This is a genomic window from Devosia yakushimensis (assembly GCF_030159855.1).
GTDB lineage: Bacteria > Pseudomonadota > Alphaproteobacteria > Rhizobiales > Devosiaceae > Devosia > Devosia yakushimensis.
Genome location: NZ_BSNG01000001.1, coordinates 113558 through 225695, shown reverse-complemented (window position 1 = coordinate 225695; position 112138 = coordinate 113558). Strand labels below are relative to the sequence as shown.

Below are 112138 nucleotides of genomic sequence, written 5' to 3'. Positions count from 1 at the left end.
AGCCCCATTTGTCGCTAGCGCGCGGAAGGCGGCGCGGCGTTCGGCCTGCCGCACGGGATCGGCAACAGGGGCGGCCAGCAGCAGCCGCCTGGTATAATCGTGCCGCGGATTGGCAGTGACCTGGTCGCATTCGCCGAATTCGACGATCTCCCCGCCGCGCATAACGGCAACCCGGTGCGAGATATGGCGAACTACCGACAGGTCGTGGCTGACAAAGAGATAGGCGACGCCGGTGCGCTCCTGAATCTCGACGAAGAGATCGAGCACGCGCGCCTGGGTGGACAGATCGAGGGCCGAAACGGGTTCGTCGCAGACGATGAGATGGGGCGAAAGCGCCAGCGCCCGGGCAATGGCGACGCGTTGGCGCTGGCCGCCGGAAAATTCGCGCGGATAGCGGCTGGCCGCATCGCTGGGCAGGGCGACCTGATCGAGCAGGGTCCGCACTCTGGTTACCGCCTCGGCGCGCGAGGCCTGGCCGCGCGCGACGATCGGCTCGGTCAGAATATCCTCGATCGTCATCGAAGGATTGAGCGAGGTATAGGGGTCCTGAAACACCGCCTGGATAGACGCCGCCTTGCCCTTGCGGTCGCGCGGCGCAACACCGGCAATATCCTGCCCTTCAAAGAGGATGCGGCCCGAACTGACCGGGCCGATGCCCAGGATGGCGCGGCCCAGCGTGGTCTTGCCCGATCCGCTTTCGCCTACCAGGCCCACGGTTTCGCCGGGGCGGACGGTGAGATTGATATTTTTGAGCACGTGATGCGCCCCAAAATGGGTATTCACGTCCATGCATTGGACAATGACTTGCTCGCTCATGCCGAAACTTCCTTGACGCTGAGGGGCCGGTAGACGCGGGGCGTCACGTCGTCGAGCACGGCGCCAAGCAACATCTTGGTGTAATCGTGCTGGGGATCGGCAAAGAGGCTCCGGACATCGCTGGTTTCCACCACCTTGCCATCCTTCATCACCGAAACGCGGTGGCAGATATCGGCAACCACGCCGAAATTGTGGGTGACCAGCACGACCGACATGTTCATCTCGGCCTGCAGGTCGCGCAGCAATTCGAGCACTTCGGCCTGCACCGTCACGTCCAGCGCGGTGGTGGGCTCATCGGCGATCAGGAGGTCGGGATTGCAGGAAATGGCCCGGGCGATCAGGACGCGCTGCGCCATGCCGCCCGAAATCTGGTGCGGATAGGCATTAAAGGTGCGCAGCGGATTGGGCATGCCCACCCGAGCCAGGAGCTTGAGCGCCCGCGCCTTGGCTTCGCCCCGCGAAATGCCCAGCACGGTGACCATGGGCTCGGTGAGCTGGTAGCCGATGCGGAAAGCCGGATCGAGATTGCTCATCGGTTCCTGCGGCACATAGGCAATGCGCTTGCCGCGGAGCTTGCGCATCTCTTCTTCGGGGAGATTGGCAATGTCGCGGCCATCGAACCAGATCGAACCGGAGAGGATGCGCCCGCCGGTGGAAAGCAGGCCCAGCACGGCAAAGGCCGTCTGCGTCTTGCCCGAACCGCTTTCCCCCACGAGGCCCAGCACTTCGCCGCGGCGCAGTTGCAGGGACACGCCCTTGACCACTTCGGTCCAGCCATCCGCCGAGGGATAGCCGACGACGAGATCGCGGACCTCGAGCAGCGCGTCTTTATCGCCCGGGGCTGCGCCGACGGCGGAAGCGGCGACCGGAGCAGGCAGGGCCGCGACCTTGGCGACGCGATTGCCCTGCTGCAGCCGGTCACGAATGGCATTGGCGAGCAGCACGAAGGAAGCCACGGTGACCGAAATGGCCAGGCCCGGCCAGAGGATCGCGGTGGGCACCACGAACATATTGGCAAAGGCATCCTGCAGCATGCCGCCCCAGGTCGGCACGGCCGGATCGCCCAGGCCCAGGAATTCCAGGCCCGCCTGAATGACGATGGAAACACCCGCCACGATGGACACCTGGATGATGACAGGCGCGCGGATGACCAGCAGGATGTGTCGCACGATGATGCGGAGGTCCGAGAGGCCGGACACGCGGGCCGCATCGACATAAAGCTCGTGCTTGACCCCGTTCACCAGATTGCGCGTCAGCCGGTAGAAGCCGGGCGCCAGCATGACGCCGAAAATCACCATGGACACCTGGATGGACGAGCCCAGCGACTGGTAGAAAGCCAGCAGCACGATGAGCGAGGGCAGCGCCATGAGCCCGTCGGAAATCCAGCTCATGACCACTTCGCGGCGGCCGCCGAAATAGCCGGCAAACAGCCCCGAAGTGACCCCGATCGAAGCGGCGACCGAAATGGCGATCAGCGCGCCGGTCAGCGTATTGCGGGCGCCATAGACCAGGCGGCTGAAAATATCGCGGCCCGAGCCGTCGCCACCCAGGAAATACCCGTCGCCCGGCGGCGCATTGATCTTGAAGATCTGCAGCTCATCGGCCGGAAAGGGCGCGATCTGCGGCGCAAAGACCGCCGCCAGAATGACCATAGTGAGCAGCGCGGCGGCCAATAGGCCGAGCGGATTGGTGAGCACGGAGCGGACAATGCCGTCGCGGGTGGCGGCCGGCGTTCCGGTTTGCGGAGTGCTTGCAGCGGACATCAGAGCCTCACCTTCGGATTGACCCAGGCATTGAGCAGATCGATGGCGATATTCACGAGCACGACGAGAATGATCATGGTGACGACCACACCCATAAGCACGGGAATGTCGCCCGAGAGCGCCGCCTGGACGGTGATCGAGCCCAGGCCCGGAATGGCAAAGACGCGCTCGATAATGGCCGCGCCGCCCAATAGGGCGATGAACTGCACCGAGAGCACGGTGAGCGCTGCCGGCATGGCATTGCGCAGGGCATGGCGGAACAGCACCGAGGATGGCTTGATGCCGCCGGCGCGCAGGGTGCGCACATAATCCTGCCGCAGGGCATCGATCATGGCGCCGCGCACCTGTTGGGAGGCCGAGGCGATGCCCGACAGCACCAGGGCCGAAACCGGCAGCGCCAGCGAGGCCGCCCAGCCGGTTGGAGAGGCGAGGAAATCGACATAGCCGGTGGCCGGCAGCCAGCGCAGATTGAGCGCGAAGACCACGACCAGGATCAGCCCGAGCCAGAAATTGGGCAGCGAAAAGCCGACAACGCTGATCACCTGGATGACCCTGTCGGCCCAGCCGCCGCGCACCGCCGCGATAATGCCCAGCAGCGCCGAGACCAGTCCGATGGCAAAGATGGCCAGCGTAACCATGGAGAGCGTCACCGGCAGGCGCCCGGAGAGGATCTTGCCGACGCTTTCGCCCATGGTCCAGGAGGTGCCGAGATCGCCGGTGACGGCCTTGCCGACCCAGGAGACATATTGCTCATGAAGCGGCCGGTCGATGCCCAGCTTGACCTCGAGCGCGGCAATCTGCTCGTTGGTCGCATTCTCGCCCAGAATGTTCTGGGCCACATTGTCGGCACCGCCAAAGACCAGCGCGAAGGTGACCGTGGTCACCAGCACCAGCAGCACCAGGCTCGAGACCACGCGCTTGGACAGATATCTAAGCACGGTATCGCCCCTCCCCGCAGGGGGCCGCGCGGCGGCGCGGGCCCGCAGCGGCGCCTTGGCTGAGAACCATCATGCTGTTCCTCCTCAATACCCACTTGCGGGGCCTTATCTTGAGGCGGTGATAGCAGTTGAACCGATGCACAGATAATGCAAAAAATGCCGGAAGCGATAACTTCGGTGCATAGCCATATGCTTGACCAGATCACCCACCTCTTCCGGCTTCGGACCATTCTCGAAGAGGGCAGTTTGCGCCGCGCCTCCGAGAAGCTGAATGTCACCCAGCCGGCCCTGTCGCGCTCCCTGGCGCAGCTCGAAAGCTATTTCGGCCAGCAATTGGTGGACCGCCATGCGCGGGGTGTCAAAGCCACCCCCTTCGGGGAAAAGGTGCTGTCGGTCTCCAACCGGATCGAGCGTTATTGGGAGATTGCCGAGCACGAATTGCGCAGCGAGGTCAGCGACGAAAAAGCGGTGATGCGCATCGGCGGCGGGCCGGTCTGGCGCTCGGGGATCTTGTCGGGCGTGCTGGCCGAATTGCAGAGCCGGTTTCCGCGCCTCGTCATCGAATTCACCACGCTGACCTATGGCAAGACTATAGACGACCTGCGCGAGGGCCGGCTCGACGTGGCCTTTGGCGGCGTGTTCAACGATGGCGGCACCAGCGCCCGGATGGCGCGGGTCAAACTGACCGAGGTCACCAATTACGTCATGGCGCGGGAGAACCATCCCCTGCTCAAGGGACAGAGCGGCCCGGGCGGCAAGGTTCTGCCATCAAGCCTGCTGGCCTATCCATGGATCGTTTATTCCGAACTGCCAGCCTATCGCGAAATCACCGAGCATACCATTGCCGAACATGTCGGCGCGCGGCCCGATGTGCGCTTCATCTGCCAGAACCTGCTCTCGGTGCTGACCATATTGCAGCAGAGCGACTGCCTCTGCGTGCTGCCGGGGCTGTCGGTGCAGGCGGTCAATTCCCCGCGCATCGTTCCCATCCCCCTGCCCCTGCGGCACAGCACGGCCGAGATCGGCATGATCTTCCGCACCGAAATGCGCGACTGGTCGCCCATGCAGACCCTGGTGGAGCTCTGCCAGGACAAGTTCGGCATCGCCCATGAGCAGGGGTTCGATACCAGCCGCGGCGGGGTGAAACCCACAAGGGTCACAAGCGAAATCGGACAGCCCTGACGGCTGCCCGCTTCCTCGCTTGGCGAAGGACGCCGGGAGAACTACTCCGCCTTCACGAAATCGCGAATATGGGGCACGGTAGGCGGCCACTGCTGGCCGCCTTTCTGCTCGAGCAGATTTGGCGATTATTGCGCCTTTGAGTAATTGCGGATGGGCGACACCACATTGGTCGACTGCAGATCCACAAGCGTTTCCTTATTGGTCAGATAAATGATGTCGCGACGATACATCGGCGCATAATAGGCGTTCTCGACAAAGTACCTGCCGACATCCTTGTAGAGCGCATTTTGCGCGTCGCCGGAGGCATACTGAACCTTGTCGATAAGCTCCAGCAAGGCAGGATCGGCAACTTTGGAAGTGTTCCAGGGGCTATCCGGGAAGCCGAATTTGCGGATTTCCGACCACTCGCCCTGATAGCCGAACTGGAAGACATAGGCCGGGAACTTGCCCGAGCGCAGCTCGGTAATGGTGGCGTTGGGCGCGATCTTTTCCCACTTTACGCTGACGCCGATATCCTTGAGGAATTTCTCCACAATTGGATTGAAGGCAGCATAATTGGTCGTTTCCGGCAGGGTGAGCGAGAAGCCATCGGGATAACCCGCCTCGGCCAGCAGGGCCTTGGCCGCAGCCGGATCGAACGGATAGACCTCGTCGAGTTCAGGGACATAGGCCTGGCTGGTCGATGGGAAAATCTGATCCGTCAGCCGGCCATAGCCCAGATCGACGAATTTCAGAATGGACGCGCCATCGAAGGCCATGTTGAGCGCCTTGCGCACGCGCAGATCGGCTAGCGCCGGCGCAATTTTGCCCTCGCGGTCGGCAATGATCAGGCCGAACCAGTCCACATCGACGCGGTTGAGCACCAGGCCATTGGCCTCGGCATCGGCGACGGCCCGGGCCTCGCTGATACCGGCATCGATCTGGCCGGACTTGAGGGCATTGAGCCGCGCCACATTGTCATTGATCGGGGTGATGGTGACCCGCTCGAACGGGAAATCGGCGGCATTCCAATAGTTGGGATTTCTGACATAGACATATTGGCGGCCGAGTACCGAGGCCGCGGTGTCGTAGACATAGGGGCCCGAGCCGATCGGGCTATTGGCAGACCCTTCAACGCCCAGTGTGGCGGGAGACGCCATGGCGCCGCCGACGACAGCCAGGTTCTGCAGCAGGCCCGGATCGGGCTCGCTGAGATGCAGCTTCACCTCATTGGGCGAAACCACCTCGATTTCGGAAATCGAAGCGGCCATGAAGCTGTTCTGCCCGGCGCCGCTCTTGAGATATTCCAGGTTTGCCTTGACCGCCTCGCCATCGAAGGGCGCGCCATCGCTGAAAGTGATGCCGTCGCGCAGCTTGAGCGTGAGCACGCTGCTATCGCCATTATAGGTGTATTCGGTCGCCATGTTCGGGCCGATATCGCCATTGGCCTCGCGCACCAGAAGCGTATCGAAAACCGGCGACCAGTACTGAAGCTGGTGGCCGATCATCAACTGGGCGCGGTCGAAGCTGGTATTGTCGATCGTCGCGCCGAGCGCGAGCGTATCCGCATCGTTGGCAACCTGCGCCATGGCCGCGGGCGCGACCCCAGCCAGCAAGGCGGCAGCAAGCAAGGCCGGCAGAAGCCGCTTCGTCATCTCAATCCTCCCATTGCCGCCCGCCTTTGCGGATTCCGGCGTCCCCTCCGACCTAGCAGCAGGCGCGATAAGCGAGAAATGCAATTTCGCCCAGCAGCGATAAGCCGCTTTCATAGGGTCAGTAGCGGGCATCCTCGAGCCCGCAAAAGGCGTCGACCGGCGATTGGCCGGCAAAGGGACGCAGCCCCATCATGCAGTCCAGCACCGCCTCCTGCATCTCGTCGGACGTGCAATAGGCGTTGACATAGGCGGGCATGCGCGGGGCGTCATAGAGGTAATAGGGGTAGCCGAACGAGACCATGGCGGTGGGCATTTCGTGCCAGGTGCGCCGCATGGACAGCCGGAAATTGCCCATCAGCCCTAGCCAGTCGAGGAAAATCCGGCCGCGGGTCAGCAGGGTCTCCTCGCCCAGCCCATAGAGTACCAGATCATATTGCCCCGTCGGTATGGCATCGCCCGCCACATGCACATCCACCGCAAAGCCGCGCTGGCGCATGAGATCGGGCAAGGCGAAAGCCATGGACGCGCCATGGATCGGGGAGACGATGCCGCCGGTGACGAACAGCACCCGCTTGTGCCGGTCGGGCGAGATCGGAAAAAGGTTCTGCACATCCTTGACCAGGGTCGGCGCCCGCTGGAAACCCGCGCGGGCAAGCGCCTCGGCTTCCGGCTTGCCCAATTGCGTCAGGCGCGCGGCGGCCGGCACGCGCCCGGCCTTGTGCAGGCCCAGCGCCGCCTTGAGCCCGAGCACGCGCAGCAGCGCTTCATCGACCCGGCTCCGGGACAGGCTGCCATCGGCCAGCGCCGCCTTGATGGCGCCGAGGTCGCGCGGCACATCCTGGGAAAAGAGGATCATGTCGCAGCCGGCACGCAGCATTTCGACCTTGGCCTGGGCGACATCCATGAAGGACGTCACCCCCGCCATTTCCGAGGCATCGGAAACGATCAACCCGTTAAAGCCCAGCCGCCCGCGCAGCAGATCGGTGGTCAGCGCCGTGGAGAGCGAAGCGGGTCGGAAGGCCTCGAGCCCGGCTTCGCTCTCCCCCTCCCGGACAAACGAGGGCAGCGCGATATGGGCGGACATGACCGAGAGCACACCCTCGGCAATGGCAGCGCGATAAAGCCGCCCAAAATGAGCCTCCCATTCGTCCATGGACAGCGGATTGACCGTGGTCAGCAAATGCTGGTCCCGATCGTCGAACCCCTCGCCCGGCCAATGCTTGACGCAGGCGGCGACGCCTGCCTGCTGAAACGCCTTGGCCTGGGTCAGCGCGTGAGCCTCGATGCGGTCGATCTCGGCGCCATAGCCGCGCGTAGCCACGATAGGCGAGCGGAAGGCGGCATTGATATCGAGCACCGGCGTATAGGACCAATTGACCCCAACCGCTCGCGCCTCTTCGGCCATGATGCGGGAAATCCCCTCGGTCAGCGCCACATCGTTCACTGCCGCGAGCGCCAGCGGATTGGGGACGGTGGTGCCGAAAGCCAGGCTCATGCGCGAGCCTTCGAGATCGGCTGAGACCAGCAGCGGCACCTCGGCTTCGTCCTGCAGGCGATCGAGCAGCCCGGCCTCGGCCGCGCCATCGGCCGAAAAGAAGCGCATGACCCCACCGGGCCGCAATTGCGCGATCTCGTCGGTCCAGGCCCCCACCGGACCATGCATGCCGATGACGAAAAGCTGCATCAGCCTGCTGTCGCCCTCAAGACGCGTGGCGGTGTCGGCCACCCACGCCACGGCTTCCTCATCGAGATGGAACGGCGCCTGACGCAGCAGGTCGAGAGTCTGGTCGGTCATGGTCATTCCTCGAAATCGGGCTGCCGCGCGGGGGCGGCCAGGGCAAAGGCGTCGAGCCCGTTGCAGCGGGCGGTGATGGCAGTGAGGCGGGGCAGATGGCCGGTATCGAGTCCGAACCGGCCGGCCGAAGCCATTTGCGGTACGAGGCAGATTTCGGCAAGGCCCGGCTGGTCGCCGAAACAGAACGGGCTATCGGGCGATACCATGGCCTCGCAGGCCTCGAGTCCCGCAGCGATCCAATGGCGGCACCAGGCGTCCTTGCCCGCCTGGTCCTGGCCGAAATGCTGGCCGAGATAGCCGAGCACGCGCAGATTGTGCAGGGGGTGGATATCGCAGGCTATGGCCTGGGCAAAGCCCCGCACCCTGGCGCGCTGGAACGCGTCCTCCGGCACGAGCCTGGGTCCCGGCTGGGTTTCATCCAGCCATTCGATAATGGCGAGCGACTGGGTCAGCACACCCGCTTCGGTCTCTAGCGCAGGCACCAGGCCCTGCGGATTGATGGCGCGATAGGCCGGCTGGTTCTGTTCGCCACCACCGCGCCGCAAATGGACGAAACGGGTCTGCTCGGGAGAAATCTCCTTGAGATTGAAAGCGATGCGGCAGCGCCAGGCAGCCGAGGAGCGGAAATAGCCGTGAAAGATCATGCCGCCGGCCCGATGGTCAGCCGCACTTCGGGGAGGCCCTCGATACTGCCCACGATGCGGTCTCCGGCCAGCACCGCGCCCACCCCGGCCGGCGTGCCGGTATAGATGAGATCGCCCGGCATGAGATGGTAATAACCCGACAAATGCTCGACCAGATCGGCGGGCGACCAGACGAGATCGGAGAGATGGGCATCCTGCCGCGTCTCGCCATTGACATTGAGCGTGATGCGTTGCGGCCCCACCTCGCCGAAGGCGGCAGCCTCGACAATGGGCGCGATGACGGCGGACCGCTCGAAATTCTTGCCCAGGTCCCAGGGCCGCTGCTTGGCCCGGGCCTCGAGCTGCAGATCGCGCCGCGTCATGTCGAGGCCCGACGCATAGCCGAATATGGCCGCCGCTGCACCCGCACGGTCGGCCCGGAAAGCATCGGCGCCGATGGCGATCACCAGCTCCATTTCGTAGTGATAATTGGCCGTACCCGGCGGATAGGCCACGACGTCCCCACTCGGCACCAGCGCCTGGGCGTCCTTGAGGAAATAGAACGGCGCTTCGCGATCCACTTCCACGCCCATTTCCTTGGCATGGTCGGCATAATTGCGGCCCACACAGAAGATGCGGTGCACGGGATAAAGCTGGCTTCGCCCTTCCACCGGAACGGTGGGCCAGGCGGGCGAGGGAAACAGGCGGTCCGTCATGACGGCACTCCGAAAATCTGCGATTGCGAGGGGAAAGCCAGAGCGGGCTGGCCGTGATCGGCATAGAATTGGAAAGCCGTGGCGCCCGCCTGGAGCAGCGCGCTCATGCGACCCAGCGCCTCGGCGGGGGTGGCGGCAACGAGGCCGGGAAGGGTCAGCCGGGCGCTCCAGCCCGACCCATCCATGTCGCGGCAGGCCACATCGAGATGTTGCAGGGCATGCAGGTAAAGCGAGCGTAGCGCCCGCCCCGGCAGGGTTTGCGCCAGGACGATTTCCGCGACGAGGCTGTCGCCACGTTCGGCTTCGTCGCCCTCTATGCCATCATGCCCGGACAGAGCCTCGAAAGCTTCGGCAATGAGCCGGGCCGTGCAGCCCAGCTCGGCAACAAGCCTGGCCAATCCGATCAGTTCCAGATCGTCATCGCCAATGTGCGACAATTGGCGGAGGCAAGCCGCCCGCGCCAGCCGCATGGTCAATAGCTCCGTGGCTGGCGCCGCGGCAGAGTCGAACCGCGCGCCCGAACCCAGCCTTTGCCGCAGCCGGGTCCGCGCTTGCTCAAGCGTTTCACCCATTCTAGGCGTCCGGCCCGACCGCGCTGCGGGCGAAATTGAGCCGTTCCATGATGGGTGCATCGGAAAAGCGGAAGAGATCGAGCTGGCTTTCCGCCGCGATCGTCCAGGGCACCCAGGAGGGCACGACGAAAAGATCGCCCATCTCGAGGCTATGGCTCTGTTCACCCAGCTCGACCCGGCCACCCCCTTCGAACACCTGGAAGACGCTGGAGCCGACCTCACGCCGCCTTTGCGTCACGACACCAGGCCGCAGACGATGAAATTCCGCCCTTATGGTGGGCATCACATCGCCCCCGGTGGTGGGATTGATATAGCGGATGGCGGCATGCCCCTCGGCAATCGTGGCGGGATGCCCCTCTTCTTCCAGCAGCAATTGGCCGTTGAGGGCCCTGTCGGTATGCTCCCAGCGATAGGCGCCAATGGGCGAGGACACGGTATCGGACAAACCCGAAAGTGGCCGCAGGCCCGGATGGCACCAGAGCCGCTCGCTGCGCGAAATATCGGGCGTGGCATAATCGGTCACCCGGTCGGCACCGAATTCGAAAAAGCCCACATCGTTCTGGTAGGAAAAGGGAATATCGAGGCCATCGATCCAGGCCATGGGCTTGTCGGTGGCATTGTGGTGGCCGTGGAAATTCCAGCCGGGCGTCAACAGGAAATCGCCCCGGCCCATCCGCACCGGATCGCCATTGACCACGGTCCACACTCCCTCCCCCTCGACCACGAAGCGGAAGGCATTTTGCGAATGGCGGTGTTCGGGCGCCGTTTCATGCGGCCCCAGATATTGGATGGCCGCCCAGAGCGTGGGGGAAATATAGGCATTGCCGCTAAGCCCCGGATTGCCCAGGCCCAACGCGCGCCTTTCCCCGCCCCTGCCTACCGGAACCAGCTCACCCGCCTTTTGCGCCAGCGGATAGAGATCGGCCCAGCGCCAAAGATGGGGCACCGCCTTGGGGCGCGGATGACGCGGCATGAGGTCCCCGATCTGGGTCCAGAGCGGCATGATGGAATGGCGGGCAAACCCGGCATAAAGCTCGGCCAGCTCGGGCGTCTCCTCCGGCTGCATGCCATGCGGCTTGGCGCTTTCAGCCATGGCGAAATCCTCCTCCTTGCGGGGCAACCATTATGTGGCTGTCCTCTCCGCAAATGGTAAGTATACTCACTAAATTTGGCAAGTCTGGTTCTGCCGCTTTTTGCGGGTTAGAAACGGCAGGCAGACAAAGGATGAAAATGACCAGCAGACAGCCCCCGGGCTTTTTGATCCGCCGCCTCCAGCAATCGGCCGTCGCCATATTCCTGCGCGAGCTCTCCGCCGCCGGGCATGACCTGACGCCGGTGCAATATGCCGTGCTGGACAAGGTCGCGGCCAAGCCGGGAATGGATCAGGCGACGCTGGCCCGGCTGGTTGCGCTGGACAAGGTGACGTTGGGCGGCGTGGTGGATCGCCTGCTGACCAAGGGCCTGGTGGCACGCAGCGTCAACCCCAATGACCGGCGGGCGCGCCTGCTTGCCCTGACCGAAGCCGGCCGCGACGAGCTGGAACGCTGCCAGCCGGCCGTCGACCGGGCACAGCAGAAGATTCTCGCCGGTCTCTCGGAAGATGAGCAGCCCCAATTCCTGCGCCTGCTGACCAAGCTGGTCGACGCCAAGAATGAAGATAGCCGTGCGCCTCTGATCTAGGTGCTTAGAGAGAGCTGCCGCTCCTGTTGGCGCGCACGATGAGATAGATAAGATAGGGCGCGCCCAGCACCCCCGTCACCACCCCCACCGGATAGCGCGCCGGCAGCAGGAACTGGCCGGCATAATCCCCCGCCAACACCAGGAGCGCACCCACCAGCGCCGCGGGGATCAAGAGCGAACCGCGTGAACCCACGATGCGGGCGGCAATCGGCCCGGACAGAAACGCGATAAAGGCGATCGGCCCGGTAACCGCCGTCGCCGTGGCGATAAGCCCGACCGCGGCGACGATGATCGCAATCCGCGTCCGGCCGACACGAACGCCCAGGGCAGCCGCGGTGTCGTCGCCCAGCCGCAGCAGGTCGAGGCTCCGCGCCTGGCTCAGCAGCAGGCTGCCGAATACGGCCAGGGCGGCGAGCAGGGGAATGGCCTGACCGAGCTGGGCGCCGTTGAGACTGCCGGTCAGCCAGCGCAATGCTTCCTGCAGGTTCCAATCCGCCGCCTGGGAGAGGATATAGGCCACAACGCTTTCCAGCATGGCCGAAACCCCGATGCCGACCAGTATGAGCCGCGTTCCCGCCGCGCCATTGCGGAACGAGAGGGCATAGACCAGCAACGCCACCACCAGACCACCGCTGACCGCGAAAACCGATACTGCGGCGCCCTTGAGCGACAGCACGACAATCGCAAAGACCGCCGCCGCGCTGGCGCCCGAGCTGATGCCGATAATATCGGGGCTGGCCAGCGGATTGCGCGGCATGATCTGGAAGGCGACGCCCGCCAGACCAAAGCTCAGCCCCGCCAATATGGCGAGCACGGCGCGCGGCAAGCGCAACTGCCCCACTGCAAAACTAGCGCCCTGCACCTCTTCGCCAAACAGAACGCGAAGCACCTCGCCGGGCGGCGTGAAGCTCTGCCCCAGCGACAGCGTCAGCACGAAAATTGCGACGACCAGCAGCAGGAGCATGCCCGTCAGGAATGCGTAATTCCGCCCGTGCTGGCGGCGGCTGGCAGTAATGGCGCCGATTGCCGTCACAGCTCGCGAATCCGCTGACGCATGACCACCCAGATGAAAAACGGCGCGCCGACAAAGGCGGTGACAATGCCGACATCGAGTTCAGCGGGCCGGGCAATGATGCGTCCGGCAATATCGGCGAGCAGCAACAGGCTCGCGCCGCCAAGTGCCGAAAAGGGCAGCAGCCAGCGATAATCGGCACCCACCAGCAGGCGGCAGAGATGGGGCACGATCAGCCCCAGGAAACCGATGGGGCCGCAAATGGCCGTGGTGGCGCCGCAGAGCAGAATCGCCCCGAGCGCGGAAACGCCCCGGGCCAGCGCCACCCGTTCGCCCAGCCCCGCCGCCATTTCATCGCCCAGCGCCAGCGAATTGAGCCGCCGTGCCGAGAGCAGGGCGATGACCATGCCGACGGCGAGAAAAGGCAGCACGGGCAGAATGCGCTCGAAGGTGGCGCCACCCACCCCGCCGATCTGCCAGGAGCGGATGCCCCCCGCAATATCGTTGCGCGGCAGCACCACCGCCATGACCAGGGACGCAAAGGCAATCGAGGTGGCAACGCCCGCCAGCGCCAGCTTGAGCGGCGTTGCCCCACCCCGTCCCAATGAGCCGATCGTATAGACAAAGCCGGCCGTGCAGCCCGCGCCGATAATGGCCGCCCAGATATAGGCCTGGGCCGAGGCGATGTTGAACCAGGCGACCCCGATGACCACGGCGAGCGAAGCGCCCATATTGACGCCCAGAATACCCGGATCGGCCAGCGGATTGCGCGTCACCCCCTGCATCACGGCCCCGGCCAGCCCCAGCGCCGACCCGGCCAACACGGCCAGGAGCGTGCGCGGAATGCGCAGCGACACCGCCGCCTGGCCGATATTATCCTGCCCGCCTGTCAAAGCCGCGGCGATATCGGCCCAGCCGACATCGCGCGACCCGGTGGTGACCGAAAGCGCGCAGAGCGCGGCGAGCAGCCCGGCAAGACCCAGCAGCCACAGGCTCCGCACGCGGTTCGACCGCCCGGCGATAGGCTGCCGGACAGGCGATGGAAGGCCCAATGCCGTCATTGCGATTTCGCGGCCGCCTCGGCGAGCAGGGCGACATAGTCCTTGAGCACCCAGGCAATCGAAAGCGGGGTGGGATTGGCTGCCGTGCCAACCGGATTGCCGCCCAGAATGACCAATGCCCCCTGTGCCACTGCCGGCATCCGGGCCATCAGCGGATTGGCCATCAGCGCGCTATGAAGCTGTTCGTCGCCATAGGTGACGACGATATCGACATCCTCGAAGCGATCGATCTGTTCGGCGCTGACCGAGCCCGAGAACTTGCCCGGCGCCGTCGCCTCGACCACGCCCTGGGGCGAGGTCAGGCCGAGATCGGCGAAGAATTTCACCCGCGTATCGTTGGTCGTATAGAAATTGATGGTGCTGAGATCGGACGCGTTGAGATGGGTGGCGAACATGGCCGACTTGCCCTTGAGCGCGGGATAGGCGGCAAGGGTATCGGTAATCTCCGCCTCGATCTCGGCGATCAGCGCCTCGCCCTCTGCCGCCAGGCCCAGCCCCGCGCTATTGAGGCGGATCATGCCGCGCCAATCGGTGGACCAGGGCGCGTCGGGAAAAGCGATAACAGGCGCAATCTGGCTCAGCGTGTCGTAATCGGCCTGGCTGAGGCCCGAATAGGCAGCCAGGATCACATCGGGATCGGTGGCCGCCACCGCCTCGAAATCGATGCCATCGCCCTCGTCGAACAGTACCGGTGTTTCGGCGCCCAGTTCGGTGAGTTTTTCGGCCACCCAGGGCAAAAGACCATCGCCATCGTCATCACCGAAATTGGCCCTAGCGAAGCCGACCGGCACGATCCCCAGCGCCAACGGCACTTCATGATTGGCCCAGGCCACGGTTGCGACCCGCACCGGCTTTTCGGTGATGATTGTGGTGCCCAGGGCATGCTTGATGGTGATGGGGAAATCCTGCCCCAGGGCGGAGCCCGCCCCCAGGATCGATAGACATGCCACAATCAATGGTGCGGAAAAACGAAACAGCCGCAGCATGGCGAGGCCTCCTGAACTAAAAGTAGACATTCACTTTCAGGTTTGGAGATACCGCGTCAACCGCAATGCGCATGACCACGGGGATAAAGGCGAAATTCCCATGGAATCGTACAAAACCGGCGCTTTTTACAATACCAGACAAACATCCTCAAGTTATGAGCAGAAACCGGCAGGAACCGGCCCAAGGGGGGCGCGGCCGCCAAGCCGCACACCAACATCTGGAATTGCATATGAATATCAGGGATGCCAGCGGGGCCCGCTACCGGGCTGCCATGCTTTTGGGATGCACCGCTCTGGCGGGCATGGCGCCCAATATCGTCTTCGCTCAGGAGGCCGCCGACCCGACCGTGACGATTCTCCCCACCCTCACCGTCAATGTCCAGGGCACCGGCACCGACGACGACCGCAATACGATTGTGGCACGGACCACGACAAGCGGCAGCAAGATCGCCACGCCGATCCTGGATACCCCCGCCTCGGTTTCGGTGATCACCGCCAAGGAAATCCAGCAGCGCGGCGCGCAGAGCACCGAGGAAGTGATCCAATATACTGCCGGCGTCACCACCGATTTCTACGGTTCGGACGACCGCTTCGACTTCTTCAAGATCCGCGGCTTTGATGCCTATACCTATCGCGACGGCCTGGTGATCGGCGCACCCTTTGGCGGCATCCGCGAAGAACCCTATGCCTTCGAGCGGATCGAAGTGCTCAAGGGCGCCAATTCCACCACCTTCGGCGTTTCCGACCCCGGCGGCGCGGTCAATTACGTGACCAAGACGCCCAAGAACGAAAAGTTCGGCGAGGCCTATATTTCGGGCGGTGCGCTGGGCACGGCCGAGATCGGCGCCGATTTCGGCGACAATATCACCGAAGACGACACGCTCTCCTATCGCCTCACCGGCAAGCTCCGCGTGGGCAATGACGAATATGATTATTCGCGCAATGACGAGCAATTCGTCATGGCCGGCCTCACCTGGCGGCCGACCGACGCAACCACCCTCACCATCGTCTATGACCATCTGAGCAAGCAAGGCGTGCCCGGCAGCGGCGGCCACCCGGTGGGTACCGATTTCGACAGGAATGTCTTCTTCGGCGAGCCGGGCTACAATTTCCGCGGGGTAGATCGCGACACACTGAGCGTCATGCTCAGCCACGATGTCGGCTATGGCCTGACCTTCAGCTCCAATGCGCGCTACAGCAATACCGCCAGCGATTTCGGCTATGCCTATATTTCGGCAACGCCCACCGATGGCTCGACCCTGGCCAGCCGCGCCTTTTTCGGCAACGAGACCACCCGCGAAAACTTCGTCATCGACGGGCGCGTGCAATATGACGCCACCTTCGGCCCCGTCGAGAGCCGTACGCTGGTGGGCGTCGAGCACAATTCCAACTACGCCACCAACAAGACCTATTGGGGCCCCGCCCCCAGCATCGATTGGCTGAACCCGGTCTATTCGGGCGCTCCTGCATCGGTGCCACTGATCGGCAGCACCACCAATGACCAGAAGACCAATGCGCTTTACCTGCAGCAGGACCTGACCTTCGACCGGCTGACCGCCTCGATCGGGCTGCGCAATGACTGGATGGATATCGAGCAGACCAACAATCTGACGGGCGGACTGACCGCTGCCGAATTCAGCGAATTCACCAAGCGCGCGGCCCTGACCTATAAGTGGACCGACGAGATCGCCACCTATGTCAGCTATGCCGAATCCGCCGTTCCGGCCTCGCTCAGCGTCGAGCCCGAGCGTGGCGAACAATGGGAAGCGGGCATCAAATACCAGCCCGAGGCTTTCCCGGCCCTGTTCAGCGCCGCCATCTACGACCTCACCAAGAACAATATGACCCGCACCAACCCCGCTACCCTGCTGCAGGAGACCATTGGCGAAGTGCGGGTGCGCGGTATCGACCTTGAGGCCAAGGCCGAGGTCATGGAAAATCTGAGCCTCACCCTGGCCTATTCCTACATGCTCTCCGACATCGTCGAAAACGGCACGGCGGGCAATGAAGGCAATGAACTTTCCTTCGTGCCCAACCACATCGCCTCGCTCTGGCTGGATTATACCCTGCCCAGCAATGGCATTGTCGGCGACATGACCTTTGGTGTGGGCGCCCGCTATTCCGGCCCCTATTTCTTCAACGACACCAATACCCAATCGGGTGACGCCAGCATCGTCTTCGACGCCGCCTTCAATTACAAGGTGCAGGAAAACACCACGTTCCAGCTCAATGTCAGCAATATCTTTGACGAGAAGCACGTGGCCTATGGCGGCTTCGGTGCCGACTTCTACAATCCCGGCCGCTCGATCACGGCCAGCCTGCGCCAGACGTGGTAGCCGTCTTTCATTTGAACTCGGCTGAAGGCGGGAACCTCTCGGCTCCTGCCCTCATCCACCTCCCTCCCCCGTGTGGGGAGGGAACCGGATCGGGCACTCCACCAATCAGAAGGCCCAATCCTGAAATCAGCGGCCTAGCGAACCTGCTGTATCCGCCGCCACGCCGCCGGCGTTTCCCCCGCCACGTGCCGGAAAACCTTGGTCAAATGCGCCTGATCAGAAAATTCGAGCTGGGCGGCGATATTGGCAACGCTGAGATCGGTCTCTGCCAGCAGCCTCTTGGCGCTCTCCACCCGCCGCTCCAATTGCCATTGCAATGGCGTCTTTCCCGTCGTCTGCTTGAAGACCGTACTGAACCAGCTTTCCGACAGCCCCACCGCATCGGCCATTTCCGCCACGGAAAGCCGGCCATTGCCGGGCGTATTGGCGCGCAACGTCAGCTTGTTCATCTGCCCCTGGGTCAACCGGCCCTCGACCTGGTCACCCGGCCGCTCCGGAATGTCCAGAAGGCCGGCGACAATGCTGCCGACAAGGCTTTCCGCATAGACCGCATGGCGGGAAGGCGCTGAAATTTCCCCCACCAGTAGCTTGGCCAGGGCCTCGATGGCGCCGACATCCTGGATTTCGACCGGTCGGCGCAGGGCCGCCAGCGCCGCGGACCGCCCCACCGAAGGCGCCAGAAACCGCAGCAGCCGGTCTTTGTGGATATGCAGGTTGAGATGGGTGACGTGGTGGGTGGATTCGACATTGGTCCACAACGGAACGCCCGCGGGGATATAAATGGCCCGCGTCATCGGCCGGTGCTGGCGGACAAAATCGCCATCGTGATTGGAAATACGGACCTTGCCGGACACGTCGTTGAAGAAAAACATGATGCGCGGATCATCGGCCAGGTAATAGCCGCTGGCGCCCGTGAGGCATTCGGCCTCCCAGAATGCTCCCATCAATCCATCCAGACACCGCCACTTGACCGGATCGGTCACGCGGATGCCCTCGGTGCGCCAGGTCATGGCAGGCCAGTAGTGCAAGATCGGAATATGCCCCAATGTATAAACTGAGTAGTTTTATCATATTTTTGCGGCATATGCAAAGCGCAGCCAGGCGGGATTGACTGGCGGGTCAGGGAGTCTGGCTTGCTTCGGCGGCCGGGGCCTGGGTCGCTGCCGGCGGCGCATTGCCGGTCCGCGCTGTCCCCATGGCCGCGACGGATACGAACAGCAGCGCGCCACCGATCCACAATATCGCTGCCAGCAGAAAGAACGGCTCGAGAAATCCGCCGTCGCCATAGTCCCTGTCGGCCATGATGTCCTCCTTCAATCCACGATGTTTTGAAGTAACCCTCAAACGCCGGTGCCGGTTGCAGCCGGCCGGCGGGCTGTATCGCTGCGGGCGATGGCGCAGGCCATATTGCCTTTCGCCCCTGCCCCTCGCACAATCGGGGAACGAGGCAAAAAATGACCGAGCCAGAGACCAGAACCGCGCAATGTTCCTGCGGCCAATTGCATGTCGAATGCAGCGGTGCGCCCGAGAAGATATCGGTCTGTCATTGCCTTGAATGCCAGCGCCGGACCGGCAGCGCCTTTGGCATAGCGGTCTTTTTCCGCAAGGAAGCCGTGGTGATTACGGGCTCATCGCACATCTACCAGCGCATCGGCGATAGCGGGCTCCCGCTGCGGCATCATTTCTGCCCGAACTGCGGCAGCACGATATTCTGGTATCCCGAACGCAAACCCGCCCACATCGCCCTGGCCCTCGGCGCCTTCGCCGACCCCCACTTCCCCGCCCCCCAGCAGGCCGTTTACGAACGCAGTCAACATAGCTGGGTCACGCTCAACCTGCCGCCGGACGGACAATAAGTCCCTCAGCAAGCGGACGGGAGGCGCCGCGACCTGGGCCGCGAGCGCCTCTCCAATGTCAATCACGCTGCCTTTGCCCGCCGCCCCTTGCCGATATCGGGCAGGAAAATGGTCAGCAGACCCAATAGCGGCAGATAGGAACAGACCTGGAAGACGAACTCGACGCTGGTCTGGTCTGCCACAATTCCCAGCACGGCCGCGCCAATGCCCCCGATGCCGAAGGCGAAGCCAAAGAACAGCCCGGCAATCATTCCGACCCGGCCCGGCACCAATTCCTGCGCAAAAACCACAATGGCCGAGAAGGCTGACGCCAGGATCACGCCGATGATGAAGGTCAGAATGACCGTCCAGGTGTAGTCGGCATAGGGCAGTGTCAGCGTGAAGGGCAGCGCCCCCAGGATCGACAGCCAGATCACGAATTTGGTGCCGAACCAATCCACCACCGGCCCGCCGGCCACTGTGCCGATCGCCACCGCGCCCAGGAAGACGAACAGCAAAATCTGCGCGTCCTGCACCGAAACGGCAAAGCGATCCATCATGTAGAAGGTATAAAAGCTCGAAAGACTGCTCATATAGAGGTATTTGGAGAACACCAGCAGCGCCAGCACGGCAATGGCCGTGATGACCGTCTTGCGCGGCAGGCTCACAGCCGGCGTTGCGCTCGTGCGCGTCCGGTTGGCAGCGCGATGGCGACTATACCAATTGCCCACCTGAAACAGAATGCCCATGCCCAGCAGCGCCGCCAGCGAAAACCAGGCAACGCTGCCCTGCCCGCGCGGCAGGACGATGAAGGCGGCCAGCAAGGGGCCCACGGCCGAGCCGAAATTGCCGCCCACCTGAAACAGTGATTGCGCCAGCCCATGCCGCCCGCCCGAAGCCAGCCGCGCCACGCGCGAGGCTTCGGGGTGAAACACCGCCGAGCCCAGCCCCATCACTGCCCCGCCCACCAGCAGCATCCAATAGGAATGCGCAAAAGCAAGAGTGGCGAGACCGATCAGGGTAAAGCCCATTCCCACGCTCAGCGAATAGGGCAGCGGGCGCTTGTCGGTATAGATCCCGATCAGGGGCTGCAGCAGCGAGGCCGTCACCTGAAACACCAGGCCGAGAAAGCCGATCTGGGTGAAATCGAGCGCGTAGTCCTCCTTGATCATCGGATAGAGCGCCGGAATAAGCGACTGCATCGTGTCGTTGAGCAGATGGCAGAAACTCACCGCCATGATCACGGCAAAGGCCGTCTGTTCTCCCGCGTCCCTGTCTGCGGCCACTGCACTATTCGTCACGATATCGCTCCATATTGAAGCCTTTTCGATAGACCAATTGCCCCTGTCCCGCATTCGTGTTCTGGTCCACTTGTTTCGCGAGTGGGCCAAGACCATGATCAACCATACAATCCTGCATGCCCAGCGGCTGGAACAGATCGAAGCCGCCTCCGGCCCGGTCTATGCCCTGCCTTCGCACTACCCTGCGGGCCATTCCATCGCCCCGCATCACCATAGCCGGGCGCAATTGCTCTATCCGCGCAAGGGCGTTGTCATGGTGACGTCGAGCCAGGGCCGCTGGATGGTTCCGCCCGAACATGCCTTGTGGATTCCACCGGAGATCGCGCATGCCGTCGATATGCTGGGCCATGTCCACATGCTTTCGATCTATGTCGCGCCTAGCGCCCTGCCCGACATGTCCGGCAATGTGCGCGTCGTAGGGCTGACCGATCTGGCCCGCGCCCTCATTGTCGAAGCGGTCGCCCTGCCAGCAGACCGTGCGACACGCTCCAGCCTGGTCATGGCGCTGCTGCTCGAGGAAATCGCCAAGCTGCCCGAAGTCCCGCTCGGCCTGCCCTTTCCGTCCGAACCGCGCCTTTTTGCGCTCTGCCGCAGCTTTGTCGAAAACCCATCCCCCCATCTGGTGATCGATGATTGGGCACAGACCCTCGCCATGAGCCGCCGCGCCTTCACCCGCGCCTTTCGCCGCGAGACCGGCCTGAGCCTGTCGCTCTGGCGGCAGCAGGCATGTCTGCTCACCGCCCTTCCCCGCCTCGCCAATGGCGAGCCGGTCACCAGCGTCGCCCTCGACCTGGGCTATGACAGCGTCGCCGCCTTCACCACCATGTTCAAACGCATGCTCGGCGCCCCGCCAAGGCAATATTTTCAGGGCAACCGCAGCCCGCCATAGTGAACGGGACGATGAGCAGATCCCCATTGAAAGCGGATCCCGCGACGAAGAGCTATCAGCTCCAGAACAGCGGCAAATTTCTCCATGTCTTCGGCATTCAGATTTGGCACACGCAAATGGCGCATCCTGCCATCATGAAAATCGAGTTCCAGCTGAAAATTATTGGGAGCGACAGCCCAAGGCTCAGCACGCAGTGTTATCAGTCCAATCTCGGACCAATTATAGGTGACGGCCCGTTCCGCCAGTATGTTGCTCCATATGGGCGGCCAATCCACGTGTCCCATCACACTCGTGATATTGCCCACTACATAATTGCCCGCACCCAATTGACCTGTTCGAAGTTGAAAGAGCAGAGGCACAAAAAAGAGCGATGCGATCACCGTGCCACCGATGACACCGGCGCTCACCCACAAATCGAGGCCTTTCTGCCAGGCGCCCAAAGCAATCAGTGGTATCAATGCAATCGAGATCAAAACGACTTGCAATGGCTGGGGATAGAACTTGCGGGTAACAAGCACGAACTCGCACTCATCGAGTGAGAAATAGTGTTGGTCGAACGGCAATTTCATTGCGCTTTGCCCCATCAACGCGTCCGCCTGAAGCGCCGTTTGCGGGGCGCTGCCTACAAGAAGACAGAACGTATAGACAAAGGCACTCCGCCAAACCAGCGCGAGTGACCAGACCGACTAATGGGGATTGAGATTAATTCCCAGTGAAATCAACCTATATTCTAACAGACTGATTTCACTGGGAGAATTTGGTAGCGAAGCCCAGATTTGAACTGGGGACACACGGATTATGATTCCGCTGCTCTAACCAACTGAGCTACTCCGCCACAAGGGCCGGCCGGTCAAACGTCCGGACGGCTATGCTTGTAAGCTTGTGGACGTATTAGATTTGCCTTTTGGCCCTGTCAAGCGCCCTCCTGCGCCACCCCCATGACAAATGCCCGATCATGCCAATGCAACGACAACGATCGCCAATCGTTCGGATATCGGCAACAGCCTGTTGGAATTAGCCCGCTGCACAAGCCGAACGCGCTGTCCTACATCTTGGGCAATGTTAGCGCGGTTCGCCGCCGGAAGGAGACACAAGCCATGACTTTGCAGCTCGGAGGCATCCACCACCTCACCGCCGTTACTGCCCAGGCCAGCAAGAACCTGGCCTTCTATACCCAGACTTTGGGTATGCGGCTGATCAAGAAGACCGTCAACCAGGACCAGACCACCGCCTATCACCTGTTCTATGGCGATGGCGTTGCCTCGCCAGGCGCGGACCTGACCTTTTTCGACTTCGAAACCGGCCCCGAAAAGCGCGGCAACCACACGGTCAGCCGCACCGGGCTGCGCGTCGACAGCGAAGACACACTCAACTGGTGGAAGGACCATTTGCAGAACCACAATGTGGGGACCTCCGCCATCAAGGAGCGCAATGGCCATGTCTCGCTCGATTTCGAGGATTTCGAAGGCCAGCGCTTCCGCATGGTGATCGATGCAGCCAACAAGGTCGTGCCCTGGCACAAGAGCCCGGTTCCCGCTGAAAAGCAGATCATCGGGCTGGGCCCAATTTCGCTGGCGGTACCGCGGCTCGACCGCACCGAGGCCGTGCTGACCCAGGTGATGAACATGCGCAAGGTCCGCACCTATCCCGCCACCAGCACGACCGGGGAAACCCATGTGTTTGAAATGGGCGAGGGGGGCCCGTCGGCCGAGCTGCATGTCGTTGTCGATCCGACCCTGGCTCCGGCCCGGCCCGGCGCCGGCGGTGTGCACCACGTGGCGTTCCGCACGCCCGATCAGGATAGCCTGCGCCAGTGGATTGCCCGGGTGACCCAGGCCGGCATTCGCTCCAGCGGCGAGGTCGAGCGCTATTACTTCACCTCGCTCTATTTCCGCGAGCCCAACGGCATCCTGTTCGAGATCGCCACCGATGTCCCCGGCTTTGCCGCCGACGAGCCGATGGAAAGCCTGGGCGAAACGCTCGCCCTGCCGCCCTTCCTCGAACCCCGTCGCGCCAGCATCGAGGCCAACCTCAAGCCGCTGGTCTAGCCAAACCGCCCCGTGCCCAAAAAGGCGCGGGGCTTTCCCTTTATCCGCGCGGGCCGGGCGGATCGGGATCATTGCTGCCACCCAGGCCGAGCCCCATGCCCATGCCGGCGCCTCCGCCGCCACCACCACCGCCTTGACCACCGCCGCCGCCACCCTGGCCGCCGCGTTCTCCGCCTCCTTCGCCCCTGCCTTTGCCACCCGCTCCAGAGGGCCGGGTCGGCCCCTGCATCGGAATGGCGAGGTCGGGCGGAACCGGGTCGAGATCGAGTGCCGCGCGGATGAAATTGCGCAGCGACACGACCAGTTCGTGGGTATGGATGGGATGGCCGGCGATCAATTCGCGCGCCGCCCGCTCGGCCAGCCGCACCTGTTCCTCGGTCCCCAGCAGCAGAATATCGGACAGCGCCGCCTCGACGGCATCGCGAATGCGCCGGGTCCGGTCCGAGCCGGGATGGCCCGCCACCACCTCGACCGCCTCCTCGCCCTCCGATTGGGGCGCCGCATGCAGTTCGCGCAAATGCCGGGGATCGACGGTCAGCGTGCCGGTGAACGAGCCGCCCAATACTTTGTAAGCGGCCATCAGGGTGCGCAGGCGCTCATTGATCTGCCGGTTGAGCCGCTGCTGGCGCTGCTGGATCGTGGCCATGATCAAAAGGCGGATGCCAATGCCGATCAGGGTGAAGAGCGCCAGCCCGATCAGCGTGGTGAGAATGCTCTCCCAGGAGCTGAAATCGAAATTGCGCAATTTTGCCTCCGACACGTACCGGAGACATCAGATAGTCGGGCGGGCTGGTTGTCCAGCCCGCCCCAGCGCCTGGAAGCCCTCAACAGGCGCTGTCTGCTTCGCCCGCTGCAACGCAGGCATCTTCTTCCGCATCCGCCGCGGGCGCCGTATCCGGCTTGAGCAGCGCTGCGGTCTTGAGCAATTGGATGAATTCGGCGCGATAGCCGCTTTCATCGGCGCCCTTGCCCGATTGGGCCAGCGCGCGGATCGCGTCCCAGCTCATGCCCCGGACATAGTCGGAGCCCTTGAGCTTCTGCCCGAAGGCGGCCACGGCCGCGGCGAACCGCGCATCATCGCTCACCGCGCTGATATCGTCATAGACCACGCTGGGCGTGACGGCCTGCTCGATGAGCTGGCTGACATCGCTGTCGGGCATTTTGAAGCGCATCTTGAGGAAGGCGATTTCCTCGTTCCCGCCAGCCGCCGCGGCAGCATCCCCGCCATAGCGCAACGGATCGACCAGCTCGCCGCCCGAACCGACCGGGGTGATTTCATACAGCGCGGTCACCGTATGGCCGGCGCCGATATCGCCGGCATCGACCGCGTCATTGTTGAAATCCTCGCGGTTGAGCGCCCGCGTCTCATAGCCGATCAGCCGGTATTCGCTGACCACGGCGGGATTGAACTCCACCTGGATTTTCACATCCTTGGCGATCATGTGCAGGGTCGATCCCACCTCTTCCACCAGCACCTTCTGGGCCTCGCGGAAGTTCGAGATGTAGCTGGCATTGCCATTGCCGTTCTGGGCCAGCGCCTGCATGGTGGCGTCGTCCAGATTGCCCATGCCGAAGCCGAGCACCGAGAGCGTCACGCCGCTATCGCGCTTGGCCTTGATGAAGTCCTCGAGCTTTTCGGGGTCGTCGATCCCCACATTGAAATCGCCATCAGTGGCCAGGATCACCCGGTTGGTGCCGCCCTCGACCTTGGCCTGCTCGGCCAGCTTGTAGGCGAGCTCGATGCCTTCGGCCCCCGCCGTGCTGCCGCCGGCATAAAGCTGGTCGAGCGCGGCCAGGATCTTGGCCTTGTCCGTTGCCTTGGTCGGCTCCAGCACCACCCCGGCCGAACCGGCATAGGCGACGATCGAGACCGTGTCATTGCCCGATAGCTGATCCACCAGCAGCCCGAACGCCCGCTGCAGCAGCGGCAGTTTGTCCGGCTCGTCCATCGACCCGGAGGTATCGATCAGGAACACCAGATTGCTCGGCTTGTCCTCGCCGGCCGGGGGCACATAGCCCTTGATGCCGATTTCGAGCAATTGCGTCTTGGGGTTCCAGGGCGTGGGGAACACGGCCATGGTCGGCTGGAACGGCTGGTCCGCGCTTGTCGCCGGGGCATAGTCATAAGGGAAGTAGTTGAGCAATTCCTCGACGCGCACGGCGTCGGGCTCAGGCACATAGCCGTCTTCCAGCGATCGCCGCACATAGGAATAGCTGGCCGTATCCACATCGATGGAGAAGGTCGAAACCGGCTCTTCCGCCGCCACCTTGAGGCGCTGTTCCTCAAAGCTGGTGAATTGGTCCCCGCTGGCTTCGGCCGGGGCCGCCAGCATGTAATTGTCGCTATTGCGCGCCACAGCCCCGGGCAGCACCGTGATCGGCGCGGCAGACGGCGCCATGATCGTGCTGTTGCCGAATTGCGGAGCCGCGTCCTGGCGCATGCGCAATTCATCGCCCGGCACTGCCGGCTCCGCCTGCTGCACGGCAGGAATCTCGGCGTCCTGGCTTGCGGCACCCAACGGGTCCGGACTAACCGGCATGGTGGTTTCAGGCGTGGCCGCGGGCGGCGGCGCGACCGCTTCGGCGGGCTGATTATTGGCCGCCGTCTGCGCCGGTGCGCTCACGCCGGGCGTCATCGAAGTGCTGGTGTAAAGCTGGTAACCCAGTGGCAGCACGAGCAATGCAATGGCAGCCGTGCCGATGGGAAGACGCATATCCATGATCCAGTTCCCTTTCAGGATTGAGATGATGGACGTGAGACGCTGCCCTTTTCGGTTTCCTTTGGTCGCTTCTGCAGATTTCTGTGCCGCCTGCGCCTGGGCCGCTTCAAACGCGGCCATACCGGCGCTGAGGGCGCGCTTTTTCGCGTCGGCCCGCGCATCGGGCGCCTTGGCCTGGCTCAGCACTGTCAATGGATCGTGCATGTTCTCGCTCATAGCAGCCCCCTCAGGGTCTTGCGCGCCTCATGGACATGAAAGGAGACCGTGGCCTCCTTGATGCCCATGATTTCGGCCGCCGCCGCATGGCTCAATTCCTCCGCATAAACCAGCAGCACCGCGTCGCGCTGCTTTTCGGGCAATTGCCGTACGGCCGCCCAGAGCTGGCGCGATGTCGCCGCATCTTCCTGGTCGGCCGGCTGGTCTTCCGGGCTCACCTCGGCATAGGCATCGGCATATTTGCCGCGCCGGCTGGTCGCCCGCTGCATGTCGCGCACCGCATTGAGCGTGATCCGGTAAACCCAGCTGGAAAAGGCGCTGCGGCCATCAAAGCCGGCAATCGCCCCGCCCAGCTTGACGCAGACATCCTGCGCCACATCTTCGGCATCGGTGCGGTTGCCGCACCATTTCCAGGCCGTGCGGTAGATCAGGTCGTAGTGATCCTCGATCAGCTCACCAAATGCCGCCGCATCGCCATTCTGCGCGCGGGTCACCAGCGCCCGCGTCAACGCACCGGCATGATCGATCTGTGGTGCGGCAGACAGTCCCATCACGGGGGCAAACACTCGCGCAAGCCTTAACCTTCAGCCTCTTATAGTGCTAAGACGCCGCTTCTCACCCCTTCCTTTGGTGGTTCTGAGCAGTTTTTTTGAAAGGTCTTCCGATGGACGAACCCAAACTGAGCCCTTTCGCTCTGACGCGCGCGCGCATCATGCTGCTGGCGCTTGGCGCCCTGCTGGTCGTGATCGCCATTTCGACCTCGCTGGGCGGCATCAACGCCTATCAGCAATTGCGCGAAGCCAATGCGGCCGCAACGCAAGCGGCCCCCGCCGAGGCGGGAGCCGCGCAGTCATCGACGGAAAATACGGCTCCCTAGCCGCCCACGGTCACGTTGACGGCGGTGCCGGTATAGCTGGCCTCGGCCGGCTGGCCATTGACGAGAACCTGCGTGAAGCGGCCTGTAACGGACTGTCCGGAGACAATCTGCAGCACGGCCCCTGCGGTCGCAGGCCCCTGAACGTCGAGCGTGCCACCCTCGATCACGATATTGCCTTCAACCACCAGCGCAGCGCTATCGGTCGTCGCGGCAATCACCAGGAGCGTTGCCCCTTCGAGCTGGGTATAATTGCCCTTGAGCACAACGCCATCCTGTCCGGTCGCCAGCGTGCCACCGGCCACATAGACATCGCCGCTGCCCAGCGCAGCGGAATTGTCCGCTGTGAGGCGCCCTGCTTCGATGACCGTGCCACCCGCATAGCTGTTATTGCCGGCAAGCGTCAGGCTGCCGCTGCCCTGCTTGGTGAGCATACCCTTGCCGGCGATATCGTTGCGCCAGCTATCGCTGGCATTGAACCCGCCCAGGGCCCCATCCATGGTGACGACCACATCGCCGTCGAAAGCGCCATAGCCGTCGGCGGCCTTGATATAGTCGAGGCGGCCAAAGCCCTCGGCATCGTTCATCACCGGGTAGCCGGCCGGCCAGGCCGTGGTCTTGAGCACGACGCGGCGCTGTTCGGCGCTGAGATAAGGCAGCCGGGTTTCGAGCAGCACTTCGGCGCCCTTGGGCACCACGACCGGCGCCGCGCTGTCCGACACTGGTGCAAAGCCATAGCTGGTGCGGCTTGCGACATAGGCGAGGTTAGCGGCCGGATCGGCAAAGCGGTCCTCGGCTACCGGCGCGGCATGGGCAGCGGCAAAGAGCGCGGCCGGCGTTGCCGCACCGGTCTGGCGCATCAGCCAGCCCTGCGCCTGGGCATAGGCATCCTGCTTGAGCTGGGCATTTTCCGGCCGGTTGAAATTGTAGACCACAACGGCCGTGCCCAGCATGCGGCCGCCAATGACATCGAGCGGGGAATGCATGCCGGCCAGAATGCGGCTATCGCCCATTTCCACCGAGCGCGTCAGGATTTCCTGGTAACGTTCGGGAACGAGATAGGCCAGCGCCAAGCCATCGCGCCAGGCTTCGGCCGTATGCCCGCTCGGAAAGCCGCCATCGGTGCCGGGCGAACCGCTCTTGGCCGGCTCCAGCGTTGGCAGGACTGATACGTCCATGGCCCAGCGCCAGGGCCGGGCATATTTGAAATAGCGCTTGGCCGGTTCGGTCGAGCCATCGGCGCTGGCCGCCACGATCAGATCGACCGCAAGACCGAGATCGCCATTGGCCTCTTCGCCATCCACCAGGCTGCCGACACCGCGATTATTGCCGTTATCGTCATATTTTACGGCATCGGCATCAGCCGGCACATAGCTGATGGTGCTCGATTGCCATGCGCCCGCGCGCCAGGCATCCGATAGCGGGCCAAGGCCATCCATCATGCTCACATTCTTGCCGCGGCGGTCATCGAGATAGGCCTGCACCGCCTCGCTTTGGGTCCGCAACCGGGTGATCTCGATCACGTAGTCGATATTGGCCTTATGGGTCGTGGCATCCACGACCGCACCATCGGTATCGCTGCCGGGAACGCCATCCCAGTCCGCTTTGGCCACCGCCGCGCAATCGCCTTCGGCCGCAGCTTCCACATCGGCATCGACAAAGGGCGTGCTGGGTGTCCACACATCGAGGAACCCGGCGAGCAGGCGCACACCGGCATTACCATCGACGTCGGACATGCAGGCCTGACCGCGCTGATTGGTGGCGCCGAAATCGACATAGGCGGGCACATCGGCGGCAATGGGCGCCTCGTCCGCAAAACCCAGGCCAGTGGGTCGCGCAGGCAAGTCATAGGCAAAGGCGCCGCTCGTCAGCAGCAAACCAAGCGCTGTCGACAGACCCAGGTTTCGCAAAAGCATGAGAGTCTCCGGTATGAGATGAACCGGAGCGGGTGCTAGCTGGCTTACATGTCAATCATGTATCGGATCGGCAGGTTTCACCGCTATTTGCGGGTCGGGCCCCCTCGCCGGAGCGGCGCCAATTTCAGAAATTGGCGACGTCCCCACACCGCTGCCGCGCCCATTCGAGCATCGGACGATCACCCGCCAGCGCGCTTTGATAGATCAAATCCAACCCGATGCGGAGTTGATAGCACCGCAGCACATCGCTACGGGCGAGCCAGGCCGGGCGATTGACCTCGAAGAAAACGGACTGTTGTTCCATGCAATCAAGCCAGGTCCGCCAGAACAGGATATTGGCCACGTCATAAAGCCCATCCCCCACCATGGCTTCGGACCAATCGATCAGGCCGCTGATCCTTCCATCCGCGAACAGCACATTGTTTGAGCCGAAATCGCCATGCATCAGATGGCGCGCCTCAGGGCAGGCCTTGGACAAGGCCGCCACCTGTTCCAGCCACGGCGCAACACCCTCAACTCCGACACGGGACCAATCATAATGGGCGGGGTCGCCGATAGCAGCCACAAAGGCGGGCCATCGGGCAAAGGGCGCCTTGCCCTGCGCGTCGAATGGCCCAAAGCCCTCGATTGCTCCCACATCGACTGCCGCCATGCTCTCCAGCAGCGCGGCAACTGGCTGCAATGCCGGCGCCAGACCATCGGCCGGCAGCGCCTGCAGCGTCACACCCCGGGCAAGCCGCGAGATACAAAAACCCAGCCCATCCTCCAGCTGCCCCACCAGCATGATTTCGGGGATCGGCAGCTCCGTGCCGAACAGCCGCTGCACCAAGCCATCCTTGGCAAAGCCGCCAAGGTCCCGATTGATGCGCAGCACGAAATCCTGCCCGCCGCGTTCAAAACGAAACGCCCGGGATTCCTCGCCTTCCACCAATGGCGAGAATGCTGAGATGCCCGGCCACCGCGCCGCAAGCGCCAGCCGGGCGTGCTCCGTCGAAATGAGCGGCTTGCCCATTTCTGTTACGCCGCGAACACCGCCGGAACGGCCTCGGCGATAAAGCCTCCGCCCCAGACTTCGGACGTCGCCGTATCGTCGGCATAAAACACGCAGGCCTGGCCTGGGGAGATGCCATATTCCCCGCTGACCAGCGTGACATAGACATCGGAGCCGCGCATCTGCACCACGGCCGGCTGCGGCCCACGGGTCGAACGCACCTTGACCTCGACCGGCGCACCATTGCCGGCGCTCAGCTCGGCCAGCGGCCGGCCACCCAGCCAATTGACGTCGCGCAGCCGCACGGTATGCGTCTTGAGCGCCTCGCGCGGCCCCACGATCACCCGCCCGGTCTTGTGCTCGAGCTTGATGACATAGAGCGGCTCGGCCGCCGCCACGCCCAGGCCCTTGCGCTGCCCGACCGTGTAATTGACGATACCTTCATGCGTGCCCAACACCCGGCCGTCGAGATGGACGATCTCGCCCTGTGCCACCGCCTCGGGATGCATCTTGCGGATGATGTCGGCATATTTGCCCTGCGGCACGAAGCAGATGTCCTGGCTGTCATGCTTGTCGGCAATTTCCAGCCCCATCTCCCGCGCCAGTTCGCGCACCTCGGCCTTGCCCATGCCGCCCAGCGGAAAGCGCAGGTAATCGAGCTGTTCCTGGGTGGTGGCGAACAGGAAATAGGTCTGGTCGCGCTCTGCGTCGACCGGGCGGAACAACTGCCGCCGCCCATCCGCACCAAGCTTGCTCTGCACATAATGCCCGGTCGCCAACGCATCGGCGCCCAGATCCTGCGCCACCGTCATCAGGTCGACGAACTTGACCGACTGGTTGCAGGCAATGCAGGGCACTGGCGTTTCGCCCTGCTGATAGGCATTGGCGAAAGGCGCGATAACGCTCTTTTTGAAGCGCTCTTCATAATCGAGCACATAATGGGGAATGCCCAGCGTGGCGGCTACGCGCCGCGCATCGTGGATATCCTGCCCGGCGCAGCACGCCCCCTTGCGGTGGGTGGCTTCGCCATGATCGTAAAGCTGGAGTGTGACGCCGACGACGTCATAGCCCTGCCGGGCCAACAGGCCCGCCACGACCGAAGAATCCACGCCCCCCGACATCGCAACGACAACGCGCGTGTCTTCAGGACGCTTGGCAATATCAAGCGAGTTCAACATCATTCCTCTATCCGGTTGGGTTCAAGGGCCAGCGGACGAATTTAAGGCCCGCTCCATACTCCCTTCCGCCCGCCCGTGCAATCGGCCGGCGGAGAGAACCCGGCAACAATTGCCGCCGCCCCTCCCTTTCTGCCGGATCGGGCCACCACCAGTCATCCGCCGGAAAATTCAAACCATTGAATTAAAACAACAATTCAAACTGGCACCCCGCTTGCATTGCTCTTGCCGGATTAGTCTCATCTTCACGGGTCCGCGTAGCGTGGCATCAAACCTGACCGTCATCACCTCCACTGCCGCCGGCACGATCAGCAAGGGCCTCAACAACCAGGCCCCGGCCCCGCGCGACGATTTCGCCGCCCTGCTTGGCGACACCAAGCCGGCCCCCGCCAAACCAAAGCCCCCCGCACCACCTGCGAACGAGCCTGCCAAACCCGATGCCGACCAGGACAGGCCCACCGATGACACCGAGGCGGTCGCCGCTCCGGTCGAGGCAACGACGCCCATCCAGCCAGCGCCCGCATCCGAATTGAGCGACCTGCTCGATCGTCTCGCCAAGCTCAGCGCAGCACTTGAAGCCGGCAAGGCCCCCACCCAGGAAGAGTTGACCGGCCTCGCCGCCGCGCTCGACGCGCTGGCCCAGGCCCTGGGCATTTCGCTCGACGCACTGCCCAGCACGGCAGAGCTGACGGCAATGGCCAATGGCGCTCTTGCCGACCCGGCCAGCTTTGAGGATCAACTGGCCAAGGCCCTCGCTCCGCTGGCGCTGACGCTGCAGGACGACACCACCGCGCAAACCGCGGCCGATGCCGAACTCGCCCAGCAATTGGCCGAAATGGGCCGCAAGCTGGCTGCGCTCGCCAAGGGCCTCAGCACTGGCGACGACGCGACCGAGGCCCTCGCCGCCCTGGGCATGGACGCAGAGACCGGCATCGACCCCGAATTGCAGACCGCGCTCGACCGGCTCGCCGCCCGCACCGCCATCAAGGTAGACGCCACGGCCAATGCCCAACCGCTGGCCACGCCCGAGCTCAAGCTCACTGAACCCGTGCTGACCGGCAAGACCGCCGAGGTCAAGACCGAGCCCACTGCCGACCCGGCCCCCGGCGCCGAGAGCGAAATCGCCGCCAAGCCCATAACCGGCGACAAGCCGCAGACCGATACCGGCGCCAAACCCGATGACGGCAAGCCGCGCGAGCCCGAGATCAAGACCGCCGCCGCGCCTGCAGCCCCCGTGCTCGACAAGCAGCCCGAAGCCCAGGCCCCGTCCCAATCGGCCCAGCAGCAGACCGCGCGCATCGATCCCCTGCTCGCGCCGCGCATTATCCAGACCGGCTACCAGACCAGCCAGCAGCAGCTCAACCTGCCGCAACTGGCCTTCGAAGTTGCCCGCCAGGCCACCGACGGCAATACCCGCTTCCAGATCCGGCTCGATCCGGCCGAACTGGGCCGCGTCGATGTCCGCCTCGATATCGACGCCTCGGGCAAGGTCAATGCCAGGCTGACCGTGGAAAAGGCCGAAACGCTCGATCTGATGCAACGCGACCAGCGGGGCCTGGAACGGGCGCTGCAACAGGCGGGCCTCGACAGCGCCAAGACCAATCTCGAATTTTCCCTGAAGCAGAACCCCTTCAATGGCGGCCAGCAGGGCCAGGACGGCAATGGCCGCGGCTCCCGCTTTGGCGGCAGCGACGCGCCCACCGAGGCCGAGGACGTTCCGGCCCCCACCATCAACCTCTATCGCGGCAGCCTCACGGCCAGCGGCGTCAACATCATCGCGTAGGGATCAGGCCATGGCCGTCGATAGCGTTTCGAGCAACACCAATACCAGTGCCCTCAGCGGCTCGCGCACCACCATTGCCGAGAATTTCGACACCTTTCTCAATATCCTGACTACCCAGCTGAAGAACCAGAACCCGCTCGATCCGCTCGATACCAACCAGTTCACCGCCCAATTGGTGCAATTCACCGGCGTCGAGCAGCAGCTCAAGACCAATGAATTCCTCGAAAGCCTGCTGCAATCGACTCAGAGCTCGGGCAAGACCGATGCCGTTTCCTATATCGGCAAGGAAGTGACCGCCGCCGGCACCACCGCCCAGCTCAAGGATGGCGGCGCCACCTGGGCCTTCAATGCCGAAGCCCAGGTCGCCAACGCCACGGTCACCATCAAGAATGCCAATGGGCAGGTGGTCTATACCGAGACCGGGTCACTCGAAAAAGGCCCGGGCAACTTCCTGTGGACTGGCAAGGGTTCGGACGGCAATACCCAGCCGGACGGCATCTATACGATCGACATCAAGGGCACCAATCTGGCCGGCAATACGATCAAGATTTCCACCTCCACCGTGGGCGTCGTCACCGCCGTCGATTTCTCGGGCGCCCAGCCCATCCTGACCGTCGGCACCGGCAAGATCCTGCTGTCGGACGTGACCAATGTGAAGATACCAGCCGCCACCACGCCGCCGCCGGCCGATAGCGACGACGAAACCGACAGCTGATAGCAGCCAAGAGTCGAAAGCCATTGCTCGCCAAGAGTTTGCGGCGAGCGCTGCGGTATTTCCCAAAGCCTCTTCTGGTCTTTATTGCGACGATTCAATCCCTTGAAATCGCAGCGCATTCTTAACCTGTTGTAAGTTTCCCCTTAGCTGAATTTTAAGGCCGTTGCCTTAGTCTCTGCTCATATGGTCAGGTTTGAGTAGAGAGTAAAATGACCGTACAAATGCGTCCACGCGTTAAGTACGTTATCGGACCGGACGGTAGTCCGCTCACGATTGCAGACCTTCCCCCCGCCAATACGCGGAGGTGGGTCATCCGCCGTAAAGCCGAAGTCGTCGCAGCAGTGCGCGGTGGATTGCTCAGCCTTGAAGAGGCCTGCGATCGCTACACCTTGAGCGTCGATGAATTCCTCAACTGGCAGGCCGCCATCGACAAGCATGGCCTTGCCGGATTGCGCACCACCTGGATCCAGCACTACCGCGAAGGCTGATCCGGTCCCGCATCCATGAGTTTCAAAACCCGCCCGGCATGGCCGCGGCGGGTTTTGTTTTGGCACAATCTCGCCCGCCCACAGGCTCACCCCCTGTGGGGAAGGCCAGAGAGGGGCCTTCATTCCCTAAGGCGTCTCGGGGCCCATCCACCTTGCCCCCGCTTCCCTCGCCATCATCCGCTCATAATAATCCGCCACCGCCGCGAACTCCTTCTTCTCGGCCGGCAGGCTCATCCAGCGATGCACCGACAAAGCAAGCGCGATATCGGCAATGGTGAACTCATCTCCCGCAACGAAAGCCTGGCCCCGCGCCAATTGCGCCTCGAGAATGTCCATCTTGGCCGACCAGCCGGCAATCGAGGCCGCAACCTTGTCGGCATCGTCATAGCCCGGCGTCTTGCGGATCAGCGCGTTCACCGCATAGCCCCAGGGCGGATTAAGCTCGGTCGATTGCCAGACCAGCCATTGCAGCGCCCGCGCCCGCAATTCGAGCTGGCGGGGCAATAGCTTGCCCTCCCGCTCGGCCAGATAGATCAGGATGGCGTTGCTTTCCCACAACACGAACTGGTTCTCGACCAGCACCGGCACCTGGCCATTGGGGTTGAGCGCCAGGAATTCGGGCACTTTCGGATCGCGCAGCGGCAGGCCCCAATCCTCCCGCTCATAGCCCAGCCCCAATTCGTCCAGCGCCCACAGCACTTTGCGCACATTGATCGACGTGACCCGTCCCAAAACCTTCATCGCTTCACCTTTCCTTCACTCAACTGGGCACTTTCTGCCCAAATTCGCAAACTGCAACGGGGAGTTAAGACAATGTTTACCATCTGCTAGGTAATTTTTGCCCATCGGTCCCGGTGTTCGTTTGCGTCGCGTGGCCCCCTTCGAATCGAGTGCCGGCGTGGACAATCTTACCCAGCTCATTAATCGCATTGGCCTGCCCCGTCTCGCGGCTATGGCCACGGTAGCGGTGTTGATGCTCGGCTTTTTCGGTTTCCTGATCATGCGGGCCCAGGCCCCCAATCTGGCGCCGCTCTATACCGGGCTGTCGCTCGAAGATTCCTCGGCGATTGTGACCGAACTGCAGACGCAGAACGTGCCCTTCGAGCTGCGTGGGGAAGGCGACACCATCCTGGTGCCGCGCGACCAGATCACCACCCTGCGCATGAGCCTGGCAAGTTCCGGCCTGCCCCAGCGCGGCCAGGTCGGCTACGAGATATTCGACCAGCAATCGACCCTGGGCGCCACCAGCTTCGTGCAGAACATCAACAATGTTCGCGCTCTCGAAGGCGAATTGGCCCGCACCATCGCCTCGCTCACCCGCATCAAATCTGCCCGGGTGCATCTGGTGCTGCCCGAGCGCGAATTGTTCCGCCGCGAGCGCAAGGACCCCTCGGCCTCCATCGTGCTCTCGGTGCGCGGGCAGCTGTCCAATGGCGAAATCCGCGCCATCCAGCATCTTGTCGCCTCCGCCATCGAGGGGCTGACGCCCACCCGCGTCTCCATCGTCGACGACCAGGGCAATCTCCTGGCTTCCGGCACCGAGGACGACGCGGTCGGCGCCATGTCCGGCCAGGCGGCAGAGCGAACCCTGGCCTATGAGAACCGCCTGCGCACCCGCCTCGAGGACATGCTGGCCAATGTCGTGGGTGCTGGCCGGGCCCGCGTCGAAGTCTCCGCCGAGGTAGATTTCAACCGCTCCACCACCACCCAGGAAACCTTCGACCCCGATGGGCAGGTGGTTCGTTCCACCCAGCTGCGCGAAAACCAGAACCTCACCAATGGCGCCAATGGCCAGGTGACCGTCGCCAACGAATTGCCCGGCGCCAGCCAGAACAATGGTGCCGCCGGCACGACCGAGCAGGGCACATCGAGCGAAGAAGTCACCAATTACGAGATTTCCAGGACCACCCAGACCGCCGTTACCGAAGCGGGCGCCGTCAAGCGCCTCTCGGTCGCCGTCGTGGTCGATGGGATCTATTCCACCGATCCGCAGGGCGCGCCGGTCTATACCCCGCGCAGCGCCGACGAGATCGCCCAGATCCTGACGCTGGTCCGCTCCGCCGTCGGTTATTCGGAAACGCGCGGCGACAGCGTCGAAGTGGTCAACATGCAGTTTGCCGAGCGGCCCGAACTGGCAGCCCCCGGCACCGACGCGGCATCGGGCCTGCTCGATTTCACCCGCGACGACCTGATGAACGGCGCCGAAATGGCCGTCACCCTGCTCATTGCCCTGGCGCTGGTCTTCTTCGTCATGCGCCCGCTGCTCAAGAAAGTGCTGACCCCCGAAAGCCAGCCCCTGGCCCTGCCCACCGCCGCCGAAGTCAGCCACCATGGCGTGCTGGCGGCCAATGGCGAAGTGCTGGCCGACAATGCCGAAGAGCCGCGCGACAAGACGCCGGCCTGGGTCGCCAATGCCCGCACCATGGGCGAAACCCAGCTGCAGACGCTCAAGACCGTCGGCACCCTGGTTGAAGAAAATCCCAAGCAGGCCGCGCTGATCGTGCGCGACTGGCTAAGTAACGCGGCGTAGTCGACATGGCCCTGGTTTCCCAATCGCTCGATATTCCCGACGCCACCGCCCCCCGCCAGCTGGTGGTTGGCGGCGGCGCCGACAATCGCGTGCTGCGCGGCGACGAGAAAGCGGCTGCACTTCTGCTCGCTTTGGGTCCCGATTACGGCAAGCCGATTTTCGACGAGCTGGATGAGCTCGAAATCAAGGCGCTGTCGCGCGCCATGGTGCGGCTGGGCCCGATCACCCAGGAAATGCTCGACGACCTGATGATCGAATTCGTCACCACCATTTCCTCCAATGGCTCGCTCTCGGGCAATACCGATTCCACCGAGCGCCTGCTGCTGAGCTTCCTGCCCCCCGAGCGGGTGGATTCCATCATGGAAGAAATCCGCGGTCCCGCCGGCCGCAACATGTGGGAAAAGCTGAGCAACGTGCAGGAAGACGTGCTCGCCGCCTATCTCAAGAACGAATATCCCCAGACCATTGCCGTGGTGCTGTCCAAGATCGCGCCCGACCACGCCTCCAAGGTGCTCGCCATTCTCCCCGAGGAACTGGCGATGAATGTGGTACAGCGCATGCTGGGGCTTGATCCCGTGCAGAAGGAAATCCTCGAAAAGATCGAGACCACCCTGCGCACCGAATTCATGTCCACGCTCAGCCACACCAAACGCCGCGACAGCCACGAGCAGATGGCCGAAATCTTCAACAGTTTCGACCGCCAGACCGAGGCCCGCTTTATCACCTCGCTCGAAGAAAACAGCCGCGAGGATGCCGAACGCATCAAGGCGCTGATGTTCACCTTCGAAGACCTCACCCGCCTCGAGGCCTCTGCCATGCAGACCCTGCTGCAGCGCATGGACAAGCGCGAACTGGCCCTCTCGCTCAAGGGCGCCAACGAGACCATCAAGGATTTCTTCTTCGCCAACATGTCCGCCCGTTCGGCCAAGCTCCTGCGCGACGACATGGAAACAATGGGTCCGGTGCGCCTCAAGGATGTCGACGAGGCCCAGGGCCGCATGGTCTCCACCGCCAAGGATCTGGCCGCCAAGGGGGAGATCATCATCCTCAAGACCAAATCCGACGATCAGATGGTGGCGTAAGTGGCACAGGCAGCACGTTTCACCTTCGATCTGGACCTGGGCGAGCGCCCCACCATGGCCGCTCCCATCCGCCCGACCGTGCCCGAAGACCTGGTGGCCCAGCTCGTCGCCCAGGCGCGCGAAGATGGCTATGCCGAGGGCCTGGCCCAGGGCGAGCAGAACGCCACCGCCATGGCCGCGCAGACCCTTGCCGCCGCCGCCGGATCGCTCGCCACCCGCACCGCCGAAATGGCCGCGGCCCTCGATGACGCCGCAGCGCTCAACCGCCGTGAGGCAGTGGAGCTGGCCGCCAGCGTCGGCCGCAAGCTGGCGCTGCACCTGCTGGCCCGCTACCCCACCACCGAACTCGACACGCTGATCGCCGAATGCATGGCTAGCCTCAATGGCGTGCCGCACCTGGTGGTGCGCTGCCACCCCGACATTGCCGACGCCATCCGCGACATCGCCACCAGCCACATGCAGACCTCGGGCTTTTCCGGGCGTCTGGTGGTCATGGGCGATCCCGACCAGCGCCTCAGCGACGGGCGTCTCGAATGGGTCGACGGGGGCCTGGTGCGCGACATCGCCGCCATCTCGGCCGACATCGACAGGGCCATCTCGGCCTATCTCAACGCGCATGCATCCGCTGCTGCCCAGCAGGAGGAGACCGGACATTGACCCCCGATCCCAATGATATCGCCGCCCCAGAAGGCATCAGCTTCGAAGAAATGGCCCCGCCCGGCCAGCGCGGCGGCCCCGAGACCTATACCGAGCGCAGCGCCGCCGACCTCGAAGCGGTCTTCGACGTTCACGTCCGCATCTCGGTCGTGCTCGGCCGCACCAAGATGCCGGTCAGCCAATTGCTGCGCATCGATACCGGCACCGTCATCGAACTGGACCGCCAGGTCGGCGAAGCCGTCGAAATCTTCGTTAATGACCGCCTGGTCGCGCGTGGTGAAATCGTGCTGGTCGAAGGCCGGCTCGGCGTCACCATGACCGAAATCATCAAGCCCCAATAGGAGCCCGGAAGCCATGCGTCTCCTCATTATCGGGGCCCTTGAAGGCCAGCTCAGCACCGCCACCAAGATGGCGATGGATGGCGGCGCCAAGGTGGCCCACGCCCCCTCCATCGAAATCGCCCTGGCTTCCCTGCGCGCCGGACGCGGCGCCGATCTGCTGCTGGTCGATGTCATGATGGACATTGCCGGGCTGATCGCCGGGCTCGAAGCCGAGCGTATCGCCATTCCGGTGGTCGCCTGCGGTGTCGAAACCAATGCCGCCGCCGCCGTCAACGCCATCCGCGCCGGCGCCAAGGAATATATTCCTTTGCCGCCCGATGCTGAACTGATCGCTGCCGTCATCGCCGCCGTCGCCCGCGACAGCTCCGAATTCCTCTATCGCGACCCGGCCATGGACCGCGTCGTCAAGATGGCGGAGCAGATCGCCGGCTCGGACGCCTCGATCCTCATCACCGGCGAGAGCGGCACCGGCAAGGAAGTCATTGCCAAGCACGTCCATGCCCGCAGTAAGCGCGCGGGAAAACCCTTCATCTCGGTCAATTGCGCCGCCATTCCCGAAGCCCTGCTCGAATCCGAGCTGTTCGGCCACGAGAAAGGCGCCTTTACCGGCGCCATCGCCCGCCGCATCGGCAAGTTCGAGGAAGCCTCGGGCGGTACGCTCCTGCTCGACGAAATCAGCGAAATGGACGTGCGCCTCCAGGCCAAGCTGCTGCGCGCCATTCAGGAACGCATTATCGACCGCGTCGGCGGCACTAAGCCCGTCCCCGTTGATATCCGGATACTGGCCACCTCCAACCGCAACCTCAACGAGGCGGTGCGCGAAGGCAGTTTCCGTGAGGATCTGCTGTTCCGCCTCAATGTGGTCAATCTCAAGCTCCCCCCGCTGCGCGACCGCCCCGGCGATATCGCGGCCCTCTCCGAGCACTTCGTCGCCAAATATGCCAAGGCCAATGGCCTGCCCCCGCGCGCCCTCTCCGCCGAAGCCCGCGAGGCCCTGCTCAAGGCCCCCTGGCCCGGCAATGTCCGCGAGCTGGAAAATACCCTGCACCGCGCCGTCTTGCTCTCATCGGGCGACATTATCGGCCCCGACGCCATCGTCCTGCCCGATGGCATGGGCCTGGCCGAAGCCGCTTCCGCCAGCAGCCTTTCGGCCCAATTGGCCCAGACCGCCCAGACCATGTCCGCCGCCCTGGTCGGCCGCACCGTGGCCGATGTGGAACGCGACCTGATCCTCGATACCCTCGACCACACCCTGGGCAACCGCACCCACGCCGCCAATATCCTGGGCATCTCGATCCGCACCCTGCGCAACAAGCTCAATCAATATGCCGAGGAAGGCACCAACGTGCCCGAACCCGGCGAGCGGCGCTCGGTGGCTTGATGCAGATGGGTTTGACCACAAAGCCCGCATCTCCGTTCCTCCCCTTCCCCTTGAGGGAAGGGAGGCGCATGTCTGACGCCGGTGATCAAACCCTATGACCGACCTCCCCACCGGCCGCGCCCGCCCGGCTTTCAACATTCCCTCGGTCTCCTCGATCTTCGACCTGCTCCGGTCGGGCGATATCGCGCTCGCCACTGGGATCATGGGGCTGATCTTCATCCTCATCGTGCCTCTGCCGCCGCTGATGGTCGATGCGCTGCTCGCTATCTCGATCGTCTTTTCGGTGATGATCCTGATGACGGCGCTCTTCATCCAGAAGCCGCTGGAATTCTCGTCCTTTCCCACCGTGCTGCTCATCGCCACCATGCTGCGGCTGGGCATGAACCTGGCCACCACACGCCTGATCCTGTCGGAAGGGCACAATGGCACCGCCGCCGCCGGTCACGTCATCGAGGCCTTCGGCACTTTCATCACCCGCGGCAATTTCGTCATCGGCGCCGTGGTCTTCATCATCCTGGTGATCGTCAATTTCATCGTCATCACCAAGGGTTCGGGCCGCATTGCCGAAGTTGCCGCCCGCTTCAACCTCGATGCCATGCCCGGCAAGCAGATGGCCATCGACGCCGATCTCAGCGCCGGCCTTATCGATGAGGCCGCCGCCAGGCAGCGTCGGGCGGAACTGGAAGGGGAAAGCGCCTTTTTCGGTAACATGGACGGCGCCAGCAAGTTCGTGCGCGGCGACGCCATTGCCGGCCTCATCATCACCTTCATCAACGTCTCGGCCGGCATTCTCATCGGCATGATGCAGGAGGGGCTTTCCTTCCAGGAAGCGGGCAATGTCTATACCCTGCTGACCATCGGCGACGGCCTGGTCTCCCAGATTCCTGCGCTGATCGTTTCGACTGCCGCTGGTATCCTGGTCTCCAAATCAGGCGTTACCGGCTCGGCCGACAAGGCCCTGTCCTCCCAGTTCACCGGCTATCCCAAGGCCCTGGGCATGTCGGCCGCTGTCATGGCCTCGCTGGCCCTGCTGCCCGGCATGCCGATCATTCCCTTCCTGGCCCTGGCCGGCGGAGTGGGTTACCTCGCCCTGCGTGCTTCACGCGGCAAGGCGACCAGGACGGCCGAGGAAGCACTCAAGACCGCCACGGCCGCCAGCCAGCCCGGCGGCGCCAATGCCCCCCAGGCCGAAGCGCCGATCACCGACAGCCTCAAGATCGACGAACTCAAGCTCGAGCTGGGTTATGGCCTGTTGAGCCTGGTCAAGGAAGACGAGACCGGTTCGGACCGCCTGACCGAACAGATCAAGGCTCTGCGCCGGCAGCTCGCGACCGAACTGGGCTTCGTCATGCCCCCGGTCCGCATTCTCGACAATATGCAGCTCGAACCCAATGATTACAAAGTCCGCATCAAGGAAGTGGAAGCCGGCCACGGCCAGATTTTCGCCAATCAGCTGATGGTTATGGACCCCATGGGCAATACGATCGACCTGCCCGGCCACCACACGACCGAGCCCACATTCGGGCTGCCGGCCACCTGGATCGAACCTGCCCTGCGCGACGAGGCCGAATTGCGCGGCCTCTCCATCATCGACCCCTCGACCGTCATCTCCACGCACCTCACCGAAGTGCTCAAGGCCAATGTCGCGGACCTGCTCAACTATGCCAATGTGCAGTCCCTGCTCTCGGGCCTGCCCAAGGAACAGCAGAAGCTGGTGGAAGATATCGTCCCCGGCCTCATCTCGGTCTCCGGCGTCCAGCGCGTGCTGCAGACCCTTTTGACCGAGCGCATCTCGATCCGCGATCTCTCGACCATTCTCGAAGGCATTGCCGAAATCGCCGGCCCGGGCCGCTCGACGCAGATGATTGCCGAGCATGTCCGCTCCCGCCTCGCCCGCCAGATCTGCGCCGCCAATCTGGGCCCCGATGGCAATCTGCCGCTGCTGACCCTCTCCCCGCAATGGGAACGCGACTTTGCCGAAGCCATGGTGGGCGATGGCGACAACCGGCACCTGGCCATGGCGCCTTCGCGCCTGCAGCAATTCATCGCCGCCATCCAGCAGGGCTATGAACGCGCCGCCCAGATGGGCGAATTGCCCGTGCTCATCACCTCACCCTCCATCCGCCCCCATGTCCGCTCCATCATCGAGCGCTTCCGCCCGCAAACCGTGGTCATGAGCCAGAACGAGGTCCATCCCCGCATCCGCCTCAAGACAGTGGGGAGCATCTGATTGGGCAAGGTCTTTCTCACCGGCTATCTCGAAGTTCCCCCCGACCGGCTCGAAGCGGTGCAACAGGCTTTGCCCGAGCACATCGCCCTCACCCGCGCCGAACCCGGATGCCTCAGCTTCTCGGTCACCCAAAGCCCGGAAGACCCCACCCATTTCCTGGTTTCGGAAACCTTCGCCGACCAGGCGGCATTCGACGCCCACCAGAAACGGGCCTCCGCCTCGGCCTGGGCCAACATCACCGCCGGCCTGGCGCGACACTATTCGATCCGCACGGAATAGCGGGCTGCCTCCCGCCCCTTGACGGGTGAGGGGTGCGATCTCGTCGCAAACCCGGCTCAAGCCCCAAGCCTTACTGTAGAATATGCCCCGCGGGCAGCGGCGGCACCTTGATCTCGCCGTCTTCCTTGGACAAATCGGCCTCGTCCTCGCGGCTCAGTTCCTCTTCGGCCAGATGCCAGAATTCCTGGTCCCGCCCCTCGGGCCACCCTGCCTTCTCCCAAAGCAGATAGGCCCGGTGGCGAATTCGTCCTTCATCCCATCCGATCATTTTCATCTCCCTGCATGATTGGCCTTGGGGACTAGAACGTTCGGCAGAACTGTCGGTTGCCTGGTGGTGGAACTATCGGGGCCCGCTTTCATTGCCCCTCCAACCGGAGGAAACCATCATGTACAAACCAGCCGACCATAATAGTCTGTCGCCCTACCTCATCGTCAACGACGCAAGGCCCGTGATCGATTTCATCAAGGCCGTTTTCGGCACGGAGCCGACGCTGGAACACAGCGACGAAAGCGGCGCGCTGAGCCATGTCGAATTCAAGATCGATGACACAATCCTGATGCTCGGCCAGGCGCCCGGCGCGACAAGCCAGGCCCATATCCACGTCTATGTGCCCGATGTCGACCAGAGCTTCGAGCTGGCCCGCGCTGCCGGTGGCAAGGTCGTGCAGGAACCCATGCAGAAAGCCGACCCCGACCGCCGTTGCGGCATAGCAGACCCGTCCGGCACCACCTGGTGGCTGGCCACCACCCAGGGTTTCAACAACGCCTGACTATTCCAGCCGTTTGAGCATCCATAAGATTAGGTCGTCGTCCAATAGAACGGACGCACCAGGTGCAATATCGGCATAGTCGTAGGTTATGCCGTGCCCATCGGGCACGTAGCCCTGCGAAACATAGAGACGCTGAGCGGCCCCATAGTCTGCATAGAGACCCACACCTATCCCCACCACGGCCTTGCCGGCACGGATGGCTTCCGCCTCGAGCGCCTGCAGTAGCAGCGCGCCGATCCTCTCGCCTCGCCGAGACTGAGCGATTACGAGATCACTGATCTCAGGCACATCCGCGTCTCGAAAGCGGGCATAGCGCGATTGCCAGATCAGGCTGCCATAGCCAGTAACCTCACCGTCATCCGCTGCAATCAGTACAGTGCGCAAGCCCTCGTCCCGCTGTCGAACGATGTCGTGCCAGGGCTCTGGCCACCGTTTCCATGCCGGTCCACCGTCAGTAGCCAGTATCTTTTCTATATCCCGGGCCAGAAACGGCCTGATGCTGACGGCCACCGCGTTACCGCTCCGTCAGCGCCAATTTTGCGCCCAGCAGGACAAATGCGCCGGCAAAAGTGCGGCGCATCCAGACCATTATGGCCGGCCGGCTGATCACATGCCCACGGATCGCGGCGGCAAACAGTCCGTAGAGCACGAAAACCGCAAAGGTCATGCCCATGAAGACAGCGCTGAGCTCGAGCATGCGCGGCAGGGCATTAGGCGCGCTGGCCGGCACGAATTGCGGCAGGAAGGCAAAAAAGAAGATCGAGAGCTTGGGGTTGAGGATATTGATCAGGATGCTTTCGACGATCACCTTGCGCGCCGATTTGGGCGTCACGTCCTGATCGACGCTGAGCGCACCGGTCTCGCGCAGAGTGGTCCAGGCCATGTAGAGCAGATAGGCAACACCGAGATATTTGATGATTTCGAACGCCAGGGCGCTGGTATGCAGGATTGCCGCCAGGCCGGTGATGGCCGCCAGCATATGGGGCACGATGCCCAGTGTGCAGCCGAACGCGGCCACCGCGCTGGCCTTGCCACCCCGGCTCAGGCCCGCAGCAATCGTATAAAGCGCCCCGGTGCCGGGCGACACAACCACGATCAGCGTGGTGATCAGGAATTCGATGCTCATAGCCACCCCCTCCGGCGCTTGATGCGATCATGCCCCCGATCGGCATGCCGGCGCCAGCCGCCTTGCCACATTCTCCCCACGGAACGCCGCACCGCTTCGCGCATTATCCGCTCGGCACGCCAGGGGCTTTCATGAAACTGTTTGTCTGCGATCATTGTGGCAACACCGTTTATTTCGAAAACGCGGTGTGCGAACGCTGCGGCCATAGGCTCGGCTATCTTCCCGATCGCAACGCCCTGGTCTCGCTGGCCGAAGCGAATGGCCTGTGGTCGACGCCCGCCTTTGCCGGCGAGACTTATATCTTCTGCGACAATGCCCGCCATGGCGCCTGCAATTGGCTGATCCCCGCCATGCCGGGCGGCGACATCTATTGTTCCGCCTGCCGCCACAACGACACCATTCCCGCGCTGAGCGATCCCTTGAACCTCAGCCGCTGGCAGATCATCGAACGCGCCAAAAAGCGCCTGTTCTATTCCCTGCTGCGCCTGCAGCTCCCGCTCCACACCCGGAGCGAAGACCCCGAACACGGCCTGTCATTCCGCTTTCTGGCCGATATGCCGGTCGAACCAATACCGGTTCTGACCGGGCACGATAGCGGCATCATCACCATCGCCCTGGCCGAAGCCGACGATGCGGAACGCGAGAGCCGCCGCACCGCCATGGGCGAGCCCTATCGCACCCTGCTTGGCCATTTCCGCCACGAGATCGGCCACCATTATTGGGACCTGCTGGTCGCCGGCACCCCCGCTCTGGCCCGCTTCCGCGCCCTCTTCGGCGACGAAACCGCCGACTATGCCCAAAGCCTGGCGTCCTATTACGCCAATGGCGCCCCCGCCGGCTGGCCGCAGACCCATATCAGCGCCTATGCCACTTCCCATCCCTGGGAGGATTTCGCCGAAACCTTCGCCCATTACCTGCACATCACCGACACGGTCGAAATGGCGGCGGCCTTCGGCGTCCGCGCCCGCCCCAAAACCGAGGATATATCCCTGGCCGTCCGCCTGGATTTCGACCCCTATGCCGCCCCTGACATGCAAACCATCATCGACAATTGGGTGCCCCTGGCCGCCATGCTCAACAATCTCAACCGCGCCATGGGCCATCCCGACGCCTATCCCTTCATCCTCACGCCGCAGGTCATCGAAAAACTGGGCTTCTTACACGACCTGGTGCATGGCCGGATGGGATAGCCTGGGAATGGCACAATCCCCTTCCCGCCCCACCACCCGCTCGGCTATGGTCCGGCCATGTCAGCCATCACCATTCTCACCGTCCCGCCCTTTTCCACGCTCTGCAACGCCGCCTTCGCGCTGCGGCGCGAAGTTTTCGTCTGGGAACAGAAAGTCCCCGAAAACGAGGAAAACGACGCCGACGATCTCACCGCCACCCATTTCGTCGCCATCGCCGAAGGCGAGGTGGTGGGTACGCTGCGCCTGCTCGATAAGCCCGAGCATATCAAGATCGGCCGCGTCGCCGTGCGCGCCGCCTTTCGCGGCCGAGGTATTGCCAAGCTGATGATGGTCGCCGCCATGGAGCATGCCCGAGCCCAGGGTCACGAGCGCTTCTACCTCACCTCGCAATCCGACAAGCTGGGTTTCTACGAAAAACTCGGCTTTGCCGCCTTCGGCCCCGAATTCCAGGATGGCGGCATGCCCCACCGCGCCATGCGCACCTATGACCGCGAAACGGCCGTGCTCACCTGAGCGACAAATTGCACGCGGCCCGTTAACCAGTTAGCAACCCATTAAGCCTGCCACAGGGTCCTGCGTGCCCCGTCATCGCCCTTGCGCTATTGTCGGCCATGTCGGGAGTACCGCGCGCCAAACGGCGCAAGCGCCCTCCAAGAACGAAAAACCGCCCAGGGAGGCGGAGAAGGCCGGCCTCGCTTGAGAGCCGGCCTTTTCAATTTCGTTCCCGAAAAAGCCGGAAAAATCCTTCGGAACGTCTCACGCCGTCGTGACGTTGACCCCTACATAATGGGCCGCACGGTGCGCCACCTCGCAAGTTTTGCACCGCACGGCCCTGTTCACCGAACCGATGAACCTAAGGAGCCTACAATGATCCGCACCCTGTTGACCACTTCGGCCATAGCGCTGCTGCTTGCCGCGCCTGCCATGGCCCAGGAAACGCCGGCCCCAGCGCCGGAGGCCCCCGCCACCACCGAAGCTCCGGCCACGCCCGAAGCTCCGGCTGCTCCCGCGCCCGAAGCGCCTGCACCCGCTGACTCCGTCGATACCGGCGCCGCCCAAACCACCGATGTCAACGAGCCCTGGGACATGTCCGCCGGCTATACGGCCGCCGATACCGACAATCTGGGCACCCGCCTGATCGGCCAGCCCGTCTATTCGGCCGCCGGCGAGGAAGGTGAGGAAATCGGCAATATCTCCGATATCGTCTTTGACGAAGGCGGCCAGATCACCGCCGTGGTGATCGGCGTCGGCGGGTTCCTCGGCATTGGCGAAAAAGCCGTGGCCGTCGATTTCAACGCGCTCGAATTCACCCTGGCGGCCGACAATACCGAACGCTGGGTCCTGCCGACCACCGCTGAGGCCCTGACCACCGCCCCCGATTTCGTCTGGGCCGAGGATGAGCCCGTGGATGGCGCTGCCCCCGCCGATGGCGCAGCCCCGGCCCCGGCCGGTGGTGACGCCATGGCGCCGGCTCCGGCAACCAACTGACCCCTTCGCGAATTGTGGAATGGAGGGCCGGCCCGCGGGCCGGCCCTTCTGCGTTCGAGCCAAGGATATTTCATGCGCCACTTCGTCACCGTCTCCGCCCTGTCCCTGCTGCTGGCCATGCCGGCCGCCGCGCAGGACAGCGCGCCCGCCCCCACTGCCCCTACCGAGCTTGAACAAAGCGGGCTCACTCCGCCCACCGTCCTGTCCGAGGGCTATGCAACCGATGACCAGGATGTTCTGGTGACCAAGCTTTTGGGCCAGAAAGTCTATTCGTCGGTCGCCGACAATGCCCGCGAGATCGGCACCATCAACAATATGGTGGTCACGTCCGGCATGGGGATTTCGGCCGTGGTCATCGGCGTCGGTGGTTTTCTGGGTGTGGGCGAGAAAGATGTCGCAGTCGATTTCGCCGAACTGACCTGGGCCCGGCGCGAGGACGGTTCGCGCCGCTGGGTGCTCGAAATCACCCGGGAAGAACTGGCAGAAGCGCCCGCCTTTATCTGGACCGACAGCGAGGAGGCGACCGGCAAGCCGGCCCTGACCACCCAGCAGGAGCAGAACCAGCTGGTGGATGGCAATCCCAATGCCACCCCGCTCGATCCCTCCCTCACCACCGACCAGCCCGAGCGCCCGGTGATCACCACCACGCCCGATCGCTCCGGCATGACGGCCGTCAACCAGGCCGATCTCAGCGCCGACGAGTTGCGCGGCATTCCGGTCTATGGCCGGGACAATGAGCAGATCGGCGCCATCAGCGACGTCGTCCTCACCCCCCAGGGCAATTCCGATGCCCTCATCGTCGATGTCGGCGGCTTTCTCGGCCTGGGCGGCAAGCCGGTCGCCGTCGCCTTTGAAAACCTCACCTTTTCATCCGACACCAATGGCCAGCGCTATCTGTTCCTCAACACCTCGCGCGACCAGCTCGAAGCCCAGCCGGAATACGACCCCGACACCTACCAGGCCCAACGGACCACCCAGCGCATGGTCGTTACCCCTTAGGATACGCTCCCCCCTAGCGCAGCTGAGGGCCCGCGGCTCCGTCGTCTCCCCTCCCCTTGTGGGGAGGGATCAAGGGCGGGGTGCATCACACGCACAGAACGAGGGAAAGCCGGCCCGGTTTGTTCCATGGCCTCGTCTAAAACCGCAATGTCATTCCCGCAAAATCCGCGCTACCATCGCGATATGCTGCGTTACCTTCTCATTGCTCTCATCCTGCTTGCCGGCCTCACCCCCGCCCAGGCTCAACCCTTGCGCCTCGGCGTCGAAACGGCTGAGGTCGTCATCGACCCCCTGTCCGGCCTCAATCAGCTTGAGCTCAGCCTGACCCCCGCCAGCCAGCAGGACATGGCAACATTCACCGCCGCCAATGTCGGCAGGACGGTGAATGTCACCATCGATGGCAAGCTCATCACCTCCCCGGTGATCCAGACGCCGATCATCAGCACATCGCTCATGCTCACCGGCAATTTTACCGCCGCAGAATTGCAGGTCATGGCCGACCAGCTCAGCGCCCAGGATGCGGTGGTCGAACTGAAACTGGCCAAGCAGAAGCGTTAGGCGGAACCGGCCATGAAAAATCGCGACCTCATCGAGCAAGCCGCCCAATTGCTCAAGCCGCACCGGACCTCGGCCGGCCGCCTCTTCGGCGATGTTGGAGCAATGGTGGTTTCGGGCAGCGGAGCGGTCTATCCCGGCGTTTGCGTCGATACCCCGAGCTGGGGATTATGCGCCGAGCGCAGTGCGCTAGCGACCATGGTCACCCATGGCGAATACCGGATACGCCAGGTCGTTGCCGTATGGCGCAACGACGAAACCGGACAGCTCCACGTCCTGCCGCCCTGCGGCGTCTGTCGCGAATTCATGCGGCAGCTCGACGACGCCAATCTCGATGCCGAAATCATCCTCGATACCGATCGAACGGCAATACTGCGCGACCTCATCCCACATCACGAATGGCCCAGGCCGCTGGACCTCTAGCGGTGCCGCCCTCCAGGCGTCCAATACCACCCACAAAGAACCATCAGTCCCCCCTCACCCTCCCTCTTGTGAGGGGAAGCAACGGACTTAGTCCTTCGCTAAGTCAGTAATCGAGCAGGGTGGGGTGCTTCCGCAGCCATCCAAAACAAAAAAGGCCCACTTCCGCGGGCCCCTTTTAAATCTCTCCGATCGCTTCACCTAATTGCGGAACCGCAACCGGCCGATCTCGTCATAATCGGCCTGTTCGGCCTTGAGCTGTTCGGCGGCTTCCCGCTGATGCTCGCGCTGATCGAGCAATTCGACCTTCTTGAGATCTTCGATGGCTTCGGCCAGCGCATCCTGGGCCGTTTCGAGCTTGGCGCGCATATCGGTGGCCGAGGCCAGCAGGTTATCGCGCCGGGCGAGGGCCGCCTTGGCGAAAGTCGAATAGGCAAAATGGGCCACGTCCGAAATGCCGGTCTTGGTCTGCTCGATTTCGATCTGCTGGTCGAGTTCACCGGCCATGCGCTCGAAGTCATTGACCATCATCTCGATCTGGCTGACCTGGCGGCGTTTTTCGTCCACCTGGAACTTCTTGAGCCGGATGAGGCTCTCGCTGCGCGATTTCAAGACCTGTACTCCTTACACATCAAGTCAGTTCCGGGGCCAATACACCGCCCCTTCAGACCGCTGCCTCGCTGACGATCGCTTCGAGCATTTTATAGCCCTCGGCAATTGTCGTCGTCTCTTCCCGGCTCTGGCCCAGAAAGGCCTCCAGCGCCGGATAGAGCGCGATCGCGCGGTCCACTTTCGGATCTGACCCTTTCCGGTAAGCCCCCAGCCGGATCAGCTCCTCCATGTCCGAGAAAATGGACATGAATTCCCGCGCCTTGGCCAGGACCGGCCGCATATCGGCCGGTACGCACCCTGGCATGGTGCGCGAGATGGACCGAAGCACGTTGACCGCCGGGTAACGACCCCGTTCGGCAATCCCGCGCTCCATCACGATATGCCCGTCGAGAATGCCGCGAACGGCGTCCGCGATGGGCTCATTGTGATCATCACCTTCTACCAAAACGGTAAAGAGACCGGTAACAGAACCCGTTGTCGGCGTTCCCGGCCCCGCGCGTTCCAACAATCGCGGCAATTCTGTGAACACGGTTGGCGGATAGCCCTTGGCCGTGGGCGGCTCCCCGATGGCCAGCCCAATCTCGCGCTGCGCCATGGCAAAGCGGGTGAGGCTATCCATCATACAGAGAACCCGCCGCCCCTGGTCGCGGAAAAATTCGGAGAGCGCCAGGCTCATATAGGCCGCCTGCCGCCGCATCAGCGCCGCCTCGTCCGAGGTGGCGACCACCACCACCGCATTGGCAAGGCCCTCTTCACCCAGATATTCCTGGATGAATTCATGCACCTCGCGCCCGCGCTCGCCGATCAGCCCGATCACCGCCACGTCCACATTGGTATTGCGCGCCAGCATACTCATCAGCACCGACTTGCCGACACCCGAACCGGCGAAAATGCCCAGCCGCTGCCCCTCGCACACGGTCGTAAAGGTATTGAGGCACCGCACACCCAGGTCCAGCGGCTCGCCCACCCGCACCCGGTCATGCGCGGCCAGCGGCGATTGCTGCAGCGGATAGGCTACCGACCCGCGCGGCAGTGGCCCCTTGCCGTCGATCGGCTCGCCATTGGCATTGATCACCCGGCCCAGCCACCCCTCCGAGGGGAAGGCCGCGCCATCATGGCGCTGGAAGATCGCCTTGCAACCGAGCCGCACGCCGGCCAATTGCCCGAATGGCAGGCACAGAGCATGCCCGGCCTTGAAACCGATGATTTCGGCCGCCAGATGCTCGCCATTGACGGTCTCGATCTTGACCCTGCCGCCCACGCGCAATTCCCGCACCGGCCCGACAATTTCCATGAGCAGGCCCTGCACGGACTTGACCCGGCCGAATATCTCGACATCGTCGATGGCCTCGATCGCCGAAATCAGTGCCTTCATCGGTTCATTATCCGTTCGGAACCCGTTCATCTCTGTGGCGGGACATGGTTTCCGCCGCCGCATTTGCGGGCCGACCCGCGAATCAGATGGTAACGCAACGTTAAGCAAAAAGCGCTATTATCAGTGTCGGAGCATTCCGTCCGCGCCCTGCCGCCGTCTCTGCTCTAAACCCCTGACATAGCCGCCATTGCTTGAGTCTCCAGAGTCGCTTGCAACGTCTTCTTAAACCATTTTCTTAAGAAAAATTGATAGAATTAACCTATAAATTTCAATGACTTAAACTTAATTCATCCTAATGCCGTTTGCGTATTGCAGAACGGAATTAAACTTTGTTAACTATTTGGGCTTAGGGTTCAGTCATATCCAGTAGGGTTGGGCATGAGGCGGCTGCCACCGCCGGACCTCATGTGTTCCAGCAGGAACGAATGACAAGGGGAATATTAATGCGGGTACTCCTTATTGAGGACGACAGCGCCACAGCGCAGAGCATCGAGTTGATGCTCAAGTCCGAAAGCTTCAACGTCTACACCACCGATCTCGGTGAAGAAGGCGTCGATCTCGGAAAACTCTACGATTACGACATCATCCTTCTGGATCTGAACCTGCCTGACATGAGCGGTTACGAGGTGCTCCGCACCCTCCGCGTCGCCAAGGTACAGACCCCGATTCTCATCCTGTCCGGCCTGGCCGGTATCGAGGATAAAGTTCGCGGCCTCGGCTTCGGCGCCGATGACTACATGACCAAGCCGTTCCACAAGGACGAACTGGTCGCCCGCATCCACGCCATCGTCCGCCGCTCCAAGGGCCACGCCCAGTCGGTCATCCAGACCGGCGACCTCACGGTCAACCTCGACACCAAGACCGTCGAAGTTCAGACCCAACGCGTGCACCTCACCGGCAAGGAATACCAGATGCTGGAGCTGCTCTCGCTCCGCAAAGGTACCACGCTCACCAAGGAAATGTTCCTCAACCACCTCTATGGTGGCATGGATGAGCCCGAACTCAAGATCATCGACGTGTTCATCTGCAAGCTGCGCAAGAAGCTTTCCGTTGCGACCGGCGGCAAGAACTACATCGAAACCGTCTGGGGCCGTGGCTATGTGCTGCGCGAGCCCGACGAAAACGAAGCTTACGCCGAAAACGTCGCCTGATAGGCCGCTGCGGGCGACCGCATCGCCCACTGCGACAATTCACCAGCCCCGTGCGACAGTGTCGCGCGGGGCTTTTGCTTGGTGCCTCCACTAGCCTCGGGGTGACGATGGAGAACACACCAATGGGCAAGCCCTATCGCTACCCGCCGGACGGCGCCCTGATGACCTACTTCCAGGCAGGGGATTTCCTCGACAGCCAGAGCGTCCCCCTGCCCCATCCCGCCCCCGACGCGGCCGGGCTGACCATCGCCATCTTCTTCAACATGCCCGGCTGGGTGCGGGTGCTGCTCGGACTGCGCAACCTGCTGATGGCGCCCTTCGGCCTCAAGACCGGCACTGCGCGCGACATTGCCGCTCCAACCCGCGAGCAGATCAACACCTGCAGCTATTCCGGCATTTTCGCGGTCCATTCGGCCACGGCCGACGAAGTGATCCTGGGCACGAATGACAAGCATCTCGATTTCCGCGTCTCCATTCTCAAGGACGAAACCGCCGATTGCGTGAGCCTCAGCACCTGGGTCAGGCCGCACAATTTTTTCGGCCGCGCCTATCTCGCCCTGGTCTACCCCCTCCACCGCCTGATCGTGGCGCGGTGCCTGGCCAACGCCAGTAAGCTCGGATTGACCGCTCCGGCCTGACGCCGGAACAAAATCTTTGTGCGCCATGTCGAAATCTGCGCGCGCCAATCGTTGTCTGCTCAGAACACCCAATCTGAGGAGACATTCATGTTCCGCACCGCCGCCATCATCGCCGCCACGACCCTCTTGACCAGCACCGCCTTCGCCCAGTCCGAACCCAAGGGCGACACCATCGAGGTCAATGGCATGCAGATGTATTATGAGGTCTCCGGCTCCGGCGACCCGCTGGTCGTCCTGCATGGCGCCTATATGAATATTCCGAGCATGGGCGAGATCATCCCCAAATTGGCCGAGACCCACACCGTCTATGCCCTCGAATTCCAGGGCCATGGCCGCACCACCGATATCGACCGGCCGATCACCTATCCCAACCTGGCCGATGACGTTGCCGCCTTCATGGATGCCGTCGAACTCGAAAAGGCCGACGTCTTCGGCTATTCCATGGGCTCGGCCGCCGCTCTGCAACTGGCCATCCGCCACCCCGAAAAAGTCGACCAATTGGTGGCCGCCTCGGTAGCCTACGACGTCTCCGGCTGGCAGCCAGCCTTCACCGCCTTCATCCCGCAGATGGCGCCCGAAATGTTCGTGGGCACCCCGATGGAGGATGAATACAAGAAGCTGGCCGTAAACAAGGATGGCTTCCGCGCCCTGGTCGAAAAACTGATCGCCCTGGAAAAAGAGCCAATGGCCTGGGAGGCCGACGTCAAGGTCCTCAAGGCGCCCATGCTGATCATTGCCGGGGACGCCGATGTCTCGACGCTTGAGCACAATGTCGCCCTGTTCCGCCTGCTCGGCGGCGGTGTGATGGGCGACATGGGTGAACCGCTGCCGGCCTCGCGCCTGGCCGTGCTTCCCGCCACCTCCCACACGGCCGTCATCAACCAGGTCGAATTGCTGCATGCCTTTATCGAGCCCTTTCTCCAGGGCGAGACTCCAGCCGGGTTCATGCAGTAACCTCTTGAAAGGACAGTGAAATGCGCTTCATGATCCTTGTCAAAGCCACACCGGAAAGCGAGGCGGGCGCCATGCCCGCCTCCGACGCACTTGTGGCCATGGGTCGCTATAACGAAGCCCTGATCGACGCCGGCGTGCTGCTGCATGGCGAGGGCCTGATGGCCTCCGGCAAAGGGGTTCGCCTCCGTTTCGACGGCAATCGGCTTACCCTTACCGAGGGCCCCTTCCCGCAGACGAGCGAGCTGCTGGCCGGCTTCTGGCTGATCGACGTCAAGTCGCGCGACGAGGCGCTTGCCTGGTGCCGCCGCCTTCCCTTTGAGAGCGGCGAAGAAATCGAACTACGTCAGGTCTTCGAAACCGCGGATTTCGTTGCGGAGGGCTCCGCCCGGGACCACCTTCAACGCGAACAGTCCTGGCGCGACCAGACGCAGCGGCCATTGACCAGATAGGGTTGGCGGCCACTATGTTACCGCCCGGGCAAAAGACCGGGGTAATCTTGCGCGTCCGCCCGCTTGCGCTGGTCGGTCCATCCTGCTTTCATCCCGCCATGACCAGCCAGTCCGAAGCCCACCGCGCCATCACCGCCGTCTGGAAGCTCGAACAGCCACGGCTGATCGCCAGTCTCACCCGCATGGTGCGCGATATCTCGCTGGCCGAGGAGCTGGCGCAGGACGCGCTGGTCATAGCGCTCAAGAACTGGCCGGAAGGCGGCGTGCCCAAAAATCCGGGCGCCTGGCTGACCCAGACCGCCAAGCGCCGTGCCATCGATTATTTCCGGCACAAGAAAATGGCGGCCACCAAGCTGGTCGAGGTCGGCCATGGCATTGAAACCGATGTCCCCGACCATGTCGAAGCCCTGCATGACGCCATGGATGACGATGTCGGGGATGATCTGCTGCGCCTGATCTTCACCTCCTGCCATCCCATCCTGCCGGCCGAATCCCGTGTCGCGCTCACCCTGCGTCTGCTGGGTGGCCTCACCACGGAGGAGATCGCCCGCGCTTTCCTCGCCGCCGAGCCGACCATTGGTCAGCGCATCGTGCGGGCCAAAAAGACCATTGCCGACGCCAATATCCCCTTCGAGGTGCCGCGTGGACCCGAGCGCGCCGAACGGCTCGCCTCGGTGCTCGGCGTGCTCTACTTGATCTTTAACGAGGGTTATTCCGCCACGGCAGGCGACGACTGGATCCGCCCCCAGCTCTGCGAGGAAGCCACCCGCCTGGGCCGCATTCTGGCGCGCCTGGCACCCGACGAGCCCGAAGTGCATGCTTTGGTGGCGCTGATGGAAATCCAGTCGTCCCGCCTCGGCGCACGGACGGACGCCAAGGGCCATCCCATTCTCCTGCAGGATCAGGACCGCGCCCGCTGGGACCAATTGCTGATCCGCCGCGGCCTCGCGGCTTTGGCGCGAGCTGAGGAACTGGACGGCGCCGACGCCCCCTATGCCCTGCAAGCCGCCATCGCCGCCTGCCATGCCCGTGCCCGCCATGCTGAAGACACCGACTGGGCTCGTATCGTTGCCCTCTATGCCCGGCTGGCGCAGGTGACGCCGTCGCCGGTGATCGAGCTGAACCGGGCGGTAGCGATCTCCATGGCCGAAGGGCCAGCCGCGGCATTGGTATTGATCGACTCGATCAAGGATGACCCTGCGCTCAAGAACTATCATCTGCTCTATGGCGTGCGCGGGGATATGTTGAGCAAATTGGGACGGCACACCGAGGCCATGCTGGAGTTCCGCCGCGCGGCGCAACTCACTCATAATGAACGAGAAAAAGCGTATCTGCTCAACCGTGCCGAGGCCGGTTAGGCGGCCAGGTCCGGCTCGAATTTGGCTTCGAGGATGCGGCGGTCGAAGGGCTTCATCATGTAGTCGCTGGCACCGGCCTTGAGGGCCATGGCGATGGCGCCGATGTCGTTTTCGACAGTACAATAGACGACATGCGGCTTCTCGCCGCCAATATAGGCACGCAGCAGCTTGAGAAATTCCAGTCCGCTCATGATCGGCATCTGCCAATCAAGCAAAATGGCGTCCGGCATTTCCTGCCGGCATTTGTCGAATGCTTCCTGCCCGTCTTCGGCTTCTTCAACGATATAGTCGAGATCTTCCAATATCCGCCGCGCGACTTTGCGCACGACTGTAGAATCATCGACGATCAGGCAGGATTTCATCTCCGGGCGGGCTCCGCATCGGCTCACACATTGTGCACCTTAGCGCCACCTCGCTTAGGAATTGGTTAGCAGACTGTGCTCATTCAGCCGCTGCAACCACAGCTTTTGGTGTCGCGGTGAGGAAAAACTGGTCGTTTTCCAACCCGATGGCGATATCCATATCGGTCATGCGCGCGAGCAGCCCGGTATAGAAGGGCTGAATGCCCCGGGCATCGACAAAGCCCTCCTCGGGCGTACCCGAAAGCAACCCCGCCGAACCGGAGGGTACCAGCGTCTTCTGCCGCTTTTCCGGATCGCTCTTGGAGGTGAAGGCGAATTTCTCCTGGCCCGCTTCGCCGGTGATCGAAGCCGCCACCTGCCCGCCGCGCGGCACCGAGCCGGCCGCGATCAGCAGCATATTCATGAAGAGCTTGGCCTTGTGCTTGGGCAACAGGATCAGCGGCACCTGCCAGTCGAGATCGGCCTTTTCGATTTCGAACAGGATACGGGCCACGCGCTCGCATTCACGCGTATCGATATCGGTGCCCGAGGTCGAGGACGCGCCATAGGCCAATCGGGCGAATTCGAGCTTGGCCCGGCTCTGCTTGGCAGCGCTGGCAATGAGATCGCGCGCGCCTTCGGCCATGTCCCCCTGGTTGGGATCGCCCAGCACTTCGAGCCCGTTGCCGATGGCCCCGATCGGGTTGATCAGGTCGTGGCAGACCCGGCTACACAGCATGGCGGCCAGATCGGTGGCCTTGAGCTCGATAATGTCAGCCATGAATGTCTCCGGAAGCGGCAGGGAATCACTAACAGGAACTTTAGTGGCGGATGGCCTTTCGCACTACTGCGTGGAGAGCGTTTTGGACAGAACCTGCCAATTCTCTTCCGCCTTGATCGCCGCAGCATCGGGCGCGAGCAGGAATGCCTCGCGATTGCCGGGGGAATAGAAGAGGTAAAGCCGCTGCTTGAACACGGTATAGATGCGCGGGTCGCTGTCGGACAGGAACCCCCGCGCCATGGCCATGGCGCCGTGCCCGCCGAATTGGGGAGCGTAGGTTTCCGGGGCCCGCATGAAGATGTCGCGATTGGCAGCACTGGCGAAATTCCACGCCACCCCGCCCCACACATATTCGATATCGCCCCGCCCCAGCAGGGGTGCCGGTTCGACGAAATAGGACACCGGGTCCATGCCGAAAATGGCAATGCCGGTCAGCGGATCAGTGACGATTGCGGTGACCACCGACTGCGCCCGCACAGGCGCGATTGCGCCGGAAAACGCCCCGAAAAGCGGCAGAACAAAGGCAAGCATGGTTAAGATTTGTTTACAGCTTTGCTTCATCATCGAGCCACTATTGGCCTGCCTTGTGCAGCCAGAAGCGGATTTTGGGTAACAAACCTTAAGGTCCCCGTAATTGCGGCCGCGCCGCCCGCCAGGAGTTCGTCCATGCTCAAGCGCATCCTTGTCACACTCGCCCTGCTTGCATCCCTGCTGGCCCCTGCCACGGCTTTCGCCCAAGGCTCGCTCAGCGACAGCTATTCGGGCGAGGAACTGGTCGAGAGCGGCAAGCAGTTCTTCGGCTCCACCTCGCAGGGCCTGGCCTCCATCGTGGAACGGGCGGTGAGCCAGTTCGGCCTGCCCAATGGCTATATTCTGGGCGAGGATGCCGGCGGGGCCCTGTTTGCTGGCGCCCGCTATGGCGAAGGCACGGTCTATACGCGCAATGTGGGCCAATATGCCGTCTTTTGGCAGGGCCCCTCGATCGGCTTCGACATTGGTGGCGACGGCTCCAAGGTCATGATGCTGGTCTACAATCTCTCCCAAATTCAGGACGTGCTGGGGCGCTATGCCGGCGTCAACGGCTCCGCCTATGTCATCGGCGGCTTCGGCATGACGGTGATCAAGCGCGGCGATGTGGTGATGGTGCCGATCCGCTCGGGCGTGGGCGCCCGGCTGGGCATCAATATCGGCTATCTCAACTTCACCAACGAGCCGACCTGGAACCCGTTCTGATCGGGATATCAACTGGGCAATTTGGCGTCAGGTTTTTGCTTCAGACGCCTTCAAGAACACGGTGTCATCCCGGCGAAGGCCGGGATCCATGCTGTGAAGTACCCTCGAACGCCGGTACCAGTGGAAGCATGCGGACATGGATTCCGGCCTTCGCCGGAATGACACGGTGGGTGATGCGAGTCCTCAGAACACTTCCGTTGCAGGAGTCTTGTGGGTGGTGCAGCGATTTGTGCGCCCCCGCCCTCACACAGTCAGCCATTCGTTGATCGCCGGGCGGGCCAAGACCTCGCCCATTTTTGCTTCCGCGCCGGACGCGGCCAGATCGAGCGGCAATCGGGTGGGGCCGCAATCGACGCCGATGGCCCGGAAAGCCGCCTTCATGCCTGGCAGGACACCGAAATCCAGCAGGGCCTCGACAAAATCCTGCGACAATTGCTGCAAGGACTGGGCACGGTCGAGCTGGCTCGACCGAACGGCCTGGTCGATCGCCACATAAAGCTTGCCCAAGATATTGTAGGTCGTACCGATGCCGCCATCCGTCCCCAGGGCCGCGGCGGCGGCATAGATCTCGTCAAAACCGTAATAATAGACCCTGTCCGGCCGCCGCCGCCGCAGGCGGGCATATTTGAACAGGTCCGTGGAAGTGAATTTGATGCCCGCGACATTGGGAATGTCGAGCAGGCGCACGAGCAAGTCCAGCGGCAGCGGCCGCCCGGTCCGCAGCGGAATTTCATAAACGATCATCGGCAGCGCCGTCGCGGCGGCAAGGCCTTGATAATAGGCGAAGATTTCCGCGTCGGAAAAGGGATAGGAATGCGGCGGCAGCGCCGAAAGCGCCTGGTAGCCCAGCCGCTCGGCATTGCGGGCAAGGCTGATCGAGTCGCGCAGATTGGCCATGCCGACATGGGCAATCAGCACCGCGCCCGACGCCGCGGCGCTTTCGGCCACGATGCCTTGCTGGGCCAGCAGCTCCTCGCTGGTCAGCAGCCCCGATTCTCCGCTGCTGCCGCCGACATAGAGCCCGGCAAGACCCTGGCGCAGCACATATTCATTGATATTGCGCTGGCGCCGGGGATCGAATTCGCCCTGCTCGCTCAAACCGGTCATCAGGGCCGCAAACATGCCCGATAGACGTTCCGTCATTTATCTGAACCTCAATGCCTCCGGCGACCCTCCCGGCCGCTCCGCCCAGCACTTTGACGCGCCCGCGGCAGTCAACTCAAGCTTTTCTGACTCGGGCTTTTGCCGGTACCATGGCATTAATCACCGCCATGTATGGTTCTCATGCCCAGACCCCCGGGATTCGGCAGCTGCCGGTGACGGAACCGGACAAACCCGTTAGGGTTAATCAGTGGCAAAGATGGCTCTAGCCGGGCTTTGCTGCCAGACAGAAACAGCTCACAAGGATGAGCCGAAGCGCATGGCCTCGGATTACGCAGGATGATGATCGAAAACATCATGTATTTCGCCCTGGGGCTGCTGGTCGCTGCGCTTGTCGGGCTGATCGTCATACCGGCAGTGTGGAAGCGCGCGGTGCGGCTGACCAAGCGGCGTATCGAAGCCGCCACGCCCATTACCATGGCCGAATTCCGCGCCGACAAGGACCAATTGCGGGCCGAATACGCCCTATCCACCCGCAAGCTGGAAATGAATGTCGAATCGCTGCGCAAGCGCCTGGCCGAGCAGTTGAGCCATGGCAGCGACAATGCCGGGGCGCTCAGGACCGAGCGTGAACAGCACCAGACCATTGTCGAGGAACTCGAAGGGCGGGGCGAGCAATTGCGCGGCCGCGTCACCGAGCTGGAACGCGAAAACACCGACCTGGCGCAGCGCCTGCGCATGCGCGACCGCGAGCTCGATACCAGCAAGGCCGAGCTGAGCGCCCTGCGCCAGCCGGCGCACGAGCCCGAGCCGGAGCCCGATACGCTGAGCACGGCCGAAGCCAGCATTGCCAGCGCCGAAACCCGCCTCAATGCCCTATTGGCCGAGGCCGATCCCGAAGAGCCGCTGGCCGACAAGCTGAACCTCGAGGCCGAAACGGAAACGCTGCGCGCCAAGGTTCTGGCGGTGCAATCCGCGATTCTGGCCGATTGGGACACCGACCGGGTCGACGAGGGCCAATTGCGCCAGCGGCTGGGCGATATCGCCGCCAGCGTCGGCCGTCTGGTCTATGCCGCCGACCATCAGCCGGCACTGACCGAAACCCAGGAAGAAAGCCTCTTCGAGCGCGTCCAGCGCTTTGCCGACGATGGCGAGAAGGTAGACCTGCTGCCTGCGCCGAAACCGAGCAAGCGCCGAGGGTCGGTGTCGGATCGGTTGACGGCGCTCAAGGAAATCCGGGGGCGGTAGGGATTGGGGGCTTTCCGCGGTGTCCTAACCCCGAGGCTGGATAGCCTTCAGCATGGATTCCGGCCTGCGCCGGAATGACACCGTGGTTGGTTGCGCGATCTGTGGCACCAGACTCAATGGTGCTCCCCAACTCATCTCCCCCACTGGCGCCTCCCTCGGGCTTGACCCGAGGGCCGCTCTCAACGCGGCACAAGCGGCGAGCGATCCTCGGGTCAAGCCCGAGGAAGGCGATTGTGGAGGTGGAAGCACCGAGTGCAAGCCATTTCGGCGCGAACCCGCAGACGCAACCTACTCCGCCCCGATCACCACGCTGCGCGTCAATTCTCCCGTGGCCTGATCGAACAGGCCCAGCGTCGTGACGCCATCGATCGTATAGGTCACATTGATCGCCCCATCGGCCACCACGGCCGAGACAATCGCTGCCCCGGCCGGGATGGCGACGGTTTCGGCCACGGCTGGTGGCGGCGCATCGCGCATCACGCGATAGACAAGCGCCAGGGCAATCGCCATAAAGCCGAGCAACAGAATGCTGATTGAAAACCGGAACGAGCGGCGCGCCTTGGCGAGCGCAGCCTGCGCCTCGGGCGACAATGGCTCGTTTACATAGGGGCCGTCTGGCCCGGACTCGTTAGGATTGCTCATGGCCGAAAATACCGAAGAAGAATTCGAGGGCGAGGCAGTCGAGATCGTGGTCGATGAGGCCCTGGCCGGCGGAAGGCTCGATGCCGTCCTGGCCAAAGCCCATGATGTGCTGAGCCGCAACCGCCTCAAGGACCTGATCCTGGCCGGTGCGGTCAGCATCGAGGGAACTATTGTCAGTGAGCCCAAGTACCGCGTCAGCGCGGGCGAGACAATCACCCTTCTCGCCCCGCCCCCCGAAGATCCCGAGCCGCAGCCGGAAAACATCCCGCTCGACATCCTCTACGAGGACGATCAGCTCATCGTCATCAACAAGCCCGTAGGCATGGTGGTCCATCCCGCGCCCGGCAGCCCCTCGGGCACGCTCGTCAACGCGCTGATCTATCATTGCGGGGCAAGTCTGCAGGGCATTGGCGGCGTGCGCCGTCCGGGGATCGTCCATCGCCTCGATCGCGACACCTCCGGCGTCATGGTCGCGGCCAAGACCGAGCTTGCGCACAAGCATCTGTCCGAGCAATTCGCCGATCATGGCCGCACCGGCCCGCTGCACCGGGCCTATATCGCCTTTGTCTGGGGCTCGACCGAAACCGCCAAGGGCACGATCGAGGCGCCCCTGGGGCGCGACGCCAATAACCGGCTGAAACAGGCCGTGCGCAAGGATGGGCGCGAGGCGATCACTCATTATTTCGTCGAAGCGCGCTTTGGCGACGTGGGCTGGGATATTACCCGGGTGCAATGCCATCTCGAAACCGGCCGCACCCACCAGATTCGCGTGCATATGGCCTATATCAGCCATCCCCTGGTGGCCGACGCCGTCTATGCCTCGGGCTATGCCACCAAGATCAACCGGCTGCCGCCCGAAGTCGCCGCCCCCATCCAGGCACTGGGCCGGCAGGCGCTGCACGCGGCCGAACTGGGGTTCGAACACCCCACGACCGGCGAGGAAATGTTCTTCGAAGCCCCGCTGCCGCCCGATCTCGAAGCGCTGGAAGAGGCCTTGGAGCCCTATAACAAGGCTTTTGCGCGGTAACAGGTGCCGGCCCGCTGGACACTGGAAAACCCATCGTCCCTGCGCTAGAATGGTTCACGGAAACGCTACTGCCCCGCCGCCCAAGGCCCAGCAACCATTGCGAATTTGTAACGTTTCACGGACACTTCGCGCCCTTACATTCGCGAAGCCGCTACCTATATATGCTCTAAGTTCCGCGAATATGCCGAAATGGATATTTCCGGGGGACTGATCCGCCCGCGCCAAGCGTTGAACGGGCGTCACTACATTCGGCTTTTACGCAATGTAGCGGCAATCCGGCGCCACTAGCATGGGGGATATCAGAAAGGGGTGCATTCATGGCCCAGACAAATCTGCCGGTCCTTTCAAGCGAAGGCGGGCTGAGCCGCTATCTTCAGGAAATCCGCAAGTTCCCCATGTTGGAACCGGATGAAGAATATATGCTCGCCAAGCGCTATAAAGAGCATGCCGATCCCGGCGCTGCCCAAAAGCTCATTACCTCTCACCTGCGTCTCGTTGCCAAGATCGCCATGGGCTATCGCGGTTATGGCCTGCCCATTTCCGAGGTTATCTCGGAAGGCAATGTGGGCCTGATGCATGCGGTCAAGCGCTTCGAGCCGGAAAAGGGCTTCCGGCTGGCCACCTATGCCATGTGGTGGATCCGCGCCGCCATTCAGGAATATGTCCTGCGCTCCTGGAGCCTGGTCAAGATCGGCACCACTGCCGCGCAAAAGCGCCTGTTCTTCAACCTGCGTAAGGTGAAGGGCCAGATCGCCGCGCTCGACGATGGGAGCCTGCATCCTGACCAGATCAAGCAGATCGCCACCACGCTCAACGTCACCGAAGACGATGTGGTGTCGATGAATGCGCGCCTGTCGGGCGACGCTTCGCTGAACTCGCCGATGCGGGCCGACGAAGGTTCCTCGGAATGGCAAGATTGGCTGGTCGACGACACCCCGAGCCAGGAAACGGCTTTGGGCGAAAGCGAGGAGTATACCGAGCGCATGGGTCTTCTGACCAATGCCATGGACGTGCTCAACGAGCGCGAACGCGCCATCTTCAACGCCCGCCGGCTGCAGGAAAACCCGGCGACGCTCGAAGAGCTGGCCCAGCAATATGACGTCAGCCGCGAACGCATCCGCCAGATCGAGGTCCGCGCCTTTGAAAAGGTGCAGGACGCGGTCAAGGAAGCTGCCCGCAGCGCGGCCTAAGCGGTTGAGACAATTTGGAAAAGGCGGGCCCGGTGCCCGCCTTTTTTGTTAGCGCGGCACGGTCTGCATCCACCGCCAGAATGGATCATCGGAGGTTTCCGATTCCATCAGCGCAACATTCCCAACGATTTCCGACCCCCGTTCGGGGATGGTGACATTGAAGGTTTTAGTGATGAACCGGCGGAATTCCTGCGGTGGGCTATAGGGCAGCACATTGTCTGCCCCCAGGATCATGACAAGATCGGAATGTTCCTGTTCCGGCGTTATGGCAAGGGTCTCCGGCCAGCACAGCTCGGAATAGCCGATCGCCATCAGCCGCAGCATGTCGACAGGGTCATCAGCCAAAACGCATGTCATGGTTGAGCCCGAACCCGACCCCATATGCACGATGCTGAGGCCACCATCGTCGCGCCGCCACAACGCCGCATACGAGCCCTCGCCGCCGGTCGGAATGATGGGTGCCAACCGATCCACGTAGCTGGGGTCTTCAGTGCCCAGCCACGCGGCAACATGGCCGGCATCCACAGGCTTGAAGCCGGTTTCGCTCATGAGTTGAGCGCTGGCGGGCGAGAGATAGGCAATTGGTCCATCACGCACAAAGTCATTGGCCGCCATCCAGTCCATGGTCGTAACGAAGGCCTCGGGCAAGGTGACGCCTTGGGGCAGCGAGGCGGCGACCTGCTGAGTGAAACTGCTCATGGCCCAGGCCTCCTGCCGGACTGAAAGGCCGAGTGAGAGCCCGGCCAAACCCGTCAATATATGCCGGCGATTTGTCATGCCATCTCCCTGAGGTCCGCCCCAGCATAGGCGGGCAAAGGCGAATTATCCACCGGGATACCCTCCCGGATCAGCCAAAGGTCTTGGCAAGTGGATACCCCCTCCTAGCCTCCCCCTGATAGGGGGAGGGACCGTTCAGTGGTTAGAACTCGATCCAGTTCCAAGAGTGGAGATATCCCTCCCCCTATCAGGGGGAGGTTAGGAGGGGGTATCCCGACCCCCCCAGCAGCGCCTAATACATCCGGCCCGGCACAAGCTCGTCCGGATTGCTGCCCTGCCAGAAGCCGGGGCGAACCGCGGTCGCCGGACCCCTGCCCGGCGGCAATGGCTGGGGATTGAGCCCCTGCCGGACCCAGGGATTGACAATGCCCGGCGGCAAAGGCTGCGGGTTGAGGCTGACATCCCCACCCTTGCCGCCAACGATGATAATGGCCAGTTCGGACAGGCCGGTGCCAATGGCAATGTCATTGGCCTGCGCGGCGCCGGCCGCAAGCCCGGTGGCAAGCACGAGGGCAACGGCTATGGATCTGCTGATCGACATTTTCGGAAAACTCCTCTCTGATCGCCGGTTATTCCGGCGGCTCCCGATGTGAGCCGCACCGGCTGAAACGGCCTTGAACGGGCCATTCAGAAAGGCGTCACGCAGGGGCGAGGAGCAGGTCGATGAGCGCCGGCAGATGCGACTTGTCGAGGATGAGCAGCCAGGGCGTGTCGTCGGCCGGAACAATCTCGACCCGCCCCCCGAGCCCCTCATTGGACGTACCGAGCCGTCCGCCCGGCGCCAGCGTCAATCCATCCAGCGGATAGAGCAGTCGCTCGGAGCGGGCAAAGCTCACTTCCGCCAGGGGATAGATCGACACCCGCTCGCCCTTGGCGGCTTCGAAGCTGAACGGGCCAATTACGGCCAGCGCCACGTCGACCTCATCCACCAGCAGCAGATGCCGCCGCAGCGCAAATTTCTGCATGGCATTCAGCGCTGACAATGTGTGATCGAGCCGCTTGCCGGTCATGCCCAGCGCCAATGTCAGCGGCGCTGCGGTCGAATAGAGGGCTTTCTCGAAGTCGGTGGTTTCCTGCTCGGCAAGGTGGACGACCCTGGTCCGTTGCTCCCAACCGGTCCGGTTGGAGAGGGAATCAAGATCGCCGATGATCGCGGCGGGCACCAGGCCCGCATCCCCGATTGCATCGCCCCCGCCATCGGCGCCCACCAGGGCGACGCCCCGCCGGTCCAACTCGACCAGCAGAGCCGGGTCCACCACCCCGCCGCCCACAATGGCCAATGGGCCTTCAAACACGATGGGCAGCCCATCCGCGCCGCTCACGGAAGTCTCTTGCACTGTCACAATTCTCGCACTAAGTCTCAGGCGTCTCGCTGGGGTGTTCCGGGTTTCCGGAGCTGAGAATTACCCATTGAACCTGAACCAGGTCATGCTGGCGGAGGAAGTTCGAGATGGCAAGGGCGTCTCGCCACGCTCCACCATTGACACCTATCCCTTCACACATGATCGCTTGAACCGATGAAGGGAATGACCCAATGGTCAAATCCACCTCTCTGGCGCTTGCGGTCCTTGCCGGACTCTTCGCCACGCCCGCCTTCGCCCAGGATGTGCCGGCGCTCAAAATCTATACCTATGATGGTTTTGCCGCCGATTGGGGCCCCGGCCCCCAGCTCAAGGCCGGCTTTGAAGCCATTTGCAACTGCACGGTCGATTTCATCGCCGCGGATTCCTCCATCGGCACGCTGCGCCGTGTGCAGCTCGAAGGCGCCACGACCGAGGCCGATCTGATCGTCGGGCTCGATACCGCCATTGCCGGGGAAGCGCGCGACACCGGGCTGTTTGCCGAGCACAATTTCTATTTCGACAACCTGACCCTGCCCACCGGCTGGACCGACAAGAGCTTCGTGCCCTTCGATTACGCCCATTTCGCCTTTGTCTATGACAGCGACAAGGTGGCCAATCCGCCAAAGTCGTTCGAAGAGCTGATCGCCCTGCCCGACGATTTCAAGATCGTCATCCAGGACCCGCGTTCGGCAACGCCCGGCCTGGGCCTCGTGCTCTGGATCAAGGCTGCCTATGGCGACCGCGCGCCCGAAATCTGGGCCGGGCTCAAGCCCCATATCCTGACCGTCACGCGCGAATGGAGCGAAAGCTACAATCTCTTCCTTGAGGGTGAGGCCGATATGGCGCTCTCCTACACCACCTCGCCAGCCTATCACATCGTCGAGGAAGACGACGATACGATCAAGGCAGCCCTGTTCGAGGAGGGCCATTTCGCCCAGACCGAAGTGGCTGGCGTGCTCAAATCCTCCAAGCACCAGGAACTCGCCTTCCAGTTCCTCGATTACCTGACATCGGCCGACGCCCAGAAGATCATCCCCACCACCAATTGGATGTTCCCGGTCATCGACCTTGGCTATGAACTGAACCCCGCCTTTGGCGCGCTGCCCCAGCCGGAAAAGACCCTGACCCTGCCCGACGCCGAGATCGAGGCGAATACACCTGCCTGGATCGACGAGATGCTGAAGGCGATTCAGTAGGGACCACCGGGATGGTCACAACCACAGAACGGCACCTCCCCCTTGATGGGGGAGGCGGGGAGGGTGCAGATCGTGGCTCGCAGGCATGCGTGCTCAGCGTCAGGGGTGGGGGCGATCTGTGCCCATGGAAGCATCCATGACCGCCCTGCCCCACCGCCCGCTGCGTATCGCCGCCGCTTCCGCCCTGGCTTTCGCGATTGCCGTGCTGATCGCCCTCGTCTTGTGGTCGATTTTCAGCGCGGCCACCGATCAGGCCAGCGGCCCGGGACGGGTGGATATCCCTCATCTGCTGCGGATGACCTCGATCCAGGCTGGCCTCACCACGATACTCTCGCTGGCCGTGGGCATGGCGCTCGCCTGGGCGCTCAACCGGCTGCGTTTTCCCGGGCGCGATCTGGTTGTCGGCCTTTTCGCCTCGGCCATCGTCACCCCCGGCATGGTGGTGGCCTTTGGCCTGCTCTCCATCTGGGGACGCAATGGCTGGATCAACCAGGCGAGCGAGGCCCTGTTCGGCACCGCCATCGGCAATCCCGCCTTCGGGCTTTCCGGCATTCTCTTTGCCCATGTCATTCTCGACGGCGCCTTTGCCGCCCGCATCATGCTGGCCCGGCTCGACGCCATCCCCCGGCCTCGCCTCAAGACCGGGCAATCCCTGGCCCTTTCCGCCTGGCAGCGCTTTACCATCATCGATTGGCCGGCCCTGCGCGGCACGCTGCCGGGCCTGGGCGCCATCATCTTCCTCCTCGCCTTTACCAGCTTCCCCATTGTGCTGCTGCTTGGCGGCGGGCCCGCCAACCAGACACTGGAAGTGGCCATCTATGCCGCCGTGCGGCAGGATTTCGACCTGCGCGCCGCCGTGCTGCTGGCGCTGACGCAGATCGGGGTCTGCTCCATTGTCATCCTGATCGCCTCGGCCCTGGCGCCCATTCCCACGAGCCTGGGGCCTTCCACAGCCCCGAGCTGGCGCGATGGCATTGGCGCGCGGATAGTGCAAACCATCATCCTCATCCTTTGCACCATAGCCTTCATCCTGCCCCTGGCTTCGGTCCTGTTCGATGGCGTAGTGGGCGGCTTCGGGCGCCTCTTGGCGCAGCCGGCTTTCTGGTGGGCGGCGCTTTCCAGCCTCGTCATCGGCACCAGTTCGGCGTTGCTGACGCTGCTGCTGGCCATCACCCTCGCCATGGGCCGCGGCGCCACCGGCAATGGCATGATCCGCACCATTCTGGGCATGCCGGCCTTCGCCTATCTGGCCGTGCCCGCCGTGGTGCTCTCGCTGGGCTTTTTCCTCCTGGTGCGCAATCTGGGCGTTGCGCCCGCGCTGGCTGCGCCCTATGTCGTCATCCTCGGCAATAGCCTGCTCGCCCTGCCCTTCGCCATGGCAACGCTCGGCCCGCCCTTCGAGGCCATCGCCCGCACGCGGGGCAAGCTGATCCGCTCGCTCGATCTCTCCGGCTGGCGGCAATTCACCGCCGTCGAGTATCCCCTGCTCGGCAAGGATATCGGCGTCATGCTGGCGCTGGCCTTCTGTTTTTCGCTGGGTGATCTGGGCGTTATCGCGCTGTTCGGCACCCAGGATTTCCAGACCCTGCCACTGCTGATGTTCCGCGCCCTGGGTGCCTATCGCGGCAATGACGCGGCTGCTATCGCCGCCATTCTGCTCATCGGCACCATTATCGCCTTTGTGGGCCTGCCCCGGCTGTTCGAAAGGATTGCCAATGCTGCGCGTTGAAGACCTCGCCTTCGCCTATCCCGGCCAGGTCACACCCTATCACTTCGAGATGGAAGCCCTGCCCGGCGAAATCACCGCCATTTCGGGCGCCAGCGGCTCGGGCAAATCCACCCTGCTCGACCTGCTGGCGGGGTTCCTCGCGCCCCTTTCGGGCCGCATCGATCTCGATGGCCGGGACCTCGTGCCGCTGGCGCCCGAATCCCGGCCGGTCTCGCTGCTGCTGCAATCGGACAATCTTTTCGACCACCTCTCGGCTGCCCGCAATGTGGCGCTCGGCCTGCCCGGCAAGGCGCCTGCGGGGCAGACAGTGGAAACGGCTTTGGCCGAAGTGGGTCTCGCGGGAATGGGCCAACAGACCGCCGCGACATTATCGGGGGGACAGAAACAGCGTGTGGCCCTGGCCCGCACCCTGGTGCGCAACCGCCCCGTCGTGCTGCTGGATGAGCCTTTTTCGGCCCTGGACGACGCCACCCGGGCCGCCACGCGCGAACTGGTCAAGACCCTCACCATGGCCCATGGCTGGCACACCATTCTGGTGAGCCATCACATGGACGATATCGAGGCCATAGCCAGCCGGCGGTATTTGCTGGATGAGGGGAGGCTGGCGGAGGGGTAGCAGGACCGCAGGTTCTTCCCACAACGTCATTCCCGCGCAGGCGGGAATCCACTCTTCACGGAGCCGCCGGAAGGCAGAATGGATTCCCGCCTGCGCGGGAATGACGTTGCGGTTTTGACCTAGTGCAGTGGCCCCTTCGGCCCAGCTCAGCTATTCCAGGTGGTAAACACCTTCTGGAACAGCGCCTGCGCCGTATCGTCTTTCTCGAGCGTGATGATCGCGTTGCGGCCTGTGCCATAGACCACGGCCAGGTCGATCCATTTGCGGTTCTCGAGCAGGTCGGTATTGGTCGTCGTGTCATTGGCCGCGGCGCTGAGCGCGAAGAGGAAGGAATTGCCCACGACGCGGGCCGAGGCACCCACCAGCGGCGTGCCGGGCACCAGCTCTTCATTCTTCAGCAGCACGCCGGGCAGGCCGGCAATCGTGCCGCCGATAAAGCTGTCGCTCACCTGGAAATTGACTTCCATGAGATGGCTGGCCGGCAGGCTCGGATCGGCATTCTTGCGGATGATCAGCTCCACGCCCAGATTGCGGGCCGGAATGCTGGCCTTGCCGATCAGCGTGGGCAGGCCAAGCTCGTCGGTGCCTTCGCTCCAGGCAATGGTACCCGAGAAGGGCACGGCGCCGGTGCGCCCATCCTGGGAGGCTTCGAGCAGCAGCGACTGGCTGCCCGCCAATATGGACGGATCGACCGAAGCGGCCGGATCGGCGGCGGCAATGGCGGTATCCTCGCCGGCCAGGCGCTCTTCGGTCTTGACCTCGGCATCGATGCCCGGCAACGCCGTCTGTCCGGCTTCGGGCACGACCGCTTCGGGGGTCGGCTCCAGCCGGTCTTCGATTTCAAGCGCGCCGGTCGGCTCGGCAGCCGCTGTGGTCGCCGTATTGCCCGGGCCGGTGGCATTGTCAGCCGGCGCATCGCCCGATGACGGCGGAGCCAGCGATGGCGTCAGCGCCTGTGGCGCGGTTTCGGCGACTTCGGTCGCCGGCTGTGCCTGGCCGAACATCTGGTCGAGATCGACATAACCCTCGCGCCAGGCCCAGAAACCGGCCCCGCCGACACCGGCAAGCAGGATAGCAAAGACCACGAGGAAAATCGTCAGCCCCGCGCCGGACCGGGGTTCGAGCCGGGGGGCGGCAAAACTGGCATCGTCGGCCGTTTCCACGGCTTCGGCCGGCGGCACGGCAAAGGAACCGCGCTCGGCGGCGCTCTTTTCAAGCTCGGGCAAAGCCGGCGCGGTCTCCCCGCGCGCTTCGCGATCCAGCACTTCGATGGCCGTGGCCATGGCGCTTTCGGCTTCGCTCGGATCGTTGACCGCAGGCTCGACTTCGACCTCGCGAACACTGGACAGCGCCGTCTCGACCGCCTCGGTATCCTCGACGACGGGCTTGACCACCTCGAGCGGCACGATGACCTGCTGGCGCGCCAGGGCCGTTTCGCCCCGCCCGCCGCTGCGCAACGGCTCGGCCGTCGAATTGGCGGCAAAGGGCAAGGCGTCGCGCCGCGGCTCGAAATTCGGCGCTTTCAGCGGCGCCTCGATCGGCCGCACATTGGAGGCGCCCGGCAAGGGCGAACTGGGTCCGCTTTTGGTGGCTTCGGCCCGCGCCACGATGGAAGGAATGGGCCGCACATCGGGCTTGGGTGTTTCGACGGGAGCCTTGGGCTCGGGCTCGGCGTCTTTCTTGTCCGGCTCGATCGTGACGGAACTGCCGCCGACCGCCGCGGCCTCTTCGATAATATCTTCAATGGACGTGACGCTCGCCACCGGCTTGGGCGCTTCGAAAAGCCGTGGCTTGGGTGTTTCGACCGACGCTGGTGGGGTAACCGGGGCAGGTGCAATTTCCATGGCCTCGGGCGGCTCCGCCTCGGCCGGGGTTGGCGCCGGGGCAATCACGGCCTCGGTGCGCGGGGCGGGCTTGAAGGCGAGCGCGCTGTCGCGGCCCAGCGAGATCACCGCCTCGCTGGCCTCCTGTTCGACCTGGCGGATACAATCTTCGAGCTGCAGGCGATGCTGAGTGATGTCGCGGGCCGGCAAGGGCGGCGTGATGGCGCGCAATTGCCCCACCAGCGCCGAACGCGCCTTCTCATAAACCGCGCGGCGCGCAGCCCCATTATTCTCCGGCAGCGCCGAGATTGCCCGGCGCAACAGCTCTTTGTAGTCCGCCATTGGTTACTTGGTACTCACAATTTGCAGCACGTGTTGTAACAAAAAAACTCAGTCTTGGAATGGGTCTACGACAAGGATGGTATCGGCACGTTCCGGGCTCGTCGACAGCATGGCAACGGGCGCCCCGATCAGCTCTTCAATATAGCGCACATATTTGACCGCCTGCGCCGGAAGCTCGGCCCAGCTCCGTGCGCCAGCCGTCGTTCCCGACCATCCCTCCAGCGTCTCATAAATCGGGGTAACGCGCGCCTGTGCCCCCATTGAGGCAGGCAAGTAATCAATTCGTGATCCGTCCAGCTCGTAGCCGACGCAGATTTTGATCTCCTTGAGCCCATCGAGCACGTCGAGCTTGGTCAGCGCAATGCCCGAAATACCCGAGGTCTTGACCGTCTGGCGTACCAGCACCGCATCAAACCACCCGCAACGGCGCGGCCGCCCGGTATTGACGCCTACTTCGCGGCCAACCGTGGCCAGATGGCGGCCGATCTCGTCATCGAGTTCGCACGGGAACGGGCCCTCGCCCACGCGGGTCGTATAGGCCTTGGTGATGCCAAGCACATAACCGATGGCCGTGGGCCCCAGGCCCGACCCGGCCGCGGCCTGCCCGGCAACGGTATTGGAGGAGGTAACGAAGGGATAAGTGCCGTGATCATTGTCAAGCAAAGCACCCTGCGCACCTTCGAACAGGATGCGGGCGCCGGCTTTGCGCTTGTCGTCCAGCACCTGCCAGACCCGGTCCATGAAGGGCAGGATTTCGGCGGCGACCGAGATCAGTTCCTCGTGGATCGCCGAAGCTTCGATTTCCACCAGCCCCATACCGCGGCGCAGCGCATTGTGGTGGGCGAGCAGGCGCTCGATCTTGGGCATCAGCGTTTCCGGCTCGCTGAGATCGATCAGGCGAATGGCGCGGCGGCCCACCTTGTCTTCATAGGCCGGGCCGATGCCGCGCTTGGTGGTGCCGATCTTGAGGCCGGAATTGGAATCCTCGCGAATCGCATCGAGCTCGCGATGCAGCGACAGGATCAGCGGAGCATTGTCGGCAATGCGCAGGATTTCGGGGGTGATGTTGACACCCTGCCCGCGCAGCTTGGCCATCTCCTGCACGAAGTGATGGGGGTCCACCACCACGCCATTGCCAATGACCGAAAGCTTGCCCTGCACCAATCCCGAGGGCAGCAAGGCCAGCTTGTAGCTCACCCCGTCGATGACCAGCGTATGGCCCGCATTGTGGCCGCCATGATAGCGCACCACCACATCGGCGCGCTCGCTGAGCCAGTCCACGATCTTGCCTTTGCCCTCGTCGCCCCACTGCGAGCCGACGACAACCACATTCGCCATAAAAGTCTTCCTCAAGAGAGCACGACCGGCCCGGGCCGGTGCGAACTGCCACATCCAATTGGACGTCGGTCCCCACGGCCACCTTTGTCGAGTTTGATCGCGGCCGAATAACTGATAAGTCCGACTGTCCTTACATCACCCGGGCGACGATGACAAAGCCGCTAGACACCGAAAATCGCGGCATTTCCGCCCGGCTGCTCGATCAGCCCTATTTGCTGCTGGTTCTGGCGCCCCTGTTCTGGGGCGGCAATGTGGTTGCGGCCAAGCTGGTGGTGGGCGAAATCGACCCGTTTCTGCTGCTTGCGGCGCGCTGCGTGGGCGCAACGCTCTTCATCCTGCCCTTCTCTTGGCCGTATCTGAAGGCCGATTGGCCAGTCATCCGGCGCACCTGGCCATTGCTGATGGCGTTTGGGGCGATCGGCTACGCACTCTTTAATGTGCTGCTCTATGTCGGCCTCAGCACGACGACAGGTGTGAACGCCGCGATCGTGCAGGCGGCTCTGCCGATGATGATCCTGGCGGCCAATTTCATCGTCTTCCGCGCCCGCGTGAAGCCATTGCAGATCGCCGGCGTCATCATCGCCATAATGGGTGTGTTGCTGACGGCCACCCATGGCGACCTTGGCCGCATCCTTGGCCTCGACATCAATATCGGCGACGGCTTCGTGATTCTGGCTTGTCTCGCCTATACCGCCTATACGCTGGCGCTCAAATATCGCCCCGACGTGCATATGATGAGCTTCATGGCGGTTGCCTTTTCCGGGGCCGCACTGACCGGGCTGGTCATGCTCCAGTTCTTTGGGCCGGGCCTTACCTCGTTCGCCACCATTCCGCAGATGTCGCCAATGGTCTGGGGCGTCATCGTCTATGTGATGATCTTCCCCTCCATGTTCAGCCAGATTTTCTACGCCCGCGGCGTCGAACTGGTCGGCCCCAACCGCGCCGCACCCAGCCACAATCTCATCCCGGTCTTTGGTGCGCTCGGCTCGGTACTGGTGCTAGGCGAACGGCTGGAAATCTACCACTACCTGGCGGCGGCGATCATCGTTGGCGGCATCGTGCTGGCGGAATGGGCGGCACGGCGGCGCTAGTGCCGGGAACCTCTGGAGAGGCCGAGTTCCAATAACCGGACAATTGCCGTACAGTAATAGAGCGCGTGCCGGCCCTTGGAAAAGCAAGCTGCCAGCAATTGCGCCGAATTCATCTAATTGAGGCACGCTCATGTTGGGAAATTCTGATGCTGGCCAAAAATCAATGCATCACCGGGCACGGCAGGCGCGCGCAACCATTCAGCGGCTCGCGCTGATCGCAGTCCTGGGCGTTGTCCTGGGCTTTGTTATGCAAGGTCTTGTTATAGCGGCACGACTGCTTGGCGGCGGCGCATTTCCCGGCATCACCGTTGTCGCCGATCTGGTTCAAACCGTCACTTGGTCGGTTCTGGTCTGCACCGGCGTAGCGATCGGCGTGTCAGTGGGGAAGGCGCGCAAGGCGCTCGCCGGATTCATCGGCTTTTTCTTCGCCCCGCTGGCGCTCGCCGTCGCCAAGGCAGGGCAAAAGGCGATGCTTACCGTGATCGGCGCGCTGGAACAGCCGGCGGCCTTGTCGCTCACCACCATAGGCCTGGTCCGTGCCTTCGAGTATGGCCTGCTGGCCTGGCTGTTGATGTTGCTGACCGAGAAAGAAATCATCCGGCCCGCCCCCTACGTCGCCGTAGGCGCGGCAATCGGCGTGGTATTTGGATCAGTATTGTTCTGGCTCACCTACACCGCAGCCTCGGCCAATGATGAACAGATGACCACGCCGCAGATATTGGGCATGCTCGTCAACGAAGTCGGTGCTCCCGCCGGCTGCGCCTTCCTGATCTATATTGGCCAATTGGCCAGCTACAGCTTCACCGTCTACAAAAACACCAGCCCACGATACAAACACCGTCGGCTGGATCACTGCCGAAGAGCGAGTGAACACGGCGGAAATAGCTGTCGCCCGCAGCCTTTCGGCCGCGAGCGACATGTTTGGCGCAAAACCGATTGCGCCTCAGGGGCAACGCCGGGGCTAGCTGACGTTACCGAACAGGCCCGAGAAATCCTGCCGCGACAGCCATTCAACCACCGTATGGGGCGGCGGCAGGTCTTCGGCGGCAACCGCATCGCCGTTCGCATCCACGGCCTGGCCATTGGCATCGACCAATGGCGCGGTGGCAGCGTCGGCACCCTCTTCGTCCAGCGGCGCCGGCAGGTCCTCAACGGGAATGGCATTACCCTCCTCGTCCACCGCCTGACCATTCTCGTCCACCAGCGGCGCCGATGACGGAGCCTCGGCATTCTGCTCGCCCGAAATGGCCGGCAGGTCTTCAAGCGCAATGGCATTGCCATCGGCATCGACCGCCTGGCCGTTCTCGTCCACCAGCGGCGCCGACGATGGAGCCTGGGCATTCTGCTCGCTCGAAATGGCCGGCAGATCTTCAAGCGCGATGGCGTTACCATCGGCGTCGACGGCCTGGCCGTTCTCGTCCACCAGCGGTGCGCTTTCCTCCGAGCCATTGCCCTGCTGGGTCGAGGTCGAAGTCTGCTCGCCCCCACGGCGGTCCGAACTGCCGGCGTCCTGGGAATGGCCAGTCTCGCTCGAGCTGGTCGCGTGCTCGGAACCGCCACCCTGGCCACCGCCATGGTCGCCATGTTCATGAGCATAGCCGCCCTGGGTCAGGGCCAGCACGAGGCAGGAAGCAGCAAGGGTCGCGAGAGTTTTCTTTTGCATGGGTCGTCTCCTTTTGGTTCGACCCGCCAACCATGCGCTGTCTCGGCTGACAGAGCCGTGAGGCCGATGTCAGCTTGCTGTCAGCTTGCCTGCGGTAGATGATTGCGCATGCGCATGCGTCCAAAAATCCTAGTCTTGCTCTGCCTTGCCGTGGCCTTCGCGGCGCCATTGCCCGCCTTTGCGCAACCATCGGGCGGTGGGGATGGCGGCGGCCCCGGCGATCCCGGCGCGTCATCTCCTCCCTCGCCCCCCGATACCGGGCCACCACCAGAGGCAAGGCCACTGCCACCTCACGAAACGGCCCTTGAAGCGGTCCAGAGCAAGCGGGCCTTGCCCCTGGCCGATATCATCGCCCGCAACGCCATTGCCGATCAGGTGATCGACGCGCAGCTCATCACCCTGCGCGGCCAGCTCGTCTATCGCCTCAAACTCCTCTCAGTTTCGGGCCAATTGCACCTGGCCGATTTTTTTGCCGATACCGGCATGGCCCTCAAGGGAGATTGACCTGCGCATTCTGGTTGCTGAAGACGATCCCCGGATTGCCACTACGCTGGGCGACGCGCTGCGTGCGGCCGGTTTCGTGGTGGAGCGTGAGGCCGATGGCGAGGAAGCCTGGTTCCGGGGCGATACCGAAGCCTTCGACGCCATTATCCTCGATCTTGGCCTGCCGACGCTCGATGGCCTCACCGTGCTCAAGCGCTGGCGGCGCGCCCAGCGCAATGCGCCTGTGCTGATCCTCACCGCCCGGGGCGACTGGCGCGAGCGCGTCGACGGCATCGAGGCGGGCGCCGACGATTATCTCGTCAAGCCCTTCCGCATCGAGGAACTGCTCGCCCGGCTGCGCGCCCTGATCCGCCGCTCGGCCGGCTTTGCCGCCTCGCAAGTCGATATCGGCGATCTGACCTTCGATTTCGCTGCCATGCAGGTGCTGCGCAATGGCGTCGCCATCCCCATGCCGCCCCAGGAATATCGCCTCGTGGCCTTCCTCGCCCATCGGCGCGGCCGCGCCGTTTCGCAACTGGAGATCACCGAGCATCTCTATGCCCAGGATTATGAGCGCGACTCCAACGCCGTCGAAGTGCTGGTCGGGCGGGTGCGCAAGCGGTTGGGCAGCCATGTCATCGTGACCCGCCGCGGCTTCGGCTATGCCATTGGTGAACCCAACTGAGCCCGCTCTCCATCCGCCGCCGGCTGCTGGCATTGGCGGCGCTCTGGATCGGCCTGGCGCTATTATTGGCCGCCATCGGCATCGGCTATCTGTTCGTGCAAACCGTCGAGCACAATCTGCGGGCCGAATTGTCGGCCGGGATCAGCCGCATCGCTGCGGTCATTGATCCCCAGGCAAACAGCCCCGCTTTATCCCAAAGCCCCGGCGATCCCCGCTATGACATCCCGCTCAGCGGCTCTTACTGGCAGATCAATCCCATGCAGGGCGGGGTGCCATTGCGCTCCCCCTCGCTCTGGGATTTCGTGCTGGCGCCCGCACTCGGGGCCGGCGAAAATCAGCAATTCGCCCAGCTCGACGGCCCCAACGGGCAGACGCTTTCGGCCGTAACGCGCAAGATCGACCTGCCGGGACAGGCCAGCTATCTGGTGACCGTGGCTGCCGATCGCAGCGTCATCGATCAATCCATCCGCCAGTTCGGCATGGCGCTGCTCATCGGCCTGCTCTTGCTGGGCGGCAGTCTCATGGCCGCCGCCTATCTGCAGGTGCGCATGGGGCTGGCGCCGCTCGACAGCGTGCGCACCGGCATAGCGGCGGTTCGCCGGGGCGATGGCACGGCCATGGCCGGCTCCTACCCCAAGGAGGTGCAACCCTTGATCGCCGAGATCGATGCGCTGCTCGCCAGCCAGGCCAGTTCGGTCGAATTCGCCCGCCAGCGCGCCGCCGACCTGGCGCATGGCCTCAAGACACCGCTCGCCGTGCTGGGCAACCTGGCCGAAGCATTGCGCGGCAATGGCGATGGCGAGACGGCCGGCCGGATCGATAGTCTGGCCGGGGAAATGCTCGAACGCATCGATTATCAACTACACCTGTCGCGGCTGCGCCACCGCACCCACCAGCACATGCTGCGCGCCTCGCTGGAAACGGCCTTGCATCGCACCCTGGCGGTAGTCGAGCGCACGCCGCAAGGCGAAAAGCTCGCCTGGACGCTGCATGCCGATCCGCTCGATGTCGATATCGACAGCAACGACCTGATCGAGCTGCTTGGCGTCATCCTGGAAAATGCAGCGCGCTGGGCCAGGAGCACCGTCTGGATTACCGCCCGCGCCGTTGGCGGCCAGGCCGAGGTGACGGTGCGCGATGACGGGCCGGGGCTCGAGGCCGCCCAATTGGCGGCCTTGGGGCGGCGCGGCCAGCGCTTTGACGAAGACAGCGGCGGGCACGGCCTGGGCATCGCGATCGCCAGCAATATCGTCACCCTCAATGGCGGCGAGATAAGCTTCGAACGCGCCGAGACCGGCGGGCTGCTGGTGCGGCTGCGCCTGCCATTGGCAAGCGCAGCGCAGGAGTAATGCTGGCTTAGAACTTGAGCGCTTTGGCCTGCTTGACGCCTTCCAGCGCGGCGATTTCGGCCAGTTGCGGCTCGGTCAGCGTACCGTCGATGGAAACGAGCGCGATAGCGTCCGACCCCACTTCGACGCGGCCCAGGTTGAAGTTGGCGATATTGATGCCAAGCTTGCCCAGGAGCGTGCCGAGACGCCCGATATGGCCCGGCTTATCCTCATTGGTCACATAGAGCATGGAGGGGCTGAGCTCGGCTTCCATATTGATGCCCTTGACCTGGATGATGCGCGGCTTGCCATTGGCAAAGACCGTACCGGCCACAGCGCGCTCCTGCCGCTCGGTGACCACCGTCAGGCGGATATAGTTTTCATAGGCGCCCTGCTGCTCGCGGGTCACCACTTCGACATTGACGCCACGATCCTTGGCCACCTGCGGCGCCGAAACCATGTTGACCTCGGCCAGCAGAGGCTTGAGCACACCGTGCAGCGCCGCCGCCACCATGGGCCGCGTATTCATGCCGGCGACACCGCCCTCGAACTCGATCTTGATGCCCTGGATCGCCGTTTCGGTCAGTTGCCCGGCAAACGAACCCAGCACCTCGGCCAGCTTGATGAAGGGAGTAAGGCGCGGCGCTTCCTCGGCCGAGATGGACGGGAAATTGAGCGCATTGGTGATTTCGCCGGTCATCAGATAGGCCGAAATCTGCTCGGCCACCTGCAGCGCCACATTCTCCTGCGCTTCCGTGGTCGAGGCGCCCAGATGGGGGGTGCAGATCACATTGGGCAATTCGAACAGCGGATTGTTCTCGGCGGGTTCCTGCAGGAACACGTCAAGCGCCGCGCCGGCTACCTGGCCCGATTTGAGCGCATCGTAAAGCGCCGCCTCGTCAACCAGACCGCCACGGGCGCAATTGATGATGCGAACGCCCTTCTTGGTCTTGGCCAGGGCTTCGGCGCTGATGATATTGCGCGTCGCATCGATCAGCGGCGTGTGCAGGGTGATGAAATCGGCCCGCGCCAGCAGCTCGTCCAGCTCGACCTTTTCAATGCCCAGCGTCTGGGCGCGTTCCGGCGTCAGGAACGGGTCGAACGCCACGACCTTCATCTTGAGGCCCTGCGCCCGATCGGCCACGATCGAGCCGATATTGCCCGCCCCGATCAGGCCCAGCACCTTGTTGGTGACTTCAACGCCCATGAAGCGGTTCTTTTCCCACTTGCTGGCGCGGGTCGAGGCATCCGCCTCCGGCAGCTGACGGGCCAGGGCCATCATCATGGCAATGGCATGCTCGGCCGTGGTGATCGAATTGCCGAAAGGGGTATTCATCACGATGATCCCCTTCTTGGTAGCCGCGGGAATATCGACATTGTCGACGCCGATACCGGCCCGGCCGATCACCTTGAGATTGGTGGCCGCGGCAATGATCTTCTCGGTCACCTTGGTGGCCGAACGGATGGCCAGGCCATCATATTGGCCGATGACTTCGAGCAGCTTGTCCTTGTCCTTGCCCAGATCGGGCAGGTAATCCACCTCGACGCCATTATCCTTGAAGATCTGGACGGCAGTGGGGCTGAGCTTGTCGGAAACGAGAACCTTGGGCATTTGGTAATCCCTGAGATTTTGAAAGTTTTTGAATGGGATACCCCCTCCTAGCCTCCCCCTGATAGGGGGAGGGACAGCCCCGAGTTTGTGGCACTATCTCGCCTAACACTCGATCGGCTCCTCCCCCTGTCAGGGGGAGGTTGGGAGGGGGTACTGAGATCTAGGCAGCGACGCTAAGCGCGGCCTTTTCTTCGGCAAAAGCAAAATCCAGCCACGGCACGAGCGCTGCCAGATCGGACGTTTCCACGGTCGAACCGGCCCAGATGCGCAGACCCGAGGGAGCATCCTTATAAGCGCCGATATCATAGGCGACGCCCGCCTTGTCGAGGCGCGACACGATGGCCTTGGCAAAGGCCGCCTGCTTGTCGGCATCGAGCGCGGTCACAGCCGGATCGACAATCGAGAAGCATACCGACGTATTGGAACGATTGGCCGGATTCCTGGCCAAAAAGTCCACCCACGGAGTCGTCTCGACCCAATCGGCCAGCACCTTGAAATTGGCATCGGCCCGGGCCTGCATGGCCTTGAGCCCGCCCAGCGACTTGCCCCATTCCATGGCGTCGATCGCATCTTCGATGCAGATCATCGAGGGCGTATTGATGGTGGCCGCCTCGAACACTTCCTGAAGCAACTTGCCGCCCTTGGTCAGGCGGAAAATCTTGGGCAACGGACGATCCGGCTTGAAGGTCTCGAGCCGCTCGACAGCACGGGGCGACAGGATCAGCACGCCATGGGCAGCTTCCCCACCCAGCGCCTTCTGCCAGGAGAAGGTGACCACATCGAGCTTGGCGAAATCGAGGTTCTGCGCAAAGGCCGCCGAGGTGGCGTCGCAAATGGTCAGCCCCTTGCGGTCCGCGGCAATCCAGTCGCCATTGGCGACGCGGACGCCGGAGGTCGTGCCATTCCAGGTGAACACCACATCGCGATCGAAATCGACCTGGCCCAGATCGGGCAGCTCGCCATAACCGGCCTTGAGGATACGGACGTCATCGAGCTTGAGCTGTTTCTGAACGTCGGTGACCCAGCCCTCGCCAAAGCTTTCCCAGGCCAGCATATCGACGCCGCGCGCGCCCAGCATGGACCACAGCGCCATTTCGACCGCGCCCGTATCGGAAGCCGGCACAATGCCGATGCGGTAATCGGCCGGCACTTCGAGCAGTTCGCGCGTCAGATCGATGGCGCGCTGAATGCGGGCCTTGCCCGGCTTGGAGCGGTGCGACCGCCCAACCAGCGCATTGGCCAGCGCTTCAACCGTCCAACCAGGACGCTTGGCACAGGGGCCCGACGAAAAATTCGGATTAGCCGGTTTCACCGCCGGCGCGGTCAGGGGCATTGCAGCCATCTTCAGCGACCCTCCCAGGTCTATGCGTCTCGCGTTAGGGCGAGATGTCCTGAGGCGGGAGATACGCCCGATAGGGGCGGGCCGTCAATGGGTCTTTTGATGGTGGATGGTGTGCGGCACACCACAAAGCTGGAATGAGTGCTGCCAACCCATTGCGCCGCGCATCAGAAGGCGCCCGCGCCCAGCTCGACGCCACAATAACCTTTGCCGCAGCCCGCTTTTAGCATAAACCAAAAGGCAAATTCATTTCTGTCGACAAACAGAATACAGAACCTGTATATAGAGAAAAATGCGAGGCGGGCGGCTGATTTGGCCGCGCCGTTATGGACAAGGATACGATGAACACTGAGATTTTTACCGGCGTAATCCCGGCCCTGATGACGCCCTGCAAATCCGATCGCACACCTGACTTTGACGAGCTGGTGCGCAAGGGCAAGCAGTTGATCGAAGCCGGCATGTCCGCTTTGGTCTATTGCGGCTCGATGGGTGATTGGCCGCTGCTAAGCGATGCCCAGCGCCAGGAAGGCGTGGAACGTCTGGTTGGAGCAGGCCTGCCGGTGATCGTTGGCACCGGTGCGGTGAATTCCGCTTCTGCCGTGGCGCTGGCCGCCCATGCGCAGAAGATCGGCGCTGCTGGCTTAATGGTCATTCCCCGCGTGCTGTCTCGCGGCAATTCGCCGACTGCCCAGCGCCACCATTTCGAGGCCATTCTGGCCGCCGCGCCGGATCTGCCGGCCGTTATCTATAACAGCCCCTATTATGGCTTCGAGACCAAGGCGGACCTGTTCTTTGCGCTGCGCGCCAAGTTCAAGAACCTGGTTGGTTTCAAGGAATTTGGTGGCGCCGCCTCCATGACCTATGCCGCCGAGCATATTACCAGTGGCGACAATGGTGTGATCCTGATGGCCGGCGTCGATACCGGCGTCTATCACGGTTACGTCAAGGCTGGCGCGACCGGCACCATCACCGGTATCGGCAATGCCCTACCCAAGGAAATCCTGCATCTCGTGGCCCTGTCCAAGGCCGCTGCCACCGGCGATGTCGAGGCACGCCTGCGGGCCCGCGAATTGGGCGAAGCGCTCGAAGTGCTGTCCAGCTGGGATGAGGGCACCGATCTTGTGCTCTATTACAAGTATATGCTCGAGCTGCAGGGCGAGGACGCTTACAAACTGCATTTCAATGCCACGGACGAGCTTTCGCCGAGCCAGCGCGCCTGGGCCAAGACGCAGTTCGAACAGTTCAATGCCTGGTACGCCAACTGGAGCCGGCAGCTTGATTCCCACCAGCCGTAAGCTCCTCCCTGGATGTTTCGGCAAAGGCCCTCCTGCAGGAGGGCCTTTTCTTTGCGTCTTAATCGATGGCGGCAAGGCCCAGCTCGAGCAGGCGATCGAGTTGCTGCATTTCAGCTTTCGAGAGGATAATGCCATCCGCCTCAGCCTTGCGACGCGCAGCAAAACGGCGCTGCGAAGGCAGACGCGCGCCCTGCCCTTCGATGGCCTCGAATAGCATTTCGGCACGAGCGAAGGGATCGCCAGGCCGACCGGCGGAAAAACGCTCGGGCGAAAGGGCGATGACCAGCTCGCCATGGGCTGGCGAAAGCGTGGTCGTGCCTAGCGCTTCGAGTGCGCCAGTGCTGGTGAGATCGCCAATCATTACGCCAGCCAAAAGCTCGATCATCGTGCTCAGGGCAGAGCCCTTGTGGCCGCCAAAGGGCAGCATGGCACCAGCCAGCGCGGCTTCGGGCGAAGTGGTCGGCTCGCCCTCACTATCGAACGCCCAACCTGGGGGCAGCGGCTTGCCGGCGCGGCGATGCAGTTCAATCTCGCCACGCGCGGCGACCGAGGTGGCGAAATCGAAGACGTAGGGCTCGGTCTGCTGGCGCGGCCAACCGAAGGCGAAGGGATTGGTGCCAAAGAGCGGTTTGCTGCCGCCCCAGGGCGCGACGGTGGCATAGCTGGGGCACATGACCAGTGCAGCCAGGCCATTGTCGGTCACGGCCTCCACTTCCGGCCAGAGCGCCGAAAAATGCGTGCAATCATTGACCACCATGGCGGCCAGGCCGAGCGCCTTGGCGCGTTCGGCAAGCAGCGGCAGGCCGAGCTCGAATGCCGGGACGGAGAAGCCGTTCTGTCCGTCGACGCGGATGATGGCACCCGTGCCGGCATCGGCAATGGCGGGAATGGCGTCACCTCGCACCTTGCCGGCCTTGAGCGTGCGCAGCACGCCTTCGATGCGGTAAATGCCATGCGCCTTGCAGGCGTCGCGCTCCCCCGCCGCGATGACGCCCGCCACCGCAGCGGACTGCACCGCATTCATGCCCGCGCCGGCCAGGATCGCTTCGATACGAGACTGCAGCTCGGTGGCGGTAAGGATAGTGATGCTCATGCAAAAGTTCTCGTCTTGGCAAGATAGTCGACCAGCATGCGCAGCCCGAACCCGGTGCCGCCGGCCGGGCTCAGGGAGTTGCCCTTGGGCGCATAGGCCGGACCGGCAATATCGATGTGTAGCCAGGGCGTTGCCGGGGCCACGAATTTTTCGAGGAAGGCTGCGGCAATTGAGGCATTGCCATAGGTCACGCCGGGCCAGTTGAGGAAATCGGCAAAGTCGGATGCCAACTCATCGTGGAAGCCGGCATCGATCGGCATGGGCCAGACGAGTTCGCCGGTCCGCTCGGCTGATTGCAACAGCGCATCGATCTCCGGGCGGCTATTGCCATAAATGCCGGCATAGCGCGGCCCAAGGCCAACCTGCACGGCATAGGTCAGCGTCGCGACATCGATGAGTTGGCCGGGCGCGAAGCGCTGTTGCAGATAGGTGAGACAATCGGCCAGGACGAGGCGACCTTCGCAATCGGTGTTGCGGATTTCGACATAGGGGCCAGCGAGACTCCTGACGACATCGCCGGGGCGGGTTGCCGATCCGCTGGCCATGTTTTCGGCCAGGCCCAGCGCGGCGACGAGCGGGCGGCTGATGCCGAGCCGGGCCATTGCCGCCATGCTGGCCGCAATGGTGGCTGCACCAGCCATGTCATTCTTCATTTCCCACATGCCGGCGACCGGCTTGATGTGAATGCCGCCGGTGTCGAAGGTCATGCCCTTGCCAGCCAGACCAATTGGAGTGCCTTCGCCTTGCATGCGGAGCACGACCATGCAGGGCGGGTTGACCGAGCCCTGCCCCACCGCGAGCAAAAGGTTGGCCCCCAGTTCCGCCAATTTGGTGGCATCGAGGATTTCAACGGCAATGCCGAGCGGGGCGCAGAGGCCTTCGATGCGCGCTGCGAGTTCCAGCGGTGGCAGCGCATTGCCCGGCTCGTTGACTAGGTCACGGACGATATGGACGGTTTCGACTGCCACCTGCAGGCTCTTGATCTGCGTAATCACCACCTCCGAACAGCCAGTAATTTTCAGGTTCGCGAGACCAGAACGCGGCGCACTGCGATATTTGTCGAAGCGATAGGTTCGGGCGAGGAAGCCATAGACGAATTCGGCAAACAGGTTCGCATCGAGCCCCTCCGGGTAAGCGAGCGCCAGGTCACCCGGCAGATCGAGACATTTGACTGCGAGCCTGGCGCCGGCCAGCTGGGCATCAAAAACCGATGCTTCTGACGAAAGGCCGGCGAGGATCAGCCGGTCTTCGATCCGCCCGGCCGGGGCCAGCAGAATGACGACCTGCCCGGTGCGGCCGGCAAAATCTTCAGCGGTAAGAATCCGGGCCAGCCGCTCACGTTCTGACGATGCATCTACAAAGGCGGCAAGTGTCTCGGGATGCAGGATTTCGACCGCCGCTGCGCCGGTGCCGACGCCACGAGACGCCTCAAAAGTAATGTTCATTTGTACCTCGCAGGTGGTGCCGCAGAACTGATCATACAAGTATGCACAGTGTCGACATTAAAATGACCGCAATGCCCGATAAGGGCTTAGCATCGCTTTCCGCCACCCTGCACAGCAAACGGTCACAGGCGTTCGAGGTGACGAAAATTACATCAGGCTCTTGTCGACACTTTGGATATTAGATAGCATCCATCCAGAAATAGGATGCCTATCGTGATCAGTACCGGCCTTGTTGATGAATTCATGGCGAGCGTTCGCCGCCCTGGTGTAACGGCCACCGACCTGATCGGAGGCGTCGGCAAGATGTTGCAGGAGACGATCGGCACAAGACTTTTGACGGCGTCGGTTTATGACATGGGCAGGCGCCAGTCCAAGCGCGTCTATTCGGAAAACCTGGAGGCCTATCCGCTGGCCGGGCTCAAGCCGATCGAAGACAACACGTGGACCGAAATCGTGCTCAACCAGCACCGCGTGTTCCACACCCTGCGCATCGAAGAGATCGCGGAGGTCTTCTTTGACTGGCAGTTGATCCAGTCGTTGGGCAACGAATCCAATGCCAATATTCCAGTCGTCGTCGATGGCAAGGTCATCGGTACGCTGAACCTGCTGCATGAGGCTGGCTACTATACGGCCGAGCGCATCGCGCCGGCTGCCGACCTGCTGCCTTACGCCACCATCGCTTTCCAACATCTGGCCAAGTCGATGAACGAGCAAACCACTTCGTGAGGGGCATAGCCGCTTGCGCAGAGGGTAGCGAATAGAACTGGGCCGGCACAGCGCCGGGCCGTTCGGGAAAACCAGCAGCGGAATTGGGAACCGCTGGTGTGAAAGGGAAAAAGCCATGAAACTACGTCTAGCATTGCTCACTTCCGTAGCGTTTGCCGGTGTGGCCACGACCGCGCCGGCCATGGCGCAGGATCCGTTCCGCATCGCCTATCTCGCCTCGTCCAGCCAGAATGGCTATAATCAGGCGATCTATGCCGGCATCCAGGAAGCCGCGGCCGCAAAGGGCGTCGAAGTCGAGATCTTCGACGGCGCATTTGACTCCACCAAACAGTTCTCTCAGGTCGAAGACGTGGTGGCCGGTGGCCGTTTCGACGCCTTTATCGTGACACCGAACGACACCGTGGGTATTGCCCCGGCGCTCGAAGACGCCACGGCAGCCGGCATTACCGTCGTCGCAACGCTGTTTCCCGTCGGGCCGGACCTGACCAATATGGAGCCGCAGGTTCCCGGCCTGACCACCACCGTCGCGGCCAACCCGGCCGTGGGTGCCCGGGCTCAGGCGGAGGCCGTGGCGGCGTATTGCGCCGATAAGGATCCGTGCCGCGTCGCCGTGATCATCGGGCAGTTGATCTATCCGTTCGACAATCTGCGCAACGAGACTTTCAAGGAAGTTCTGGGACAGCACCCGAACATCCAGATCGTGGCTACGGGCGAAGGCAATTATGATCCTGATGCCTCGCTGACTGCCATGCAGGACATCCTGCAGGCCAATCCGGAAATCGACGCCGTGCTCTCCAATGCCGACCAGCACCTGATCGGCGCGGAGATCGCGCTCAGCGATTTCGGCTATGATCCCGGCTCGGTCTATATGATCGGTGGCGGTCTCAACCAGATCACCGTCGACGCCATTCGCGCCGGCACGGTGGCCGCAACGCTGACCGAAGTGCCGCACAGCATGGGAAAGGCTGCGCTGGAAGCCGCTGTCACCACGCTTGAAGGCGGTACCGCGCCGACCTGGATCGATCCGTTCGATCTCAGCGTGACACCCGTGATCGTGACCAAGGAATGGCTCGACGCCAATCCTGACTTTACGGCCGAATGGCAGGGCTGAGCTCCTCATGCGAGGCTGGCGGGATCGTTCGATCCCGCCTAGTCTGCTCCTTTAGCGGAGGTCCGTTGCCATGGTAGCAAACGGGACGACGACGGCTGTCCGGCTGACGGGCGTGGAGAAGAGCTTCGGCTCAAGCAAAATTCTCAATGACATAAATCTCGAATTTCGGGCCGGCGAAGTGCATGCGCTGATCGGGGAGAATGGCGCAGGCAAGTCCAGTGTCGGCAAGATCATCGGCGGCTATTACTCGGCCGATCGCGGCGCGGTGGAGATTTCGGGCATAGCGCTCGACCAGCCGACGCCGCGCCGCGCGCTGCAGCTCGGCGTGGCCATGATCCATCAGGAATTGCAGCTGGTGCCGCAACTGACCGTGGCAGAAAATGTGTTTCTCGGGCTTGAGGCCAATATCGCGGGCCTACTCAAGGGCTCGGACAACAAGCGTTTTGCCGCGTTCGAAGAACAGTGCCGCTTCGGCCTCGATCCGCGCCGCAAGGCCGGCGATCTCTCCATCGCCGACCGGCAGAAGGTCGAGATCATGCGCGCCATTGCCCGCGACGCCCGCATCATCATCATGGATGAACCGACCTCCTCGCTCACCGCTGATGAGGCCGACCGGCTGCATCGGGTCATTGCCGACCTGCGCGCGCAGGGCCGCACTATCATCTATGTCACCCATTTCCTGGACCACGTGCTGGCCGCCTGCGATCGCGTGACGATCATGCGCGACGGCCGCGTGGTCAGAACCGGCAGCATTGCCGGCGAAACCAAGCAAAGCCTGGTTGAAGGCATGCTCGGCAAAAGCGCCGAAGTCGCCTATCCCGAGCTTCCGGCCCGGCCCGAAGCTTCGATTGCCCCGCGCATCGAAATGCGCGGCATCAGCACCGATGCCGGAATCCACGACATCAACCTCACGGTCCGCCCTGGCGAGGTTGTGGGCCTTGTTGGCCTGGTGGGTTCAGGCCGCAGCGAAGTGGCGCGCGCCCTGTTCGGCGCCGATGAGGCCCTGACCGGCACGATCGCGCTCGATGGCCAGGAGCTGCACAAGCTTACGCCCAAGCAGGCGGTCCGGCACGGCATTGCGTTCATCCCCGAGGACCGCCGCAAGCAGGGCCTGAACCTGGTGCAGCGCACGCGGCCCAATATGAGCCTGCCTCACCTCGACCAGATCAGCCGTTTCGGCTTTCTCGACATGGGCGAGGAGCGGCGTCGCACCAAGGCGATGATCGAGCATTTCGGCATCGTTCCGGCCGGCATTGACGGCGAAGTGGCCTATTATTCGGGCGGCAACCAGCAGAAGGTGCTGCTGTCGAAATGGGCTTATGGCAAGCCGCGCGTTGTCATTCTCGACGAGCCCAGCCGCGGCGTCGACATCGGCGCCCGCCGCCGCATCCACGACTTCATCGTCGAACTCGCGCAGAGCGGCGTTGCCGTCCTGCTGATCTCCTCGGAACTCGAGGAAGTGCTGAACCTGTCCCATCGCTCCTATCTAATGAGCCAGGGCCGGATCATCGGCGAGGTCGATAGTCCCGATATCAGTGTTGAGGACGTGCTGTTCCGCCTCTTCAACGTCCAGAAGGCGCAGGAGCAAGCCGTGCCCCTGCCCGCACAAGGTTGAAATCCATGGCCGAACTTCAAGCAGCCGCACCTGCCACGCCCAGAAGAAGCAAGTTCGCCCTCGGCGATTTCCTGCGCGAATATGGCGTTCTCATCATCATCGTGATCCTGATGATCGGGCTGACTTTCCTCAGCCCGTCCTTTCTCACCTCGCGCAATCTCTTAAACATCCTCAACCAGAGCGCACCGCTGGCGCTGATCGCCGCCGCGCTGACGCTAGTGATCATCAGCGGTGGCTTCGACCTCTCGACTGGCGCGATTTTCGGCGTTGCTAGCGTGTCCGCGGCCTGGCTTGCGGTCAATGTCGACCCGACTTTGGGAATGATCGCCGGGCCGTTGCTCGGGCTGCTGCTAGGGCTGGTCAACGGCCTCATCATCACCGGCTTCAACGTCCACTCCTTCCTCGCCACCCTGGCTTCGAGCATGGTCTATCGCGGCATTGCCGTATTGATCACGGGCGGAGCGCTCATCCCCGTGCGCATGGAGGAATTCGCCTGGCTCGGCCGCGGACGCGTCGGCATGGTCAATATCGCCGTGCTCATCCTGCTCGTCTTTACCGTCGCCATGATGGTGCTGCTCAACCGCACCACGTTCGGCCGCCGCGTCATCGCCGTAGGTGGCAATGAAGAGGCCGCCATTCTTTCCGGTGTCCGCACCAAGCTGGTTCGCATCGCCTGCTTCGGCCTGACCGGTTTTGCCGCCGGCCTGGCGGGGATCATTGCGGTGTCGCGTATTTCCATGGGCCAGCCACAAGCCGGTGTCGGCATGGAGCTGGAGGCCATTGCCGCAGTCATTCTGGGCGGCACCAGCATTTATGGCGGAGCGGGCGCCGTCTGGCGGTCCATCGCTGGTGTGCTGCTGCTGGCGCTTATCGGCAACGGGTTCAACATCCTCAACGTCAACCCCTTCTTCAAGGACCTCACGACGGGCGTCATTATCGTGGCCGCGGTCGCCCTGAGTGCCGGCAAGAAGCGCAGATAGGCCCTCAGCCGTCGGCCTGGTGGCAAGAGGCAACGCTTCGCTGGCCCAAGAGGATCGCCCCAAGAATTTCATGTATTTAGTTTGCCGACAAATATCCGGCGTCTTGGCAAGGTGCCGCCTGCCGGATACTGTCGACAAATTGGATATTTCCTCCAGATATCACCTTCCGCCTCACCGGTGGACCGGACGAAAAAGTCGGGATGACTAATGACCAAGCGTGACACAATCAGCCGGATTGCCACCGATGTGGGCGGCACCTTTACCGACCTCGTCTATTTCGAGACCGACAAGACCACCGGCCGGCAAACGGTGCGGACCGAGAAATCCGACACAACGCCGCCCAATTTCGAACAGGGCGTGCTCAACGTTATCCGGAAGGCAGGTCTCAGCGTTGCCGAGGCCGATTTTTTCGCGCATGGCACGACCGTGGTCATCAACGCGCTGACCGAGCGCAAAGGCGCCAAGGTGGGCCTGGTCACCACGACCGGTTTCCGCGACGTGCTCGAAATCGCCCGCGGCAACCGCCCCGACTTCTTCAACCTCTCCTATGAAAAGCCGACGCCCTTCGTCGAACGCTACCTGCGCCAGGAAATCCCCGGTCGCATGGATTATCGCGGCAATGAAGTCGCTCCGCTCGACCTCAGCGGCCTGCCGGCCATTCTCGAGGGCTTCCGCGCCGATGGCGTGCAGGCCGTCGCCGTGTGTCTCATCCATGCCTATGCCAATCCGACGCATGAAAAGGCCGTGCTGGATGAAATCGGGCGCCTCTGGCCCGAAGTCGCCACCGTCGCGTCGCACCAGATCACCCGTGAATGGCGTGAATACGAGCGCACCAGCACGACGGTGCTTTCCGCCTATGTGCAGCCGACCGCCCAGCGCTATCTGGAGCGGCTTGAAGCGGGCCTGCAGCAGGAGGGCTATGAAGGCCGGCTCTATATCATGCAGTCCAATTGCGGTGTGGATTCGCTGACTTCGACCAAGGCCATTCCGATCACCATGGTTGAATCGGGACCCGCCTCCGGTTTCTGGGGCGCCGCCGAGCTCGGCCGCATCATAGGCGAGCCCAATGTGCTTGCCCTCGATATCGGCGGCACCACGGCCAAATGTTCGCTGATCCAGAATGGCCAGGTCAGCATCAAGACCGATTACTGGATCGAACGCGACCGCAAGAGCGCGGGCTATCCGATCATGGTGCCGGTGGTTGACCTGGTGGAAATCGGCAATGGCGGCGGTTCGATCGCCTGGGTCGATGACTTCAGCAAGCTGCATGTCGGCCCGCAATCGGCCGGCGCGGTGCCCGGCCCTGCCGCCTATGGCCGTGGCGGCACCAATGCCACCACGACCGACGCCAATCTCGTGCTCGGCCGTATCAATCGCGACTATTTCTGCGGCGGCTCGGTCATTGCCGACATGGCATCGGTCGATGGCGCCCTGGACGCCCTGGCTGACAAGCTTGGCGTCAGCCAGCAGGAAGCGGCGCGCGGTATCGTGCGCATCGCCAATGCCAATATGGTCAATGCGCTCAAACTCGTCTCGCTCAACCGCGGCCACGATCCGCGCGATTTCACCCTGGTGGTGTTCGGCGGCGGCGGCGCCATGCATGGCGTCGCACTTGGACAGGAACTGGGCGTGAAGAAGGTCGTGGTACCGCGCGGCGCTCCGGTCTTTTCGGCCTGGGGCATGATGATGAGCGACCTGCGCCGCGACTATTTCGTTACCCGCCTGATGGACGGAACCGACCGCGCGGGCCTCGAAGCACTGGTCGGTGAAATTTCCGGGCATGCCAGGGAGCAGTTCGGCAAGGAAGGCGTCGCGGCCGATGCGGTCAATATCCAGCCCCTGGTCAAGATGCGCTACCGCAACCAGGAACATGCCGTGGAAGTCCCGCTCGACGCCGGTCCGCTGGACGACACGCGCATCGCCGCGCTAATCGAGGATTTCCACGGCGTCTACGAGCGCGAATATACCTATCGCCTCGATGTCGCCGTCGAAATCGTTGGTATCCACATCATCGCTTCGGCCGAAGTGGGCAAGCTCGAAATGGTGCCGCAGCCGCGCACCGGAGCCAGACTGGAGGACGCCATCAAGGGCAGGCGCGAGGTGGATTACGCCACCGAGGGCGTTTGCGAAGCGATCATCTACAATGCCGAAAAGCTCGAACCAGGCATGGTCTTTACCGGCCCGGCCATTATCGAGGACCCCGGCACCACCATTGTCGTTCATCCCGGCAACCGGGTCGAAATCGACGATTTCGGCAATACCCAAATCCATCTGCGGAGCTGATCGATGAGCACGACCTCCTACGATCCTGTCACCTTCGACATCATCCAGAACGGTCTTGAGGCTGTCGCCGACGAAATGTTCGCGGCCCAGCGCAAGACCTCCATGAGCGCGATCATCTATGAGGTGCTGGATCTCGGCACCGGCATTTGCGATGCGCAGGGCGAAATCGCCGCTTCCGGCGCTGGCATTCCCGCCTTCGTCGGCGTGCTCGACAAAGCCGTCAAGCGCATGATTGAAAAGCACCCGGTCGAGACAATCAAGCCGGGCGATCTCTTTGCCTCCAACGACCCCTATTGGGGTGGCGTGACCCATCTCAACGACATGATCCTGGCCATGCCGGTCTTTGCCGAAGGCCGGATCGTCGCCTGGACGGCCAATATCGCGCACTGGAACGACGTTGGCGGCAATGTGCCGGGCTCGATGTCATCAGAGGCGACCGAGATCTACCAGGAGGGCATCCGCATTCCGGCGGTGAAGCTGATCGATGCGGGCGTGCCGAACCAGGCCGTGTTCGACATTCTCTACGTCAATACCCGCCTGCCCGACTTCCTTCGCGGCGATCTCTGGGCCGGCATTGCCGGCGTCCGCATTGGCGAGAAGCGCATTCTCGAAATGATCGAGAAGTATGGCTCCGATACCTTTACCGCCGCGATTGCCGACTTCATGGATCTCGGCGAACGTCGCGCGCGGGCCGCTCTCGCCACCATCAAGAAAGGTATCTATCCCTTCGAGGAAGAGCAGGACGACGGCACGATCCACAAGATCGTCATCGAAATCACCGACGATGCCTTCATCATCGACCTGCGCGACAATCCCGACCAGAAGGGATCGAGCAATTCGAGCCGCGAAGGCATCGAGATTTCAGCGCAGCTGGCGTTCAAGGCCTTTACCGACACGCAGGCGCCTGGCAACGGCGGCTTCTTCCGCCCGCTGCAATTGCTGACGCGTCCGGGTTCGGTCTTCCACGTCGTTGAACCCGGGGCGCTGGGCTATTATTCCGAGGTCGAAATCCGTGTTTTCGATCTCATCCTGCGATGCCTTGCCCATCATTTCCCGGGCGTGCTACCGGCCGGCAATTTTGCCTCGATCTGCGGCACGGTTATCGGCGGCAAGCATCCCGATACCGGCCGCCACTACACCATTGTCGAACCGCAGCTCGGCGGCTGGGGGGCGCAGCAGGGGCGCGATGGCAATAGCGCCATCTTCTCAGGCTTCCATGGCGATACCTTCAACTGCCCGGCTGAAGTCGCCGAGGCACGCTACGGCCTCAATGTCGACGAGCTGGCGCTCAATGCCGATAAGGGGGGCGACGGCGCCTGGCGCGGCGGCAAGGGCATTTCCGTTCGCTACCGCGTCCGTGCCGACGACAATTTCCTCAGCGTTGGCTATACCCGCTCGCGCATTCCGCCCTGGGGGCAGAATGGCGGCAATGACGGTTCGCCCAATTATGTGGAAGTGCTGCGGCCCGGCAAGGACGTCGAACGCTATTCCTTCGCCACCAATGTCCCGCTTTCCAAGGGTGACGTGGTGCATGTGGTGACGGGTGTGGGCGGCGGCTTCGGCAAGCCTTCCGAGCGGACCGAAGCGGCCGTCCGGCGCGACCTGCGCAATGGCTATATTGACGCCGAAACTGCCGCCAAGGTCTATAACGTCACGATCTGAAGAAGAAGGAAGCGGCCATGCGCTGGTCGAAGACCGTTACGATGGTGGAAGCCCATGCCGAGGGCGAAGTCGGGCGGATCGTTACCGGCGGGGTGATCGACGTGCCGGGCGCGACCATCGCCGACAAGATCCGGCATCTCAATGAGGTGGATGACAGCCTGCGGCGCTTCCTGGTGTTTGAGCCGCGGGCCTCGGCGCAAATGAGCACCTGCCTGGTCTTTCCACCCACCCGGCCCGATGCCGATATCGGTTTCATCATCCTGCAGGGCGACAAGGCGCATGCCATGTCGGGTTCGAACTCGATTTGCCTGGTCACCACCGTGCTCGAAACCGGCATGCTGCCGATGACCGAGCCGGAAACCATCGTGCGCATCGACACCGCCTCGGGCCTCGTGACCGCCCGCGCCACCTGCAAGGACGGCAAGGTCGAGCGCGTGACACTGACCATGAACCCCTCCTATGCCCACCAGCTTGACGCGGTGGTGGACGTGAAGGGCTTCGGCAAGATCAAGGTCGACATTGCCTATGGCGGGATTTTCTATGGCCTGATCGATCCCGCCCAGTTCGGCCTTGAAATCCGTCCGGATCTGGCCCGGAAACTGGTGGAGGCCGGCAGTGCGGTGCATCGGGCCATCAACGCCCAGCTCGACGTCGCCCATCCCGAGCTTCCGGGCATGAAGGGCATTTCCTACACCATGTTCGTCGGCCACAATGAAGCGGGCGAGCTCAAGGGCGCCACCATTATGCCGCCTGGCCGCATCGACCGCTCACCCTGCGGCACCGGCAATTCCGCGCGTCTCGCCGTCGCTGCGGCGCGGGGCCTCGCCAAGCCTGGTGATCGCTTCACCGCCCGCTCGATCATCGATTCCACCTTCGAGGTGCATTACGCCAGTGACACGACCGTTGCCGGACGGCCGGCCGTGCAGCCGATTATTTCCGGTCGAGGCTGGATTCACGGCATCCACCAGATCGGCGTCGATCCCACCGATCCTTACCCGCACGGCTTCTCGGTCTCGGACACCTGGGGCGACGCATTCGATCTCATGAACTAACGATGCTTGCTTGAGGGGCTGCTGGCCGCGTCGGAGCACATCCGCATCCCGCCGCCATTCCAGGCTGATGCGGCGTTCGGCGGCATCACCGCCGAACGCCGCAGGCACGACGGCCAATAGCGGGCGCACGAAGGCGACAAGGAGCATCAGGAACACGGGCGCGAGCAAGAGGAGATCGTCCTTAACCTCATTGATGAAGGCCGGACTTCCGCCAATCACGTCCCAGCTGACGAACTGCGATGCTCTTGAAGGAACGCGCCTACATCGATCTCCTGGCCGGTATGTACGCTGCGAATTGCCGCATAGACCATGGCCTGGGATTTGACGTGGCTATGCATGCTGGTTTCCATCTCCGGACCACCATCAAGCCAGCGCAGGAAGCGGTCCAATAGCCAAACATCGCCGAACTTGGTCTGCTCGGCTGGCGCAATTGGGTCGCCTTCGCCCTCCTTGCGGCTGCCCCGTTGACGTGTTGGGTCGTGCCAATGGCGCTCAACCGCGCCGTGGCTCAGGATGAGTACGCCATTTTCGCATTCGGCCCGCACATAGCCCTTGAAATAGGGATTGATGGCCGCCGCGTTGCAGCTCGTGCCTTCGTAAGAAAGCTTGACGCCATTCTGGAATGTCGCGATCGCCAGTACATTGGCGTCACCCTTGAACTCGCCCCAAGAAGGGGTCCATGAACGCGCAAAGATGGTCGCGCAATCGGCGCCAGCCAGATCGCGCAGCATGTCGAAATGATGGATCCCCGCCTCGCCAAGCATGACATCCGGCAATTCGTGGCGGAATGCGCCCCAGGCGCCGTATTTCCGCAGCTCGCCAGTCTGGCGAAACACCAGATAGTCGAGCGGTCCATCAATGCCCGACCGCAAGGCATTGCGGAACGTCGTGTTGGGGAGATCAAACCGGTGCGTCATGGTCATGGCCAGTTTTGTACCGGCCTTGCGGACGAGGTTTTCCAGGCGGATGGTCGCCTCCATCGTGTCGGCGACCGGCTTTTCGCAGAGGACGTCCAACCCCGCTGCTACCGCCAGGCCGATATGCTCCTCATGATGCCAGGCCGGCGTGCAGATCAGCACGAAGTCGGCCTTGATGGCTCGTACCAGCTCGGCCGCCGAGGTGAAGCAGGCGCTATCGGGCAAGCCATGAAAGGATTGCGCAGCCCGCAAAGCTACCGGGTCAGTGTCAGCAATGCCCACCAGCTCGACGAGACCACCGGCGATATTGGGGGGCAGCGACCGTTCGGACCAGTGTTTGCCGTAGCCACCCACGCCGATCTGTAACATCCGATAGGTCATCGGGGGCTGCCTCCCTTTCTGTCTGCCATTGCTGCGATTAGCGCCTCTGCCATTGCGTGCGCGAACTGCGTGTCATTGATGTCCATGGCCATTTCATGCAGCGCGACCGAGCCGGCTGAAGCGGCGCGCGCGGCGTCGAACAGCGCTTCATCGGCTGCGGTGTCGCGGAAGATGCCCCCCTCCACCGCAATGGCCGAGATGCCGCCATGCGGAATGAAGAGCTTGGTCGGACCGACGGCGGCGGACAGGCGCTCGCCGACCTGACGGCCAAGCGTGGCGCATTCCTCCGGCGTGGTACGCATTAAGGTGATGTTCGGATTGTGTTCATAGAACAATCGCCCGGAAAACTGGGGCGGAACAGTCACGCGCGGTCCGAAATTGACCATGTCGAGCGCTCCGAGCGACACCACTTGCGGTACACCCAGACGCCCGGCCGTGGTCAACCTCCCTGCATGGGCTGGAAAGATGCCCCCCACCAATGCATCGGCCAATTCAGTAGTGGTGACATCGAGGACGCCTTCGATATAGCCCGCCTCAACCAGTGCCTCCATGGCCTCGCCGCCTGTCCCGACGGCATGAAAGACCAGCACTTCATAGCCCCCCTCCTCCAGCCGCGCCTTTGCTGCCATGACGCAGGCGGTGGTAACACCGAACATGGTAGCGGCAACCAGGGGCTTGTCGTCTCCCTTATCCGCGATGTCATCGGCATAGGCTGTGGCCATGCCTGAAATGGCGCCTGCAGCATTTCCGATGATACGGCGGCTGATGCGGTTGATGCCGGCCACGTCGACAACCGAATGCATCATGGTGACATCGGCAGCCCCGACATAGGCGCGGGTGTCTCCCGAGGCTACGGTGGAAACGATCAGCTTGGGCAGGCCGATAGGGAGGCCCCGCATCACATGGGCGGCAAGGGCGCTGCCGCCCGAACCGCCAAGTGCGGCCACGCCCTGAACCCGGCATTCGTCATGCAGCCGTGACAGGATAGCGCGCGCCCCTCGGGACAAAGCGGCGATGGCGGCGCCGCGGTCGTCGGCTGCAACCAGCGCTTCGATACTGGTATCGGCAGCAGCCGCCACGTCATGGCGCGTTATGTCCGGCGCAAAGATCGGTTCGCCCAGCACACCCGCATCGACCACGGTTACTTTGTGTCCCAGTGCCTTGAGAAGATCGCGGAACAGGCGATACTCCTCTCCCTTGGTGTCGAGCGTGCCGATGAGCACAATCTCGGCCATGGTTCAGCTCCTGCGCTGGAGACGAGGCAGTCTGCCGGCGGGCACTTCGGCATAATCCGGCAGGGCGGTCAGATCGACCTCCGCGCCGCCGGGGTTGTAAAGCGCCAGCAGGCGCAGCGGCTCCCAGCCGGTATTGATCGTGGAATGGTACATCGCGGAAGGGATATAGATGGTGTCCCCCGGCCCGATATCGAATTCCGGCTGGTCGTCGACCATCTGCCGCCCATTGCCGGAAAGGACATAGAGGATCTCCTCGGCCAGTGGATGATTGTGCCGCGTATGCCCCTCCCCGGGCAGCAGCACAACCTCTCCGAAAGTCAGTTTCGCGCCGGGCGTTGCCGAGGGCGAAACAAACCACTTGATCAGACCCCAGCCAAAGGTCTGGGTCGGCACGGACCCTACATTGACGACAGTCATGTCTTCCTCCTCTTGCGCCCTTGCGGGCTGTCAGTTCATCCCGATGGCCTTGAAGCGCCGCATGTTCTCCGTGATCGCAATCTCGGTAGGCAGACGCTCGACGCTCGAAGCACCGAAGAAGCCGTCGATCCCGCGGGTCCGCTCAAGCACATAGGCGGCGTCTTCCGGCTCGGCGATCGGACCGCCGTGGCACAGCACGATAATGTCGGGATTGATCGCCTTGGCGGCATCATGCATGGCTTGGATGGCCCGCACGGCGTCGTCCAGCGTCATGGCCGTGTGCGCGCCGATCGTGCCTTTGGTGGTGAGACCGACATGAGGCACAAGAATATCGGCACCGGCCCGTGTCATGGCCTCAGCCTCTTCGGGCGTGAAGACATAAGGCGTGGTCACCAGGCCGAGATCGTGCGCGATGCGCACCATTTCGACTTCCTTGTCATAGCCCATACCCGTTTCTTCGAGATTGGCCCGGAAAACGCCGTCGATGAGGCCGACGCTGGGGAAGTTCTGCACTCCGGCAAAACCCATTTCCTTGATCTGCTTGAGAAATACCGGCATCAAACGGAACGGATCGGTGCCGCATACACCTGCCATCACCGGCACATCGCGCACCACGGGCAACACTTCGCGGGCCATGTCCACGACGATGGCATTGGCATCTCCATAGGGCATCATGCCCGCCAGCGAACCGCGTCCAGCCATACGGAAACGGCCCGAATTGTAGATGACGATGATATCGGCACCGCCGGCTTCAACGCATTTGGCCGACAGCCCCGTCCCCGCGCCGGCGCCGATGATCGGCCGACCGGATGCCCGCTGCGCCTTCAACTTGGCAAGGATTTCGGTATGGCGCATTGGATAGGTCTCCACAGGATGTTCGAGCATGGTCACTCCACGCCTTTGAGCGATAGTTCGCGGGCGCGGTGACAACGCACCTGCCGCCCATCGACCATGGTTTCGAGTGGCGGCTCGACCGCCCGGCAGGCGTCGACCGCATAAGGACAGCGTGGATGAAAGGCGCAACCGGCCGGCACATTGCTCGGATCCGCCACCTCGCCCTTGAGCACGATGCGGCTCGAAAGCAATTCAGGATCGGGCTTGGGAACGGCCGACAGCAGCGCCTCGGTATAGGGATGGAGCGGGGTGAAGAAGAGGTCCGCGGTGCGCGCTACCTCCACCACCTTTCCCACATACATGACGACGACCCGATCGCAGATATGCTGGACGACGCTGAGGTCGTGCGAGATGAAAATGTAGGTGAGGCCCAGTTCGCTCTGCAATTCCTCGAGCAGATTGAGTGTCTGCGCGCGCACCGAAACATCCAGTGCCGACACCGGTTCGTCGGCCACAACCAGCCGCGGGTTGAGTGCCAAGGCGCGGGCAATGCCAATGCGCTGCCGCTCGCCACCGCTGAAGGCATGTGGATAGCGCCGCATATATTCGGGCCGCAGGCCCACCCGCTCAAGCAGGTAAGCGACGCGCTCTTCCAGCGCCCGGCCCTTGCTGACGCCGAACGCAACCAGCGGCTCGCCAACGAGATCAAACAGGGTCCAACGCGGATTGAGCGAGGAATAAGGATCCTGGAAGATCATCTGCATGTCCTTGCGCAGAACCTTGAGCGCGCGGCCTTCGACCTTGGCAACATCGACCGGCGCACTACCGCCACGATCAAGGATGATCTCCCCTTCGGTAGGATCGATGGCCCGCAGAAGACAGCGCCCCGTCGAGGTCTTGCCACAACCGCTTTCCCCAACGAGGCCAAGCGTTTCGCCTTCATCGACATGGAAGCTCACATCGTCCACGGCCCGCACTCGAGCGACTTCGCGGCGCAGCAGGCCGGCCGTGATCGGGAAATGCTTCTTGAGCCCCCTGACATCGAGCAGCCGACGCGGTTTGACCATGGTTTCCTGGGCCATTGCGATCATGCCACCTGCTCCCGCCTATTGTCGTCGTAGAGGAAGCAGCTAACCGTGTGCTGGTCAGAAATACGCGTCTGCCGCGGCATCGCTGTATCGCAGACGCCTGGCATGGCCGATGGACACCTCGTATGAAATGGGCAGCCAACCGGGCGATTAAAGGGGCTTGGCACCATGCCCTGGACCGGGTGCAAAGCCTCGCCCGACCGGCGGCCCAGCTTCGGAATGGAAGCCAGCAGAGCACGGGTATAGGGATGCTTGGGGTCGCGGAACAGCGAGCGCACATCGGCCATTTCGACGACCTTGCCCAGATACATCACGACCACGGTCTGCGCCGTTTCGGCGACTACCCCAAGATCATGGGTAATCATCATCACGCTCATGCCCAGATCCTGCTTGAGTTGGCGGATGAGGGCGAGAATCTGTGCCTGCGTGGTAACGTCGAGCGCCGTGGTCGGCTCGTCCGCCAGCAGCAATTGCGGCCGGCACACCAAGGCCATGGCGATCATGGCACGTTGGCGCATGCCGCCGGAGAGTTGATGCGGATAGGCATCGATGCGGCGGTGCGCATTTGACATTTCCACGCGCCGCAGCATCTCGATTGCCACCTCGCGCGCCTCCTGCTTGGAAAGAGGCTGATGCAGCCGGATCGCCTCGACGATCTGATTGCCGATCGTGTGAACGGGACTGAAAGCGGTCATCGGTTCCTGAAAGATCATGGCAATTTCGGCGCCGCGTATGCTGCGGATTTCCTTGCCGGCATGGGGGAGCTTGAGCAGGTCCACAACCGTACCGTCCGATTTGCGGTACAGGGCCTGACCGTTCAGCGAGTCATCGGATGTGCCCGCAATACGCATGATGGTGCGCGCCGTAATGCTCTTCCCGCATCCGCTTTCCCCGACCACGCCGATGGTTTCCCCTCGGCGGATGCTGAAGGAAGCGCCGTCCACTGCCTTGACATAGCCCTCGCGCAGGGCAAAGCCGGTCTGGAGGTTACGGATGTCGAGCAGGGTTTCAGATGCCATGTGAGTATCTGACATTCTGGCCTCCTAACGCTTGTAGGGGTCGGCTGCATCACGCAAACCGTCGCCGAAAAAATTGAGAGCGAGCACCGCGAGCACCACCATGACACCGGGAGCGAGCAGCCAGGGCGCCAGCGCTACGGATCGAAGGTTCTGTGCCTCCTGCAGCAGCACACCCCAACTGATCGCCGGATAGCGCAGACCGAGGCCGAGAAAGCTCAGGGCCGTTTCAGCGATGATCATTTCTGGGACGGCCAGCGTAAGGGCAGCAATGATATGGCTCATGAAAGACGGAACCATGTGCCGGAAGATAATGCGCGTACGGCTGGTGCCGCTAAGGCGCGCCGCCATGATGAAGTCTTCCTCGCGCAAGGCCAGCGCGCGACCGCGCACCACCTGTGCAAGTCCCGTCCAGCCGATCAGCGACAGGATTATCGTTATGGCGAAATAGACCTGCATGATCGACCAGTTCGCCGGGAGCGCAGCCGCAAGGCCCAACCACAGCGGAATGGTCGGCATGGAGCGGATGAATTCGATAATGCGCTGGGTAACGATATCGACAGTGCCACCGAAATAGCCGGATACCCCACCCACCAAGATGCCGATGAAGAAACTGAGCACTACGCCGGCCAGACCGATCGACATGGAGAGGCGCGTGCCATGAATGATGCGGCTTAGGAGGTCGCGGCCCTGCCGGTCGGCACCCAGCAGGAATATCCGGATGTCCGGGTCATCCACACCGAACAGATGAAGGCTTGATGGGATCAGCCCCCACATCCGGTAAGCGTCACCTTGAACGAAGAGGCGCAGCGGATAACGAACCGAAGTATCCTCGACGAATTCCAGCTCGAAGGTATCCGGATTGCGCTGGCTGGTCGTGCCGTAGACGAAGGGAAGCTGAAACTGGCCATCGGCATCAAAGAGGTGGATCGCCGTCGGCGATTGATAGGCATTTGCCGCGTTCTGCGCCTCGGGATTATAGGGTGCGATAAACTCGACGAAGAGAGCGACGACATAGAGCATCAGCACGATGAAGCCGCAGACGACGGCCAGGCGGTGCTGGCTGAACTTGTACCACATCAGCTGCCACTGCGACGCAACAGCGTAGGATGAGGCGTTGTTGGGGACTTTGGGTGGCGGCGTTGCCGTACCCGTCGTGCCGATATCGGAAGTCGTGGTCATGAAGCAGCCCTCGGTTAGCCGAAGCGAATGCGTGGATCGAGCCATGCAAGCAGCAAATCGGAAATCAGCGTGCCGATGACGGTGAGAATGCTGAGCAGCAGCAGGATGGCGCCTGCCAGATACATGTCTTGCGACTGCAAGGCGGTCAGCAGCATGGGGCCGGTCGTTGGAAGATTGAGCACGACCGAGACAATGATGGAGCCGGAAACCAGGCCGGGCAGCGTCCAGCCAATGGTGCTGATGAAGGGATTGAGCGCGACGCGAACCGGGTATTTGAGAACAAGATCGCGCTCGCCCATGCCCTTGGCGCGAGCAGTGGTGACGTAGAGCTTGGGCAATTCATCAAGCAGGTTGGCCCGCATGATGCGGATGAGGCCGGCGATACCCCCGATGGCCAGCACGGTGGCAGGTATCCAGAGGTGCTTAAGGAAATCGAGCAGCTTGGCAAAGCTCCACGGAGCATCGGCATAAGCCGCCGAAAACAACCCGCCAACCGACATGCCGAGCTGGGAATAGGCCCACCACATCAGCACCAGGGCGAGCAGAAAGTTGGGAATCCCCAGCCCCACGAAGCTGATGAAGGTGAAGAAATAATCGCCTAACGAATATTGCCGCACGGCCGAATAGATGCCGATCGGCAGGGAAATGCCCCAAACCAGGATCAGCGAGGCGACGGACAGGATGATGGTGAGCATCATCCGCTCCCCGATCAGTTCGGAGACGGGGCGCTGCCATTGGAATGAGTAGCCAAAGTCGCCGACGATGACGCGGGAAATCCACTTGAAATACTGGATATGGAGCGGATCGCCGAGACCATATTGCGAGCGCAGCGCATCGATAAGCTGCTGGTCGACCACCTGCCCACCCGATTCCAGCGAGGTAATGTAAGCGGTCAGGAAGTCGCCAGGCGGCAATTGGATGATGACGAAAGATATGATCGAAATGACAAAAAGCGTCGGAATGGTCAGCACGATGCGCTGAACGATGTAACGGCCCACTGTGCGCCTCCCGAATAATCCAGGGTAGGCATCTGCGCCCGCAGGGCGCAGATGCGATACAGGTTGCCGCTAGGCTTTGATGTACCATTGCTCAGGGCGAAGGGTGTGCCAGAACCAGTTGGCCGCGCCCCACCAGAACCGGCTGTCATCGCCGTCCTTGAACACGTTACCCATGTCGTTGCGCACAATTACCGGCTGGGGTGACTGACCAACCGTGCCGACCACCCAAAGGTGTTGCATGTTGAGGTCGTAGACCTTTTTGGCCGCCGCCATATAGGCTTCGGAGCCAAACTCGGTCTCCTGCCAGGCGAGAAATGCCTCGCGATAGGCCTTGACCTCTTCGGGTGGCTCGACGCCGCGCTCACCACCAGAATTGAGCCAGTCCTGCCATAATTTGCCATAGCGGACGATGGAGTCGCCGCCCGGCCCGATCTTGCCGATCATTCCATAAGCATAAGCTGGCCGTTCCAGCACACGGTCGACATGCCAAGCGGTCACATCCTGCTGCTGGGCGTCGAGGCGTTCGATCAGGTAGCTGCGTTCGCGCGCCGCGGCCTGTGCCTGAATGCCAAGTGCCTGCCAGTGCTTGACCACCAGTTCACACACTTCGGTCTTCGGGCCCTCGTGCGGCAGGAATTCGAGCTGGAACACCAGCGGCTGGCCATCTTCGCGCAACCTAATGCCATCGCCGTTGCGCTGATCCAGGCCCAGTTCGTCAAGCATGGCATTTGCGGTTTCGATGTCGTGCTCGATAAAGTGCTCGGCCCAGCGCGGTTCGAAGAAACTGGCGGATTCATTGACGGTCGCCTGGCGGATCGTGCCCTGCCCCAGAAACACCAGTTCGTTGATCTCATGCCGGTTGATGCCCAGCGACATGGCCTGACGGAAACGTACGTCAGTGAAGAGCTTGCCCAGAACCGGATCGGGGTGGATCTGGTTGAAGGCCAGGCAAACATCCGAGCCGCGCTCGCTATAGACGAGTTTGGTGGTGTAGTTGCCGGCCTCTTCGCCGCGACGGATCAGCGGGAAATTGGAAAGCTGGATATCCATGCCTGCTACCGACAGCTCGCCCGACACGGCCTTGAGGTTCATCACCTCGGCATTCGTGGCATATTCAACCGTCATGTAGTCGACATAGGGCAGCTGGTTTCCTTCTGCATCGACCTTGAAGTAATAGGGATTGCGTTCGTATTGCTGGCGCTGGCTGTCGATTGCCGTTGGGATCCACGGCGAAAGCACAGGCATATCCACATTGCTGGCGCCCGAATGAAATGACGCCCCGGCCGCATTGGCCTTGGTGGTAAAGGCGTTCTGCCAGGAGTTGAACCCCGCGCTAACGGCTTCTGCCGCCGCATCTGGATTGTGCTTGGGATGGAACTGGCGGAGATAGTGCGCCGGACGGAAGGGCTCGGACGGCCCACCTGAAAAGTGAATGATACTGAAGGCCGGATGCGGCTGGGCGAAGTCGAACCTGATCGTGTGATCGTCGATTTTCTCGATTCCGAAGGGTTGCCCCCCAGCCATCAACGTCGCCGACGGCACCGGAAGCAGCTCTTTGTCATACTGCCAATCTTCGAAATAGAAGATGATATCGTCGACGGTGAACGGCTTGCCGTCAGACCACCGCACGCCCTTACGCAGCGTAATGGTGCATTCAGTGTAATCGTCGTTGAACTCGTAGCCTTCCGCCAGTTCCGGATAGATTTCGCTGAGATCATTGGAGTAGCGGAACAGGCCGACAACCTGGCCGATCTGCAGATCGTTGGCAGTTTCGGGGGCGCGACCGGCGCCGAACATTCGTCCGCCATAGACACCAATTTCGTTGGTCGTTTCCTGCACCAGCGGCTGAGGCGGCAGCCGTTCTTCGACCGGCGGCAATTCGCCATTGGCGACGCGTTCAGCCAACATGGGCGCTTCCTTGAATTGCGCCGGTTGGGCAAAAGCCTTGTTCACAAATATCGGCAGGCCAAACGAGCCGACGATACCGCCGGACAGAAGTGCATTGAAGCGGCGACGGTTCATACCGGCATGCGACTTCGAGGACTGATCGTCCTTGTTCATGTTCCCCTCCTCGGTAAGCCATCCCTTGGACAGCCATCTCCTCATTGCGCTGCAATAGCCCGCGTGCCATTTTCTAATTGTACCAGCACAATCGGCGCAATATTGAGCGCAATTTGGATGTTATGTATTGATTGAGCCAACTGTCAATCGGCAAAGCAAAACAAAAATGGCCAACATTACTGCCATTTTGCGCGCATATCGCCAATTGACTACACGCTTAAGCGCATGCTACCGCTCAATATACCAATGCAAATTGTACTTGCATTGTGTTGATCAAGGAGGAAGATCATGGGAGATCGTTTGGCGGGAAAGGTCGCCATAGTGACGGGCGGTGCGGGCGGCATCGGTGAGGAGACCGTGCGGCTATTTGTGCGCGAAGGCGCAAAAGTGATGATCGTCGACCTCAACGAGGAGGCGAGCCAGCGCGTCAGCAAGGCCATCGATCCGTCCGGCGAGAAAGTCGCCTACGTCATTGCTCGGCTCGACCAGGAAGATCAGGCCAAGATGGCGGTCGACAAGACTGTGGATCGGTTTGGCAAACTCGATATCCTGGCCAATGTTGCCGCCGTGCGCGTGCGCGGCCCGATCACCGAAGCGACCAAGCAAGACTGGGATTTCATCATCGGCGCCAATCTGTTGGCGGTCGGGCACAGCTGCAAATACGCCATTCCGAAGATGGTCGAAAACGGCGGAGGCAGCATCGTTACGGTCTCATCGGCGAACGCCACGGTGGGGCGCAAGGGCATGGGGCTTTACGACGCCACCAAGGCCGCCGTGCTGGCCCTGACCCGCTCGATGGCCTGCGATCACGCCGAGCAGAACATCCGCGTCAACGCCATTTCACCGGGGCCCACGCTGACCAATTTCCATATCAACAACAAGGTTCGTGCCACGGGAAAATCCTATGCCGAGGTCGAAGCCGAATTCCGCGCGGCGGGCGCTCCGCACACGCTGCTCAACCGTCAGGCCGAGCCGGTAGAACAGGCCTATGCCATTTTGTGGCTGGCCAGCGATGAGGCATCCTATGTCACCGGTGCCGACTTCAATATCGACGGCGGCATCATGGGCCTGCGTGACTAACAGCCAATCGGCGTCCTGCATTGCGCTTGCGGGACGCCGGTAAACCGGGCATCAAGCGCATAACTGCATGAGCCTTTCGGGGCGGAATGACGGAAAACGTGACAACGTGGATATCTCGTCTCTCCTAGCCGGCTATCACGACAATTTGGCGCATATGACGCGCAACGAAGCGATCGTGAGCGCTATCGACCGCGCCATAGACAGTGGCACGCTCGGTCAGGGTGCGCGTTTGCCGACGGTGCGCGCGCTGTCCGAAGCGCTCGATGTCAGCCCGTCGACGGTGGTGGCGGCCTATAGTCAGTTGCGCCTGCGTGGACGTATCAGCGGCACCGTTGGTCGCGGCACTTATGTGTCGGCTTCTGCCGCACTCCAGAGTGACGGTGGGCAGGAAGCGGAACAATCCGCATGGGCGAGTGTTTCGCCCCAGGCACGTCCACCCTGGCGCCGACGCACGGTTCTGACCTCGGCCAACCGGCTGCAAACCATGTATCCAGATGCGCTCGATTGCAGCCGAGGCAAGCCCGATACCAGTCTGATCCTGACCGAGCTCGTACGGCGCGCGCAGCAGGCAGCGGCCGTCGATACCGACGCCGAGGGCCTGCAATATGCAGGCCCGGTGGCTATCCCCTCGCTCTCGGAGCTATTGGCGCCGCGTCTTGTCGCCGACAATATTCCGGTCAGCAATGCCAGCATGGTGGCGGGCACGTCGGCGCAGCAGCTTATGGTCATGTCGCTGTCCATCGCCGCGCGTCTCATGCCGGACCGCCGCCATCTCGTAGCCGTCGAAGAGCCAGGCTATCAAACCGTCTTCGACGCATTCGAATATATGGGTTTTCGTCTGGTCGGCATGCGGCTCGACGAGCACGGCGTCATCCCCGAGTCGCTTGATGAGGCCCTTGCGGCCGGCGCCATTGCAGCTCTTTTCACGCCGCGCGCACAAAACCCCGCAGGCGTGTCCTGGACACCGGAACGCCGCGCGGCTCTCGCCGAAGTGTTGAAGAAGCATCCTCACGCTATCGCCATTGAAGATGATCAGTTCGCCGATATCGCCCTCACCCGGCCCGGGTCATTGCTCGAAGGGCCCGCCGCGCATCGCACGGTCTATATCCGCACCTTCGCCAAATCGATCGCCCCTGACCTGCGAACTGCCGTTGCGGTCGTGCGACCGCGCCTAGCCGCCATGCTGGGTGAAGCCAAGAGCCTGATGGACGGATGGACGTCGCTACACTCGCAGAATACCCTGGTTCACGTGCTCGAAGATACTGAGCTCGAACAAGCATTGTCCCAGTCGCGAGAATCCTATCGGGCCCGTCGCGATACGATCATGGCCGTTCTGAGCGCGCGCCTGGCCGGCACCGGTACGCGATTGAGCGGCACGGACGGGCTCAATATATGGATCCGCCTGCCGTTCGGCGTCGCAGCTACCGACGTAGTGGACAACGCGGCATCCGCAGGGGTTCTGCTGGTTTCGGGAGAGCCCTTCTATATCCGGCCCGGCCATAACGACGTCATCCGCATGAGCATTTCCGGCATTGCCGATCATGAGGCCGAACGGGCAGCCAGCCTTGTCGCCGACGCCATTCTGGCGGGCAACGAGCGTCAGCCGATCTCTATTCCGCTGTAATATGTCGTACCAAGCCACGCTCCTAGAACGCATGTAGAGTTTGCGGGGCAGTCGTCGGGTTCCGCGCCGAAAGACCGAGCGCAGAACCTTTCGGGCCCAAAAGCAGAAAATCTACCGACTCGACCGCAGAGCAGCCGAGCCGGCGGGGTTAGCGTTTTTCCATTTCGGCGAGCATTCCGACACGTCGGCGGAACTCCTCGCTGGTGCTGAACTCCGCAGACAGGAAGGCTTCGATCGAGAGCCGCATCAGTTCGGGCCCGATGATCCAGGCACCAAGGCACATCACGTTGGCATCGTCGTGTTCCACAGCCTGGCGCGCGGAATAGGTGTCGTGCCCCACAAAGGCGCGAATACCCGGAATGCGGTTCGCGGCCATGGACGCGCCGACCCCCGTTCCGCAAACGAGGATGGCCCGATCGGCCAAGCCCTCCTGAATCGCGCTGCAGACATTGCGCGAGATCACCGGGAAGTCGACAGGGGCGTCACTGTCCGTACCACGGTCGATCGGCTCAATGCCCAAGTTACGCAGTGCCGCAGTGACCGCGGCCTTTGCCGAGAATCCGGCGTGATCGTTGCCGATGACTACTCTCATGACGCCCTCATTCTGCTTCCGTGAAGAAAGTATCGGCGGCCTGCTGGGGTGTCAGGCTGCCAAACAGCACTTCCATGACCAGGCGCTTGTGGACCTCGGTGAAGCGGGACTGGAAGCGAGCAGGGAATGTCTGGGCGACGCTGCCGCGTTCGTTGACCTGCTGGAAGGTTTCCAGCAGCGCGCGGACCGGCGCCGGGGTATCGGCATTGTTGACCTGCGATTGCAACAGTGCCGCATTGGTCACGGCGCCGTTGTCCGAGGCGAAGATCTCTCCTGCCTCCGGATCGTTAAGGAAAAAATCGGCGAAGGCGGCGGCAAGTGGAACATTGTCGCAGGATGCGGCCATGGAGAGCGAATTGACGGGCACAAAGTCACCCACGCCCTCCGGCCCGATGGGATAAAGCTGCGTTACGAGGATATCTCCCGAACCGCGGGCCGCCACACCGCCCTGCAGGGCGGCCAGGGCATTGGCCGGGCGCTGGGAAGCAAGGGACCGGCCAGCGGCAAAATAGCTCAGCTCGTGGGCGCCCGGCTCTTCGGAGAGCATGTCGGCAGGAACCATGGCGCCGCCGGCATTGAGCTCGTGCCACTCGGTAAACCAGGCGACCAGCACTTCCTTGGGGAAGCCAAGCGTTTCGCCTTCATAGACCTTGTAACCATGCGAGCCGATATAGGCCAGCAGCAGGTCGGGATTGTTGGCAGGGCTATCGATGGCCCAGATATCGGCCGGGAGGCTGGCCTGAGCGGCCAACAGCCAGTCAAAGAACGCATCCCAATCGTAGCTTTCCGGTAGCGGCTCAATGCCGGCGGCCTCAGCCAGGGTGGCGTTATAGGTGATCGTATCGGGCGCCGCGCCATATGGCAGCATCAGCAGCTTGCCATCGCTCCAGCGGCTGGCCGCCACCAGATCGGGAGAGATTTCATCCAGCGAGATTGCGCCGCTGTCGATCTGCGGCTGAAAATCCGCCAGGAGCCCCCGGCCCGCATATTCGGCAATGTTGAAGGGCAGCATGCCGACAAGGCAGGGTAGGTTGTTGCCGGCCGCCTGGACACCGAGGCGCTCCCAGTAGCTCGGCCAATCCAGGGGCTCCTGGTTTATGGTGGTGCCGGGATGGCGCTTCTGGAACAGGTTGACCATATGGTCGATCTTTTCGTTGCGCGTCTGGCCGCCATACCAGGAGAAGCGAATGCTACCCGACAGCTCTTCCTGCGCAAAAGCCTGGTTTAGCGGAACGATCGACACAGAAGCTGCGAGAGCGGCCAGCGACAGCGGCCGGATCAGGCGGGGCATCGAGAACGGCATTACTTGACTCCTGTAGTGGCGATCCCGTCGGTAAGCAGCCTTTGGGCGGCGGCGAAGACGGCAATCAAGGGAACGAGGGAAAGGACCGACATGGCGAACAGACTGCCGACCATGGACGTGCCGGTGGCATCCATGAACTGGGCGAGACCCAACGGCACCGTGTAGAGCCGGGGAGCGTTGAGATAGAGCAACGGCCCCAGGAAATCGTTCCAGCTGTAGATGAAGGTAAAAACGGCAGTAGTGGCGAGGGCCGGTGCGCAGAGCGGCAGGATCACCCGCAGAAATATCTGCAGGTGCCCGCAGCCATCGATGCGCGCCGCCTCGTCGAGCGACATGGGAATGCCGCGGATGAACTGAACGATAAGGAAGGTATAGAAGGCATCCACGGCGGTGAACTTGGGGATCAGCAACGGCCAGTAGGTGTTCACCATGCCCAGCGTGTTGAAGATGATATATTGCGGAATGATGGTGACCTGGCTGGGCAGCAGGATGGTCAGCAGCAGAATGGCGAACAGGATGCGCTTGAGCGGAAATTCGATGCGCGCAAAGGCATAGGCGGCCATGGTGCAAGAGAATAGGTTGCCCAGGATCGAGCCGATCGAAATCAGCAGCGAGTTGGCGAAATACTGCGAAAAGCCGATGGCCCCGATGCCGCGCCAGCCCTGCACGTAATTGTCGATCGTGGGGTCGCCGGGCAGGAAGGACAACTGGCCGCCCAGCATGGCCCCGCGGGAGAACGAGGCGCCCACCAGCCACAAGACCGGATAGAGCATGACGCCCAGTAGCAGCAAGATCGGGACATGCCGGGCGAGACGGGTCGCAATCGGCGACTCGTTGAAGAGGATGCGCTGCGCCAGGCCAGCGGGACGGCTGTCAGCGTTCGCCATAATGAACCCAGAAGCGTGAGGAAGCGAAGAACAGCGCGGTGAAGGCCGCTAGAACGATCAGCAACAGCCAGGCCATGGCCGACGCATAACCCATGTCGAACTGCCGGAAGCCGCGATCGTAAAGGTAGAGCGCGTAGAGCAGCGTGGAATCGGCGGGGCCACCACTGCCCTGACTCACCACATAGGCGGGCGTGAAGGCCTGGAAGCTGTGCACCACCACCATGATGGTGTTGAAGAAGACGACGGGGCTGAGCGCAGGCAGGGTGATATGGAAAAAGGTCGAAACCGGCCCGGCGCCGTCGATGGCTGCTGCGTCATAGTGCGATTGCGGGATCTGGCGCAGGCCGGCGAGGAAAATAACCATCGTCGAGCCAAAGCCCCAGACCGAGAGCGCGACCAGGGTATAGATCGCCGTCGAGGGTGAACCGATCCAGGAATTGGCCGAGATGCCCAGCGTTTCCAGGAAGGCATTGAACAATCCTTCCCGGCCGAAAACCTGGCGCCAGAGAATGGCCACGGCGACGCTGGTGCCCATCAGCGAGGGCAGATAGATGAGCACGCGATAGACCGGCATGGCGCGCGAGCCACGATTGAGCACCATGGCGACGGCCAGCGAGGCGATCAGAATGGCGGGCACCGACCAGCCGACATAGACAAGGGTGGCGCGCACGGAACGCCAGAAACGCGTGTCTTCGAACAGCATGACGCGGAAATTTTCAAGCCCGATCCAGACGGGTGCGCTGACAAGATCGTAGCGCGTAAAGGCAAGCCCGAACGAGACAATGATCGGGCCAATGGTGAACAGCAGCAAGCCGATGAGCCATGGAGCAAGGAACCCATAGGCTGCCCATGCATTGGCTCGATCCAGTGCTGCGTCCTCGCGACGGTCAGCCATTGGCGCTTCCGGTATCGAGCGCGATGCCGCTTTCGCGGTCAAACAGAAGCGCCTTGTTCCCATCAAGAGCCAGTTGCACCGTTTCGCCACCGCGGAGATCGCTGCGACCGGGGACATGGACCGTGAAGTTCTGCCCCGCCTGATCGACCTGCACATAGGTCTCGTGACCAAAGGCCTCCACGACGCCGGCGCGGCCGGCCGGACCAACAGACGCAAAGTGCAGATACTGGGGACGGATGCCATAGACAGCCGGCCGACCGGGCTCGACGCTCCGCAAGGAATCCGGCAGGGGCAGGCTGGCGCCGTTCCACGCCTCGAACACAGGGGCATCGGCCATGCCGCCGATCCGGCCCTCGACGAAGTTCATGGCCGGAGAGCCGATAAATCCCGCCACAAAGCGCGTAGCGGGGCGATCGAACAATTCCATAGGCGTGCCGACCTGTTCGACGCGCCCCTTGCGCATCACCACGATGCGGTCCGCCATGGTCATTGCCTCAACCTGGTCATGTGTCACATAGACACTGGTGGTTCCCAGCCGGCGCTGCAGGCTTTTGATCTCGATGCGCATCTGTGTACGCAATTGCGCGTCCAGGTTGCTCAAGGGCTCGTCGAACAGGAATATCTCCGGCTCACGGACAATGGCCCTACCCATGGCGACACGCTGGCGCTGGCCACCCGAGAGGTCGCGCGGGAGCCGCTTCAGCAGCGGCTCCAGCTCGAGGATTGCGGCCGCGTCGGCCACGCGGCGACGGGTCGCCGCCCTATCGTGGCCAAGCATGCGCAGGCCGAAGCTCATATTCTGCTCCACGCTCATGTGGGGATAGAGCGCATAGTTCTGGAACACCATGGCAATGTCCCGATCCTTCGGCCGAAGGCCGTTCACCCGCTTGCCGCCAATCAGGACATCGCCCGAGGTGACGGTCTCGAGGCCAGCCACCATCCGCAGCAGCGTGGATTTACCGCAGCCGGACGGACCGACAAGCACCGCAAACTCGCCGTCGGCAATCTCGACATTGACGTCGGACAGAACCGAGGTCTCACCGAACTGCTTGCAGACGCCATGGAAAGAGAGAGAGGCCATGATGACAGCCGGTCAGAGAAGACGACGCGAGTCGTCCCAGCCGAGCTTGTCGTACCACTGGGCACGCCACTCCTTGTCCTTGTCGAGCTCGCGGCGAGCCCATTTGGCAACGGCTTCGAAGTGGGTTTGCGGAACGACGAGCACGCCATCGCCATTGGCCACGATCAGGTCGCCGGGGTTGACGAGCGTGCCATTGAGGCTGACCGGCACCTGGGTGGCGACAAGTTCGGAATAGCCCTGCACCATCGTCTGGGCCCGGTGTGCGCTGAAAACAGGAATGCGGTGCGTGACGATCTCATCGACGTCCCGCGCGCCGCCCGTTGTTACGATGCCGCGGGCACCCATGGCATGCCATTCGAGGGAATTGGCCGAGCCAATCTCGCCCGACCGCGTACCGGCGGATTCGAACACGATAAATTCGCCGTCCGTCACATTGGGGGTAATGCGCTGGCGATCGCCGTATCGGGTCTCATAGTAGTTGATGACCCAGGCCTCGTAGTCCTCGGGCGGCATGGTGGGAATGCGCACCTGGGTAGGACGGCAAAGGACCGTATGGGCGATGCCCATGGCTTCGGCGCCCTGGAAGACCGGGCCAATGGCGGGATCGACGCTGCCAACATTATGCAGGCCGGCCCAATCCATGCCATCGCGGATGTCTGCAAGGCGCAGGCCCTTAAAAAGCTCAAGTACTTCCTGGTTTGTCATGA

Annotated in this window: 111 protein-coding genes, 1 tRNA gene and 1 riboswitch (1 of these 113 only partly in view); of the genes, 50 read left to right on the top strand and 62 right to left on the bottom strand. The window is 62.8% G+C overall.

Annotated features, from left to right (window positions below; translation table 11 throughout):
- The 3 genes in view from QQL79_RS01090 to QQL79_RS01080 are tightly spaced (each overlapping or abutting the next) and all read right to left on the bottom strand, a layout consistent with a single transcriptional unit that may run on beyond the window.
- On the bottom strand, window positions 1-816 hold the 5' portion of the coding sequence (locus QQL79_RS01090; protein WP_284387124.1) for an ATP-binding cassette domain-containing protein. Its footprint begins 6 nt before the window's first position; the window shows 816 of its 822 coding nt (coding positions 1-816); it begins with the start codon at window positions 814-816; its stop codon lies beyond the left edge, outside the window.
- On the bottom strand, window positions 813-2579 hold the full coding sequence (locus tag QQL79_RS01085; protein WP_284387122.1) for a dipeptide/oligopeptide/nickel ABC transporter permease/ATP-binding protein: 1767 nt from the start codon (window positions 2577-2579) through the stop codon (window positions 813-815). Before QQL79_RS01085 ends, QQL79_RS01090 begins: the two co-directional genes overlap by 4 nt.
- On the bottom strand, window positions 2579-3517 hold the full coding sequence (locus tag QQL79_RS01080; RefSeq protein WP_284387120.1) for an ABC transporter permease: 939 nt from the start codon (window positions 3515-3517) through the stop codon (window positions 2579-2581). The genes QQL79_RS01085 and QQL79_RS01080 overlap by 1 nt, the downstream gene beginning before the upstream one ends.
- Window positions 3518-3706: 189 nt before the next feature.
- Here QQL79_RS01080 and QQL79_RS01075 point away from each other — a divergent pair, with 189 nt between their 5' ends.
- Entirely contained in the window at window positions 3707-4699 is a 993-nt protein-coding gene (locus QQL79_RS01075; protein WP_284387119.1) for a LysR family transcriptional regulator, read from the top strand.
- Between the two features lie 125 nt (window positions 4700-4824).
- Here the strand turns inward: QQL79_RS01075 and QQL79_RS01070 are convergent, their stop codons facing one another.
- The 6 genes from QQL79_RS01070 to QQL79_RS01045 all read right to left on the bottom strand — a co-directional run bounded on the left by QQL79_RS01070 (window position 4825) and on the right by QQL79_RS01045 (window position 11132).
- The gene (locus QQL79_RS01070) at window positions 4825-6333 is read right to left on the bottom strand and encodes an ABC transporter substrate-binding protein (RefSeq protein ID WP_284387117.1); all 1509 of its coding nucleotides are present in this window, start codon (window positions 6331-6333) and stop codon (window positions 4825-4827) included.
- 118 nt (window positions 6334-6451) lie between these two features.
- Complete coding sequence (locus QQL79_RS01065) at window positions 6452-8128, bottom strand: glycoside hydrolase family 3 protein (protein WP_370461156.1); 1677 nt, start codon at window positions 8126-8128, stop codon at window positions 6452-6454.
- Between the two features lie 2 nt (window positions 8129-8130).
- Window positions 8131-8772, bottom strand: a complete 642-nt coding sequence (gene maiA, locus QQL79_RS01060; protein WP_284387113.1) for a maleylacetoacetate isomerase — start codon at window positions 8770-8772, stop codon at window positions 8131-8133.
- A complete protein-coding gene (locus QQL79_RS01055) occupies window positions 8769-9467 on the bottom strand; it encodes a fumarylacetoacetate hydrolase family protein (protein WP_284387111.1) in 699 nt (232 codons plus the stop codon). Before QQL79_RS01055 ends, maiA begins: the two co-directional genes overlap by 4 nt.
- Window positions 9464-10039 (bottom strand): hypothetical protein, encoded by a 576-nt coding sequence (locus QQL79_RS01050; protein ID WP_284387109.1) that lies wholly within the window; start codon window positions 10037-10039, stop codon window positions 9464-9466. Before QQL79_RS01050 ends, QQL79_RS01055 begins: the two co-directional genes overlap by 4 nt.
- A 1-nt stretch (window position 10040) precedes the next feature.
- Window positions 10041-11132 (bottom strand): cupin domain-containing protein, encoded by a 1092-nt coding sequence (locus QQL79_RS01045; RefSeq protein WP_284387107.1) that lies wholly within the window; start codon window positions 11130-11132, stop codon window positions 10041-10043.
- A gap of 137 nt (window positions 11133-11269) precedes the next feature.
- Between QQL79_RS01045 and QQL79_RS01040 the strand changes: the two genes are divergently transcribed.
- On the top strand, window positions 11270-11719 hold the full coding sequence (locus QQL79_RS01040; RefSeq protein ID WP_348523165.1) for a MarR family winged helix-turn-helix transcriptional regulator: 450 nt from the start codon (window positions 11270-11272) through the stop codon (window positions 11717-11719).
- A gap of 4 nt (window positions 11720-11723) precedes the next feature.
- On the opposite strand, the gene QQL79_RS01035 is transcribed toward QQL79_RS01040, so the two are convergent.
- The 3 genes from QQL79_RS01035 to QQL79_RS01025 all read right to left on the bottom strand — a co-directional run bounded on the left by QQL79_RS01035 (window position 11724) and on the right by QQL79_RS01025 (window position 14778).
- Entirely contained in the window at window positions 11724-12683 is a 960-nt protein-coding gene (locus QQL79_RS01035; protein WP_284392784.1) for a FecCD family ABC transporter permease, read from the bottom strand.
- 65 nt (window positions 12684-12748) lie between these two features.
- The gene (locus QQL79_RS01030) at window positions 12749-13792 is read right to left on the bottom strand and encodes a FecCD family ABC transporter permease (protein ID WP_284387105.1); all 1044 of its coding nucleotides are present in this window, start codon (window positions 13790-13792) and stop codon (window positions 12749-12751) included.
- The gene (locus QQL79_RS01025) at window positions 13789-14778 is read right to left on the bottom strand and encodes an iron-siderophore ABC transporter substrate-binding protein (protein WP_284387103.1); all 990 of its coding nucleotides are present in this window, start codon (window positions 14776-14778) and stop codon (window positions 13789-13791) included. The genes QQL79_RS01030 and QQL79_RS01025 overlap by 4 nt, the downstream gene beginning before the upstream one ends.
- 230 nt (window positions 14779-15008) lie before the next feature.
- Here QQL79_RS01025 and QQL79_RS01020 point away from each other — a divergent pair, with 230 nt between their 5' ends.
- Window positions 15009-17114 carry a TonB-dependent siderophore receptor gene (locus QQL79_RS01020; protein ID WP_284387101.1) on the top strand — a complete coding sequence of 702 codons (2106 nt, stop codon included), beginning with the start codon at window positions 15009-15011 and terminating at the stop codon, window positions 17112-17114.
- A 134-nt stretch (window positions 17115-17248) separates the two neighbouring features.
- Here the strand turns inward: QQL79_RS01020 and QQL79_RS01015 are convergent, their stop codons facing one another.
- Together QQL79_RS01015 and QQL79_RS01010 are read right to left on the bottom strand one after the other, a co-directional pair.
- Window positions 17249-18124 carry a helix-turn-helix domain-containing protein gene (locus QQL79_RS01015; protein WP_370461155.1) on the bottom strand — a complete coding sequence of 292 codons (876 nt, stop codon included), beginning with the start codon at window positions 18122-18124 and terminating at the stop codon, window positions 17249-17251.
- Between the two features lie 109 nt (window positions 18125-18233).
- Window positions 18234-18416, bottom strand: a complete 183-nt coding sequence (locus tag QQL79_RS01010) for a hypothetical protein (protein ID WP_284387098.1) — start codon at window positions 18414-18416, stop codon at window positions 18234-18236.
- Window positions 18417-18568: 152 nt separating this feature from the next.
- On the opposite strand from QQL79_RS01010, the gene QQL79_RS01005 reads away from it, so the two are divergent.
- On the top strand, window positions 18569-18970 hold the full coding sequence (locus QQL79_RS01005; RefSeq protein WP_284387096.1) for a GFA family protein: 402 nt from the start codon (window positions 18569-18571) through the stop codon (window positions 18968-18970).
- A 62-nt stretch (window positions 18971-19032) separates the two neighbouring features.
- On the opposite strand, the gene QQL79_RS01000 is transcribed toward QQL79_RS01005, so the two are convergent.
- On the bottom strand, window positions 19033-20250 hold the full coding sequence (locus tag QQL79_RS01000) for an MFS transporter (protein WP_284387094.1): 1218 nt from the start codon (window positions 20248-20250) through the stop codon (window positions 19033-19035).
- 94 nt (window positions 20251-20344) lie between these two features.
- Between QQL79_RS01000 and QQL79_RS00995 the strand changes: the two genes are divergently transcribed.
- On the top strand, window positions 20345-21139 hold the full coding sequence (locus QQL79_RS00995; protein WP_284387092.1) for an AraC family transcriptional regulator: 795 nt from the start codon (window positions 20345-20347) through the stop codon (window positions 21137-21139).
- On the opposite strand, the gene QQL79_RS00990 is transcribed toward QQL79_RS00995, so the two are convergent.
- Complete coding sequence (locus QQL79_RS00990; RefSeq protein ID WP_284387091.1) at window positions 21115-21708, bottom strand: hypothetical protein; 594 nt, start codon at window positions 21706-21708, stop codon at window positions 21115-21117. The two genes, QQL79_RS00995 and QQL79_RS00990, sit on opposite strands and share 25 nt — an antisense overlap.
- A gap of 189 nt (window positions 21709-21897) precedes the next feature.
- Window positions 21898-21974: transfer RNA gene (locus tag QQL79_RS00985), tRNA-Met, on the bottom strand.
- Between the two features lie 262 nt (window positions 21975-22236).
- On the opposite strand from QQL79_RS00985, the gene QQL79_RS00980 reads away from it, so the two are divergent.
- Complete coding sequence (locus QQL79_RS00980; protein ID WP_284387089.1) at window positions 22237-23187, top strand: ring-cleaving dioxygenase; 951 nt, start codon at window positions 22237-22239, stop codon at window positions 23185-23187.
- A gap of 40 nt (window positions 23188-23227) precedes the next feature.
- Here the strand turns inward: QQL79_RS00980 and QQL79_RS00975 are convergent, their stop codons facing one another.
- The 3 genes from QQL79_RS00975 to QQL79_RS00965 form a co-directional block, all read right to left on the bottom strand.
- Window positions 23228-23932, bottom strand: a complete 705-nt coding sequence (locus tag QQL79_RS00975; protein ID WP_284387087.1) for a hypothetical protein — start codon at window positions 23930-23932, stop codon at window positions 23228-23230.
- A 79-nt stretch (window positions 23933-24011) separates the two neighbouring features.
- Window positions 24012-26123, bottom strand: coding sequence for a vWA domain-containing protein (locus QQL79_RS00970; protein WP_284387085.1), 2112 nt, complete (start codon window positions 26121-26123; stop codon window positions 24012-24014).
- Window positions 26120-26632, bottom strand: coding sequence for an RNA polymerase sigma factor (locus QQL79_RS00965; protein WP_284392783.1), 513 nt, complete (start codon window positions 26630-26632; stop codon window positions 26120-26122). Before QQL79_RS00965 ends, QQL79_RS00970 begins: the two co-directional genes overlap by 4 nt.
- A 155-nt stretch (window positions 26633-26787) precedes the next feature.
- On the opposite strand from QQL79_RS00965, the gene QQL79_RS00960 reads away from it, so the two are divergent.
- Window positions 26788-27000 (top strand): hypothetical protein, encoded by a 213-nt coding sequence (locus QQL79_RS00960; protein WP_284387083.1) that lies wholly within the window; start codon window positions 26788-26790, stop codon window positions 26998-27000.
- On the opposite strand, the gene QQL79_RS00955 is transcribed toward QQL79_RS00960, so the two are convergent.
- The 3 genes from QQL79_RS00955 to mnmA form a co-directional block, all read right to left on the bottom strand.
- Window positions 26997-28913, bottom strand: coding sequence for an acid phosphatase (locus tag QQL79_RS00955; protein WP_284387082.1), 1917 nt, complete (start codon window positions 28911-28913; stop codon window positions 26997-26999). The two genes, QQL79_RS00960 and QQL79_RS00955, sit on opposite strands and share 4 nt — an antisense overlap.
- Before the next feature lie 124 nt (window positions 28914-29037).
- Window positions 29038-29925: a phosphotransferase family protein gene (locus QQL79_RS00950; RefSeq protein WP_284387080.1), complete on the bottom strand. Its 888-nt coding sequence runs from the start codon at window positions 29923-29925 to the stop codon at window positions 29038-29040.
- Window positions 29926-29930: 5 nt separating this feature from the next.
- Window positions 29931-31085 (bottom strand): tRNA 2-thiouridine(34) synthase MnmA, encoded by a 1155-nt coding sequence (gene mnmA, locus QQL79_RS00945; protein ID WP_284387077.1) that lies wholly within the window; start codon window positions 31083-31085, stop codon window positions 29931-29933.
- A gap of 256 nt (window positions 31086-31341) precedes the next feature.
- On the opposite strand from mnmA, the gene QQL79_RS00940 reads away from it, so the two are divergent.
- The 3 genes from QQL79_RS00940 to sciP all read left to right on the top strand — a co-directional run bounded on the left by QQL79_RS00940 (window position 31342) and on the right by sciP (window position 34065).
- Window positions 31342-32862, top strand: a complete 1521-nt coding sequence (locus QQL79_RS00940; RefSeq protein ID WP_284387075.1) for a flagellar hook-length control protein FliK — start codon at window positions 31342-31344, stop codon at window positions 32860-32862.
- Between the two features lie 10 nt (window positions 32863-32872).
- The gene (locus tag QQL79_RS00935; RefSeq protein WP_284387073.1) at window positions 32873-33577 is read left to right on the top strand and encodes a flagellar hook assembly protein FlgD; all 705 of its coding nucleotides are present in this window, start codon (window positions 32873-32875) and stop codon (window positions 33575-33577) included.
- A gap of 209 nt (window positions 33578-33786) precedes the next feature.
- On the top strand, window positions 33787-34065 hold the full coding sequence (gene sciP / locus QQL79_RS00930; protein ID WP_035102845.1) for a CtrA inhibitor SciP: 279 nt from the start codon (window positions 33787-33789) through the stop codon (window positions 34063-34065).
- A 126-nt stretch (window positions 34066-34191) separates the two neighbouring features.
- On the opposite strand, the gene QQL79_RS00925 is transcribed toward sciP, so the two are convergent.
- Entirely contained in the window at window positions 34192-34806 is a 615-nt protein-coding gene (locus QQL79_RS00925; RefSeq protein ID WP_284387040.1) for a glutathione S-transferase family protein, read from the bottom strand.
- Between the two features lie 157 nt (window positions 34807-34963).
- On the opposite strand from QQL79_RS00925, the gene fliF reads away from it, so the two are divergent.
- The 7 genes from fliF (at window position 34964) to QQL79_RS00890 (ending at window position 42565) form a co-directional block, all read left to right on the top strand.
- A complete protein-coding gene (gene fliF / locus QQL79_RS00920; RefSeq protein ID WP_284387038.1) occupies window positions 34964-36595 on the top strand; it encodes a flagellar basal-body MS-ring/collar protein FliF in 1632 nt (543 codons plus the stop codon).
- A gap of 5 nt (window positions 36596-36600) precedes the next feature.
- A complete protein-coding gene (fliG, locus tag QQL79_RS00915) occupies window positions 36601-37677 on the top strand; it encodes a flagellar motor switch protein FliG (RefSeq protein WP_284387037.1) in 1077 nt (358 codons plus the stop codon).
- On the top strand, window positions 37678-38334 hold the full coding sequence (locus QQL79_RS00910; protein WP_284387035.1) for a FliH/SctL family protein: 657 nt from the start codon (window positions 37678-37680) through the stop codon (window positions 38332-38334).
- A 50-nt stretch (window positions 38335-38384) separates the two neighbouring features.
- Complete coding sequence (gene fliN / locus QQL79_RS00905; protein ID WP_284392782.1) at window positions 38385-38675, top strand: flagellar motor switch protein FliN; 291 nt, start codon at window positions 38385-38387, stop codon at window positions 38673-38675.
- 13 nt (window positions 38676-38688) lie between these two features.
- Window positions 38689-40056, top strand: coding sequence for a sigma-54-dependent transcriptional regulator FlbD (flbD, locus tag QQL79_RS00900; RefSeq protein WP_284387033.1), 1368 nt, complete (start codon window positions 38689-38691; stop codon window positions 40054-40056).
- A gap of 94 nt (window positions 40057-40150) precedes the next feature.
- On the top strand, window positions 40151-42286 hold the full coding sequence (gene flhA / locus QQL79_RS00895) for a flagellar biosynthesis protein FlhA (protein ID WP_284387031.1): 2136 nt from the start codon (window positions 40151-40153) through the stop codon (window positions 42284-42286).
- Window positions 42287-42565 carry a putative quinol monooxygenase gene (locus QQL79_RS00890; RefSeq protein WP_284387029.1) on the top strand — a complete coding sequence of 93 codons (279 nt, stop codon included), beginning with the start codon at window positions 42287-42289 and terminating at the stop codon, window positions 42563-42565. It begins immediately after the preceding gene.
- 70 nt (window positions 42566-42635) lie between these two features.
- Here the strand turns inward: QQL79_RS00890 and QQL79_RS00885 are convergent, their stop codons facing one another.
- On the bottom strand, window positions 42636-42833 hold the full coding sequence (locus QQL79_RS00885; RefSeq protein WP_284387027.1) for a DUF2934 domain-containing protein: 198 nt from the start codon (window positions 42831-42833) through the stop codon (window positions 42636-42638).
- Window positions 42834-42951: 118 nt separating this feature from the next.
- Between QQL79_RS00885 and QQL79_RS00880 the strand changes: the two genes are divergently transcribed.
- Window positions 42952-43335 (top strand): VOC family protein, encoded by a 384-nt coding sequence (locus QQL79_RS00880; RefSeq protein ID WP_284387025.1) that lies wholly within the window; start codon window positions 42952-42954, stop codon window positions 43333-43335.
- Here QQL79_RS00880 and QQL79_RS00875 read toward each other — a convergent pair whose 3' ends face one another.
- On the bottom strand, window positions 43336-43845 hold the full coding sequence (locus QQL79_RS00875; RefSeq protein WP_284387022.1) for a GNAT family N-acetyltransferase: 510 nt from the start codon (window positions 43843-43845) through the stop codon (window positions 43336-43338).
- A 4-nt stretch (window positions 43846-43849) separates the two neighbouring features.
- A complete protein-coding gene (locus QQL79_RS00870; RefSeq protein ID WP_284387020.1) occupies window positions 43850-44461 on the bottom strand; it encodes a LysE family translocator in 612 nt (203 codons plus the stop codon).
- A 131-nt stretch (window positions 44462-44592) separates the two neighbouring features.
- On the opposite strand from QQL79_RS00870, the gene QQL79_RS00865 reads away from it, so the two are divergent.
- From QQL79_RS00865 to QQL79_RS00840, 6 genes are all read left to right on the top strand, one after another.
- On the top strand, window positions 44593-45651 hold the full coding sequence (locus QQL79_RS00865; protein ID WP_284387018.1) for a zinc-binding metallopeptidase family protein: 1059 nt from the start codon (window positions 44593-44595) through the stop codon (window positions 45649-45651).
- A 57-nt stretch (window positions 45652-45708) separates the two neighbouring features.
- A complete protein-coding gene (locus tag QQL79_RS00860; RefSeq protein ID WP_284387016.1) occupies window positions 45709-46164 on the top strand; it encodes a GNAT family N-acetyltransferase in 456 nt (151 codons plus the stop codon).
- Between the two features lie 354 nt (window positions 46165-46518).
- On the top strand, window positions 46519-47139 hold the full coding sequence (locus tag QQL79_RS00855; protein ID WP_284387013.1) for a PRC-barrel domain-containing protein: 621 nt from the start codon (window positions 46519-46521) through the stop codon (window positions 47137-47139).
- A gap of 72 nt (window positions 47140-47211) precedes the next feature.
- Window positions 47212-48138 (top strand): PRC-barrel domain-containing protein, encoded by a 927-nt coding sequence (locus QQL79_RS00850; RefSeq protein WP_284387011.1) that lies wholly within the window; start codon window positions 47212-47214, stop codon window positions 48136-48138.
- Between the two features lie 147 nt (window positions 48139-48285).
- Entirely contained in the window at window positions 48286-48696 is a 411-nt protein-coding gene (locus QQL79_RS00845) for a SecDF P1 head subdomain-containing protein (RefSeq protein ID WP_284387009.1), read from the top strand.
- A 12-nt stretch (window positions 48697-48708) separates the two neighbouring features.
- Entirely contained in the window at window positions 48709-49116 is a 408-nt protein-coding gene (locus tag QQL79_RS00840; RefSeq protein ID WP_284387008.1) for a cytidine deaminase family protein, read from the top strand.
- Between the two features lie 198 nt (window positions 49117-49314).
- On the opposite strand, the gene fliJ is transcribed toward QQL79_RS00840, so the two are convergent.
- Window positions 49315-49725, bottom strand: a complete 411-nt coding sequence (fliJ, locus tag QQL79_RS00835) for a flagellar export protein FliJ (protein WP_284387006.1) — start codon at window positions 49723-49725, stop codon at window positions 49315-49317.
- A gap of 52 nt (window positions 49726-49777) precedes the next feature.
- The gene (gene fliI, locus QQL79_RS00830; RefSeq protein WP_284387004.1) at window positions 49778-51100 is read right to left on the bottom strand and encodes a flagellar protein export ATPase FliI; all 1323 of its coding nucleotides are present in this window, start codon (window positions 51098-51100) and stop codon (window positions 49778-49780) included.
- Between the two features lie 443 nt (window positions 51101-51543).
- On the opposite strand from fliI, the gene ctrA reads away from it, so the two are divergent.
- The 5 genes from ctrA to QQL79_RS00805 all read left to right on the top strand — a co-directional run bounded on the left by ctrA (window position 51544) and on the right by QQL79_RS00805 (window position 55650).
- Window positions 51544-52251 carry a response regulator transcription factor CtrA gene (gene ctrA, locus QQL79_RS00825; RefSeq protein ID WP_284387002.1) on the top strand — a complete coding sequence of 236 codons (708 nt, stop codon included), beginning with the start codon at window positions 51544-51546 and terminating at the stop codon, window positions 52249-52251.
- Between the two features lie 122 nt (window positions 52252-52373).
- Entirely contained in the window at window positions 52374-52889 is a 516-nt protein-coding gene (locus tag QQL79_RS00820) for a DUF2867 domain-containing protein (protein ID WP_284387000.1), read from the top strand.
- Between the two features lie 87 nt (window positions 52890-52976).
- On the top strand, window positions 52977-53843 hold the full coding sequence (locus tag QQL79_RS00815; RefSeq protein WP_284386999.1) for an alpha/beta fold hydrolase: 867 nt from the start codon (window positions 52977-52979) through the stop codon (window positions 53841-53843).
- Between the two features lie 20 nt (window positions 53844-53863).
- Window positions 53864-54292 (top strand): YciI family protein, encoded by a 429-nt coding sequence (locus QQL79_RS00810; RefSeq protein WP_284386997.1) that lies wholly within the window; start codon window positions 53864-53866, stop codon window positions 54290-54292.
- 98 nt (window positions 54293-54390) lie between these two features.
- Entirely contained in the window at window positions 54391-55650 is a 1260-nt protein-coding gene (locus QQL79_RS00805) for an RNA polymerase sigma factor (protein ID WP_284386996.1), read from the top strand.
- Here the strand turns inward: QQL79_RS00805 and QQL79_RS00800 are convergent.
- From QQL79_RS00800 to QQL79_RS00790, 3 genes are all read right to left on the bottom strand, one after another.
- On the bottom strand, window positions 55647-56012 hold the full coding sequence (locus QQL79_RS00800; RefSeq protein ID WP_284386994.1) for a response regulator: 366 nt from the start codon (window positions 56010-56012) through the stop codon (window positions 55647-55649). The two genes, QQL79_RS00805 and QQL79_RS00800, sit on opposite strands and share 4 nt — an antisense overlap.
- Window positions 56013-56091: 79 nt before the next feature.
- Window positions 56092-56772, bottom strand: a complete 681-nt coding sequence (gene chpT, locus QQL79_RS00795) for a histidine phosphotransferase ChpT (RefSeq protein ID WP_284386992.1) — start codon at window positions 56770-56772, stop codon at window positions 56092-56094.
- 63 nt (window positions 56773-56835) lie between these two features.
- Window positions 56836-57303, bottom strand: coding sequence for a YHS domain-containing (seleno)protein (locus QQL79_RS00790; RefSeq protein ID WP_284386990.1), 468 nt, complete (start codon window positions 57301-57303; stop codon window positions 56836-56838).
- Window positions 57304-57438: 135 nt separating this feature from the next.
- Between QQL79_RS00790 and QQL79_RS00785 the strand changes: the two genes are divergently transcribed.
- A complete protein-coding gene (locus QQL79_RS00785) occupies window positions 57439-58005 on the top strand; it encodes a DUF1134 domain-containing protein (protein ID WP_284386989.1) in 567 nt (188 codons plus the stop codon).
- Window positions 58006-58248: 243 nt separating this feature from the next.
- Here the strand turns inward: QQL79_RS00785 and QQL79_RS00780 are convergent, their stop codons facing one another.
- On the bottom strand, window positions 58249-59148 hold the full coding sequence (locus QQL79_RS00780; protein WP_284386987.1) for a dihydrodipicolinate synthase family protein: 900 nt from the start codon (window positions 59146-59148) through the stop codon (window positions 58249-58251).
- A gap of 297 nt (window positions 59149-59445) precedes the next feature.
- Here QQL79_RS00780 and QQL79_RS00775 point away from each other — a divergent pair, with 297 nt between their 5' ends.
- Window positions 59446-60354, top strand: coding sequence for a hypothetical protein (locus QQL79_RS00775; RefSeq protein WP_284386986.1), 909 nt, complete (start codon window positions 59446-59448; stop codon window positions 60352-60354).
- 288 nt (window positions 60355-60642) lie between these two features.
- Here QQL79_RS00775 and QQL79_RS00770 read toward each other — a convergent pair whose 3' ends face one another.
- A complete protein-coding gene (locus QQL79_RS00770; RefSeq protein ID WP_284386983.1) occupies window positions 60643-60996 on the bottom strand; it encodes a DUF6476 family protein in 354 nt (117 codons plus the stop codon).
- On the opposite strand from QQL79_RS00770, the gene QQL79_RS00765 reads away from it, so the two are divergent.
- Together QQL79_RS00765 and rpoH are read left to right on the top strand one after the other, a co-directional pair.
- Window positions 60995-62023 carry an RluA family pseudouridine synthase gene (locus QQL79_RS00765; protein WP_284386982.1) on the top strand — a complete coding sequence of 343 codons (1029 nt, stop codon included), beginning with the start codon at window positions 60995-60997 and terminating at the stop codon, window positions 62021-62023. The two genes, QQL79_RS00770 and QQL79_RS00765, sit on opposite strands and share 2 nt — an antisense overlap.
- A 317-nt stretch (window positions 62024-62340) precedes the next feature.
- Window positions 62341-63213 (top strand): RNA polymerase sigma factor RpoH, encoded by an 873-nt coding sequence (rpoH, locus tag QQL79_RS00760; protein ID WP_284386980.1) that lies wholly within the window; start codon window positions 62341-62343, stop codon window positions 63211-63213.
- Between the two features lie 48 nt (window positions 63214-63261).
- On the opposite strand, the gene QQL79_RS00755 is transcribed toward rpoH, so the two are convergent.
- The 3 genes from QQL79_RS00755 to QQL79_RS00745 form a co-directional block, all read right to left on the bottom strand.
- Window positions 63262-63912, bottom strand: coding sequence for a hypothetical protein (locus QQL79_RS00755; protein ID WP_284386978.1), 651 nt, complete (start codon window positions 63910-63912; stop codon window positions 63262-63264).
- Between the two features lie 310 nt (window positions 63913-64222).
- The gene (locus tag QQL79_RS00750; RefSeq protein ID WP_284386976.1) at window positions 64223-64531 is read right to left on the bottom strand and encodes a hypothetical protein; all 309 of its coding nucleotides are present in this window, start codon (window positions 64529-64531) and stop codon (window positions 64223-64225) included.
- A 97-nt stretch (window positions 64532-64628) separates the two neighbouring features.
- Window positions 64629-65312, bottom strand: a complete 684-nt coding sequence (locus QQL79_RS00745; RefSeq protein ID WP_284386975.1) for a thiamine diphosphokinase — start codon at window positions 65310-65312, stop codon at window positions 64629-64631.
- A gap of 41 nt (window positions 65313-65353) precedes the next feature.
- Window positions 65354-65450, top strand: a riboswitch (TPP riboswitch).
- A 74-nt stretch (window positions 65451-65524) separates the two neighbouring features.
- On the opposite strand from QQL79_RS00745, the gene thiB reads away from it, so the two are divergent.
- The 3 genes from thiB (at window position 65525) to QQL79_RS00730 (ending at window position 68874) form a co-directional block, all read left to right on the top strand.
- A complete protein-coding gene (thiB, locus tag QQL79_RS00740; protein ID WP_284386973.1) occupies window positions 65525-66529 on the top strand; it encodes a thiamine ABC transporter substrate binding subunit in 1005 nt (334 codons plus the stop codon).
- 136 nt (window positions 66530-66665) lie between these two features.
- Window positions 66666-68258 carry an ABC transporter permease family protein gene (locus tag QQL79_RS00735; RefSeq protein ID WP_284386968.1) on the top strand — a complete coding sequence of 531 codons (1593 nt, stop codon included), beginning with the start codon at window positions 66666-66668 and terminating at the stop codon, window positions 68256-68258.
- Window positions 68245-68874, top strand: coding sequence for an ATP-binding cassette domain-containing protein (locus tag QQL79_RS00730; protein ID WP_284386967.1), 630 nt, complete (start codon window positions 68245-68247; stop codon window positions 68872-68874). Before QQL79_RS00735 ends, QQL79_RS00730 begins: the two co-directional genes overlap by 14 nt.
- Window positions 68875-69020: 146 nt before the next feature.
- Here QQL79_RS00730 and QQL79_RS00725 read toward each other — a convergent pair whose 3' ends face one another.
- Both QQL79_RS00725 and QQL79_RS00720 read right to left on the bottom strand, forming a co-directional pair.
- On the bottom strand, window positions 69021-71039 hold the full coding sequence (locus QQL79_RS00725) for a hypothetical protein (protein ID WP_284386966.1): 2019 nt from the start codon (window positions 71037-71039) through the stop codon (window positions 69021-69023).
- A gap of 48 nt (window positions 71040-71087) precedes the next feature.
- Window positions 71088-72377, bottom strand: coding sequence for an adenylosuccinate synthase (locus QQL79_RS00720; protein ID WP_284386965.1), 1290 nt, complete (start codon window positions 72375-72377; stop codon window positions 71088-71090).
- Window positions 72378-72526: 149 nt separating this feature from the next.
- Between QQL79_RS00720 and QQL79_RS00715 the strand changes: the two genes are divergently transcribed.
- Window positions 72527-73468 carry a DMT family transporter gene (locus QQL79_RS00715; protein WP_284386963.1) on the top strand — a complete coding sequence of 314 codons (942 nt, stop codon included), beginning with the start codon at window positions 72527-72529 and terminating at the stop codon, window positions 73466-73468.
- A gap of 160 nt (window positions 73469-73628) precedes the next feature.
- On the opposite strand, the gene QQL79_RS00710 is transcribed toward QQL79_RS00715, so the two are convergent.
- Genes QQL79_RS00710 through QQL79_RS00695 form a run of 4 tightly spaced genes read right to left on the bottom strand, consistent with a single transcriptional unit; the run spans window position 73629 to window position 75131 of the window.
- The gene (locus tag QQL79_RS00710; RefSeq protein ID WP_284386961.1) at window positions 73629-73796 is read right to left on the bottom strand and encodes a hypothetical protein; all 168 of its coding nucleotides are present in this window, start codon (window positions 73794-73796) and stop codon (window positions 73629-73631) included.
- Window positions 73793-74065, bottom strand: a complete 273-nt coding sequence (locus tag QQL79_RS00705) for a hypothetical protein (RefSeq protein WP_284386958.1) — start codon at window positions 74063-74065, stop codon at window positions 73793-73795. Before QQL79_RS00705 ends, QQL79_RS00710 begins: the two co-directional genes overlap by 4 nt.
- Window positions 74066-74117: 52 nt before the next feature.
- Window positions 74118-74387 carry a hypothetical protein gene (locus QQL79_RS00700; protein ID WP_284386956.1) on the bottom strand — a complete coding sequence of 90 codons (270 nt, stop codon included), beginning with the start codon at window positions 74385-74387 and terminating at the stop codon, window positions 74118-74120.
- Between the two features lie 42 nt (window positions 74388-74429).
- Window positions 74430-75131 carry a RodZ family helix-turn-helix domain-containing protein gene (locus QQL79_RS00695; RefSeq protein ID WP_284386955.1) on the bottom strand — a complete coding sequence of 234 codons (702 nt, stop codon included), beginning with the start codon at window positions 75129-75131 and terminating at the stop codon, window positions 74430-74432.
- Between the two features lie 108 nt (window positions 75132-75239).
- Between QQL79_RS00695 and QQL79_RS00690 the strand changes: the two genes are divergently transcribed.
- Genes QQL79_RS00690 through QQL79_RS00680 form a run of 3 tightly spaced genes read left to right on the top strand, consistent with a single transcriptional unit; the run spans window position 75240 to window position 77648 of the window.
- Window positions 75240-75635 carry a hypothetical protein gene (locus tag QQL79_RS00690; RefSeq protein ID WP_284386953.1) on the top strand — a complete coding sequence of 132 codons (396 nt, stop codon included), beginning with the start codon at window positions 75240-75242 and terminating at the stop codon, window positions 75633-75635.
- Between the two features lies 1 nt (window position 75636).
- On the top strand, window positions 75637-76299 hold the full coding sequence (locus QQL79_RS00685; RefSeq protein WP_284392781.1) for a response regulator transcription factor: 663 nt from the start codon (window positions 75637-75639) through the stop codon (window positions 76297-76299).
- 32 nt (window positions 76300-76331) lie between these two features.
- Window positions 76332-77648, top strand: coding sequence for a sensor histidine kinase (locus QQL79_RS00680; RefSeq protein ID WP_284386951.1), 1317 nt, complete (start codon window positions 76332-76334; stop codon window positions 77646-77648).
- A 7-nt stretch (window positions 77649-77655) separates the two neighbouring features.
- On the opposite strand, the gene serA is transcribed toward QQL79_RS00680, so the two are convergent.
- Both serA and QQL79_RS00670 read right to left on the bottom strand, forming a co-directional pair.
- A complete protein-coding gene (serA, locus tag QQL79_RS00675; RefSeq protein WP_284386949.1) occupies window positions 77656-79239 on the bottom strand; it encodes a phosphoglycerate dehydrogenase in 1584 nt (527 codons plus the stop codon).
- 160 nt (window positions 79240-79399) lie between these two features.
- Window positions 79400-80572, bottom strand: a complete 1173-nt coding sequence (locus QQL79_RS00670) for a phosphoserine transaminase (protein ID WP_284392780.1) — start codon at window positions 80570-80572, stop codon at window positions 79400-79402.
- A 347-nt stretch (window positions 80573-80919) separates the two neighbouring features.
- On the opposite strand from QQL79_RS00670, the gene QQL79_RS00665 reads away from it, so the two are divergent.
- Window positions 80920-81873 (top strand): dihydrodipicolinate synthase family protein, encoded by a 954-nt coding sequence (locus QQL79_RS00665; RefSeq protein WP_284386947.1) that lies wholly within the window; start codon window positions 80920-80922, stop codon window positions 81871-81873.
- Window positions 81874-81931: 58 nt separating this feature from the next.
- On the opposite strand, the gene QQL79_RS00660 is transcribed toward QQL79_RS00665, so the two are convergent.
- Window positions 81932-82966 (bottom strand): Ldh family oxidoreductase, encoded by a 1035-nt coding sequence (locus tag QQL79_RS00660; protein WP_284386946.1) that lies wholly within the window; start codon window positions 82964-82966, stop codon window positions 81932-81934.
- Entirely contained in the window at window positions 82963-84411 is a 1449-nt protein-coding gene (locus QQL79_RS00655) for a leucyl aminopeptidase family protein (RefSeq protein ID WP_284386943.1), read from the bottom strand. Before QQL79_RS00655 ends, QQL79_RS00660 begins: the two co-directional genes overlap by 4 nt.
- 213 nt (window positions 84412-84624) lie before the next feature.
- On the opposite strand from QQL79_RS00655, the gene QQL79_RS00650 reads away from it, so the two are divergent.
- The 7 genes from QQL79_RS00650 (at window position 84625) to QQL79_RS00620 (ending at window position 93840) form a co-directional block, all read left to right on the top strand.
- Window positions 84625-85137, top strand: coding sequence for a hypothetical protein (locus tag QQL79_RS00650; RefSeq protein ID WP_284386941.1), 513 nt, complete (start codon window positions 84625-84627; stop codon window positions 85135-85137).
- A gap of 115 nt (window positions 85138-85252) precedes the next feature.
- Window positions 85253-86248 carry a sugar ABC transporter substrate-binding protein gene (locus QQL79_RS00645; RefSeq protein ID WP_284386939.1) on the top strand — a complete coding sequence of 332 codons (996 nt, stop codon included), beginning with the start codon at window positions 85253-85255 and terminating at the stop codon, window positions 86246-86248.
- Between the two features lie 70 nt (window positions 86249-86318).
- Window positions 86319-87863, top strand: coding sequence for a sugar ABC transporter ATP-binding protein (locus QQL79_RS00640; RefSeq protein WP_284386937.1), 1545 nt, complete (start codon window positions 86319-86321; stop codon window positions 87861-87863).
- A 5-nt stretch (window positions 87864-87868) separates the two neighbouring features.
- Window positions 87869-88843, top strand: a complete 975-nt coding sequence (locus QQL79_RS00635) for an ABC transporter permease (protein ID WP_284386935.1) — start codon at window positions 87869-87871, stop codon at window positions 88841-88843.
- 207 nt (window positions 88844-89050) lie between these two features.
- Complete coding sequence (locus QQL79_RS00630) at window positions 89051-91126, top strand: hydantoinase/oxoprolinase family protein (protein ID WP_284386933.1); 2076 nt, start codon at window positions 89051-89053, stop codon at window positions 91124-91126.
- Window positions 91127-91129: 3 nt separating this feature from the next.
- Window positions 91130-92788, top strand: a complete 1659-nt coding sequence (locus tag QQL79_RS00625) for a hydantoinase B/oxoprolinase family protein (protein ID WP_284386931.1) — start codon at window positions 91130-91132, stop codon at window positions 92786-92788.
- Between the two features lie 17 nt (window positions 92789-92805).
- The gene (locus QQL79_RS00620) at window positions 92806-93840 is read left to right on the top strand and encodes a proline racemase family protein (protein WP_284386929.1); all 1035 of its coding nucleotides are present in this window, start codon (window positions 92806-92808) and stop codon (window positions 93838-93840) included.
- Between the two features lie 215 nt (window positions 93841-94055).
- Here QQL79_RS00620 and QQL79_RS00615 read toward each other — a convergent pair whose 3' ends face one another.
- The 9 genes from QQL79_RS00615 to QQL79_RS00575 form a co-directional block, all read right to left on the bottom strand.
- A complete protein-coding gene (locus QQL79_RS00615) occupies window positions 94056-95138 on the bottom strand; it encodes a Gfo/Idh/MocA family protein (RefSeq protein WP_284386927.1) in 1083 nt (360 codons plus the stop codon).
- On the bottom strand, window positions 95135-96373 hold the full coding sequence (locus QQL79_RS00610) for a Tm-1-like ATP-binding domain-containing protein (RefSeq protein ID WP_284386924.1): 1239 nt from the start codon (window positions 96371-96373) through the stop codon (window positions 95135-95137). The genes QQL79_RS00615 and QQL79_RS00610 overlap by 4 nt, the downstream gene beginning before the upstream one ends.
- Before the next feature lie 3 nt (window positions 96374-96376).
- A complete protein-coding gene (locus QQL79_RS00605) occupies window positions 96377-96790 on the bottom strand; it encodes a cupin domain-containing protein (protein ID WP_284386922.1) in 414 nt (137 codons plus the stop codon).
- A gap of 30 nt (window positions 96791-96820) precedes the next feature.
- The gene (locus QQL79_RS00600; RefSeq protein WP_370461152.1) at window positions 96821-97675 is read right to left on the bottom strand and encodes a phosphoenolpyruvate hydrolase family protein; all 855 of its coding nucleotides are present in this window, start codon (window positions 97673-97675) and stop codon (window positions 96821-96823) included.
- Between the two features lie 2 nt (window positions 97676-97677).
- A complete protein-coding gene (locus tag QQL79_RS00595) occupies window positions 97678-98706 on the bottom strand; it encodes an ABC transporter ATP-binding protein (protein ID WP_284392778.1) in 1029 nt (342 codons plus the stop codon).
- 5 nt (window positions 98707-98711) lie between these two features.
- Window positions 98712-99746, bottom strand: coding sequence for an ABC transporter ATP-binding protein (locus QQL79_RS00590; protein ID WP_284386920.1), 1035 nt, complete (start codon window positions 99744-99746; stop codon window positions 98712-98714).
- 9 nt (window positions 99747-99755) lie between these two features.
- On the bottom strand, window positions 99756-100910 hold the full coding sequence (locus tag QQL79_RS00585) for an ABC transporter permease (RefSeq protein WP_284386918.1): 1155 nt from the start codon (window positions 100908-100910) through the stop codon (window positions 99756-99758).
- Window positions 100911-100924: 14 nt separating this feature from the next.
- Entirely contained in the window at window positions 100925-101908 is a 984-nt protein-coding gene (locus QQL79_RS00580) for an ABC transporter permease (RefSeq protein ID WP_284386916.1), read from the bottom strand.
- A gap of 69 nt (window positions 101909-101977) precedes the next feature.
- Entirely contained in the window at window positions 101978-103969 is a 1992-nt protein-coding gene (locus tag QQL79_RS00575; protein ID WP_284386914.1) for an ABC transporter substrate-binding protein, read from the bottom strand.
- Window positions 103970-104257: 288 nt separating this feature from the next.
- On the opposite strand from QQL79_RS00575, the gene QQL79_RS00570 reads away from it, so the two are divergent.
- Window positions 104258-105049, top strand: a complete 792-nt coding sequence (locus QQL79_RS00570) for an SDR family NAD(P)-dependent oxidoreductase (protein ID WP_284386912.1) — start codon at window positions 104258-104260, stop codon at window positions 105047-105049.
- Window positions 105050-105155: 106 nt separating this feature from the next.
- Window positions 105156-106673, top strand: coding sequence for an aminotransferase-like domain-containing protein (locus tag QQL79_RS00565; RefSeq protein ID WP_284386910.1), 1518 nt, complete (start codon window positions 105156-105158; stop codon window positions 106671-106673).
- Window positions 106674-106821: 148 nt separating this feature from the next.
- Here QQL79_RS00565 and QQL79_RS00560 read toward each other — a convergent pair whose 3' ends face one another.
- The 6 genes from QQL79_RS00560 to QQL79_RS00535 are packed head-to-tail and all read right to left on the bottom strand — an operon-like array spanning window position 106822 to window position 112136.
- On the bottom strand, window positions 106822-107265 hold the full coding sequence (locus QQL79_RS00560) for an RpiB/LacA/LacB family sugar-phosphate isomerase (RefSeq protein ID WP_284386908.1): 444 nt from the start codon (window positions 107263-107265) through the stop codon (window positions 106822-106824).
- A 7-nt stretch (window positions 107266-107272) separates the two neighbouring features.
- A complete protein-coding gene (locus tag QQL79_RS00555; RefSeq protein WP_284386906.1) occupies window positions 107273-108568 on the bottom strand; it encodes an ABC transporter substrate-binding protein in 1296 nt (431 codons plus the stop codon).
- Window positions 108568-109455, bottom strand: coding sequence for a carbohydrate ABC transporter permease (locus QQL79_RS00550; protein ID WP_284386904.1), 888 nt, complete (start codon window positions 109453-109455; stop codon window positions 108568-108570). The genes QQL79_RS00555 and QQL79_RS00550 overlap by 1 nt, the downstream gene beginning before the upstream one ends.
- Window positions 109442-110350: a carbohydrate ABC transporter permease gene (locus QQL79_RS00545; RefSeq protein WP_284386903.1), complete on the bottom strand. Its 909-nt coding sequence runs from the start codon at window positions 110348-110350 to the stop codon at window positions 109442-109444. The genes QQL79_RS00550 and QQL79_RS00545 overlap by 14 nt, the downstream gene beginning before the upstream one ends.
- Window positions 110343-111431, bottom strand: coding sequence for an ABC transporter ATP-binding protein (locus tag QQL79_RS00540; protein WP_284386901.1), 1089 nt, complete (start codon window positions 111429-111431; stop codon window positions 110343-110345). Before QQL79_RS00540 ends, QQL79_RS00545 begins: the two co-directional genes overlap by 8 nt.
- A gap of 12 nt (window positions 111432-111443) precedes the next feature.
- Window positions 111444-112136: an RraA family protein gene (locus tag QQL79_RS00535; protein WP_284386900.1), complete on the bottom strand. Its 693-nt coding sequence runs from the start codon at window positions 112134-112136 to the stop codon at window positions 111444-111446.
- Between the last annotated feature and the right edge of the window lie 2 nt (window positions 112137-112138).

What these genes read in the sequence shown, in the direction of transcription:
- QQL79_RS01085 (WP_284387122.1), bottom strand. Translation starts at nt 2,579, where the DNA reads ATGTCCGCTGCAAGCACTCCGCAAACCGGAACGCCGGCCGCCACCCGC.
- QQL79_RS01075 (WP_284387119.1), top strand. Translation starts at nt 3,707, where the DNA reads ATGCTTGACCAGATCACCCACCTCTTCCGGCTTCGGACCATTCTCGAA.
- QQL79_RS01070 (WP_284387117.1), bottom strand. Translation starts at nt 6,333, where the DNA reads ATGACGAAGCGGCTTCTGCCGGCCTTGCTTGCTGCCGCCTTGCTGGCT.
- QQL79_RS01065 (WP_370461156.1), bottom strand. Translation starts at nt 8,128, where the DNA reads ATGACCGACCAGACTCTCGACCTGCTGCGTCAGGCGCCGTTCCATCTC.
- maiA (WP_284387113.1), bottom strand. Translation starts at nt 8,772, where the DNA reads ATGATCTTTCACGGCTATTTCCGCTCCTCGGCTGCCTGGCGCTGCCGC.
- QQL79_RS01055 (WP_284387111.1), bottom strand. Translation starts at nt 9,467, where the DNA reads ATGACGGACCGCCTGTTTCCCTCGCCCGCCTGGCCCACCGTTCCGGTG.
- QQL79_RS01050 (WP_284387109.1), bottom strand. Translation starts at nt 10,039, where the DNA reads ATGGGTGAAACGCTTGAGCAAGCGCGGACCCGGCTGCGGCAAAGGCTG.
- QQL79_RS01045 (WP_284387107.1), bottom strand. Translation starts at nt 11,132, where the DNA reads ATGGCTGAAAGCGCCAAGCCGCATGGCATGCAGCCGGAGGAGACGCCC.
- QQL79_RS01040 (WP_348523165.1), top strand. Translation starts at nt 11,270, where the DNA reads ATGACCAGCAGACAGCCCCCGGGCTTTTTGATCCGCCGCCTCCAGCAA.
- QQL79_RS01035 (WP_284392784.1), bottom strand. Translation starts at nt 12,683, where the DNA reads ATGCTCCTGCTGCTGGTCGTCGCAATTTTCGTGCTGACGCTGTCGCTG.
- QQL79_RS01030 (WP_284387105.1), bottom strand. Translation starts at nt 13,792, where the DNA reads ATGACGGCATTGGGCCTTCCATCGCCTGTCCGGCAGCCTATCGCCGGG.
- QQL79_RS01025 (WP_284387103.1), bottom strand. Translation starts at nt 14,778, where the DNA reads ATGCTGCGGCTGTTTCGTTTTTCCGCACCATTGATTGTGGCATGTCTA.
- QQL79_RS01020 (WP_284387101.1), top strand. Translation starts at nt 15,009, where the DNA reads ATGAATATCAGGGATGCCAGCGGGGCCCGCTACCGGGCTGCCATGCTT.
- QQL79_RS01015 (WP_370461155.1), bottom strand. Translation starts at nt 18,124, where the DNA reads ATGACCTGGCGCACCGAGGGCATCCGCGTGACCGATCCGGTCAAGTGG.
- QQL79_RS01010 (WP_284387098.1), bottom strand. Translation starts at nt 18,416, where the DNA reads ATGGCCGACAGGGACTATGGCGACGGCGGATTTCTCGAGCCGTTCTTT.
- QQL79_RS01005 (WP_284387096.1), top strand. Translation starts at nt 18,569, where the DNA reads ATGACCGAGCCAGAGACCAGAACCGCGCAATGTTCCTGCGGCCAATTG.
- QQL79_RS00995 (WP_284387092.1), top strand. Translation starts at nt 20,345, where the DNA reads ATGATCAACCATACAATCCTGCATGCCCAGCGGCTGGAACAGATCGAA.
- QQL79_RS00990 (WP_284387091.1), bottom strand. Translation starts at nt 21,708, where the DNA reads ATGAAATTGCCGTTCGACCAACACTATTTCTCACTCGATGAGTGCGAG.
- QQL79_RS00980 (WP_284387089.1), top strand. Translation starts at nt 22,237, where the DNA reads ATGACTTTGCAGCTCGGAGGCATCCACCACCTCACCGCCGTTACTGCC.
- QQL79_RS00970 (WP_284387085.1), bottom strand. Translation starts at nt 26,123, where the DNA reads ATGAGCGAGAACATGCACGATCCATTGACAGTGCTGAGCCAGGCCAAG.
- QQL79_RS00960 (WP_284387083.1), top strand. Translation starts at nt 26,788, where the DNA reads ATGGACGAACCCAAACTGAGCCCTTTCGCTCTGACGCGCGCGCGCATC.
- QQL79_RS00955 (WP_284387082.1), bottom strand. Translation starts at nt 28,913, where the DNA reads ATGCTTTTGCGAAACCTGGGTCTGTCGACAGCGCTTGGTTTGCTGCTG.
- QQL79_RS00950 (WP_284387080.1), bottom strand. Translation starts at nt 29,925, where the DNA reads ATGGGCAAGCCGCTCATTTCGACGGAGCACGCCCGGCTGGCGCTTGCG.
- mnmA (WP_284387077.1), bottom strand. Translation starts at nt 31,085, where the DNA reads ATGATGTTGAACTCGCTTGATATTGCCAAGCGTCCTGAAGACACGCGC.
- QQL79_RS00935 (WP_284387073.1), top strand. Translation starts at nt 32,873, where the DNA reads ATGGCCGTCGATAGCGTTTCGAGCAACACCAATACCAGTGCCCTCAGC.
- sciP (WP_035102845.1), top strand. Translation starts at nt 33,787, where the DNA reads ATGACCGTACAAATGCGTCCACGCGTTAAGTACGTTATCGGACCGGAC.
- QQL79_RS00925 (WP_284387040.1), bottom strand. Translation starts at nt 34,806, where the DNA reads ATGAAGGTTTTGGGACGGGTCACGTCGATCAATGTGCGCAAAGTGCTG.
- fliG (WP_284387037.1), top strand. Translation starts at nt 36,601, where the DNA reads ATGGCCCTGGTTTCCCAATCGCTCGATATTCCCGACGCCACCGCCCCC.
- fliN (WP_284392782.1), top strand. Translation starts at nt 38,385, where the DNA reads ATGGCCCCGCCCGGCCAGCGCGGCGGCCCCGAGACCTATACCGAGCGC.
- flbD (WP_284387033.1), top strand. Translation starts at nt 38,689, where the DNA reads ATGCGTCTCCTCATTATCGGGGCCCTTGAAGGCCAGCTCAGCACCGCC.
- flhA (WP_284387031.1), top strand. Translation starts at nt 40,151, where the DNA reads ATGACCGACCTCCCCACCGGCCGCGCCCGCCCGGCTTTCAACATTCCC.
- QQL79_RS00885 (WP_284387027.1), bottom strand. Translation starts at nt 42,833, where the DNA reads ATGATCGGATGGGATGAAGGACGAATTCGCCACCGGGCCTATCTGCTT.
- QQL79_RS00880 (WP_284387025.1), top strand. Translation starts at nt 42,952, where the DNA reads ATGTACAAACCAGCCGACCATAATAGTCTGTCGCCCTACCTCATCGTC.
- QQL79_RS00870 (WP_284387020.1), bottom strand. Translation starts at nt 44,461, where the DNA reads ATGAGCATCGAATTCCTGATCACCACGCTGATCGTGGTTGTGTCGCCC.
- QQL79_RS00865 (WP_284387018.1), top strand. Translation starts at nt 44,593, where the DNA reads ATGAAACTGTTTGTCTGCGATCATTGTGGCAACACCGTTTATTTCGAA.
- QQL79_RS00860 (WP_284387016.1), top strand. Translation starts at nt 45,709, where the DNA reads ATGTCAGCCATCACCATTCTCACCGTCCCGCCCTTTTCCACGCTCTGC.
- QQL79_RS00855 (WP_284387013.1), top strand. Translation starts at nt 46,519, where the DNA reads ATGATCCGCACCCTGTTGACCACTTCGGCCATAGCGCTGCTGCTTGCC.
- QQL79_RS00850 (WP_284387011.1), top strand. Translation starts at nt 47,212, where the DNA reads ATGCGCCACTTCGTCACCGTCTCCGCCCTGTCCCTGCTGCTGGCCATG.
- QQL79_RS00845 (WP_284387009.1), top strand. Translation starts at nt 48,286, where the DNA reads ATGTCATTCCCGCAAAATCCGCGCTACCATCGCGATATGCTGCGTTAC.
- QQL79_RS00840 (WP_284387008.1), top strand. Translation starts at nt 48,709, where the DNA reads ATGAAAAATCGCGACCTCATCGAGCAAGCCGCCCAATTGCTCAAGCCG.
- fliI (WP_284387004.1), bottom strand. Translation starts at nt 51,100, where the DNA reads ATGAAGGCACTGATTTCGGCGATCGAGGCCATCGACGATGTCGAGATA.
- ctrA (WP_284387002.1), top strand. Translation starts at nt 51,544, where the DNA reads ATGCGGGTACTCCTTATTGAGGACGACAGCGCCACAGCGCAGAGCATC.
- QQL79_RS00820 (WP_284387000.1), top strand. Translation starts at nt 52,374, where the DNA reads ATGGGCAAGCCCTATCGCTACCCGCCGGACGGCGCCCTGATGACCTAC.
- QQL79_RS00815 (WP_284386999.1), top strand. Translation starts at nt 52,977, where the DNA reads ATGTTCCGCACCGCCGCCATCATCGCCGCCACGACCCTCTTGACCAGC.
- QQL79_RS00810 (WP_284386997.1), top strand. Translation starts at nt 53,864, where the DNA reads ATGCGCTTCATGATCCTTGTCAAAGCCACACCGGAAAGCGAGGCGGGC.
- QQL79_RS00805 (WP_284386996.1), top strand. Translation starts at nt 54,391, where the DNA reads ATGACCAGCCAGTCCGAAGCCCACCGCGCCATCACCGCCGTCTGGAAG.
- QQL79_RS00800 (WP_284386994.1), bottom strand. Translation starts at nt 56,012, where the DNA reads ATGAAATCCTGCCTGATCGTCGATGATTCTACAGTCGTGCGCAAAGTC.
- chpT (WP_284386992.1), bottom strand. Translation starts at nt 56,772, where the DNA reads ATGGCTGACATTATCGAGCTCAAGGCCACCGATCTGGCCGCCATGCTG.
- QQL79_RS00790 (WP_284386990.1), bottom strand. Translation starts at nt 57,303, where the DNA reads ATGCTTGCCTTTGTTCTGCCGCTTTTCGGGGCGTTTTCCGGCGCAATC.
- QQL79_RS00785 (WP_284386989.1), top strand. Translation starts at nt 57,439, where the DNA reads ATGCTCAAGCGCATCCTTGTCACACTCGCCCTGCTTGCATCCCTGCTG.
- QQL79_RS00780 (WP_284386987.1), bottom strand. Translation starts at nt 59,148, where the DNA reads ATGACGGAACGTCTATCGGGCATGTTTGCGGCCCTGATGACCGGTTTG.
- QQL79_RS00775 (WP_284386986.1), top strand. Translation starts at nt 59,446, where the DNA reads ATGATGATCGAAAACATCATGTATTTCGCCCTGGGGCTGCTGGTCGCT.
- QQL79_RS00765 (WP_284386982.1), top strand. Translation starts at nt 60,995, where the DNA reads ATGGCCGAAAATACCGAAGAAGAATTCGAGGGCGAGGCAGTCGAGATC.
- QQL79_RS00770 (WP_284386983.1), bottom strand. Translation starts at nt 60,996, where the DNA reads ATGAGCAATCCTAACGAGTCCGGGCCAGACGGCCCCTATGTAAACGAG.
- rpoH (WP_284386980.1), top strand. Translation starts at nt 62,341, where the DNA reads ATGGCCCAGACAAATCTGCCGGTCCTTTCAAGCGAAGGCGGGCTGAGC.
- QQL79_RS00755 (WP_284386978.1), bottom strand. Translation starts at nt 63,912, where the DNA reads ATGAGCAGTTTCACTCAGCAGGTCGCCGCCTCGCTGCCCCAAGGCGTC.
- QQL79_RS00750 (WP_284386976.1), bottom strand. Translation starts at nt 64,531, where the DNA reads ATGTCGATCAGCAGATCCATAGCCGTTGCCCTCGTGCTTGCCACCGGG.
- thiB (WP_284386973.1), top strand. Translation starts at nt 65,525, where the DNA reads ATGGTCAAATCCACCTCTCTGGCGCTTGCGGTCCTTGCCGGACTCTTC.
- QQL79_RS00735 (WP_284386968.1), top strand. Translation starts at nt 66,666, where the DNA reads ATGACCGCCCTGCCCCACCGCCCGCTGCGTATCGCCGCCGCTTCCGCC.
- QQL79_RS00730 (WP_284386967.1), top strand. Translation starts at nt 68,245, where the DNA reads ATGCTGCGCGTTGAAGACCTCGCCTTCGCCTATCCCGGCCAGGTCACA.
- QQL79_RS00725 (WP_284386966.1), bottom strand. Translation starts at nt 71,039, where the DNA reads ATGGCGGACTACAAAGAGCTGTTGCGCCGGGCAATCTCGGCGCTGCCG.
- QQL79_RS00720 (WP_284386965.1), bottom strand. Translation starts at nt 72,377, where the DNA reads ATGGCGAATGTGGTTGTCGTCGGCTCGCAGTGGGGCGACGAGGGCAAA.
- QQL79_RS00715 (WP_284386963.1), top strand. Translation starts at nt 72,527, where the DNA reads ATGACAAAGCCGCTAGACACCGAAAATCGCGGCATTTCCGCCCGGCTG.
- QQL79_RS00705 (WP_284386958.1), bottom strand. Translation starts at nt 74,065, where the DNA reads ATGATTTCTTTCTCGGTCAGCAACATCAACAGCCAGGCCAGCAGGCCA.
- QQL79_RS00700 (WP_284386956.1), bottom strand. Translation starts at nt 74,387, where the DNA reads ATGTCGCTCGCGGCCGAAAGGCTGCGGGCGACAGCTATTTCCGCCGTG.
- QQL79_RS00695 (WP_284386955.1), bottom strand. Translation starts at nt 75,131, where the DNA reads ATGCAAAAGAAAACTCTCGCGACCCTTGCTGCTTCCTGCCTCGTGCTG.
- QQL79_RS00690 (WP_284386953.1), top strand. Translation starts at nt 75,240, where the DNA reads ATGCGCATGCGTCCAAAAATCCTAGTCTTGCTCTGCCTTGCCGTGGCC.
- serA (WP_284386949.1), bottom strand. Translation starts at nt 79,239, where the DNA reads ATGCCCAAGGTTCTCGTTTCCGACAAGCTCAGCCCCACTGCCGTCCAG.
- QQL79_RS00670 (WP_284392780.1), bottom strand. Translation starts at nt 80,572, where the DNA reads ATGCCCCTGACCGCGCCGGCGGTGAAACCGGCTAATCCGAATTTTTCG.
- QQL79_RS00665 (WP_284386947.1), top strand. Translation starts at nt 80,920, where the DNA reads ATGAACACTGAGATTTTTACCGGCGTAATCCCGGCCCTGATGACGCCC.
- QQL79_RS00660 (WP_284386946.1), bottom strand. Translation starts at nt 82,966, where the DNA reads ATGAGCATCACTATCCTTACCGCCACCGAGCTGCAGTCTCGTATCGAA.
- QQL79_RS00655 (WP_284386943.1), bottom strand. Translation starts at nt 84,411, where the DNA reads ATGAACATTACTTTTGAGGCGTCTCGTGGCGTCGGCACCGGCGCAGCG.
- QQL79_RS00645 (WP_284386939.1), top strand. Translation starts at nt 85,253, where the DNA reads ATGAAACTACGTCTAGCATTGCTCACTTCCGTAGCGTTTGCCGGTGTG.
- QQL79_RS00640 (WP_284386937.1), top strand. Translation starts at nt 86,319, where the DNA reads ATGGTAGCAAACGGGACGACGACGGCTGTCCGGCTGACGGGCGTGGAG.
- QQL79_RS00635 (WP_284386935.1), top strand. Translation starts at nt 87,869, where the DNA reads ATGGCCGAACTTCAAGCAGCCGCACCTGCCACGCCCAGAAGAAGCAAG.
- QQL79_RS00630 (WP_284386933.1), top strand. Translation starts at nt 89,051, where the DNA reads ATGACCAAGCGTGACACAATCAGCCGGATTGCCACCGATGTGGGCGGC.
- QQL79_RS00625 (WP_284386931.1), top strand. Translation starts at nt 91,130, where the DNA reads ATGAGCACGACCTCCTACGATCCTGTCACCTTCGACATCATCCAGAAC.
- QQL79_RS00620 (WP_284386929.1), top strand. Translation starts at nt 92,806, where the DNA reads ATGCGCTGGTCGAAGACCGTTACGATGGTGGAAGCCCATGCCGAGGGC.
- QQL79_RS00615 (WP_284386927.1), bottom strand. Translation starts at nt 95,138, where the DNA reads ATGACCTATCGGATGTTACAGATCGGCGTGGGTGGCTACGGCAAACAC.
- QQL79_RS00610 (WP_284386924.1), bottom strand. Translation starts at nt 96,373, where the DNA reads ATGGCCGAGATTGTGCTCATCGGCACGCTCGACACCAAGGGAGAGGAG.
- QQL79_RS00605 (WP_284386922.1), bottom strand. Translation starts at nt 96,790, where the DNA reads ATGACTGTCGTCAATGTAGGGTCCGTGCCGACCCAGACCTTTGGCTGG.
- QQL79_RS00600 (WP_370461152.1), bottom strand. Translation starts at nt 97,675, where the DNA reads ATGCTCGAACATCCTGTGGAGACCTATCCAATGCGCCATACCGAAATC.
- QQL79_RS00595 (WP_284392778.1), bottom strand. Translation starts at nt 98,706, where the DNA reads ATGGCCCAGGAAACCATGGTCAAACCGCGTCGGCTGCTCGATGTCAGG.
- QQL79_RS00590 (WP_284386920.1), bottom strand. Translation starts at nt 99,746, where the DNA reads ATGTCAGATACTCACATGGCATCTGAAACCCTGCTCGACATCCGTAAC.
- QQL79_RS00585 (WP_284386918.1), bottom strand. Translation starts at nt 100,910, where the DNA reads ATGACCACGACTTCCGATATCGGCACGACGGGTACGGCAACGCCGCCA.
- QQL79_RS00575 (WP_284386914.1), bottom strand. Translation starts at nt 103,969, where the DNA reads ATGAACAAGGACGATCAGTCCTCGAAGTCGCATGCCGGTATGAACCGT.
- QQL79_RS00570 (WP_284386912.1), top strand. Translation starts at nt 104,258, where the DNA reads ATGGGAGATCGTTTGGCGGGAAAGGTCGCCATAGTGACGGGCGGTGCG.
- QQL79_RS00560 (WP_284386908.1), bottom strand. Translation starts at nt 107,265, where the DNA reads ATGAGAGTAGTCATCGGCAACGATCACGCCGGATTCTCGGCAAAGGCC.
- QQL79_RS00555 (WP_284386906.1), bottom strand. Translation starts at nt 108,568, where the DNA reads ATGCCGTTCTCGATGCCCCGCCTGATCCGGCCGCTGTCGCTGGCCGCT.
- QQL79_RS00550 (WP_284386904.1), bottom strand. Translation starts at nt 109,455, where the DNA reads ATGGCGAACGCTGACAGCCGTCCCGCTGGCCTGGCGCAGCGCATCCTC.
- QQL79_RS00545 (WP_284386903.1), bottom strand. Translation starts at nt 110,350, where the DNA reads ATGGCTGACCGTCGCGAGGACGCAGCACTGGATCGAGCCAATGCATGG.
- QQL79_RS00540 (WP_284386901.1), bottom strand. Translation starts at nt 111,431, where the DNA reads ATGGCCTCTCTCTCTTTCCATGGCGTCTGCAAGCAGTTCGGTGAGACC.
- QQL79_RS00535 (WP_284386900.1), bottom strand. Translation starts at nt 112,136, where the DNA reads ATGACAAACCAGGAAGTACTTGAGCTTTTTAAGGGCCTGCGCCTTGCA.